The sequence below is a fragment of the Salininema proteolyticum genome, assembly GCF_042685645.1.
In the GTDB taxonomy this organism is placed as follows: Bacteria; Actinomycetota; Actinomycetes; order Mycobacteriales; family Micromonosporaceae; genus Salininema; species Salininema proteolyticum.
This window is the reverse complement of record NZ_JBHUNX010000001.1, coordinates 1357963-1470562: the sequence shown is the minus strand read 5'-3', so window position 1 is coordinate 1470562 and position 112600 is coordinate 1357963. Positions and strand designations below refer to the sequence as shown.

The window sequence follows — 112600 nt, the reverse complement described above, 5'->3', positions numbered from 1 at the left end:
CCAGAAGCGGAACTTGGGCTGGAAGAGGTTCTCGGGATCGGCGACCATCGCGTCGACCAGGCGGGCGGCCTCGTTGTCGACCTCGACGCCTTTCAGCGCGGTGGCGGCCTGGACGGTGTCGCCGAAGATCTGGGCGCCCTTGGCGGAGAGCATGATCCGCAGGAACTCGAATCCGCCGGGCTTGTTGGCGGCCCTCTCGGGCACCACGAACGGCTCCTCGCCGCCGGCGCTGACGAGGCCGGGCTGGGCGCTGCCGTCCAGGTAGGGCACCCCGAAGGGGACGTACTCGAAGTCCTCGGGGGCGATGCCCCGCTGCTCGTTGGGCAGCCAGGACCCGCAGGGCAGGAAGGCGGCCTCGTCGTCGTTGAACGCCGTCTGCGACTGGACGTGGTCGATGCCGGGAGTGCCCTCGAGGATGTACCCCTTCTCGTAGAGCCCGTACATGGCCTCCGCGGCGGCCTGGACGGAGTCCTGGCGCCACGCGTCGGGTGCCAGGTCGTCGATGCCCTTGACGACGTCCACGCCGCCGTGGCGCCCGGCGAGCATGAGGAACATGTCGTAGAGGTACACCGGGTGCTGCCCCGCGTAGGTCCACGGCGCGATGCCCTCGGCCTTGATGTCCTTGCAGAGGTCGAGCATCTCCTCCCAGGACTCGGGGGTGGGCCAGCCCTTCTCGGTGAAGAGCCTGCCGTTGTGCCAGATCGTCCAGGCGCTGAAGATGTAGTTCAGCTGGTAGACCTTCCCGTTGAAGGTGCCCGACCGGATGATGCCCTCGCGCAGCGTGTCCCGCACCGGCACGTCGGGGTCGTCGAAGGAGGGCGCGTCGAGCAGAGGGGTGAGCTCGGCGAGCTCGCCGTCGGCGATGAGCTTGTCGAAGGGGATCTGCTGGGCGCCGGAGTTGTCGATGACGTCGGCCGGGCTGCCCTCGGCGAAGCGCGGCTGCTGGGTCTCGGCGATCTGCTGGGTCGCCAGGAACTCCATCTCGGCATCGGGGTATTTCTCCTTGTAGAGCTCCTGGTGCTTCTTGGCGTACTCGTTGCCGAAGCCGCCGTCGAAGATGACGACGTCCAGCGGGGCCGAGGGGTCGACGCCGAAGGGGTTCTCCGCGTCGCCGGAGTTCGTGACGTCTTCGGTGTCGTCGTCTCCGCCGCTGGTGGCGCAGGCGGCCAGCGGCAGGGCGGCCAGTCCCCCGGCGGTGGCCTGGAGGAGGCGGCGGCGCGGCAGGTCGGCGGTGGAGGTCTTGCGTTTCATGGTTGCTCCTGGGCTGTGGTCGTTCGGGCGGCGGGCCGGTGCTCGCGGACTGCCTCGGCGCGCGATTCGAAGGCGTCGACGGTCTCGGGGAAGCGCCGCTGCGCCACCGCGATGTAGACCAGGTCGGCCACCAGCAGTTGCGAATAGCGCGCGGCCAGCAGGTCCGCCCGGTGGTTGGTGCTGTGCGAGGCGGAGGTCAGCACGTGGTCGGCGGCCTCCGCGATGGGCGAGTGCGGGTAGGAGGTGATGGCAACGGTGGCGGCTCCGGCGCGGCCGGCCTGGCGCAGCATCTCGACGGTCTCGGCGGTGGTGCCCGAGTGGGAGACGGCGAAGGCTATGTCGCCCGGTCCCAGCAGGGCGGCCGACGCCAGCCCGTCGTGGACTTCGGTCCACAGCCAGGCGGCGAGCCCGGTGCGGTAGAAGCCGGTGTGCAGTTCCCTCGCCACGCAGGCGCTGGCCCCGATGCCGTAGACATCGATGCGGCTGGCCCCTATGGCGGCCTCCACGGCCCTGTCGACCGCCTCCAGGTCGAGGCTGTCGGAGGTCTCGCGCAGCAGGGCCGTGTCGAGCGCGGCGAGCTGTTTGACGACCTTGTCGAGGCCGTCGTCCGGAGCGATGGCGGAGCCTATACCGGACTCCCAGCCGGTCTCGGCCGAGGCCCGGCCGATCTCGGTGGCGATGGCGAGGCGCAGGGCCGCGTAGCCGGGGTAGCCCGCTTGGCGGCAGAACCGGGTCACCGTCCCCGGGGAGGTGCCGGAGGCCTCGGCGAGGTCGGTGATGGTGGACTGGGCCGCCCGGGCGGGATCGGCGAGGATGTACTGCGCGACGCGGGCCACCGCGTCGGTCAGTCCGTCGGCGATTCCCCGGACGTCGGACAGGACGCTCATGTGGAAGAAATTACTATCGATATCTACATAAATCTAGATTCATGAGAATATTTTTTATCTCAAAGTGATAACGATCGATGAATGACGTGGCCACGGCGGCCGGTCCGTGCGAGACTGATCGCAGACGACCGGAAGGAGACGACGTGCACGTCGTGGGAGTGGACGCCGGAGGCACCAAGACCAGGGCCGTCCTGGCCGACCGGAACGGCGCGGTGCTCGACGAGTCCGTGCGCGGCCCGGGCAACCCCTCCGGCGGCAAGGAGAACCGCGCCGTGGAGGCCATCGCCGGAGCCGTCCTCGACGTCCTCGGCACCGTCGGGGAGGCCGACGGGATCTGCGTGGGAACCGCCGGTATCGCCTCCCTCGCCCCCGTCTCGCACCGGATGTTCACCGCCCTGCTCGCCGACCGCACGGGCACCGACCGCGTCCTCGCCGTGCCCGACCCCGTCATAGCCTTCGCCGCCGGGACCCGCGCCGAGAACGGCTCGGTGCTCATCGCCGGAACGGGGGCCGTGGCCATGCGCGTCGCCGCCCGCCGGACCATCGCCTCGCGCGCCGACGGATACGGCTGGCAGCTGGGCGACGAGGGCGGCGGACAGTGGATCGGGAGGGAGGCCGTGCGCCGCGTGCTCGAGCACCTCGACGGCCATCGCCGCGGCGGCCCGCTCACCGAACGGGTCCTGGCCGACATGGGCTTCGCCGAAGCGCCGAGCTCGGGAGAGGTCGTGGCGCTGTGCATGTCGCACGCGCCCACGTGGCCGGCGAGATTCGCGCGGATCGTCGTCGAGGAGGCCGCCGACCCCGCCTCCGAGGAGATCCTCGAGGCCGCGGCGGAGAGGCTCGTCGCCACCGCCCGCAAGGTCACCGCCCCCGACGAGCCGCTGGTCCTGGCCGGCAGCCTGCTGTCGGAGAAGACGCCGCTGGCCGAAGCGGTCCACGACCTCCTGGAGGCCGACCTCCCCGGAACCCGGGTCCTCACCGCCTCCGCCCCCGTCGACGGCGCGGTGGCACTGGCGCTGGAGGAGTTCGGAAGCGCATGACGCCGGGCGGCGGAGCCGACCCGGACCATCAAGTGCGCCCACCTCGCGCAGTCCCGCGACCGACTAGGAGCCGAGCAGGCGGGACAGGTGCCCGCCGGCCTCCTCCAAGCGAGCGTCGGCCTGCTCCGGCCCGAGGCCGAACATGAGCATGACGACCGCCGTCTTGACGCGGTCGCCGGACTTCTCCAGAGCCGCCTCGGCCTCGTCCTCCGGCACACCGCAGATGTCGGAGACCATGTTGACCGCGCGCGCGGCCAGCTTGCTGTTGAGGACCCGCATGTCCACCATGTACGTGCCGTACGTGCGCCCCAGCCTCACCATGGCGGCCGTCGAGATCATATTGAGCACGAGCTTCTGCGCGGTGGCGGACTTCAGCCGCGTCGAACCCGCGATCACCTCGGGCCCCACCGGCACCTCGATCGCCCGCTCGGCGGCCTCGGACACCGGCGTCGCGACATTGCAGGAGAGTCCCACGGTGGCGGCCCCGCGCTCGCACGCGGCCCGGAGCGCGGCGACGACGAAGGGCGTCCGGCCGCTCGCCGAGACTCCCACGACCGCGTCCCCCGCACCGATCCCCCTGGCCTCCACGGCCTCCCGCGCCGCGTCGGTGTCGTCCTCGGCGCCTTCCAGAGCGCCGGTCATGGCGCGCTCGCCCCCGGCCAGGACGGCTTGGACCGTCTCGGGCGGGGTAGAGAACGTCGGAGGGCACTCGGCCGCGTCCATGACGGCCATGCGTCCCGCCGACCCGGCTCCAAAATAGAACAGGCGGCCCCCGGCCTCCAGCCGGGCCGCGATGGCCTCGATCGCGGCCGCCACGTCCGGAAGAGCCTCGCCGACGGCCGCGGGGACGGTGGCGTCGGCACGGTTCATCTCCTCGACCAGCTCCAGGGTCGACAGGCGGTCGAGTCCGCCGTAGCGGTCGTCGGCCTGCTCGGTGGACAGGCGGCGCAGGCCCTCGGACCCGCCGGAACCGACAGTGCGATCGTTCACGAGTTGCCCTTCTTCCCGGCGCAGCGCCGAGTATCTGAAAAACTTCTTCAATTTAGCATTCTAAAATGAAAATTATCATCGCTGTCGGAACTCTAGCGACTCGCATCGCGGCCTGTCAAGACATGGGAGGTCGGGCGTCCTATGAGCACACCCGACCTCCTCTCGATTCAGTTGTCCCTCAACGCCCGCACCCTGTCCCGGGCGCGACGCCGAGCCGTCGGACGTCCGGGCGGAGCTCCCGCGGCCCTGGGGGACACCGCTTTCGGCCCCCGGCTCACCGGGGCCGCCCCTGAGCCGGGTCGCGTCGGGTGTTCTGGAAGGACGAGAGCAGCCACCGGTCGTCGCGCCGCACCGCGGTGAAGGTCACGATCGACTCCCGGTCGGGCGGGAGGCCCGCCCCGGCGTCGATCTCCACGCCCCCGGTCACCACGGCGAGCGCCACGTCCGGGGAGAGCATCCTGACGTCCGTCTCCCCTTCGTCGGCCATCTTCGAGCCCTTCAGGGGTCCTTCGAAGAGGTACCGGTGCGAGTCCTCGATCTCCCGGCGGCCCCGGAATCGCCGCCCGAAGAAGGTGATGTAGTCGGCATCCTCGGTGAACGCCGCCGCGTAGGCCTCCGCGTCGCCGCTGTTCCAGGCTCGCGCGATCCCCTCCAGAACCGCTTCCACCCTCTCCCGGTCCCGCTCGGACCCTTCCCGTTCGTGTCGCATGTCGCGTCTCCTTTCTTTCGGAGCGCCGTGGACGAGCGGGGCGGCTATCGTCATGATCGAGCGAATCACGCAGGCCGCCCGCGCCCGCGGCGCCGGTCTCTGATCGTGGGGCGGGGCGGGCGTTGCAGCGCCCGCCCCGCCCGTCACCCGGTGAGCGGAGGCAGCTCCGCGCTCCAGGCCACGTTTCCCTTGCCCATCTGCTCCACCAGTTCTTCGACCCAGTCGAGCTCGGCGGTGTCGCGGGCCCTCTCGTACTCGACTTCGAGCATCGTCAGCCGGGGGAGGCCGGCCTCTTTCATCGCCGCGAGGGCTTCGTCGGCCTCGGCCACCCTCCGCCGCAGTTCGTCGACGCGGATCCGGAGGGCGTCACCGACCTCTTCGCGGGGCAGCGCGCCCGCCAGCGACAGCGCGGCCACCATGGGCGTGGAGTCGCGCCCCACGGTTCCCAGAATCCGTTTGAGACGTTGCGCCAGTTCGCTTCGGCCCTTGTCGGTGAGCCCGTAGACGGTGCGCTCGGGCCGCCCGCCGTCACGGACGGTTTCGACCGGCGCGATGAGGCCGTCTCCGTCGAGCTTGCGGACCGCGTGGTAGAGGCTGCGGGGCAGCCCGGCCACGTAGTCCTTGTGCGTGGCGGTGATGAAGCGCTGCATGTCGTAGGCGTGTCTCGGCCCTTGGGTCAGGAGTGCCAGCACGGTGAGCGCCACCAGGTCCGGTCCCGATCGGCGTCCCGCCATGAGCCCTCCTCAGTGATAGTGCAGATTGCTGTATTGCATAATGCACTATACCCCATCGGGCGGTGCCCCGCAAGAGGACGGGGTTTCCGGAACCGGTCGCGGGACCACAAGGCGTACGAGGCGAGCACCGTCAGGGAGAAGAACGCCGTCCAGAGGACATGCGAGACCGCCGACCCGGAGACGACGTGGGAGACCGCGGCTCCGGAGAAGTTGAAGAACGCTCCCGCATAGGCCCATTCCACGATGCGGCGGGGTAGAGGCGCGACCAGGGCGGCGGCCCCGACGACCTTCCAGAACCCGATGATGAGCAGGAAGTAAGCCGGGTACCCGAGGGCCTCCATGCCGGCGAGGGTGTCGGGCCGGCGCAGCAGGTCGGCGACACCGCCCGCGAGCAGCACGGTACCGAGGACGGCGGTGGAGCCCCAGTAAGCGACGGTCGCCGGCCTCGATCGGGCGAGCGGATCCGCGACCGAGTAGGCGCGGGCCTCCGGACGCAGGTACCACGACAGCGCGGTAATGGCCGCGAAACCCAGCGGACCGAAGCCCGCTGCCGCGTCCCCCGCCAGCAGATGGGACGCGAAGGCGCCGGTGTAGACGAGCATGACGCCCGCGTACGCCCACTCCTTGAGACGCGGCAGGCCGGGGAGCAGCAAAACCACGGCCCCGGGGATCTTCCACACCCCCAGCAGGATCGCAACGTAATACGGGTAGCCGAGCTCGACTTCCAGCACCTCGCGCACGTAGTCGGTGCGCAGGACGTCCCAGACGCCTCCGACGGCCGACTCCAGGGCGATGACGAGGGTGGTGCCCCAGTACAGAATTCGACGCGGTCTCATAGGAACCTCTCTCACGGTCACGTTCTCCGCCGTCCGGCGGTCATATATATGACCCGCGGATACAGAGGAGTGTGACAATGGAGGACTTGGTTCGCCGGTTCGAGGCGCAGCGCCCTCGGCTGCAGGCGTTGGCCTGCCGGATCCTGCGCTCGGACAGCGATGCCGAGGACGTGGTCCAGGACGCCTGGCTGCGCCTCGCCTCGCATGCCGAGGACCGTTTCGACAACCTCGAGGGATGGCTGACCACCGTGACGACCCGCCTCTGCCTCACCAGGTTGGAACGGCGCCGCGCCAGGCCGGAGGTTCCCCTCGGCACGGCCGCCGACGGGGAGACGGCTGTGCCGGATCCGGTGGGCGAGGCGGTCTTGGGCGAGACGGTCGCAGGAGCCATGTCGATCGTGCTGGAGGCGCTGAGGCCGGCGGAGCGGGTGGCGTTCGTGCTGCACGACATGTTCGCCATCCCCTTCGGAGACATCGCGCGGACCTTGGACCGCAGCGAGCAGGCGACGAGGCAGCTGGCCAGCCGCGCCCGCCGGCGGGTTCGCGACGAGGTGCACCCCGATACCGACCTGCGCCGGGAGCGGAGGGTGGTAGAGGCGTTCCTGTCCGCAGCGCGCGACGGCCGAATGCGCGACCTGCTGGGAATGCTGGACCCCGACGCGTTGATGCGCGCCGATGAGGCGGCCGTCGCGGCCGGCGCCGCCCCGGAGTCCCGGGGGGCGGACGATATCGCGGCCCTGTTCTCGGGGAGGGCCCGGGCGGCGTTCTGCGCCGTCGTGGGCGACCGGATCGGGATCGCCTGGCTTCGGCGCGGCGAGGTCGGGGCGGTGATCGAGGTCCGTTTCGCCGGGGGTCTGATCCGCGATCTCTCCGTTGTGGCGCACCCCGGTCGGCTGCGGCGGTTGCGGGTGTCTCTGCCTGTGGGTTCGTAGTGCCCACCGACCGGGACGGCCGCACCGGCCCGGACCGCTAGCGTTCGGGGCGCTGCCGGGAGGAGAGGACGGCGGCGGTCGAGGCCAGGGCGTTGGTCGCCCGCTTGCGCCGCCGCGAGGCGACGCCCACGAAGAGGCAGTCGACCACCAGCAGCTGGGCGATGCGGCTGCCCGTCGCCCCGGAGCGGAAGGTCGTCTCCCGCGCCGCCGTGGTCAGCACGTGGTCGGCGATCTCGGCCAGCGGCGACCGCTCGTGGTTGGTGAGCGCCACCGTCACCGCGCCCCTCTCGCGGGCCTCCTCCAAAAACTCGACGGTCTCCACCGTCGCGCCGGAGTGGGAGATCCCCACGGCCACGTCCTTCTCGCCCAGCAGGGCGGTGCTCGTCAGGGCGCTGTGCACGTCCTGCCAGGAGAACGCGACGCAGCCTATGCGGTGGAGCTTCTGGGTGAGGTCGGCCGCGACGATGCCCGAGGCCGCCACTCCGTAGGTCTCGATGCGGCGCGCGCCGGCGATGGCGTTGACGACCTCCTCGCACACCCGGGCGTCCAGGGCCGCCGCGGTGTCGGAGACGGCGTGGCTGTCGGCGTACGAGAGCGTCTCGATGATCCGGTCCATGCTCGCTCCGGCGGGGATGTCGCCGCCTATGACGTCGCGGTCGGCCTCGCCGGGGGATCCCACGATCGCCTGGGCCGCAAGGATGCGCAGTTCGCGGTGCCCGTTGATGCCCAGGGAGCGGCAGAAGCGGACGACGGTGGCCTCGCTGGCCCCGGCCGACTTGGCCAGCTGGGTGATGGTGCTGGCCGAGGCGGCCTCGGGGTCGCGGATGATCTCGCGCGCGACCCGGGCCTCCGCCTGCGAGAGCGAGGGCAGCAGCGACTTGACCCGCACCAGGATGTTCGCGGCTTCGTGGTGGTTCTCGGACATGGCATCACCTTAGTCGAAGGAGGGGGAGGCCCCGGGCCCGGCCGCCCCGCCCGACAGGGCCGGACGGAGGGCCGCCGGCGCCCTCGCGGACGCCGGCGGCCCCGATCCCCTCGGGGGAGATCAGGTGTTGTTCGCGAGCGCGATCAGGCGCGAGCGGGATCCGTTCCACTTGTTGCGGTCGACGGCCCCGGAGATGCCGGAGACGCTGCCGCTGTCGGTGTACTGCCAGAAGGACCAGGTGGTGTTGGCCCAGCCGGCGGGAAGCGACGGGGAGTGGCTGGACGTCCAGTGGGCCACCCAGAGCGGGCTCTTGGAGGCCATGCCGGTCCAGGATCCGGTGCAGGTGTTCCACCACGACGCGGTCGTGTAGATGACCACGTCGCGACCGGTGTGCGCCTTATAGGTGTTGTAGAAATCGGTGATCCAACTCCTCATGGCGCCGGCGGACAGGCCGTAGCACTGCGATCCGCTCGGGTTGGTCTCGATGTCGAGGACTCCCGGAAGGGTCCTGTCGTCGGCCGACCAGGCTCCGCCGTTGTTGGCGAAGAAGGTCGCCTGGGCGGAGCCCGAGGAGTTGGCGGGGCGGGCGAAGTGGTAGGCGCCGCGGATGACTCCCGCGTAGTAGGAGTTGGGGTAGTTGCTCCCGAACCGCGGGTCCTTGTAGGTGGTCCCTTCCGTCGCCTTGATGTAGGCGAACTCGATGCCCGCGTTGCGGACGCTCGACCAGTTGATGCTTCCCTGGTAGTGGGAGACGTCGATCCCCTGGACTCCGTCGCCGTGCGAGGCCTGGGCGGGCGAGGCTCCCAGCAGGCCCGCGAAGGCGATGGCGATGGCGGTGGCCGATGCGGCGATCAGGGTTCTGAGCCGGGTTCTCCGTTTCTCGGTCACTGTTCTCTCCGTTCTGGAGTGCGGCCTCGGTTCCCCGGTGAGCGGAACCGAGCATAGATGATCTTAAATTCACCTACTCTGATATTGTCTGGAGATTTTCTTCAAGAGTCAACAAACATTTGAAGAAAACTTCGGTCAATCGCGGCTGCGCTCCCAGCCCTCGGCGACGAGGCGCGCCTCGTCGCGGGGATCGTCCGAGTCGAACACGGTCCGGCCGCCGTCCTTGACGCGGAGGGAGTCGACGTAGACGCCGCGCCCCTGGTAGTAGGAGTCGGAGGCGTAGCTCCAGCGGAGACGCCGCGTTCCCGCGGGAAGGTCGCCCTCGGCCTTGGCCCAGCGCCGTCCGGCGTAGCCGGACCAGGTTCCGCCGACTTCCCAACGCCACGGACCCGCCTTGAGGGAGAGCGGGACGTTCCGCCACTCCCCGTTCACCTCGGCGGCGAGCGATCCGACGTCGGTCGACTCGGTGTCCGTCCACAGCCGGAACAGGACCGCTCCGCTTCCCACCGCCTGGGGCAGCGGTGCCTCAAGCGTCACCGTCCGGCCGTCGGACTGCCCTGAGTACCAGGAGGTCTCACCGTTCTGCGGCTCCACCGCGAGCGCGCGGGCCAGGGGCCGGTGCGCGGCACGGCGGTAGACGCTGACCGTGCCCCACTCGCGCGTCGGGTGGACGCGGTTGGACAGGACGACGGCGAGCGTGCCCGAGAGCGGGTCCAGGACCAGCGAGGTCCCCGTGTAGCCGGTGTGCCCGGCGGTGACCGGGGAGTTCAGGGCGTCCATGTACCAGCGCTGGTTCAGCTGCCAGCCCCATCCGCGCTCGGTCCCCGTGCCGTGCTCGGCGTTCATGTCGGTGAAGACGAGCCGTGCGCTGGCCTCGGACAGGACGCGCGCGCCGCCGTAGGATCCTCCGTTGAGGATCATCTGCCCGAAGACGGCCAGGTCGCGCGCCGTACCGAAGAGGCCGGCGTGGCCGGCGACTCCGCCGTAGCCCCACGCGTTCTCGTCGTGGACCGATCCGCGGACCATGCCGCGCTCCGTCCACGGCTGGTACTCGGTGGGCGCGCAGCGGCCCGGGTCGGGCGGGTTGAATCCGGTGTCGGCCATGCCGAGCGGCTCGGTGATGTACCGCGCCACGAGGGCGTCGAGCCCGGTGCCGGAGAGCTTCTCCAGGATCGCCGCGAGGGTGATCATGTTCAGGTCGGAGTAGCCGTACCCCGCGCCGGGAGCGCGGTCGAGCGGGTAGGAGCGGATCTCCCGCCACCGGGCCTCGTCGTCCTCCTCCCGCCACAGCGGTAGGAAGGCGATCATCCCCGAGGTGTGGGACAGGAGGTGCCGCACGGTGATCGGCGCCTTGTCCGGGTCGAGGTCGGCGAAGTCCAGGAGGTGGTCGGCGACCCGGTCGTCAGGGTCGAGCAGTCCGTCCTCGTAGAACCGCGCCGCCAGGACGGCGGTGAAGAGCTTCGTGACGCTGGCGAAGTCGAAGACGGTGTCGACCGTCATCGGCTCCCACTCCTCGCGCGGCAGCTCCACCGCCTCGGAGTTCTCCGCGTCCCATGAGGAATAGCGGCTGCGGTGGCCGGCGGCCTCGTGCAGGGCTATGACTCCGTCGCGGGCGGCGAGGACGGCGAAGCCGGGAAAAGAGGGCTCGGGGCCCTCCAGGTGGCGGGCCACGGAGGGCACGATCCGGTCCACGTGCTCGCGCAGCAGGCCGGCCTCTTCGGGAGTGCCCTCTCGCAGGGTGAAGGGCTTGCGCGGGAAGCGGACGTCGCCGGGCCCCGCGGTGGGCGGTCCTTCTCTCACGGTCGTCTGCGCCATGGCCTCGCTGGTGGTCAGGAGGGAGAAGGCGGTGGCCGCCGCTCCCCCGAGGACGAGTCTTCTGTTCAGTCTCATGCGTTCTGCCTCAATCTTCGCCGTAGAGGAGGTGCTCCGCGCGCAGTTCCCGGAACGCGGCGAGGTCCTCGGCCCAGACCGACTCCACTTCGTCCAGCGGGGCTCCCGCTTCGACCGCGAGCCGGACGGCGGTGTTGCCCGTGAGCTTGTCCAGCCAGTAGGAGCCGCCTCCGTCCTGCGAGCGCCAGCCGTACTGCGGGAAGAGGCGGCGCTGTTCGAGGATCATGGCCAGCGCGGTGCGGATCGGGTCGGCCCGGTGGGGCGCGTCCGTCTGGACCTCCGCTCCGCCGCAGACCTCTCCGGCCCACTTGGAGAACACCGGTTTGAAGTAGGCCTCGCGGAAGCCGACGCCCGACAGGCCGAGGCGGTTGAGCGCGAGGGCCCACTCGTGGTCGAGTTCCGGTGCGCCGAGCAGCTGGAAGGGCTGGGTCGTCCCGCGCCCCTCGGAGAGGGCGGTGGCCTCGAAGAGGCAGGTGCCCGGGTAGAGTTCGGCCGTCCCCGGCGTCGGCATGTTCGGCGAGGGCGCCACCCACGGCAGGCCCGTCCGGTCGAAGGGCGTCGAGCGCTTCCAGCCCTCCATGCGCACGACCGTGAGGTCGGCGGAGTCCCCGACCGCCTCGGGCACGAACCGGGCGTTGAACAGCGTCGCCAGCTCGCCCACCGTCATCCCGTGGCGCTGCGCGATCGGCTTGAGCCCCACGAAGGTGGCGTTCTCCTCGTGGAGGACCGGGCCGGTCGCCTCGGTGCCGGTGATCGGGTTGGGGCGGTCGAGGACGACGAACCGCAGGCCGAGGGAGGCGGCGGCCTCCAGGACGAGGTACATGGTCCAGATGTAGGTGTAGAAGCGGGATCCGACGTCCTGGATGTCGAAGACAACGGTCTCCACGCCGGCCTGTTCCAGCAGGTCGGCCATCTGGTCCCGGTCGTTGTAGGCGTTGTAGACGGGCAGTCCGGTGCGGGGGTCGGTGAAGAAGTCCTCGCCCTCCCCGGCCTGCGAGGTGCCCCGGAATCCGTGTTCGGGGCCGTAGACGGCGGCGATGTCGACCTTCCCGCTCTGGTGCATGAGGTCGACCTCGTGGGTGAGGTCGGGCAGCACGCCGGTCGGGTTGGAGATCATGCCGACCCTCTGGCCCGACAGCTCGCGGAATCCGTCGCGGGCCAGGACCTCGATGCCGGTCTTGACCTTGGGGCCGCGTGCGCGGGCGGGCGCGGACGGTCCGATGACGGCCGTTCCCGCGGCGGCGGCCGAGGTGATGAAGAGGTTGCGGCGTTTCATGGCGGTCCTTACTCGTAGGAGAGGCCGTGGCCGATGCGGTAGAGCGGCACCGAGGGGTCCTCGGCGCTGGGCACGTCGACGGGGAGGCGGCCGGAGGGGTCGTTCTCGCCGAAGGCGGCGGCCACGGCGGCGGCGAGGGCCTCGGCCCCGTAGCCGTAGGTGGCGAGGGAGGCGTTGACATCGCCGGTCAGGTGGGCGATGTCGTAGGGGTTGCGGGCGGCGACGGTGACGACCTTGACGCCGGTCTCCCTCAGTCTCGCGATGAGCGTCAGCTGCGAGGAGTCGGCGTCGACGTTGTAGGTGGTGACGATGGCCGCGTCCTTGCCCTCGGCGGCGGCGACGGCCGCGTCGATCTCCTCGGGCGTCGGGGCGGCGCCGGTCGCGACGACCTCGGCCTCCCAGCCGTGCCCTTCGACCTCCGCGCCGATGGTGGCGGTGGTTGTCACGCCCCAGCCGGTGACGAGGGCCGACCCGGTGGACTCGAACGGGAGCGTCCCGTCGTTCTCCAGCAGGGTGGTGGTCCGCTCGTGGATCTCGACCGCCTCGGACCGGTGCTCCTCGGTGCCGACGACGTCCCACAGGCGGCTCGGGTCGGCGTAGGGGTTCTCGGCGAGGCCGAGGTCCCATTTGAGGCCCAGGATCCTCTCGACGGACCGTTCGACGCGCTCTTCGGTGAGGCGCCCGGCGGCGACGGCGTCGAGGACCGCCCCGAAGGCGAGTTCCAGGTCCGGCGGCATGAGCAGCAGGTCGGCGCCGGCCTCCAGGGCCATGACGGGGACTTCCGCGTCGCCGTAGAGTTCGCGCACCCCCTCCATGCCCAGCGAGTCGGTGACGATGACGCCGTCGTAGCCGAGCTCCTCGCGCAGCAGGCCGGTGAGGATAGGGTGCGAGAGCGTGGCGGGCTTGAGGGTGTCGTCGAGCGCGGGGAACTGGATGTGGGCGGTCATGACCGCCTTGATCCCCTCGGAGACCGCCGCTTCGAAGGGCGGCTTGTCCAGTTCGGTCCACTCCTCGTAGGTGTGGGTGATCTCCGGCAGGCCGTAGTGCGAGTCGACGTCGGTGTCGCCGTGGCCGGGGAAGTGCTTGGCCGCCGAGGCCAGGTCGCCGCGCGACTCGTAGCCGCGCACCTGGGCGGCGGTCAGGTCGGCCGCGAGGCCCGGGTCCGAGCTGAAGGAGCGGATGCCGATGACCGGGTTGTCGGGGTTGACGTTCACGTCCGCCACCGGCGCGAAGTCCTGGTTGATCCCCATGGCGCGCAGTTCTTTCCCGGAAACGGCCGCCGCGTCCTCCGCGTCGTCGGCGTCGTGGGTCGCGCCCAGCGCCATCGCTCCGGGCAGCTGGGTCGCGGGCGGTCCGACGCGGGTGACGATGCCGTGCTCCTGGTCGGTGGACACCAGCAGGGGCACTCCCCTGTCGAGGCGCAGGGAGGCGTCCTGCAGGCCGTTGGAGAGGCCGAGGATCTGCTCGGGGTCGGCGACGTTGTCGCTCCAGGCGAAGTAGATGATCCCGCCGAGGCGGTAGCGCGCGATCAGCTGTGCGGCGTTGTCCACTCCGTGGAGGTCCTGGTTGCGCGAGACGTCGGCCGGGTCGGCGGTGTCGGCGGTCGCGCCGTAGGCGTAGTGGACGAAGACCTGCCCGACCTTCTCCTCCAGCGACATCTTCCGCAGCTTCTTGCGCACGTAGTGGCTCTTCTTCTTGCGGTTCGCCGAAGCCGGCGAGGCGGCGGCCCGCCCGGCGGCCATTGTCGCCACGGCGGCGCCCAGTCCTCCCGCGAGGACGGTGCGCCGCTTGGCTCCCGGCTCGTTCTTTCGTTCCATGTGGACTCTCCTTCTTCCGGGTTCCGGCCTCACCATTCTGCGAGGAGGCGGGCCGTCCTGTCTCTCAGTTCGGGAAGCCTCCGGTAGAGGGCCTCCCCGGGGCAGATGGTGTCGTTGAAGTCCCGGTGCCCCGCGATCGCCTGGTGGGGGTCGAGACCGTAGCGCTCGCACAGCCAGGCGCAGGTCTGTGCCAGGGATCCGAACTGCCCGCTGGGGACGACCGTGTCGGGATCGGTGTAGGTGCCCTCGTTCTCGATGCCGATGGTGTAGGAGTTGTGTCCTCCCACGTGGGCGCCCATGACGTTGAGGCCCTGTCGGATCGCCTCGAACGACCGGTCGCGCGCCTCCATGACGTGGCCGCCGCGCGAGATGGTCAGCTGCTGGCCGGCATCCTTCCAGCCGTTGTCGTCCATGTGGAGGTCCTGGATCTCGCGGGAGGTCAGCGCCGCGCGCTCCCAGGAGAAGTCCATGGTGTTGGGCCAGACCGCGTGGTGGACCACGATCGCGGTCGGAGGGCCGATGATGTCGATCGTTCCGCGCGGGGGTCGGGCTCCCCAGTCCTGCCGGTCGTACAGGAGCGTCGGCTCTTTGGCGTGCACCGGAGTGGCGGTTAGGCCTCCGGCTACCGCTCCCGCCGCGGCGATTCCCGCTCCCAGGACCGCTCGGCGCGAGAGCCTTCCCTCGTTCTTCCCGCTCATACTGTCCTCCTCGGACTATCCTTCGCTTCGGAGAGGGGTTCGTCCGGACGCCGGTCACGGCCGGCGCACCGCAGGAGCAGTATGGCAGTTTATTTCAATATATGTCAATATCATGAAGTTATTTTTCAGCCGGGCTTCACGCCCCGTTCCCACTGCCCGTCGGACCTGGACCTCGATCCTCGGGAACGGGCCGCGGACCCGACGGGCTCGGCGGCTCGGAGCCCTTGCCGTCCTCGTCTTCGTCGTCCTCACCGTGGACGCGGTCGAACTCGGCCACGGCGGCGCGCACCGAGAGGTACATGGGGATCTTGTCGGCCACGCCCGTCGACCGGAGCGTGTCGCGCAGATCCGCCCGGAGCCGTGCGACGCGCAGGGACACACCGCGCCCGCGCAGCTCGTCGGCGACGGAAGAGAGCGCGTCGACGCCGGTGGCGTCCAGGTAGTTGACCGCCTCCGCGTTGAAGACGACCCACTCGGTGTCGTCCCCCACCCGGCCGAGCAGGCGGGACTTGAAGTAGGCGGCGTTGGCGAAGTAGAGCGGAGCGTCGAAGCGGTAGACGAGCAGGCCCGGCGTCCCCGCCCCCGAGGGGAAGGAGTCGGCGCTGTGCCATCCGTCCACGTCGGACACCGAGCGGAGCACCGCGTCATGGGGCCGCAGCGAGCGGTAGACGTAGACCCCTACGCTGACGCCGATGGCCACGAGCAGTCCGCCCAGGACGTTGAAGACCAGCACGCCCAGGAACGCCACGACCGCCAGCCCCATCTCGGAGTCGCCGACCCGGCGCAGGCGGCGGAAGCCCGCCAGGTCGACCAGCCCCAGCCCCGCCACGATGACGACGACCCCGAGCACGGCCTCCGGCATCGGCTCGATCAGCGGCGCCGCGAACGCGGCGGTGAGGACCGCGGCGACGGCTGTGACCAGCGCGGTGGCCGGACCGAACCCGCCGTTGGCGTCGTTCACCGCCGTGCGCGATCCCGAAGAGCCGGTGGGCATCCCCTGTGCGAGCCCCGAGACGGCGTTGGAGGCGCCCAGCGCGATCAGGTCCCTGTTCGCGTCGACCCGATACCCGTGCTTGTCGGCGTAGGTGCGCGTGATGGCCGCCGCGTCGGCGAAGCCGACCAGGGCCAGCCCGACCGCCGGCAGCAGGAGGGTCGTGTAGTCGTCCAGGGAAAGCCCCGTGGGAAGGCCGACCCGTGGCAGCCCTCCCTCCAACTCCCCCACGACCGCTATGCCGTATTCGGACAGGCGCAGCACCGCCGAGGCCGCCGTTGCCAGGACGACGGCCGCCAGCATCGCCGGAACGCGGGGCAGGAGGCGCCGGACAAGGAAGACGACGGCGAGCGCGGCGGCGGTGAGCAGCACCGTCCGCCAGTGGATCCGGTCCAGGTTCAGGACGAAGTCCCGGACTTGCGGAAAGAATCCGGTCGACTCTACGGGGACCCCGGTGGTCTTGCCGAGCTGTCCGGCGACGATGATGCACGCGACGCCGTTGATGTAGCCCAGGAGCATGGGCCGGGAGAGGAAGTCGGCCATGAAGCCCAGGCGCAGCGCTCCGGCCGCGACTTGCACGGCGCCTATGCACAGCGCGAGTCCGGCCGCCAGCGGTGCCAGCAGGGCGGGGTCTCCGGCGGCGATCGGCGCGATGGTGAGGGCGGTGGCGCTGGCCAGGACCCCCTCGGGCCCTATGACGAGTTGACGCGAGGTGCCGAGGAAGAGGTAGGCCAGCAGCGGGAACATCGCCGCGTAGAGGCCCGCCATGGGACCGACCCCCGCCAGTTCGCCCATGCCCAGGCCGGCGGGGAGGGCGACGGCCGCGACGCTCAGTCCGGCCGTGAGGTCACGGCGCCATTCGCGCCTCCAGGGGTGCTCGGCCATGGCCCGCACCCCTGGAAGGAGCAGTCCCGCCCTGTCGGTCCAGGCGCGCTCGCCGTTCACGGCGCCCCCGTCGCCGACGGTTCACGGCTCGCGGAGACTCCCCTCATGTCAGTCCTCCACCACCAGGGGCGCGTTCGCGACCGCCCAGATGATGAACACGTCCAGGGCGATGACGACGAGCGTCCACCACGGTTCGTAGGGAAGGAAGAGGAACTGCGCCAGGGCCTGCAGGACCACCAGCGCGATCGCCAGGGAGCGGGCGAACCCGGAGCGGGTGGGGAGGACCAGTCCCACTGCCGCGACCAGGAGGCCGAGCACCAGGTGGAGCCAGCCCCAGGCGGTGGTGTCGAGGGCGAAGGAGTAGTCGCCGACTGCGGCGAAGTGCTCGTCGCCGGCGATGGCGACAACGCCCTGCAGCGCTTGGAAGACGCCGTTGAGGACCATGAGGACGGCGGCGAACACCAGTCCGCCCACCGCCCAGGCGGTCTTCGTCGAGTTGTTCGGGGCCATGGCTCCTCTTCCTTCCGGCCGCGGTCAGGGAGTGACGATCGGGAAGTTCGGGTCCGGCTGGGACAGCGAGGCCGTCAGCCTCTGCAGCGCGGACTCGTCCCCGTCGAGCGAGAGGTCGTCGGGCCGTCCTCCCCCGGCCAGCTCCAGCAGTCCGGCCTTGGTCAGAGTCACCGTCAGGTCCGCGCCGTCGCCCTTGGGGTCGGCCTCCTGCACGAGCACCCCGTTGCGGAGGGTCGTGCGGTGGCGCTCTCCCAGGTCGGTGAAGTCCCAGTCGATGGCGATCCGGTCGTCCCAGACGCGCGGGGCGTCGACGTTGATGGCCAGGGTGTCGAAGATCTGGGTGATCGACAGGCCCGCCGAGAGGCTGCCGGCGACTTCGAGCTTGGCCGGGGCGATGCCCTCGCGCAGTTCCTGGGCGCCGGTGAGGTAGAAGTTGCGCCAAGGGCCGTTCTCGGCGCCGTGGCCGAGCGTCTCGAAGCAGTCGGCCTCCAGGTTCCGTGCCTCGGCGTTGTCCGGGTCGGCGAAGACGGCGTGGTTGAGCAGCTGCACGGCGAACCGGAGGTCGCCCTCGTCGATGTACGACCGGGCCTTGGCGATCACGGAGTCGGCCCCGCCCATGCAGTCGACGTAGCGCTTGGCCGACTCGGCGGGCGGGTGCTCCCAGAGGGTGGCGGGATTGCCGTCGAACCAGCCGAGGTATCGCTGGTAGACGGCCTTCACGTTGTGCGAGACGGAGCCGTAGTAGCCGCGGACGCTCCAGGCCCTCTCCAGGGCCGGGGGCAGCTGGAAGCGCTCGGCGATCTCGATCCCCGTGTACCCCTGGTTGATCATGCGCACGGTCTGGTCGTGCAGGTAGGCGTACATGTCGCGCTGGAGGGCGAGTTCCTCGCGGATCTCTTCGGTCCCCCAGGTCGGCCAGTGGTGCGAGGCGAAGAGGACGTCGGTCCCGTCGGAGAACAGCGCGATGGCCTCGGTGAGGTAGCGGGCCCACATGCGGGAGTCGCGGACTTCCGCGCCGCGCAGGGTGAGGATGTTGTGCAGGGTGTGGCTGGCGTTCTCCGCCATGCAAAGGGCCCGGTAGCGGGGGAAGTGGAAGTTCATCTCCGAGGGCGCCTCGGTCCCCGGCGTCACCTGGAAGACGATCTCCAGGCCGTCGACGGTCTCCCTCTGGCCGGTCTCGGTGATGTCGACGGTAGGTTCGAGGAGGGAGGGCGTGCCCTGCGAGGTCGCCTGGCCCAGGCCCACGCCGATGCTGCCGGCGGGGCTCTGCGGCAGGGTCATGGCGTACATATAGGACGAACGTCGGGTCATGGCCGTTCCGGCGTAGACGTTCTCGGACACCGCGTGGTCCATGAAGCCGTCGGGCGCGAGGATGGGGACCGATCCGTCCGTCACCCCGCCCGCCCCGCCGAAGTGGTCGACGTGGGAGTGGGTGTAGACGACGCCCTTGACCGGCCTGTCGCCGCGGTGCCTGCGGTAGAGGTCCAGGCCGGCCGCCGCGACCTCGACGGTGATGAGCGGGTCGATGACGAGGACTCCCGAGTCGGTCTCCACCAGGGTCATATTGGACAGGTCCAGCCCCCTGACCTGGTAGACGCCCTCGCACACTTCGTAGAGGCCGTGCCGGGAGGCCAGCGCCCCCTGTCTCCAGAGGCTGGGGTTCGCCGTGTCGGGGCACTCTCCTCGGAGGAAGTCGAAGGCCGAGCAGTCCCAGACGACGCCGCCCTCTTCGTCGCGGACGACGGGGTCGTCCAGGGTGCCCAGGTAGCCTCTGTCGGCGTTGTCGAAGTCGGTGCGGTCGCTGAAGTCGAGGTCAGTCATGCACGGATGGTAGCGTGGCGGCTACGAAGATGACGGACGTTCGAATAAAGTAGCGCCCTTCCCCCTCCGTCCGGGGGAACCGGCGTCAAGGGGTCCCCCGCTTCTCGGCGGGCCGGACGTGCGCGCCGATCCCGATGAGGGCCAACAGCGTCAGGGTGACCACGAGGATCCACATCAGGCCCGCGACTCCGGGCCGCGGCCACAGGAACAGGGCCGCGACGCCCAGGACCGCGATCACTACGGCGATCGTGCGGCCGCTGCGGGCCAGGAAGCCGGAGACCGGACCGAGCGAGAGGCCCAGCCTTGCCAATCCGGACCCCGTCGCCGCCAGGGCCCGCGACGTGCCGTTCCGGATGGCCGTGGCGGCGGGTCCGCGACCGGTGAGCCAGACGGCGATGCCCGCGATGGCGGCGACGACGGCCACGCGCTGCAGGGCGCTCCACAGGAACCGGGTCAAGACGTCCCATGCCGCCCCGGCCGACTCGACGCCGAGGCCCTCGGGCAGCGCGTTGACGTATGCCTGCCGGGCCGCGGCCAGCGCCGCCATGGACAGCAGCGCGAAGAACACGATCATGACCCCCGCGGCGATGGCCCCGCCCCGGCGGCGCGGAGCCAGCCAGATTCCGAAGGCCAGAAGGACGACGGCGAGGATCGGGAAGACCCAGGCCGCGGTGTTCAGGGCCTTGAGCGCCGCCTGGACGGTCGAGACCTGGTCGGAGGAGACGAGGGTGTAGGGAATGGACACGTCGGGGATGTTGGAGGCCAGCCCGAAGCCGGCGTCGACCAGTCGCTCCTTGACCAGGTCCACCCCCTGCCCCAGATCCACGGTGATCGCGTCGCCCTCGACCGCGATCAGGTCGCTGCCGCCTCCCTGCAGTTCGGCCACCAGCTGGCGGTGCACGGCGCGGTTGGCCGTCTCCCAGACGTCGGCGAACCGGTCGCTCGCCACGACGCTCCCCACCTGTTTCTCCACGAAGGACTCGACGCCGGAGACCATCGGATCGACCAGCGATCCGACCGCCTGCGGAGCGCCCTGCTCCTCCAGATTGTCGGCCAGCTCCCGGACGACGCCCTCGACGTCGACCTCGGCCATGACCGCCTCGGTGATCCGCTGCGTCACTCCCTCCTGGACGGTCGGCTCCTCGATGAGCGGGGCGACCGTGGCGACGTAGCGGTCGGTGTCGAGGACGGTTCCCTTCAGCCAGACGGTGAGGACGGAGGCCACCGCGAAGACGGCGGCGGTCAGCAGGACCACCGCCGCGAGCGCCCAGCGGCCCGCGCGCCCGGATCCCCCGGACTTCGGGCCGGCCTCCAGCTGCTCCACTCGACGGCGCAGCCGTTCCAGTTCGTCGCGTTCTTCGGCGGAGAGAGGGCTCTGCCCTCGGGCATCGGCGGACATACCCAGGATCTTAGGCAGCCGAAGGCGATCAGCAGTCGCATTCGGGGAAACCGCTCTCCCAGAACCTGAGGATGTTCCGATTTACGGGGTCGTTTACGTGCGTTCGGCCGCGGAACCGCCGCCCCCGCGGGTAGGGTGCCAGTCGAGCAGACCGCGGCCCCGGCCGCCCCGCGCAGAGGAGAGTGACCGCCCATGGGCGACAGAGCACCTGTAGACATCATCCTCGTCCGGTTCCCCGGGACGAGCTTCGACGGCGAGGTCGTCGCGAGCCTCCGCTCCCTCGCGGTGGAGGGCACCATCACCGTCATCGACGCCATGGTCATCCGCAAGGAGGCCGACGGGTCGTGGGAATGGAACGAGGCCGCCGAGGCGGGAGACGGCGCTCTGGCCTCCGTCGTGAGGGAACCGACCGGAATGCTGGCCGAAGAGGACGCCGAGGAGCTCGCCGCCGAACTGGAGCCGGACTCCACCGTCGGGGTCCTCCTCTTCGAGCACACCTGGGCCTCCGGCCTCGCCGGCGCCATCCGCAGGGCGAAGGGCGAGGTGGTCGACTGGGAGCGCGTACCGCCGGCCGCCGTCGACGAACTCGAGAAACTGAACGATTAGGAGGGACGACATGATCCGACGCGTGGGAAGGCCCGGCCTCATCGGGACCATGGCGAGGACGGCGGTCATCTCCGGCACCGCCTCGGCCGTCAACCGCTCGGTCAACCGCCGCATGTCGGCGCGCGAACAGGAGCGCGCCGAGTCGCAGGCTTACCAACAGCAGTCCTATCAGGCGCCGCCGCCTCCCCCGTCGGCCGCGGCCGCCGCTCCCGGTGGCGACGACATGATCGCGAAGATCAAGCAGCTGAGCGACCTCCACTCCGCCGGGGCGCTGAGCGACGCCGAGTTCGCCGCCGCCAAGGCCAAACTCCTCTCTTTAGGCCGCCGGGCGGCGTTCCGACCGGACCGCCGCCCGCCATGGCCGGTATTCACCCGATCCGTGTCGCGCACCGGAAATGCCGACCAGCCCCGTTCCGGCGACTTAAAATCACCGAGTGATCACTCTAAATTTCCCTAACAAGAGAAGTACGGGACGCCTGCGCCGTTCCCTCTACTCCGGCACCGCCGTACTCGCAGCGGCCGGCGCGGCCTTCTCCTTCAGCCAGCCCGCGTTCGCCGAACCGCTGCCGGGCGGGCTCGGCCCCTGCCTCGGCGACGACTGTCCCGACGACTACCCCGACGACAACCACAGCGGGGACATCATCGGCCACGACGAGAACGTCAACATCTATGTCGGCGGCGATTACGACGTCCGCGGCCGCGCCGCCGAGGCCGAGGGCCTCATCGTCACCGTCGGGAGCTTCGACCAGGCCAAGGACGGCGGCGGCATCTACAACGTCGGCGTCGTCGGCGTCGGATCCCGCGTTCCCCCGCCGAACGGCTCCCCCTACCTCATCGTGGGAGAGGACCTCACCGTCGCCGACACCGACCAGCTGCTGGCCGAGGAGGGGACCGAGAGCGGCCAGGTCCTCTACGGAGGGACGACGTCCGGAACCGTGACGCCCGAGGCGATCAACGACCCCGACGCCATCAATCCCTACCTCGACCTTCGCGGCGAGCTCGACATCGCCTCGGAGTGCTATGCCAACGACGGCGACCTCCCCCGCGAGACGACAGGCACCGTCTCCTCCGAGTTCGGCACCGTCACCTTCACCGGCGACGGCAGCTCCATGCTGCAGGTGTTCGAGTTGAACGCGGACAACGTCGACGTGCAGAACGCGACCATCGTCTACGAGGACGTCCCCGACGGGGCGACCGTGCTCATCAACGTCGTCGGGGAGACCGTCGACTTCAATGTGGCCAACGCCAACGCGATCCAGCCGTGGCGCGAGACCACCCTGTGGAACTTCCCCGACGCCACCGACATCACTTTCGGAGGCAGCGGCCAGTACATGGGGTCGGTCCTCATCGGCGAGCCCGACAGCACCACGACGGTCTCGGCCCCGGGCATGAACGGCCGCTTCTACTCGGCCGGCAGTCTGATCCACACCGGAACGGCGGGAACGGAGTTCCACAACTATCCGTTCGACGGCGACCTGCCCGACTGCGACGAGGACGGCCCGACCCCGTCGCCCTCGCCCAGCACCCCGGCCCCGACGACCGACGGGCCGGACGAACCCACCGACGGCCCGAGCGACGGACCCAGCGATGGACCCAGCGACGGACCCGACGGCGATGAGACCCTGCCGGTCACCGGCACGTCGGGGACCGCGCTGCTGGCCGCCTTCGGCGGACTGGCCGTCGTCGGCGCCGGCATCGTCTGGATGACCCGCCGCCGGCTCAACGAGAACCACTGAGAACGGGGCCGCTCCGGCCTTACGGCGCGGACCGTCGAGCGATCCACGGTCCGCGACCGGAAGCCGTCCCGATTCTCTACAAGTTGAATGCTCACGACGGAGGGGAGGCCTACGGCCTCCCCTCCGTCCGGCTCACTCGGGTGCGCGGCTGAGAACCGGTCCGCGCGGCGTGCGAGCCGGGGCCCGCCGTTGCGGCGGGCCCTTAACAGGGTCCGTTGGACTCCCAGACTCCCCATTGGCCGGAGGCGCCGGGCTCGTCGCCCCGAGTCCACCACTTGGCGGTGTACAGCTCGCCGTTGAAGGCGACCTGGTCACCGCCCAGGTAGGTGGCGTCGGTGCTCCAGTCCGAGATGCCGTCGCAGGTCCCGGGCTGCGGGTCTCCATCACCGGGAGGGTCTTCGTCGCCGGGGCCGCCATCGTCCCCGCCGAACTGCAGGTCGATGCAGTTGTAGAAGGAGTTGGCGGTGTCGGCGATCTCCCAGACCGCGTAGACCATGTGGTAACCCTGCTTGGCGGGCAGGTTCACATCGTGGACGTGCTGGAAGGGCGGGCGCTGTCCGCCGCCGTCGAAGGTCGCGAACGGCTCGGGCTCGAGCTGGGCGCGGGTCAACGGCTCGTCGGGGTTCCAGCCGTCCTTGGTGATGTAGTACTCCCACTTGGAGGTGGCGTGGGCGGCGGTGTAGTTCCACCCGATGCCGAGGGAACCACCGCTGACCTCGTTCTTCGGCCAGGCGCCTCCACGCTGGTCGTCCAGGGCCGGGAAGGCTCCGATGCCGCAGAGGCTTCCGTCCTGCGGACCGGCCTCCGGGAAGCCCTTGGGGGCCTCCAGGCTCTGCGGCTCATACTGGATGCCGCCGCAGTCGCTGACGACGCCCTCGGCGCAGAAACCGGACCGCGACTCGACGTCACCGACGGAATCGGTCACCCAGCCGTGGGCCGACGCGGGAGCGGAGACCGCCAGGGCCCCCACCACCGCACCGGCGCTGACCGCGAGCGTGGCCAGCTTCTTTCTCATACCCATTCTTCTCTCCCGTCAGGAAATCGGTATCCTTAATTTAGGAGAGTTTATTAATAGATTGATAATCCTGTCTACCCCGGGCCCGGATGATCCCATCCCATGAGATATGTACATGGTCAATTACATAACTGATTGTGCACGGCTTGCGAAGAATAGGACGGCCCTCATCGGCGCCGGGCGATCCGCCGAAAGTGCGGTGTCCGCCCCGGTGAGTCCGGCCGCCCTCGGCCTGAGCATCGCGCTCGCCCGAGAGGACCGGGGCGCCTGCTGGGGCACCGCCATTCCGGGCACGGAGAACGGCCGGCCGGATCTGCCCCGGTCGGCCGTTCTCCGTTCTCTCAGCAGTCGGGCGCTATCACCAGGTCCACAGTCCGCTCTTCGAGCGACTCGGCGGTGAGGACCGCCGAGTCCGTTCCACCGCCGTGGTTGACCACCAGGTAGATCGTGCCCTCATAGGCGGTCGCGTTCCACTCGCCGTTATCGTCGGCGCCGACCTGCCTGCTCAGGCCCTCGCCGTCGATCACCTGCAGGGTCGCACCAGCGGCGGGCACCGTCGATCCGTCGCACTCGGCGACCGTGACCGTTCCGCTCAGGTAGGCGGGGGCGGTGTCTCCGCGGACCGCCTCCCAGTCGGCCCGGATAGAGCCGTCTTCGAGCAGTTCTATGTCCCCGGCCGCCGAGGCGTATCCGGCGCCGTACAGGCTCAGACGGTTCTCGCCGGTGACCGGCGTGTAGAGGGCGTACTCGCCCTTGTAGTCGGTGCGGGTCCGGTATCCGGTCGAGGTGTCGGTGACGACGGCGTCGGCGTAGGGCTCTCCGGTGGCCGCGTCGGTGAAGGTGCCGTGGACGATGCCCCCTCCTTGCAGCTCGACGCAGGCGGGGCTGCCGACGAAGACATCGTCGACGATCCACCAGCGGTCCTCCGAGCCGGTGTAGGAGTAGTGGAATCCCAGTCGCGCCGTGTCGGCGTCGGCCCAGGCGGACAGGTCGACCGTCTGTGTGGAGGACCGGAGGTCCTCCGTGCCCGTCCAGACGGAGGCCCAGTTCTCGCCGTCGACGCTGAGGAGGACCTCGGCGGTGACGTCCGCTCCCAGCGCGATGTAGCTGGTGGCGAAGGTCAGGGCGGGTTCGGTGGCCGCCGAGAGGTCGAACTCGGGCGTGTAGAGGGTGGTGTCGAGGTCGGCGGTGCCGCCGTAGGGGTAGATGCCGGCGACGGCGTAGCCCTCGTCACCGGTGGCGTGGTTCCCGCGGTCGTGCGGATCGTCCAGCCTCCACGGGGTGGCGCCGGTGCTCTCCAGGGTCCAGTCCCTAGGCAGGAGCTTGTCATCGAATCCCTCCCCTATACCGTCATAGGCGAATCCGGGCTGCGAGCAGTCGCCGGCCGCCTCCGGGGACGGGGCCTCGGCCTGTGCCGTTGCCGGAGCCAGAACCGCCGTTCCGGCCACGGCCGTGGCGGCGAGGGTTCGGATCAGGTGTCGCGGCAGCGAAGTGCGCCGTGTTCTCATCTGGGTGTCTCCTAAGGGTTCGTGTGATCGCGGTCCTCCCGTCGGCGCTCCGCGCTGATGTACCGAGGAATGCCGATATTCTTAATTTAGGTTTACTAAATTTAATGAACCACACGTTACCCTTTGGGGCACAACAGATGACACCTTACTCCTGCGATGTGGACAGAGACTGAAAAGGCCGCACCGCGTGCCGGACCGGCCTTTTCAGTGCGTCCCCGTCTCCACCAGGACGACGCCGAGGGCGACGATCGCTATGCCGGCGGCCATCCGCAGAGTCAGCGGATCCTTCCAGATCAACCGGGCGAGGATCGCGACCATGGCGACGCCCGCCGCGGCCCAGATGCCGTAGGCGACGCCCACCGCCATGCCGGCCTGCAGCGCGAGCGCGAGGAAGCCGAAGGCGATCGCATAGCCCGCGATGACCGGGGCCAGCCATCTGCGGTCGCGGAAACCGTCCGAGGCCCGCAGGCTCAGTGTCGCGGCGAGCTCCGAGACCACCGCTGCGACCAGCCATATCCAGCTCATGCCGATACCTCCTCTTTGTTCCGGGAAGCGTGCGTCCCGCCCTCGATGAGGACGACGCCGACAGCGATCAGGGCGATGCCCGCGATGGACACGATCCCCAGGGTCTCCCCGAACAGGACCGCTCCCAGGAGGGCCGTGAGCGCGACTCCTCCCGCCGCCCAGACTCCGTAGGCGACACCGATCGGCACTCCGATGCGGAGCGTGAGCCCGAGCATCGCGAACGCGGTTATGTAGAAGGCGATCATCACCGGGATCCAGACCGCGCTGTCGACCGACGCGCGCAGCGACATAGTGGCCGCCACTTCCGCGGCGATCGCGATGGCGAGGAACGACCACTTCTTCATGACTTCTCCGCCTCGTCTATCAGCCGCATGGCGCATTCGCGGACGTCGGACAGGTCGCGAGCGGGGAAGAGCTCGGTCGCGGCAGCGGCCCACGCGCCGTCGGCCGCGAAGCGCGCGGTGTCCAGGAGGGCCGCAGTCTCCCGGGACAGGCCCTCCACGTCGAGCCAGGCGTTCAGGTGGCGCGTCCACGCTTCGGCCAGGACCGGCAGGTAGTGCATGTCGGTGCTGATCCAGTAGTCGCCCCGGGACAGTTCGGCGGCCGTCGCCACCGTCACATAGGCGCGGTGGCGGTCGAACGGCGACAGGCCTTCCGGGCCGGAACCGGCGGCCTCCGCGAGGAGGCGTCCCCAGCGCTGCGCCGTGTACTCCACGAGCCCGAGCATGAGGGCCTTCTTGGAGCTGTAGTGGTACATCAGGCCGGGCTTGGTCAGCCCCACCCGCTTGGCGACCGACTCCAGGGAGATCGTCACCCCCTGAACGGACTGACTCTCCTCCGCGAGAGCGCGCGCCGCGATCATGATCCGTTCTTTGGTATCCTTTCCCATGGGTGTTACTTTACCATCCGGAAGGTAAAGTGTCATGTCTCGGGCGATCGGATTCCGACGCGAAATCGGCGGCCGCCTCCACGCCTGTTCGGCACTCGTCCGCGTTGCGAAGACTCATCCGCGCTCCGTGTTCTCATGGGCGCTCACGGCGAAGACTCACCTTGCTCCCGACAGTCCCGGCCCGCATCGCGGCGGAACAGCGAACCGGGGCCGCACGACCGTCGGGCCATGGGCGTAATCTGTAACCGAAACCCTTTCAGCGACTTCGGAGTCCGCCATGCCAGACCTTCACGTGATCCTCGGCGCCACCGGTGCCGTCGGAAGAGCCCTCGTCGCCGAACTCTCCTCCCGCGGCCACCGGGTGCGCGCTGTCAGCCGCAATGCCGAGGGTCCGGAGGCCGTGCGCGCCGACATCTCCACTCCCGAGGGAGCCCGCGCCGCCTGTGCCGGCGCCTCCGTCGTCTACCAGTGCGCCCAGCCTCCGCTTCGCGAATGGGCCTCCCGGTTCCCCGAGCTCACCCGCTCGGTCCTCGCCGGGGCCGAGGCCGCCGGCGCCAAGCTCGTCATGGCCGACAACCTGTACGTCTACGGCCCGGTCGGCGGTCCGATGACCGAGGGTCTTCCCCACCGGGCCGACTTCCCCAAGGGGAGGGCCCGTGCCGAGGTCGACCGTCTGATCCTGGACGCGCACCGTTCCGGCCGGGTCCGCGCCGCTTTGGGTCGGGCCTCCGACTACTACGGTCCCCACGGAATCGGCACCGTCCTCGGCCCGAATCTCTTCGCTGCCGCTGCCGCAGGGAAGACCGTCCGCTGGGTCGGTGCGCTCGACCAGCCGCGCACGCTCTCCTACCTGCCCGACATCGCCGCCGGTCTGGCCACCCTCGGCGAACGCGACGAGGCGGACGGCCGCGCCTGGCACCTTCCCGCCGCCGAGCCGCTGACCGGACGCGAGTTCCTCGACCTGGTCGAGGCCCGGGTCGACGGTCCGATGAAGACCGCCGCCCTCACTCGAGGCGTCCAGCGACTGCTCGGGCTATTCAATCCCACCGTTCGCGGACTGTCGGAGACCTGGTACCAGTTCGACCGGCCCTTCATCGCCGACGACTCGGAGTTCCGAGACGCCTTCGGGCCCGTCTCCGTCACGCCTCACGCCGACGCCGTCGCCGCCACTGTGGACTGGTTCTCGGCTCGAGGCGGGGCCGACGATCGTTGAGCCGGCCGATAAGGCTTCCGCGACGGATCACTGTGCACTGTCACAGGGGAGTTTCGCGGTCGGCTTCACGCCGGCCCGCGATCGCGGGACAGGCGCCGGACGACTCGTGACCGGCCGCCCTCCCGCGAAGACAACACCTTCCCGACCACTGACTCCACCCACGGGCGATGGCACAGCATTTCGGGTGCGAACCGGTCGATCGACTCCAATGCCGCCACCGCACGCCCGGAGTCGCCCGTTTCGGACGCCGCGAGCGCCTCGTCCTTCCGGAACATTCCCAGCTGATGAACCGAGCGGATCCGGTCGGTATCGACGTCATCGGCCAGTGCGAGGCTCCTATCGGGTTCGCCGCCGGCCCGAGCGAGAGAGACGGCGTACACGCTGAAGTCGAGATCCCGCACCCATACCGTGTCGCTCTCTCCGGGCCACAGGTCCACGGCCGTCTCGTAGTGATCCCACGCCCGGCCACGGTCGCCGGACAATGCCGCCGTATAACCGGCTTGTACCCAAAGGCGTGCGGACGCCTCCCGTTCGGCCCTCGACGCGGACCCCGTTTCGGATTCCAGCCGTTCGGCCGCGTCGACGAACCAGGCGTCGGCTCCGTCTATGTCCCCGCGGCGGGCGATAACGCCCTCCACTCGGTCGGCTTCCACGCTCAACAGGGGCGACGACGCCGCTGCGGCCTCTTCGCAAGCGGCGCTCAGCGCCTCCCGTGCACGCTCATGATCGCCTGTGCGCACGAGCCCCATCGCCCACGTCGACATGAGTCGCGACCGTGTCCCGGCGATCTCCGCGCGGGACACTCCGCGCCATCGGGCCGAACCCGCCATGCGACGCAGAAGTTCGGGAACCCGGCGGTTCAAGGCCGAGTACCGGGCCTCTGTCAAAAGGTCGTCGGCCTCCACGGCCACTTGCCGCAACCAGTCCACCGTCGCCGCGGCCTCTGACGCGCGAACCGTGCCCGCACTCGAGATCCCCACGGCCGCGCCCATGCCGATCGCCAACGCCGCACGACGTCGCATACAGTCCTCCCATCGTCCGGCTCCTCTGGCGGACATCAGCCTAGATGCCCCGTTCGTTCCCGAGGCGCGGGAACACGCCGTTCCCGGGATCATACGATCATGACCCGCTGACCGGGCGCAACCGCCGCCTACGGAACCGGCACTAATGAGGACCGTTGGTTCAGCGGACGTCGGTCCGAGGAACACCGCCGTTTCTCTGCGGGGTTATCGAAACGGATTCCCGACGCGACCGCCACTCCACCGGGCGGCGGAACAACGCGCCCGAATAGCGCCCTTCCACGGCCGGCGCCAAGCGCACCGGATCGAATCCTCGGGCAGTGTAGTAGCGGTGCAGGCGCTTGTTGTCGCGTCGGCAATCGAGTCCCACCCATGTCCTGCCCTCCGCCTGGGCGCGATCGCAGGCCCAATCCAGAATCGCCTCGCCCAGACCGATGCCCGCCCAAGCGCGGGCGACGATCATCTTATAGACGAAGGCCCCGTGTTCGAGGCCGTCGGACTCCTGCCAATAGTCCCTGTCGGGTCCGCCGAACGACACCGTACCCGCCAGTTCGCCCTCGGTCGTGGCGAACAGGTACGTGCCTCCGGATCGGACATGAGAGCCGATGTCAGCCTTCGCGTATTCGTACATGCGGGGAGGCCACTGGTCTACACCGGACTCCGCGAGCCAAGCGGTGGCCTCACGTCGCAATGCGAACAGGGCCTCCAGGTCAGACTCGACGGCACGGCGGGGAAGGAACGGCTTCACGGGGGTCCTTGCCGGCTCGGGGAACCTTACCCGCGTGAGGCTACCAAAATCCTCTGGAACGTTCCACCGATCCGGTCGAGCCGGCTTTCCGCAAGGGCGCAAGGTACATCGAGTCCACTGGCGAGATGCCCCGGGCCGGTCCCCGCCTTGGGAACCCCGTCAGAAGGCAAGCGCGACGGCGAGCAGAACGACGCCCAGCAGCGGCGGAACGAGCTGTTTGAGGGCCGCGGAGGCCTTGTCCGGTGACGAAAAGAGCAGCACCGAACCGGCCGCCGCCATCGATCCGGCTCCCGCGAAGACGAGCGTCGCGCCGACCGGCGTGGAGGCGAAGAGCAGGACGACGATGCCCGACAAGACCATGATCGCCAGAAATAGGTTGTAGAATCCCTGGTTGAAGGCCAGCGGCTTGGTCTTCTCCGCTTCCTCCTCCGTCGCGATGCCGAACGTCGAACGGGCTTTGGCACCGGTCCACGCCAACGACTCCAGGTAGAAGATGTAAACGTGGATCAAAGCGGCGATGCCCGCGAATACGAGTCCTGCTGCGGTCACGGTGCTCCCTACGACTTCCATTTTCGTGCTTGCCGATGAGCCGTCGTTCGGTTTCGACCGACTCGAACACAGCCTAGACGGGGTGTAAGCCGCAGATGCTGAAACCCCCGGTTCGACGTGGACGAAAACATCTAGAGCTCTTCCACGACGGCGCCGAGTTCCCGATTCGCCGTCTCCGCCACGATACCCGGAACGCAAGGGCGGGTATAGTCAGTACGCATCCCGACCCCGACGCTAGGTTCCCCCTTGACCTCCGAGTACTTCTGGTTCATTCTCCGCCTCACCGCCGTGACGGCCGGTTTCGCCGTTCTCCACCTCTACATCTGGCACCGCCTGGTCGCCACGACGCTCCCCAAGGGATCGGCGGCCCGGCGTTGCGCCACCGCCGCTTTGGCGCTGCTCCTCATCCTGGGCCTGGCCGCACGCCTGCTGGTCCCCTCCGAGGCGCCGATGTGGCTGCAGAAGGCCGTCGGCTGGCCCGGCCACCTGTGGTTCGGGTTCGTCATCTATCTGCTGGCACTCCTGGTGCTCGCCGAACCGCTGCGATGGTGGTGGAACCGAAGGGGCGGACGGGAGCCGGCGAACGCCCGGACCCAACCCGAGACGGAGCCCGAAGCCGCACGCGCGCACAAAGACACCGTCACGGACACGAGCTCGGCCGAGGCGGATCGCGAACCCGCCCCCGAATCGGCCTCCACTCCCGGTACCGGCTCCGAGACCGAAGCCGAGGCCCCGCCCGGACTGCCGCGTCGCACCGTCATCTCCCGCGCCATCGCCATCGGCACGGTGGGGGCGACGTCCGCGACGGTCGGGTACGGTTCGTACGAGGCCTGGTCGAAGCCGCGCGTCAGAACGCTCGAGATACCGGTCGACCGTCTTCCCGCCTCCGCCGACGGCTACCGCATCGCCGTCGTCGGGGACCTCGAGCTCGGTGCCTTCCGCGGCCGGGAGTTCTGCCGCCGGATCGTGGAACAGGTCAACGGAACCTCCCCGGACATGATCGCCGTGGTCGGAGACCTCGTGAACAACTCCGTCGAGCAGCTCGAATCGGCCACTGAGCCGTTGGCGGGCTTGGCCGCGCGCGACGGCTCCTATTTCGTCACCGGCAACCACGAGCACTATGTGGGTGCGCAGCAGTGGATCGACCGCGTAGCGGACCTCGGGGTCATGCCGCTTCCCAATCAGCGGGTCGAACTGCCCGGCTTCGACCTCGCCGGGGTCAACGACCTCGCCGTCCAGAAACGGCAGCTCGAGGGTGAGGTCGGTCCCGACCTGTCGCGGGCCCTGGGCGGAAGGGACCCCGACCGCGCCTCCGTCCTCCTCGCCCACCAACCCGACATCGTCCGGCACGCGATGGACTGGAGCGTCGACCTCCAGCTGTCCGGCCACTCCCACGGCGGCCAGATGTGGCCCAACCACTTCTCCGCCGCCATGTCCAATATCCAGGTCGACGGTCTCGATCGATACGACGGGACCCGCCTGTACGTGACCAACGGTGTGGGCACCAGCGGACCGCCCTTGCGGATCGGCGCTCCCCCGGAGATCGCCGTGGTCACGTTGCGGTCGCCCGGAGCTTGACGACAGGGCCCGCGCCGCCGGTTCAGCGGCGCGGGCCCTGCTTTGTCGCGGAGTGGATCAGGCGCCGCACTCGACGGTCGGGGCCGCGCTGTCGCCGTCGGCGACGAAGCCGAAGGCGTTGACGGTCTCGCCCGCGGCGATGTCGCCGTTCCAGCCGACGTCCGAAGCCGTCACGGTCGACCCGCTTTCGGACAGGTCGGCGTTCCAGTGGCTGGACACCGCCTGCCCGTCGGGCCAGTCCCAGGTGACCGTCCAGCCGGTCAGGTTGTCCTCTCCGGCGGTGACGGAGACGTCGCCGCTCCAGCCGGAGCTCCACTCGTCCACGACGGTGATCTCGGCCGTGCACTCGCCCGTCGGCGGTTCGCCCGGGTCGTCCGAGCCTCGGTCCTCCCTGATGCGGTCACGGATCCACTCGCCGGCCTCCTTCAGACGGGTGGTGCCGGAGTAGGGCCCGTCCGGGCAGGTTCCGGGCTCGAACACGGCGCCGGAGCGGTGGTCGTCGGAGAAGTTCCAGTTCACCCAGCTGATGTCCTCGGACTCCATGAGGTCGAGGTAGCGCTGGGACATGGCGAAGTCGTTCGCCCCTTCGCCGGCGTAGTCCTGGGTGCCGAACTCGGTGACGAACACCGGGATGCTGTCGGCCGCGCGGGAGAGCGCGCCGAGGTACTCCTCGCGGTGGGAGGCGGCGTAGAAGTGGAAGGTGTACATGATGTTCGAGGCGTCGACCGGGTCGTCGACGACCTCCTGCTCGTCGGAGCCGCCGGAGACGCCGAGCGACGACCAGTCGGCGGTGCCGAGCAGGATGACGCCGTCGGAGTCGTGCCGCCGGATCACGGGGATGATCTCCTCGTGGTAGGACTTGATCCGCGGCCATTCGACGCCGTTGGGCTCGTTGGCGACCTCGTAGAAGATATTGTCCTGGCCGCCGTGCTCGGCGGCGATCTCGCCGAAGAACGTCTTGGCGGCCTCGAGGTTGTAGTGCGGGTCGCCGGGGTCTAGCATGTGCCAGTCGACGATGACGTACATGCCGCGGGCGGTGGCGTCGTCGATCAGGCCGTGCATCCGCTCGGTGAATCCGGCGGGGTCGTCCTCGTATCCCCCTTCCTGGATGTACATGGACAGGCGCACGATGTCGGCGCGCCAGTCGGTGGCGAGGGCGTCGAGCGAGGCGTCGTTGACGCACTGGGAGAACCACTGGAGGCCGTGGGTGCTCATGCCGCGCAACTGCACGGGTGTTCCGGCGGAGTCGCAGAGTTTGGTGCCGCAGACGTCGAGTCTGCCGTGCTCTGCGACCGGCGAGGCGGCCGCCGTGGCGGGCTCGTCGTCGGGGACTCCTCCCACGGCGATGCCGTGGCCGAGCAGCGCGAGCGCGAGTGCCGTGCCGAGCACGGCCATCAACCCTGCGAGCCGTTTCGGTCGTCGGGACGGGTGCATGGGACCCTCCTTTAATAGTTAGATAGTATGACTATTTATTTATGACAGTAGAGGGCTCCAGCGGCAGAGTCAATCGATTCATGCCGATTTTTCTAATTTTTCGCTCCCTCCGGGGGATGGAGCTTCGGCACGTCCGCCAGCAGCGAGCGGCTGTAGTCGTGCCGGGGTTCGGCCACGATCTGCTCGGCGGTTCCGGACTCCACGATCCGGCCCCGGAACATGACCAGGATCCTGTCGGCCAGGTAGTACGCCTGCCCCAGGTCGTGGGTCACGAACAGCACCGACATGTCCCGCTCGTCCCGCAGGTCCGCCAGGAGGTTCAGGACCGTCACGCGCACCGAGGCGTCCAGCATGGACGTGGCCTCGTCGGCTACCAGCAGGCGCGGCCGCAGCATCAGCGCCCGGGCGATCATGGCCCGCTGGAGCTGTCCCCCGGAGAGTTCGTGGGGGCGTTTGGACACGGTGCGCTCCGGCTCCAGTCCCACGTCCTCGAGCGCCCCGGCGATGTCGGCGGCACGGTCGCCGGGGCCGAGGAGCCGCCCCGCGGCCGCCAGGGTGGATCCGACTCGGCGGTACTGGTGGAAGGCGGCGAAGGGATCCTGGAACACCGCCTGGACGTGGCGCCAGTACTCGCGCCGGGACGCGCCGCGGACGCCGGTCACGTCGCGGCCCTCGAAGGCGACGCGGCCCTCGGTTGGGTCGAGCAGGCGCAGCAGCATGCGGCCGAGCGTGCTCTTGCCCGATCCGCTCTGGCCCACCAGGGCCACCACTTCGCCGGGCGCGATCGCGAGGTCCACGCCGTCGACGGCTCGGACGGCGTTCCGGCCCTTCCCGAACACCTTCGTCAGACCTTCGGCGCGCAGCAACGGATTCTCAGCGGACATCGGCGGCCTCCTTCGCCGGGGCGTGCAGCCAACAGTCGCTGGCCGCCCCTTCGGACCGGGACCGCGGGGGCCGCTCCGTCCGGCACCGCTCCACCGCATCTGCGCAACGTGGCTCGAAGGGGCACCCGGGAATGCGGAGGCGCAGGTCCGGAGGCGATCCGGGGATCCCCGCCAGCCGGCGCCCCCGTGTCCCCGGCTCCGGCGCCAGCACCGAGGCAAGCAGCGCCCTCGAGTACGGGTGCCGGGGCCGGTCCACCAGGGTCCGCGCGGGAGCCTGTTCGACGACTCGGCCCGCGTACATGACCGCGATGCGGTCGGCCAGTTCGGACAGCAGCGCCACGTCGTGGGTGATGAGCACGATCGCGTCGACCAGTCCTTCGGACACCAGGCGGCGCAGCAGGCCCATCAGCAGGCGTTGGGAGGAGACGTCGAGGGCCGAGGAGGGCTCGTCGGCCACCAGCAGGCGCGGATCGCGCAACGTCGCCAGGGCCGCGACCGTCCGCTGCCGCATCCCTCCGGAGAGCTGGTGCGGGTAGGCGCGCAGGACTCTGGAGGGAAGGTCGAGCTCTGCGAGGCGGGCGGCGGTGCGCGCCTCGGACTCCGCGCGTTTGATCCGCTTGTCCCCCACCGCGAGGATGTCGTGCGCCACGGAGCCGACGCGCCGAGTCGGGTTCAGCGCGTTGAGGGCCCCCTGCGGGAGAAGGGCGACCGTGCCTCCGCGCAGGCTCCGGTGCGATTCGATGGCGGTGAGGTCGATCGCGGTGCCGGCCACGGTCATGGCGCCCGCGTCGACTCGCAGGGACGGCTTCGGGTTGAGCGACAGCACGGACGCCAGTGTGGACTTGCCGCAGCCGGACTCGCCCACGATCCCGGTGATCTGCCCGGGTTCGACGTCGAGTCCGACGCCGTCGAGGGCGTGATGGCGGCCCTCGCCCGTGTCGTAGTGGGCCGCCAGGCCCCGGATGCTCGCGAGTGTCATGCGGCCGCCTTCCGTCCGCGCGGGCGCGGGTTGCGGAGTCTCGGGTTGAACACGGAGTCGAGGCTGGACTGGACCAGCAGGAGGGAAAAGGTGATGGCGGTGATGAACAGTGTCGGGGTCGCGAACACCCACCACTGGCCGCCGCGGACGGACTCCCAGGCGATGGCCCAGTGGAGCATCATGCCGAGGGAGGAGGTCCCGGTGGGGCCGAGTCCGAGGAGGCTGAGGGCCGCCTCGGCCAGGATCGCCCCGTAGAGCTGGATCACGAAGGCCATCACGATGTAGGAGAGCATGTAGGGCAGCAGTTCGACGCCGATGACGCGGACGGCGCGCTCGCCGGAGAGGCGGGCGATGTCGACGTGTTCGCGCTCGCGGAGGCTGGTGATCTGGGCGCGGACGGCTCGGGCCGTCCAGGGCCAGGAGACCGCTCCGATGCACAGTCCCATCACGGTGACCGACCGGGTGTCGAGGCTGATCGACAACAGCAGGAGCACGATGATAGAGGGGACGGTGATCATGATGTTGGTCAGCCCCATCAGCAGTTCGTCGACGACGCCGCCGCGGTAGCCGGCGGCGGTGCCGACCACGACGCCGATGGCGGTCCCGGTCAGGCCCGCCAGCAGTCCGATATAGAGCGAGGTGCGGACGCCGTGGACCAGTTGCACCCCGATCGACCGTCCGAGGTGGTCGGTGCCGAGCAGGAAGTCGGCTCCGGGCGGGGTGAAGGAGGTTCCGAGCAGTTCGGTGGGGGCGCTGGACGCCGCCAGAGGGCCGATCAGGCCGGCGAGGGCGATGGCGAGGAATACCGCCGAAGCGGCGTGGAACCTCGCCGGGAGGCTTCTGAGAGTGTTCAACGCTCTCCTTTCTCCGCCGCGCGGATGCGCGGATCGATGAGTCCGTAGAGGATGTCGACCAGGAGGTTGGCCACGAGGACCACGACCAGGACCAGGAGGGTGACCGCCTGGATGACCGGGTAGTCCTTGCTGAGGATCGCGTCGTACAGCAGGGTCCCGATTCCCGGATACGAGAAGACGATCTCCGTCAGGAGCGCCCCGCCGACCATCGTGCCGACGGCGAGCGCCAGCCCGGTGATCTGCGGGAGCATGCCGTTGCGGAAGACGTATCCGATGACCTTCCTGTCGGGCAGGTCGAAGCTTCTGGCGAAGGCGACGTAGTCGGCGTCGATCTCGTAGACGGCCATGGACCGCATGCCGATCGCCTGGCCGCCGATGAAGACGAGCAGGAGCGACAGGAACGGCAGGAACCAGTGCGAGACGGCGTCGGCGATGAACGCCCCCGACCACTCGGGCCGGAGTCCGAAGGACCATCCGCCGCCGGCGGGGAAGAGCGGCAGCGCCACGGCAAGCCCGTACAGGAGCAGCACGGCCAGGCAGTAGTACGGTGCGGCGGAGAGGAAGAGGCTGGAGAGGTAGACGCCCCGGTCCATCGCGCCGCGCTTGTAGGCGGCGATCGCGCCGATGAGGTTCCCGATGATCCATCCGAGAAGGACGGCCGGAAGCTGCAGCATCAGCGTCCACGGCAGCGCGTCGGCCACCATCGTCGAGACCTCGGCCGGGTAGCGGCTGAAGGAGGTGCCGAAGTCGCCCTGCAGCACGTTGCCGGCGTAGGTGAGGAACTGGCTCCACAGGCTCTGGTCGAGGCCGAACTCGTGGATGTAGGTCTCGTAGACGCGTTGCTTGGCCTCGCTGGAGGCGCCGCGTCCGAGCGCGGCGGAGACCAGGGCGTCGACCGGGTTGCCGGGGAGCATGCGCGGGAGGAAGAAGTTGAGGGCGAGCGCGGCCGCGAAGGCGGCCGTGTACCAGCCGAGTTTGCGCGACAGGTGCGAGAGGAGAGCCATGGCTAGCCTTGGACCGGGGTGATGCGCGAGAGCATGCGGACGCCGGTCATGCCCTGCATGGGGGCGCAGTAGGGGTCGTCCTTGGTGGGGAATCCGGTCCAGTTCTTCTCGTTGACCTGGTAGAACTCGAGCGGCCGGTACATGAGCGGGAGAGCCGGGGCCTGGTCTCGGAAGAGGTCGTCCAGCGGGGCGTAGGCGGCTCTGCGCCCGTCGGCGTCTTCGGCGGTGGCGGCCTCGTCGAGGAGTTCGGCGACGGATTCGTGGTGGAAGCGGCCGAAGTTCCAGAAGGCGGTCTCGCCGGCCGGCGGAACGTCGCGGTCGTCGAGGATGTCGCGGATCCGCGACCACGGGCTGGAGGGGGCGACGTCGGAGACGTACCACAGCACCATGTCGAAGCGGCCGTTGGCGAGGTTGTCGTTGACCTCGGACCAGTCGGAGAACTCGGTGACGACCTCGATCCCGGCCTCGGTGGCGGTGGTGGCGGCGATGTCGAGGGCCGCGTTCCAGTCGGACCAGCCTTGCGGGGTGGCGGCGGTGAAGGGGCCCAGGCGGGTGCCGTCGCCGAGTACGTATATGCCGTCGTCGCCCCGGGCGGCTCCGAGTTCTTCCTCCAGGAGTCGGGAGACCTCGCCGGGGTCGTAGGTCCAGCCGGCGTCGGCGGCCGTCGCGTCGAAGTACTCGGCCTCGGCGCCTTCGGGGAGGATGAGGCTTGCCCGGGCGGGGTCGCTCATGCCGGCCATGGCGCTCTCGGCGATCTTGGCGTAGTCGACGGCGTGGGCGAGGGCCCGGCGGACGCGCGGGTCGGCCAGGGGCCCGGAGGCGCAGTTGAGGATCAGCATGGGAATGGAGCCGGGCAGGTGGTAGGGGGCCTTGTCGTCCCAGGTCTTGACGGGCATGCCCCGGTCCTGCCAGAGGCGGTTGACGCGCGGGAGGAAGTGGGCGGACATGTCGACGTCGCCGTTCTGGAAGGAGAGGTTGGCGGCGTCGTTGCCTTCGTAGACGGTGTGGACGATGGTGAGCGGGTTGGGCTGTCCGTGGACGGCGTTGCCCCAGTAGTCGTCGTGGCGGGCGAGGGTGATGTCCTGGTGGCTGTGGGAGTCGAGCCGGTAGGGGCCCGAGCCGAGGGGTTCGAGGTTGGGGTGGTCGAGGAGCTCTTCGTCGTCCAGGGCGTCCCAGATGTGCGAGGGGAGGATGTAGGTGAAGCACAGGAGATCCGTCAGGCGCAGCCGCTGCGGGTCGGCGGGGTCGAGCGCGAAGGCGACGGTGCGGTCGTCGACGGCCTCTATGGACTCGACGTAGGTCCACACGTCGCCGTAGGAGACGCCCTCGTTCCGGTCGGCGAGCCCGAAGGTGGCTACGACGTCGGCGCTGGTGAGCGGTTTGCCGTCCTGCCAGGTTGTTCCTTCGTGGAGGGTCGCGGTGGCGACGGCGCCGTCCCAGGAGAGGCTCTCGGCGAGAAGGGGTTCGGCCTCTCCGGTGAGCGGATCGAAGTTGAGGAGGGTCTCGTAGAGGTAGACCATGTAGTTGCCGACCGGCCAGGCGCCGGTCCAGCCGAGCGGGTTGAAGTTGGAGGGTTCGCCGTCCTGGAGTCCGGTGGTGTAGAGCGTGGTCGCGCGGTCGGCGCCCCCGGCGCTGCCGGTGCAGGCCGCGAGGAGGCCCGCGGTGCCGATCCCGGCCGAGGTGCCGAGGACGGTCCGGCGGGTGGGGCCGCTGCTGGTGTTCGTCATGTGGGAGTCCCTTGTTCGGGGCGGCCGGCGAGGGGCCGCCGGTGTCGGTCGGGCGTCGCGCGTGTCGGGCACGGCCCGCGGATATAATAGTTAGATAACATGACTAACTATAAGCGCTGATAGTATACTCACCGGATCCGCCTGTCAAGATCAGGGCGACGCACTTTCCCGCAGCGGCGGCCACCACGCGCAACGGAAGAAGGACACCCATGCAGACCACCGGCCGTCCGGCCAGCCCGGCCCCCTCCGGCTCGGCGCACCTGCTGCGCACCATCAACGAGCGCGCCGCGCTCTACCACCTGCTGGAGAACGACACCCTCACCCGGGTGGAGCTGCGCAAGCTCACCGGACTGGCCAAACCCACCGCCTCCCAGGTCATGCTGAGGCTCTTGGAGTCCGGGCTAGCCGTCACCGCCGGCCGCGCCACCGCCAAACAGGTCGGGCCCAAGGCCGAGGTCTACACGGTCAACGCCGACTACGCCTTCGCCGCCGCCGCGACCCTGCGCGAACCCGACGGGCTCACCGTCGCCGTCAGCGACCTCAAAGGACGCGAACGCGTCTCGGCGAGCACCGAAGTGGACTTCGGAGCCGTCGCCGTCGACCGGGCGGTGCTCGACCTGTTGTCCGAGACGGCCTCCGAGGCGGGCATCGACCTCGACAGGATCGGCGCCTTCCACCTGGCCGTCCCCGGAGCGCACGATCCTCACACCGACACCATCTCCTACGCCGACATCCCCGGACTGCCCGAAGCGCGGTTGCGCACCGCGCTGGCCGAGGGCCTCGACGCCTCCATTCAGATCCACAACGACGTCAACGCCGCCACGGTCGCCGAACGGCGCGACCCGGACGCCGCCGGAGGGCTGGCCGTGCTCTGGCTTGGAGGCGAGGGAATCGGAGTCGGCATCGACCTCGGACAGGGACTGCTCACCGGAGAACACGGCGCCGCAGGCGAACTGGGCTACGTGCCGGCCTTCGCCGACCGTTCCGGGCCGGACGACCCGACGTTCCAACACTGGATCGGCGCGCCCGCGCTCATCGAACTCGGTCGCACGCACGGCGTCGAAGGCGCGACCGCCGCGGCGGTCATGGCCGCGGCGGTCGAGGACGGAACCCGGCCCTTCCTGGAGGAGTACGCCGCCCGGGTGGCGTCCGCCGTCCGCCTGCTGGGCTGCCTGATCGACCCGCCCCGGATCGTCCTGGCCGGCGAGGTCGCCTCCGCCGGAGGGGAGGCCCTGGCCGAACACGTGCGGACCGCCTCAGGACGCTTCGGCGAGCGCGTCGTTCCCTCCGCGGTGGAAGGCGACCCGGTCGCGATCGGGACGCTGGACTCGGCCTACGCCGACCTCAAGGCCCGCCTCCTCGACACGTCGCCGGCCGACGGTCAGTAGTCGACGGGGAGCGGGACGCGCTCGGCCGTCTCGGCGGCCAACCGCCGATGGGCCGGCCCCGTCGTCCTTCCCAAGAGGGCGTCCAATGCGGACCACGCCGCGCCGACCACCGGGGCGCACCCCAGGCTGACGTACTCCGCCCGAGGGTGGTCAGCCGAAAGTCGCTCGCGGACTTCGTCGTGCAGCACGGGCGGCCGGGACCGGAGCACTCCTCCCCCGCCGACGACAGTGAAACCGCGGCCTTCCAGCCCGAGACGCCGAGCCGACACCCGGACCATCGCCGCGATCTCCTCGGCCTGCCGTTCCACGATCCGAAGGGCGACCCCGTCCCCGTTCGCCGCCGCGTCGAAGAGCAACGGCACCAAGGTGTGCAGGCTCTCGCGGTCGATCTCGCCGAGGTGGACTCCGATGGCGGCCTCCTCCGCCGAGGCGGTCGCGAAGCGGCTCCTCACCGCCTCGGCCAGGGCCGTGGAGGGCCCGCGCCCGTCCTCGGATCGGACGGCGTGGTAGAGGACGGAGTCGGCGAGGTCCTCGCCGCCGCCCCAGTCCCCGGTCGTGGGCCCGAGGGCCGGGAACCTGGACAGATCACCGTTATCATTGCGCCCCACGGAGTTCATCCCGGCACCGCAGACGACGGCGACGGCGTTCCGGTCGCCGGTTCCCGCCCGCAGAAGGGCGAACGTGTCATTGTCGATCCGTACGCGGCGGGCCCATTTCCGCGAGCGCGCGTCGGACCCGAGGCGGTCTATCTCGACGGGCAGGTCGGCCCCGGCCAGGAGGGCCTCGACCCGTTCCACCGGCTTCGCCGCGTCCCAGCGGGCCTCGGAGCGGGCGGTCTCGATGAGTTTGGCGAGGTAGTCGACGGATCCGGCGTAGCCGAGCCGGTGCGGTGAGGAGGTTCCGCCGCGCACGTAGGCGTGGACGCGGCCGTCGTCGGTGGCGGCGACGACGTCGGTCTTGGAGTTCCCGCCGTCGATCGCGATGAACGCCCGGTTTCCCTTCACGCCCAAGGCAGGTGCTCCCGTCCGGTCGCGATGAGTCGGCGGGTCAGCGCGTCCGCGAGGTCGTGCTGGCCGATCAGCGGGTGGGCCAGGAGCGCCTCGTAGACTCGGTGCGCGCCGCCGTGGACGGCGGCCTCGACGCCGAGCTCCTCGTAGGCGGCGACCGCCGAGACGAGTCCTCTTTGGCGGGGTCCGAGCGGGTGTTCGACGGTCGGCGTGATCTGCGATCCGACTCGGGCCGACGTTTCGACCACAGCCTCGTCGGGCAGGTACGGCAGGAGTCCCCGGTTCCGGACGTTCACCGCGTGGACCGACCCGTCCTCGGTGGCCAGTGAGCGGACCAGCGCCACCGCGGCCTCCGAGTAGTAGGCTCCTCCCCGTTGCGAGAGCAGGTCGGGCTTGCGGTCCAGTGCGGGGTCGGCGTAGAGGCGCCAGAGGTCGGCCTCGATCGCGGCGACCTCTTCTCCGCGCGAGGGTTCTCGGCGGAGCCGCTCGACTTCGGCGTCGTGCGCGTAGTAGTAGCGCAGGTAGTAGGAGGGCACGGCGCCGTCGGCGAAGGTCTCGCGCGCCAGGTCGACCTCGTCGGCGATGTCGGCGCGGTGCCGTTCCAGCAGCCCTGGAAGCACATCGCGGCCGCGCAGCCGGACCGCGGTCTCCCAGGTCAGGTGGTTGAGTCCGATGTGGTCGAGTTCGAGTTCGGCGGGGTCGCAGCCGAGCAGTCCGCTGAAGCGCCGGTGGAAGCCGATGGCCACGTTGCACAGGCCCACCGCCCGGTGCCCCTCGTCGAGCAGGGCCCGGGTGACCATGCCGACCGGGTTGGTGAAGTCGACGATCCAGGCGCCGGGGGCGGCCCGGCGCCGCACGCGGTCGGCGATGTCCAGGGCGACCGGGATAGTGCGCAGAGCTTTGGCCAGTCCTCCCGCCCCCGTGGTCTCCTGGCCGACGCAGCCGCGCTCGACCGGGAAGGCCTCGTCGGCCATGCGGGCCCGCTGGCCTCCGACGCGCAGCTGCAGCAGCACTACCGAGGCGCCGTCGACGCCCCGGTCGAGGTCGGAGGTCCACTCCAGCCGGGCCGGGTGCCCGTGCCGGCGAAGGATTCGGCGCGCGAGCGGTCCGATCCTTTCGAGTTTCGCTTCGTCGGGGTCGACCAGTGCGATCTCGTCGACTCCGAGCTCGGCGGCGGCACCGATTCCCTCGGCGAGTTCGGGGGTGTAGGTGGAACCGCCACCGATGACGGCGATCTTCATGCGTTTCCTCTCGTCTGGGGGTCCGGGCCGGGAGTTCGCCCGGACAATAATAGATAGGTTATCTAACTAACTAATATCCGTCAACGCCGCCCGATCATATTGACTCACGACTATGCGGCTTGTACGATCCCCTTAATAGTAAGTTATTCTCACTAACCATTGATGGGAGGATCATGCGACTCCAACGAATCAGGCGCTCCACAGCGCTCCTGTCCGCGATCGCCGTCGGCCTGGCCACGGCGCTCACGACGTCCGATCTCGGATGGGCGGCCGAGGAGACCCTGCTGTCCCAGGGCAAACCGGCGTCCGCGTCATCCATCGAGGACTCCGCCCTCACTCCGGACCTGGCCGTCGACGGCGACCCGTCCACCCGCTGGGCCAGCGCCGAGGGCTCCGACCCGCAGTGGATCCAGGTCGACCTCGGCGCCGCGGCCGACGTGACCCGCCTCCGGCTGAACTGGGAAGCGGCCTACGCCGCCTCCTACCGCGTCGAGTTCTCCCCCGACGGCACCGTATGGACCACCGCCTACACCGCCTCCGGCGGCACCGGGGGCGTCGAGGACATCACCTCGGCCGCCGGCACGGCACGGTACGTCCGCGTCGTCGGCACCGAACGCGGCACCGCCTACGGCTACTCCCTGTGGGAGTTCGAGGTCTACGGCCAGTCCCGCGCCCCCTCCGACTACCAGGCCGAAGACGCCCGCATAGGCTCCGGACGGGTCGACTCCGACCACTCTGGCTACACCGGTACCGGGTTCGTCAACTACGACAACACCATCGGCTCCTACGTCGAGTGGACCGTGACCGTCGGCGAGTCCCGCGACCACGACCTGCGGTTCAGGTACGCGAACGGAAAGACCGACCGCCCCATGCGGATCGCCGTGGACGGAACCGTCGTCGACTCCGCCCTTCCGTTCCCCGGCACAGGATCCTGGTCGACCTGGCGGGCCTCCTCGGTGACCGTGAACCTCGATCCCGGCACCCACACCGTCCGCGCCACCGCGACCACCTCCGACGGCGGACCGAACGTCGACCGACTCTCCCTCTCCGCCGGCTCGCCTCCCCAGGAGTCCTTCACCGCCGTCGCCGCCGGCGACATCGCCGAGCAGTGCACCGCGAGTTCGAGCTCCTGCGTCCACCCCAAGACGGCCGACCGCGCCCGCGCGATCGACCCCGACTTCGTCATCACCATGGGCGACAACCAGTACGACGACGCCCGCCTGGAGGACTTCCAGAACTACTACGACACCACCTGGGGCCGGTTCAACCCCGTCGTCAAGCCCACGCCGGGCAACCACGAATCCTACGACCCGGCCGGATTCGAAGTCGGCTACAAGGAGTACTTCGGATCCACCGCCACACCCGAAGGCGAGACCTGGTACAGCTACGACGTCGGCAACTGGCACTTCATCGCCCTCGACTCCAACATCTTCGACGACCCCGACCAGATCGCCTGGCTCGAGGCCGACCTGGCCGCCAACTCCCAGAGCTGCGTCGCCGCCTACTGGCACCACCCGCTCTACAGCTCCGGCGGCCACGGCAACGACCCCGTCAGCCGACCGGTCTGGGACCGCCTGCTGGACTACGACGCCGACCTCGTCCTCAACGGACACGACCACCACTATGAGCGGTTCGCCCCGCAGAACGCCCACGGCGACCACGACCCCGACGGGATCGTGCAGATCGTCGGAGGCATGGGCGGGGCCCACCCCTACGACATCGAGAACCCGCAGCCCAACAGCGAGTTCAGGATCAGCGGCAGCTTCGGCGTCGTGAAACTCGACTTCACCCCCGACGGCTACTCCTGGGACTACGTCGATCACACCGGCGACGTCATCGACAGCTCGCCCGAGTACACCTGCCACTGACCACGACGGGGGCCGCCGCGCGGCGGCCCCCGCCCGAAGGGACCTCCATGTACATATCCACGACGGCCCGGTCCTCGAACTCGCGCCTGGGCTTCGTCTCCGGCAACGTCCTCGCGCTCGGATCGGTCAGCCTCGTCACCGACGTCTCCGCCGAGATGGTCACCTCCGTCCTGCCCCTCTACCTCGTCGTCGGACTGGGCCTCAGCCCGCTGCAGTTCGGCCTGGTGGACGGCGTCTACAACGGAGTCACCGCCCTCGTCCGCGTCGCCGGCGGACACGCCGCCGACCGGAAGCAGAAGTACAAGCTCGTCGCCGGAACCGGCTACGGACTCTCTGCCTGCTCCAAACTCGGGCTCCTCGCCGCCGGCTCATCCATCCCCCTCCTGGCCGGGGTGATCGCCGCCGACCGCGTCGGCAAGGGCATCAGGACGGCCCCGCGCGACGCCCTGATCTCCCTATCCGCCCCGCCACACCGGCTCGGAGCGGCGTTCGGCACGCACCGCGCCATGGACGTCTGCGGCGCGCTCCTCGGCCCCCTCATCGCCTTCGCCGTCCTCTGGAACACCGGCAACTCCTTCGACGCGGTCTTCGTGACCAGCTTCTGCTTCGCCGCGTTCGGCGTCATCCTCCTGACCCTGTTCGTCTCGAACCGGCGCGAGCCCTCCCGGCGACAGAAGCCCTCCCTGCGGCTCGCACTCCGCACCCCCGGCGCCGGACGCCTGTGCGCGGTCGCCGGCCTCCTCGCGCTAGTCGCCATCGGGGACAACTTCCTCTACCTGATCATGGCCCGCCGCGCCGACCTCGCGGCCGAGTACTACCCGCTGCTCCCCCTCGGCACCGCCGCCGCCTACCTCCTCCTGGCCGTCCCCCTAGGACACCTGGCCGACCGCGTCGGACGGTGGAGGCTTTTCCTGGCCGGACACGCCGTCCTCCTGGCCGCCTACGGACTACTGGCCCTCACCTCCGACCACCTCCTGCTCCTCATAGCCGTGCCCCTCATCCTGGGCGTCAGCTACGCGGCCACCGACGGGGTCCTCATGGCACTGGCCGGACCGGTGTTCCCCGAGTCCGTGCGCGGCAGCGGGATCGCGCTCGTCCAGTCATCGCAGGCACTCGCCCGTATGGCCGGGTCGGTCCTCTTCGGATCGATGTGGCTGTGGTGGGGCGAGACCCCGGCCGTCCTCGCCTCGGCGGCCCTCCTCGCCACCGCACTGGCCCTGGTGGCCCGAAAGACGAAGAACCGGAGGACCTCATGACGCGCCGAAAAGCACTGACCGCCCTCGCGGCCGCCGTCGCGCTCGCGACCATGGCCGTTGTCTACGTGCTCCACGCTCGCGACGCCCCGGCGTCGCTGACCGCTGACCGGGTCCGCTTCGACCAGCCCGGACTCTACTTCATCGACGACGGCCAAGTGGTCGGCACCGGCCTCGACGATCCGGCAGGCGAGCGCCGGCCGGTCGGCCTGAGCTGCGATCGGTTCCATGCCGACGGCGGCGTCGGCGTATGCCTGTCCGCGGCGCCGGGCTTGGTGCCCACCGTCGAAGCCGTCGTCACTGCGTCCGACGGCACCGAACTGGACCGCGCCGAGGTCGCCGGGGTCGCCAACCGCGCCCGGGTCTCAGCCTCCGGCCGGATGGTGTCCTGGACGACGTTCGTCGTCGGCGACTCCTACGCGGACGGGGACTTCTCCACCCGCACCTCGATCCTCGATCTAGAGACCGGCCGTCTCATCGTCAACGTCGAGACGCTCCAGCTCTACCTCGACGGGGAACGGCACCACGCCGCCGACGTCAACTACTGGGGCGTCACGTTCGCGGAAGATGACAACACCTTCTACGCCACGGTGTCCACCGGTGGGCGGACGCACCTCGTGCGGGGCGACTTCGACCGCTGGACGGCCGAGGACCTGCGCGACAACGTCGAGTGCCCCTCCCTGTCCCCGGACGGGACCCGGGTCGCGTTCAAGAAGAAGACCGGCAACGGAGCCAAGCCGTGGCGTCTGGCCGTCCTCGACCTCGAAACCGGCCGGGAGACCGGGATTCCCGGCACCGACGGCATCGACGACCAGGCGCTGTGGATCGATGACGACACCCTCTCCTACGGGCTGGACGGCGATCTGTGGTCCGTCCCCGCCGACGGCTCCGCCCCGCCCGAGGTGCTGGCCGAGGACGCCTCATCCCCCGCCGTTGTCAATGAGCCGGACAACGGATGAGGCCTGCGCGGCTCAACGCACCGGGGGATCAGGGCTTCGGACCGCCGGCCGTCACCAAGGCGTCTTTCGGTAGGGCTGTCCCCACCCGCCATTGGCCCGTCAACATCACTGTGCCGCAGGCGAATCGTCCGTAGCGTTGCGGGAGTGGACAAGACATACGCCTCCCTTCCCCGACGCGCCGGCGCCCTCCTCATCCTTACGGCGCTCACCGCCATGACAATGACCGCTTTTTCCGGGACCGCCAGGGCGCAGCAGTCCGAAGACGACATCACTGCCCTCGTCGACGACCTGGTCCGCGACCAACTCGAGGACAACGACATTCCCGGGGCCGCCGTGGCCGTCACCGTCGGCGGCGAAAGCGTCCTCGAACGGGGCTACGGCCTGGCCGACCTCGAGACCGAGACTCCGTTCGGCAGCGAAACGCCCTTCCTTCCCGCCTCTGTGACCAAGCTCTTCACCACCGCCGCCGCGCTGCGGCTCGTCGAGGCCGGCGATCTCGACCTCGACGCCGACGTGAACGACCACCTGTCCGGATTCTCCGTCGACGACACGTACCCCGGTCGTCCTGTCACCCTGCGGCACCTGTTGTCTTACACGTCAGGCTTCGACGACGACGTCTACCGGTGGGCCGACGACGAGAACCGCGGCCTGAGCCTGGCCGAGTTCGCGAGGAAGCACGAGCCGGGCAGGGTCCGACCGCCGGGCGAGACCTCCGTCTACAACAACTATGACTTCGTGCTCGCCGGTCTCCTCGTCGAAGAGGCCTCCGGCGAACAGTTCGAGACCTACCTGGCCGACAAGGTCTTCGCGCCGCTCGGCATGGACGACACCCGATTCGCCGCCGAGGGCGAAGTTCCGTCCGGCCACCGGCCCTCCGGCAACGGCCAGGCCGAAACCGCCGGCCACCTCTCCCCCGTGACCCCGACGGGGGCCGGACTCGTCTCCACCGCCGCCGACATGAACCGCTTCATGGCGTCCATGCTCTCCGGCGGCGCGGAGCTGGGGCTGTCGGTCGCTCCGCCGATGATGTCGCGTCAGTTCACTATCGACGACCGCATGCCGGGCACCGGCTTCGGTTTCCGGGAGGCTACCCGCAACGGCCGTACCGTCTGGTTCAAGTCCGGAGACCTGCCGGGATTCCACAACGCGTTCGCCCTGGTCCCGGATCTCGAGCTGGGCGTCCACATCGTCTTCAACGGCGACGGGCGGTTGGCAGCCGAGACCGTCTTCGCCGCAAACGAACTCGTCGACGCCGTCATCGACCACTTCTCGGAAGAGACCGCCGCGTCGGAGGACTTTGCCGTCCGAACCGATCTGAGCCGGTACGAGGGACGCTACGTGCCCCTCCGCTCCAGCGAGTCCAACTTCACCCGTATGTCACTCCTCTTCTCCCCGGTAGTCGTCACGGTCGAGGGCGACAAACTGGCGACTTCCGGCCTGTCGCCGGACCCCGCCGTCGACCGGCAGCGCTGGGTGCCGACGGGAGACGGATTGTTCCGCGAGGAGAATGGCACCGATACCCTGTTCATCACCACGGACGGCACTCTGGTCCACAGCGCGAATTCCACCGAGCCGTACCGACACCTCTCCTGGTTCGAGAACCCCGCCGCGCACGCGGTCGTCCTCCTCGCCGGCCTGCTGGCGCTCCTGGTCGGGCTGATCGTCTCGACGATCGCGATCGTCCGTGGGATCGTCCACCGACACAAAGGCGCACTCACCTGGGCATTGCGCCTGTTCACCTGGTCTGCCGGAGCAGTGGCCGCCGCGTTCCTCATATTGACGGGACTGGCGATGGCCGACGAGAACGCCATGATGGAGTCCGTCCTGACCGGGTCTCCCCTGTTGACCGCCATGACAGTGCTTGCCTCCGTCCTTTTGATCGTGACGCCTCCGCTGTTCATTGCAGCGGCCGCGTCCTGGTTCAAGAGCGACGGACGTGCACGCGGAATGGTCGGCCATTCGCTCCCGGCCGTGGGAGCTCTGGGAGCCTGTCTCGTCCTCGTCTCGTACAATGTGACGCTGCTCGGCGTATAACGAGCAGAGACCGGTTCCCGGAGTCGGTCTGGCCGACCGGCTTCGGGACCGTCAACGCTCGCATGGCTCAGGTGCCGCCAGTCCGCTCATGCGCCACATGACCGCCGTTCCGACCGTGCCCATCGCTACTAGGACGGCTCCAGCGGCGCCCATGATGGCGCCCGGCCCGGCAAAGCTCGACAGAATACCGGCCGCCATGATCCCCAGCGGTGCAGCCGCCGAGGTGAGCGCCCCGTAGTATCCGGAAACCTCCATGTTGTCGCCCTTGGAGAAGTCTCTTTGGAACAGCGTGCGGACCACCGCCCCATACGGCCCATAGGCCAGTCCGCCGAGAAACATGGACAGTGCGGCCAATGCCGGGTGCGGCGACGCCGCGACCGCGCACATGCACAGGCCCCAGCCGCCCGACATGGCGGCCAGCGACCTCGGACGGACCAAGAACCGAAGTCTGGGAGCCAGCAGTCCTGATACGACTGCTCCAGCGCCGAACAGGGACCACATGACTCCCAATAGGCCCGCTCCCCCATCTTCCGGCGCGTGTCCTGCCGCCAGCAATGGAAGGGCGACGACGAAGCAGCCGTAAAGAAGATAGAAGACGCCGGTAGTGACGAACACCGGCATGGCCGTGCCGACGAGTCTCCACGGGCCGGAGCGCTGCGTCTCCGCTGCACCACCGGTTATTTCGTCACCACCCTTCTCGCGGATCACACGGGAAGCGGCGAATGCGCCGACCGCGAAGACCAGGAAGGTGGCCCCGTCCAACACCAGAGCCCCAACCGGCGACCACAGCGACGCTATGAGGCCCGCCAGAGCCGGACCGACCATCGTCGATCCCTGAACCACGATTCCGGACAACGTGTTGGCGTGCAGGAGTCGATCTCGCGGAACGAGCAGCGGTACAGTCGCGTTGGCACCGGATCTCCCAGCCGATTTCGACAATGCGGCCGCCGCCAGGCAGGCCACGAATATCGCCAAGGTGAGCTTGTCCCGGCTGTATAGGAGGCCGATGATCGCGAACCAGCCGAATCGCCACAGGCAGTCCGCCATGATCAACGTCGTCGGCCGGAACTTCCTCACGTACCGGCTCAGCAGTATGCCGACCATTAGTCCGGGGAGCATGTAGGCGATCGTGGACGCCGCCACCGCCTGGCCTGACAGTTCCACGTCCACTAGAGTCATGGCGACGAGGACGACGGCCACTTCGCTCATCGCGTTGCCGAGGCTGGAAACCGCCACACCACCGAAGTACGACGGGAACCCCTTGTCCCGCAGAAGAGACCGGAACCCACTCTCAGCGGAGGACGCCGTCGTGACCTGCTCCTCCAGTTCCGCTTCATTCGCTGTGCCTATGACCCGCTCTCCTCCCCGAACACCCCTTCTTGAATCGCCCCAGCCCTCCACAGCCCCGAGCACCGTGCGAACGAGTGTCGCGACAAGTGCCACGAGCGGAGGCCCCATTCTATGCTCACCCGCGACTGAATCGATACTGATTCGACTGTGGCCCAATGGTAAGCGAAACGGTCGAGCCGAACTTGAGGGTGCCGATTCCGTCGTTCGGCTGTTACGCTGACGAACCTCGTCAGACCACCTCGATAAGGAGATTCCCTCATGCGCAGGTTCCTTAAGAAGCCCGCGACCGTCCTGCTCGGCGCCGCCATGGCGGTCGCCATCGCGTCCCCGGCGACGGCTGCCCCTTCGACCGGTATGGAGAGCAGTAATGTCAGCGCCCAACTGTCATGGTGCAACGGCGATACGTTCCGAAACGTGAGCGGGTACGGCGTCCGGTATCCCGCCTACAACACGAGTGTGAACTGCCAGATGAGCATCGGTTCCCAGAACGGTGGCGTGCGAATTCTCCAACGCGCGCTGCGGTACTGCAACCTCAGGGAGCCGATCGCGGTCGACGGGATCTTCGGCTCCGGCACGGCGGCCGCGCTCGAGCGCGCGCAGCGGAAGGCAGGAGCGTCTCCGGACGGCGTGTACGGCCCCGAGACCCGCAAGAGAATCCTGTGGATGACGGACAGTGGCCACTGCCGGAGGCTCAACTACTGACCACCGCCCCACAAGCCGAAAACTGCCCAGGTCGCGCCTTCTGATTCCGAGGTTCTTCAGTAATCTGAGACTTCCGGTGCTCTCATCCGCCGGCCGCACCCGAAGCTATTCAGACTGTCGATGCCTTTGATACCGCAGGCAAAGTATGCGTGTGTACCAATTTATTATGGTCGGTGCCCATGAGAGCGTGCCGGCCACTCTGCCAGACGGTCGACAGGGAAGGCAATAAACAACCCCCACGGCCTAAACCGTGGGGGTTCACATCTGTGCGCGAGGGGGGACTTGAACCCCCACGTCCTTAATCGGACACTAGCACCTCAAGCTAGCGCGTCTGCCATTCCGCCACTCGCGCTCGTTTCGGGATTCCGCACTGTACGAATCCCTTATTCCGCTGGCCGAGGTGCCCGTTTCGGACGTTCCCCGACGAGAGAGAACTCTACAGGTTCGGGTCCCGAGCTCTCCAAAGAGGAGAACCGAGAGTGTCCTTCCTCGCCCCGTGGAGGCATCTCGAACCAGGCGTCCCCTTGAACGGATTCACAGACCACATCGGGGACCGCTGAAAAGTGCCGGTTCCGTCAAGGCCGTCTACGGTCACTGGCACTGACACCGACCTCTCAGGCCGGGGCCAGACCGGCCGCGCCGAACGGATGGGGCCGACACGCTTTCGGAGCCCGCCCCTGCCTCGGCCCAATAGCGGCACAAGCACCGAAAGGCCTTGGCTCTGTGCAGGCCAAGAGCCCGAGGCCGCTCAGGGCCGGCTCGAAATCCAGAATAGAGTTCTGCGTTCGAGCAGTCGTGTCGTGTGTGGGACCATGATCGTGAATAAATCGACACCTGTCATTTTTATTTGTCACGACCTCCTGGAGCGCAAATGAACACCCGTCCCCTTCGCATTCGGCTCGGCGCCCTCGCCATGGCGGTGGCCGGAGTCCTCTTCCTCGTCTATGAGATATTGCCGCCCCGACTCGATCAAGAGACCCTGGCCGGAGCGGAGTCCTGGGCCGAGCCGGGATGGGTGGCGGGCCACGTCGCCGCGATGTTCGGCCTCATCCTGTTCCCCGTGGCCTGGGCCGCCCTGCGAACCTCGCAAGTGGACACTCGCGCCGGCAGACCCGCCTTCCTGGCCACGGTGACCGGTTATTTCGGAGTCGCCATGACCCTTCCCTTCTACGGCGGCGAGACCTACGGCCTGCGGGCCATCGGCCGGCACGCCGAGGAGACCGGAGACCCCGCCATGGCCGACGTCGGCAACTCTTTCCGGGAGGATCTCGTCGCCATGCCCATCGGCCTCGTCGGCATGATCCTGCTGATCACCGCCTCGATCCTGGCCGCCGTCTCCATTTGGCGCTCCGGCGAACTCAACCGCTGGAGCGGCGTGCCGTTCGCCGTCTTGATCGCCCTGTACTACCCGCACTTTCTCGTCTCCCACTCGCTGCGCATCGTCTGGGGTGCCTTGGTCCTCCTGTCGGCGTTCTGGGTGGCTCGTGAGCTGTGGCGCGCAGCAGCTTTGAAAGGCGAGCGTTCCGGCGGGCGCTCTCCTGAATAGGGAGCATCGATGGATGCGCCAAAGCACGGCACGTACGACAGGGTGTACCGGGCCGAAGCCACGGCGTCGGTCCGGTAGCCGGGAAGGTCGGTCTCGGGTGTCGCCCATGAGCCGGGCATCAGGGCCGAAACCCGCGGACGCCTCCCTGGCCCGGAGGGAGGTCCCGGCGGCTCGAGCCTCGTGGAGGCCCTGTCCGGGATGGTACGGGAGATGGCCTCCGAATAGGGAAGCGGCGAAAATGAGCAAAGGAAAACCCCCACGGCCTAAACCGTGGGGGTTCTGCATCTGTGCGCGAGGGGGGACTTGAACCCCCACGTCCTTAATCGGACACTAGCACCTCAAGCTAGCGCGTCTGCCATTCCGCCACTCGCGCTCATCGACCCGTGGAAAACATTCGCACTGGTCCGCGGCGCTAATTCATATTAGCACCGACTTATGAGCTTCTGTGATGCACAGATCCCATATGTGGTTGTGTGAGAGGTTTTCCGCCCTGTCGGGCTTGTTCCCTCCAACGAGAAAAAACTATACAGGACCGATTCCGGAGCCCCGATCGGGGGTACCCGGCGAACGCGACGTGGGACACGTTGAGCCGGTCGTTAGGCTTGTAGGCATGACTGTCGCAGCGCCTGGACTTCCCGATGCAGCGCTGGCCCATTGGGAACTGGGCCCGATCCTCCAGATGAAGAGGGTCCAGACCGGCCTGATGAACCGCAGCTGGCGGGTGGACACGGCCTCGGGGCCGTACCTGCTCAAGATGTTCCGGGACGTGAAGGGACCGGAGCTGCAGTTCCAGTTCCGCGTCCTGCAAGCGCTGTGGAACGCCGGAGTCCCGGTGGTCCAGCCGGTCCCCTCGAGGGGAGGAACCTCGACGATCTTCGTCGGAGGAGAGGAGTTCGGGGTCTTCCCGTGGGTCGGCGGCCGGCACCGCTCGGGCCTGTCCATGTCGCCGGCCTCCTGCAGGCAGCTGGGGGACGTCATCGGACGCCTCCACCGCACCCTGCACAGCTCCATCCCGGTGGACCGCCCGGCGACGTTCGACCAGCCGATGACGACGGCGGAGGCCCTGAGGAAGGTCGACCGCCTGCTGGAACTGATGGCCGCCGGCCGGGGCGACAACACGGGCTTCGAGGCCGAGGCGGAGAAGACGCTGCGGCTGAAGAGGGGCCTGCTCGTCCGGCTGGGAGACCGCCGCCCGCCGGAGGCCTCGCCGAAGATCATCGGCTACATCCACGGCGACCTGCATCCGCACAACGTTCTGCACGGCCAGAACGACGCGGTCTCGGCGATCCTGGACTGGGACCGCCTGTCGGTGTCCGCCTACGCGAGGGAGATGACCCGGGCGGCGGTGTTCTACTTCACGTACGGGGACGAGCGCGGCCTGGACACCGAGCGGATCCAGGCCTTCGCGGCCGGGTACCGGACGGCGTTCGACGTGGGCACGACGGAGATCTCGCTGGCGGCGCACCAGCTGTGGTGGGACCGCCTCACGGACAACTGGATCGTCGAGTGGCACTATCTGCGGCACAACTCGGCCTGCGACCACCTGCTGCCGGGCCAGACGGGCCTGATCAAGTGGTGGACGCTGCACTACTCGCAGGTGGAGAAGGCCCTCCTGGCCGCGTAAAAGGCCTTTCCAGCACCGGACGGATCTGGAACAGTGATGAGCATGACTCAAATTCCTGTACTGGACCTGCCGGCCGACCCCAGAACGGCGGGAAGACTCCACGGAGAGAGGCTGCGGGAGGGCGTGGCCTCCAACGCGCGGGAGTATCGGATCCGCATCCGGGTCGCGGGCCTCGACGACGCCGGGATCGACCGCAGGAGCCGCGAGTTCGTCGATCGGGTCGCGGAGTACGACCCGGGCTATCGCGAGGCGATGGAGGGCATCTCGGAGGGCTCGGGCGTGGATCTGGTCGACGTGGCCATGGTCAACGCCCGCTACGAGCTGCTGTACACGACGTGGAGCGAGTTCGGGCGCCCGACCGCCGCCTCGCTTGAGGGCGAGTGCACGTCATTCGGAGGAGCGGCCGAGGCTTTCGAGGACGGCGAGATCCACATCGGCCAGAACTGGGACTGGTTCCCGCAGATCGAGGGCGCCTGGGTCCGTTGGGAGAAGGACGGCGTCCGGGCGCTGGGCTTCACCGAGGCGGGCATCGCCGGCGCCAAGATCGGGATCAACAGCGAGGGCCTGGGCGTCTGCCTGATGGGTCTGGGCTCGTCGGAGGACGACTGGCGCATAGCGGGAATGCCGGTGCACATGAGGACGCAGCGGGTGCTGGAGTCGAGGACGCTGCGGGAGGCGGTGGGCGTCGTCGCGGGCGGGCGCCCTGGTTGCTCGGCCGACTTCCTCATAGGCTCGGAAGAGGGCGTCGTGAACGCGGAGACGTCTCCGCGAGGCTCCCTGGTCACCTATCAGGACGGGGAACGCCCCCTGGTGCACGCCAACCACTTCCTCGAGGCGCAGGCGCTGGGAATTGACCAGAGCTGGCTGCGGACGGGGAAGCAGTCCACCTTCGACCGCTACGAGCGGATGAGCGGACTGGTAGGCGAGGGCCCGGTGTCCGTGGACGGAATGAAGCGCGCCATGCGGGACCACGAGAACGGCGAGCTGAGCCTGTGCCGCCATGCGGTGGAGAGCGATCCACCGGAGCTGTGGTCGACGACGGCCATGTCCGTCCAAATGAATCTGACCCGGAGAGAGCTGGAGTACACGTGGGGCACGCCCTGCGACAAGGAGTACGAGAGGATCGCTCTCTAGCGGGCGATCTCCCAGGCCGCCACGGCCGTGGCGGCGGCGACGTTGAGGGAGTCGACGCCGTTGTGCATGGGGATGTGGACCGTCTGGTCGCACGCGTCCAGGGCCGCGGGCGTCAACCCGGGCCCCTCGGCGCCGAAGAGGAGCGCCGGCCGTTCACGGTGCCCGTCGTCCAGTTCCCTGATGTCGACGGCGCCGCGCGAGGGGCTCATGCCCAGCAGGCTGAATCCGGCGTCCCTGACGGCGCCGAGGGTGCCGGGCCAGGGGTCGAGGTAGGTGTAGGGGACGGCGAAGACCTCGCCCATGGAGACGCGCACGCTGCGCCGGTAGAGCGGGTCGGCGCAGTTGGGGGCGAGGAGGACGGCGTCGTAGCCGAGCGCGGCCACGACGCGGAAGATCGCACCGATGTTGGTGTGGTTGTTCAGTCCTTCGAGGACGATGACGCGGCCGGCGCCGGCGAGCACCTCGGCGGGCGTCGGCAGGGGTTTGCGGTGGAAGGCGGCCAGGACGCCCCGGTGCACGTGGAACCCGGTGGTGGACTCGATGACGTCGGGGGCCCCGGTGTAGACGGGCGCCCCGTCGGGGGCGAGGTGGCCGTACTGGCCGAGGCGCTTCTCTTCGAGCAGGAGCGACCGCATGCGGAACCCGGCGCGCAGGGCCCGGTCGACGGCCATGTGCCCTTCGGCGATGAACAGCCCGGCGGGCTGTTCGATGCGGGTGCGCAGCTGGAGGTCGGTCAGGTCGCGGTAGTCCCTCAGGCGCTCGTCGGCGGGGTCGGTGATGTTCTCGGCCACCCCGCCAGTGTCCCCGGGGACGGACGCGGTGGTAAAGGGGGTCGACGCGAATGTGGCCGGCCCGAGGGCCGGCCACATCGTTGGAACGGGTCCTACTCTTCGATGGCGCGCTTGTCGCCCGCCTTGGACTTGTCGTCGGCGACGTCGGCGACCTGGCTGGCGGCGCGCTTGGCCGCCTCCAGGGCGCGCTTGGCCGCCTCGTCGCCCTGCAGGACGCTGGTGTCGACCTCGACGTCCAGCTCGTCGTCCTGCTCCTGGGACTGGGTCATGCCGCCCAGGGCGCTGCCGATGGCGCCGAGGCTCTGGGTCAGCTCGGCGGGGATGAACCACATCTGGTTCGAGTCGCCCTGCGCGATCTGCGGGAGCGTCTGCATGTACTGGTAGGCCAGCAGGCGGTTGGTCGGCTTGGAGCTGTGGATGGCCGCGTTGACCGTCTGGATGGCCTTCGCCTGGCCCTCGGCGCGGAGGACCTCGGCGTCGCGCTCACCCGAGGCGCGGAGGATGGAGGACTGCTGCTCTCCCTCGGCCCGGAGGATCTCCGAGGCTTTGACGCCCTCGGCGTTCAGAATGGCGGCGCGGCGGTCGCGCTCGGCGCGCATCTGCTTCTCCATGGCGTCCCGGATGGAGGCCGGCGGCTCGATGGCGCGCAGCTCGACGCGGGTGACCTTGATGCCCCACTTGTCGGTGGCCTTGTCGAGCTCGGCGGCCAGGCGGGAGTTGATCTCCTCGCGGCTGGTGAGCGTCTTCTCCAGGTCCATCGCGCCGACGACGTTGCGCAGCGTCGTGGTCGTCAGCTGCTCGACGCCGGCGAGGTAGTCGTCGATGTTGTAGACGGCGCCGGTCGGGTTGGTGATGATGTAGTAGAGGACGGTGTCGATGGAGACCATCAGGTTGTCCTCGGTGATCACCGGCTGCGGCGGGAAGTTGACCACGCGCTCGCGCAGGTCCACGCGGGCGCGCACCGTGTCGATGAACGGGACCAGCAGACGCGGCCCCGGCTCGAGGGTGCGGCGGTACTTGCCGAGCCGCTCGATGACGTAGTTCCACTGCTGCGGAACGATCTTGATCGATTTCACCAGTACGATCACCACGAAGATCGCGATGATGACGCCGATGATTCCACCTGCTGTCGGGTCCATGGTGTCAACTCCTCCAAACGGTAACGATCGCGCCTTTGACTTCGACCACGGTCACCTGTTCGCCGGGCTCGTAGGCCTGGTCGGGCTCCAGGGGATAGGCGGTCCAGATGTCGCCGCCGAGCTCAACGGTGCCTCCGGAGGAGTCGATCCTCTCCTGCACCGAGACCGTGGTCCCCTCGTAGGCGCGGGGGCCGAGGGCTAGATTCTGAGGGCCTTTCGTGAGAGCCTTGCGCAGCAGGGGCCGGACCCCCACCATCGAGACTCCCGTAGCGGCCGCGAAAACGATGGCCTGCACCAGGAGCGGGGCTCCCAGTGCGGCGGATACCGCCGCCGCGCCGGCACCGACGGCGACCATGGCCAGCACGAAGGTGCCGAGCGTCAGCTCGGTCAGTCCAAGGATCACCGCGACGATGATCCATATGATCACCCAGTCCACACCCCAAGTGTCCCTTATCGTGTCCACTGATGGCAATCGGGGTGCGGATTCCCGCTGTTCGCGGGAGGTTCCGCACCCCGTCAGACCGGTCGGAGAGCGCCGTCAGTGCCCCTTGCTCGGCCGGGGGGCGGCCTGAGCGGGGCAGCAGCCGCTCTCGCGCGGGTCCCACAGGGGCAGCTTGCCCAGGCGCCGGACCGGGACGCCCTGGATGCGCTCGGCGGCCAGTTCGGCCAGGGTCTCGGTCATCGGCCCGTCGAGGTCCGGCGTGGCGGTGCGGACGTACTCGATGCCGAGTTTCTGCGCCGTCTGAGCGGCCTCTTCGTCGAGGTCCCAGAGGACCTCGATGTGGTCGGAGAGGAATCCGATGGGGCACACCGCCACCGAGGTGGTGTTCTCCAGGCTCTCCAGGTGGTCGTTGACGTCGGGCTCGAGCCACGGCATCTGCGGCGGGCCGGAGCGCGACTGCCACACGACGTCCCACGGGCCCTCCCAGCCGGCGGCCGCGACGGTCAGCTCGGCGGCCTCGCGGACCTGGTCGGAGTAGCGCGCGCCCTCTGGCCCCGAGTACTCCTCCATGGAGGAGGGGATGGAGTGCGCGGTGAAGAGCAGCCGCGTCGTGTCGTCGACGGTGATCTTCTGCAGGCCCTCGCGGACGCCCTGGGCGTAGCCGGCGATGAAGCCGGGGTGGTCGAAGAAGTGGCGCACCTTGTCTATGACCGGCGCCCTCTCCCCCACCGCGGCGCGCGCGGCGGCGATGTCGTCCAGGTACTGGCGGCACGAGGAGTACGAGCCGTAGGCGCTGGTCGCGATGGCCAGGACGCGTTTGACGCCGCGCTCGGCCATGGTCGCGACGGTGTCGACCAGCATCGGGTTCCAGTTGCGGTTGCCCCAGTAGACCGGCAGCTCTATGCCGCGACGGCCCAGGGCCGTCTGGAGGTGCGGGATGAGGTCGCGGCACCACTGGTTGATCGGCGAGACGCCGCCGAAGTGCTGGTAGTGCTCGGCGACCGCGAGGAGCCGCTCCTCGGGGATGCCGCGCCCGCGGGTGACGTTGCGGAGGAAGGGCATGACGTCGTCGGGGCCCTCCGGGCCGCCGAACGACAGCAGCAGTATGGCGTCGTAGTCGCTCATTCTAGGCTCCGATGGCGTGGAATCCGCCGTCGACGTGGACGATCTCGCCGGTGGTGGCGCTCAGAAGGTCGGACATGAGCACCGCGCAGGCCTTGGCGACCGGCTCGGAGTCGGTCAGGTCCCACTCCAGCGGGGAACGGTCCTTCCACGCCTGCTCGAACTCTTCGAACCCGGGAATGGACTTCGCCGCCATCGTCCGCATCGGACCGGCTGACACAAGGTTCACGCGGATGCCCTTCGGACCCAGGTCACGGGCGAGGTAACGGTTCACGCTCTCCAGCCCGGCCTTGGCCACGCCCATCCAGTCATAGACGCTCCACGCCTGCGTGGCGTCGAAGTCCAGACCGACGACCGAACCGCCCTCGCTCATCAACGGCAGAGCCGCCATGGCCAGGGACTTATAAGAGAAGGTCGAGACCTCGACGGCCTTGGCCACGTCCGACCACTCGGTGTGCAGGAAGTTGCCGCCCAGAGCGCTCTCGGGCGCGAAGGCGATGGCGTGCAGGACGCCGTCGATGCGGTCGGTGTGCTCACGCAGCGCCTCTGCCAGGCCGTCGAGCTGCTCCTGGTCCGTCACGTCCAACTCGATGACCGGCGCCGGCTCCGGCAGCTTCTGCGCGATGCGCTTGACGAGGCTGACACGCCCGAAACCGGTCAGAATGACCTTCGCGCCCTGCTCCTGCGCGTACTTCGCGACGCCGAACGCCAGCGACTGCTCCGTGATGACGCCCGTGATCAGAAGCGTCTTGCCGTCGAGAATTCCCATTATTGTCCCTAGTTTCCTATTCTCCGAAATATGTACGAGGTCCGCCGGCCCTAGTGGCCCATGCCCAGCCCGCCGTCGACGGGGATGACGGCGCCGTTGATGTACCCGGCGCCCTCTCCGGCGAGGAACACGGTCGCGGCGGCGATCTCCTCCGGCTGCGCCAGGCGCTTGGCCGGGATGGTCTCGAGGTAGGCCTTGCGCTGGTCGTCGGTGAGCTCGGCGGTCATGTCCGTCTCGACGAAGCCGGGGGCGACGACGTTGGCGGTGATGTTGCGGCTGCCCAGCTCGCGCGTGATGGAGCGGGCGAGGCCGACCAGTCCGGCCTTGGAGGCGGCGTAGTTCGTCTGGCCCGCGTTGCCCTGGAGCCCGACGACCGAGGAGATGAAGACCATGCGGCCGAACTTGCCGCGCAGCATCTTGGACGAAGCGCGCTTGGCGACCCTCCAGGAACCCTTGAGGTTCGTGTCGACGACCTTCTCGAACTGGTCCTCGCTCATGCGCAGCAGGAGGGTGTCCTCGGTGACCCCGGCGTTGGCGATGAGGATCTCGACCGGCCCCAGGTCCTTCTCGATCTGGGCGAAGGCCTCGTCCACCGAGGCGGGGTCGGTGATGTCGCAGCGGACTCCGTAAAGGCCCTCGGGAGCGCCTGAGCCGCGGTGGGTGATGGCGACGCGGTCCCCGTTCTTCTCGAAAGCGCGGGCTATGGCCAGTCCGATGCCCCGGTTGCCTCCGGTGACCAGTACGGTGCGCGACATTGGCAGTTCCCCCTGAGAGTTCTTATAAGGTCACGCAAATGGTATCCGCCGGTCGGACCCGGATGTCAGGTGGTGGGGGCTTCGTGGCGCGCCACGCCCGCTACCGTCAGGTAAGTCGAGAGGTCCACCACAGCGACAGTCCGGCGGCGGCGAACACCAGTACCAGGGCCGCGGCGATGAAGTACCGCGAGACGTCCTCGGCGACGGTCTTCTGCCCGAGGGAGGAGCCCATGGACTCGTAGACCTCGCGCAGCTCTTCGGAGCTGGCCGCCTCGTAGTACTTGCCGCTGGTGGTCTCGGCCAGCCCCTGGAGGGCCTGGCGGTCGACCGGCACGCCGATGGTCTGGCCGTTGATCTCGACCGTCCCGGTGTCCGTGCCGAACGCGACGGTGGAGACCGGCACCCCGGCCTGTTCGGCGGCGCTGGCGGCCTGCTCCATGGAGCGGCCGGTGGTCAGGAAGCCGTCGGACAGCAGCAGGACGTGCGCGGGGGCGAGAGAGCCCTGGCCGTCGTCGGGGGCCTGCTGGACCGCTTGCAGGGAGGCGAAGACCGCCTCGCCGGTGGCGGTGGCCTCGGCCAGGTTCAGGCCGTTGACCGCGCGCGAGAGCTGGGTGCGGTCGGTGGTCGGCGGGGTGACCACGGTGGCGAAGCCGGCGAACTGGACGAGGCCCACGTTGTACTGCTCGGGCAGGTCCTCGATGAAGCTCAGCGCCGCCTCCTTGGCGGCGTCGATGCGGGCCGGCTGCACGTCGGTGGCGTCCATCGACAGCGACACGTCCATGGCGAGGATGATAGTGGCCCGCTCCTGCTCCTGCAGCCGGTCCACCGCCGGCTTGGCCATGCCGGTGGAGAGGACCACGAGCGCGGCGATGACCAGCGAGGCGGGGATGTGGCGGCGCCAGCCGGGGCTGGAGGTCACGAGCTTCTTGAGGACCGGCGTGTTGGCGAACCGGACGGCCGTCTGCTCGCGCCTCAGCTGAGCCCAGACGTAAACCCCTGCGAGCGCGGCGACGGGGATGAGGCTGAGCAGCCATATGGGTTCGAGTATGCGGATCACTGTTCCTCTTTCAGCGGTGGGCGGCGACGTGCCGTCGGCTTGCTATGAAGGTGGTCAGGGCACGCAGCCAGTCCTCGTCGGTGCGCAGGCGCAGGTGGGAGGCGGGTGCGGAGCGCAGTCCGGCGGCGATGGCGTCGCGCTGTTCGCGCGCGGCCTCGGCGTAGCGTTCGCGGAAGCGCTTGGAGCGGGTCTGGACTTCCACGCTGGCGCCGCTCTCGGGGTCCTTGAAGGTCACGACGCCGACGTCGGGGAGGGCCAGTTCGACCGGGTCGAGGAGCTCGACGGCGACGACGTGGTGGCGGACGGCCAGTTTCTTCAGGTAGGAGGCCCAGTCGGTCTCGTCGAGGAAGTCGGAGACGACCACGACCATCCCGCGGCGCCGGGAGGCCTTGTTGACGTTGGCCAGGAGCCTGTCGAGGCCGACTCCGGCCTGGGTCGGGACCTTGGCGAGGCGGTGCAGGAGGGCGCGGGCGCCCTTGCGGCCTCCCCGGGGCGGGACGATGACGGGGCCGTCCGGTCCGGCGTGGACGGCGGCGGTGCGGTTGCCGCCGCGCCCGGCGAGGTAGGTGAAGGCGATGGTGGCGCGCAGGGCGAGGTCGTTCTTGAACAGGTCCTGGGTGCCGAAGTCGAGGCTGGCGGAGTTGTCGTAGACGATCCAGGTCTCCAGCTCGCGGTCGGCGACGGTCGTGCGCACGTGCGGGACGGTGGTGCGCGCGGTGACCGGCCAGTCCATGCGGCGCACGTCGTCGCCGGGGCGGTAGGCCCTCGCCTCTCCGGCCTCGCTGCCCGGCCCGGGCAGGAGTCCCAGGTACTCGCCCTGGAGGAGCCCGTCGAGCCGGCGGGTTATGTGGAGGTGGAGCCGGTCGAGGTTGGCGGTGTCGACTCCTTGGAGGGCCGGGACCATCTACCAGGCTCCCGCTTGCCCCTGGGCGGGCTGTTCGACGGGTCTCGGCGCGGCGTCCTGCCTCGGCGTCACGGTCGGGGCGGGAACGGCGGCGAGGAGTTCGCGGACGATGTGGTCGGGGTCGATGTTGTCGGCCAGCGCGTCGTAGGTGAGGACGAGGCGGTGGCGCAGCACTTCGGTGGCGATGTCGTCGAGGTCCTGGGGGAGGGCGTAGTCGCGGCCGCGCAGCAGGGCGATGGCGCGGGTGGCGCGGACTAGTCCGAGGCTGGCGCGCGGGCTGGCGCCGTACTGGATGAAGTCGGCCAGGTGTCCGACGCCGGCGGCGGCCGGGTTGCGGGTGGCCATGACGATGCGGACGGCGTAGTCGACCAGGGCGTTGTGGACGAAGATCTCGTCGGAGCTCGCCTGGAGGCTCAGCAGCTGCTCGGGGTTGAGGATCGCCTCGGCTTCGGGCGGGTTGGCGCCCATGCGGAAGATGATCTCGCGTTCGTCGGCGTCGGTCGGGTAGCCCACGACGATCTTGAAGAGGAAGCGGTCGCGCTGCGCTTCGGGCAGGGGATAGACGCCTTCCTGTTCGATGGGGTTCTGGGTGGCCATGACGAGGAAGGGCTTGGGCAGGGGGAAGGACTTGCCGCCGATGTCGATGCGGCCTTCGGCCATGACTTCGAGCATGGCCGACTGGACCTTGGCGGGGGCCCGGTTAATCTCGTCGGCGAGGACGAAGTTGGTGTGCACCGGGCCCAGTTCGATGTCGAAGGTCTCGCTGGACTGCTTGTAGATCCGCGTGCCGAGGATGTCGGAGGGGACGAGGTCGGGGGTGAACTGGAGGCGGTTGAAGGCCGCGCCCGAGACGCGGGCGGCGGTCTCGACCGCGAGCGTCTTGGCGACTCCCGGGACGCCTTCGATGAGGCAGTGGCCGCGGGCCAGCAGGGCGACGAACAGTTTCTCCACCAGCGCGTCCTGCCCGACTATGACCTTCTTGATCTCGAACATCGCCTTCTCCAGCAGGGCGGCCTGCTCGGCCGGAGTCGGGTTGCGGTCGGGGTCGGTCGGGTCGGCCATGGCTCTCCTCAGTGTGGTTCTGCGGGTGTCTGACAGTACTTTAACGGCTCGCCGTTCGGGGACGCACTGCTATCGCCCTATTGTAGGGGCCCTGGGCGCGCCGTCCATAAGAGCGTTCTCAGAGTCCGGCCCGCCCTTCGTCCGGAGGTGGCGGGGGAACCTCGCGTCTTTCTATACTCCTCTTATGCCCATTCGCAGACAGGCGGTCTTCCTCCCCGGCCGCAACTACTCCATCCAGGGGCCCCTGTTCATGTACACGCACATCGCCCTGCGCTCGCGCGGTGTGAGCGTCTATCCGCTGGAGTGGAGGGAGCCGGACTACCTCAACTCGGATCCCCAGATGCGCATCGAGGGGGTGAGCGAGCAATTGCAGGCGATGCTGGAGAAGATCGACTACATCTCCGCTCCCCCGCTGTTGGTGGGCAAGTCCATCGGTTCGGCGGGGGCCGCCCTGGCCGCGCGTTTCAGCCTTCCGGCCGTCTGGTTCAGCCCGCTGCTGAACGACTATCCGATCGTCCAGTCGCTGCGGCGCAGTTCCGCGCCGTATCTGCTGGTCGGGGGCACCGAGGACCCCGCCTGGGTGTCCTCGCTGGCCGATGAGCTGCCCGGGGACGTCTGCGAGATCCCCGGCGGTGACCACGGCCTGTTCCTGCCCGGTCGCCCTTTGACCTCTTCTGTGTTCGCCATGGCGGATATCATTGAGGCAGTAGAGCACTTTCTGGACACGAAGGTTTGGAGGCGCGGGGCGTGAGCCGTTCGGCCGGGGGACCCGACGGAGATGGAACCCGACACTACGGGCCCACCTCACCGGCCCCGGTGCGCCGCGATATGCACAATGGTGGCGTGACCCACGATGCCGATACAGTCATATGTTCTGCCCGAGGCTGCCACCAGCAGGCCGTTTGGATGTTGGAGTGGCGCAATCCGCGCCTCCACTCGGTGGACCGGCGCAAGCATTGGGCTACGTGCGACTCGCACAAGGACTCGCTCAGCGGCTTCCTGACCTCCCGGAACTTCCCTTGCCGCATTTTGACGATGGACGAGTACATTGCACGAGCCACCGAGACCACCTGCTGAGGACCCCCGCCTAGAGCCCGTCCTCCCGCCCGTCCCCGACCCCGAGGCGGGTCCGCCGCCCGCGGCGGACCCGGTGACACCGCGGCCTGAACAGCCCGTTCAACCCGGCGAACCCGCGCGGCCCGTTCCGGCCGCCTCGCCCGTGCCGGAGGCGCCCGCGTCCGATTCCACAGGCCCGGACGCCGGTCCCGCCGCCGACGCCGGTCCCGAAGAGCACCGTGCCGAGGCCTCCGAGCCGCCCCGGCCCGAGCGGATCCGGCCCGCCCCGCCGGCCGGCCATCCGCCACCGCCTCCCGCCGGAGGCCACCCTGACGACATCCCGCCCCGCGCCCAGCCGTGGGAGGAGTGGCCCGAGGCGCTCGCCTGGAGGCGCCTGGCCCCCGAGTTCAGCGCCGTCATCCTGATCGGAACGGCCATCACCTGGGTGGTGGTGGCCGCGGCCGCCACCGTCGCCACCGTCATCTGGCTGGAACCGGTCTGGCTCGCCGGAGTCCTGCCCGCCGTCGCCCTCGCCGCCGCGTTCCGCATGGTCATCCGCTGGCGCTGGTCGAAGTCCTGGCGCTGGGTGGAGAGGGACCGCGACGTCGTCGTCAAGCACGGCCGCTTCTTCCGCAAGCTGACCATCGTCCCCTACGGGCGCATCCAGTTCGTGGACTTGGAGGCCGGCCCGATCGACCGGATCTTCGGGCTCACGGGACTCAAGATCCACACGGCCGCCTCGGGCGAGACGGCCGAGATGCCCGGACTCGCGCCCGCCGACGCGGCCGCCCTGCGCGACCGTCTCGCGGAGAAGGCCGCCGAGGTCCGGGAGGGTCTGTGAGCGAGAATCCCGAGCACGCCACCCCGCAAGAACCGAACCCCGCCGCGACCGAGGCGCCTCGGACCGACCCCGCCGAAGCCGTCGCGACGCCGCACGCGGCCCCGGAGGGGGACCCGACGGCTTCTGACGCCGAGGAATCGGCGTCCGGCGTCGCGGCGTGGGCCGGCGGCGAGCGCAAGCGCCTCCACCCGCTGACGCCGTTTCTGAAGATCCCGCAGTTCTTCATTCCGGTCCTGACCTACATCGTCATCAACCTGCCCTTCGGCCAGGAGCCCGACTTCAACTTCTACATAGGCCTCGCCACGGCGGGCCTCACTGTCATAGGCGGGTTCGTCAGCTGGTTCTTCACCGGTTACCGCGTCGACCTGGGATCCGAGTCCGGGCCCGACGAGCCCGCTCGCTCGCGCAGCGGACCGGAGCTGCAGATCATCGAGGGCGTGCTGACTCGCAAGCGCCGGTCGATCCCCTTGTCGCGCCTGCAGAGCGTCGAGATCGCCCAGCCGCTCCTGGCCCGCTTCTTCGGGCTCGCACAGCTCAATCTGGAGGTGGCCGGGTCCTCGTCGACCGAGGCGCCGCTGGAGTTCCTCACCCTGCCTCAGGCGACCGCCCTGCGCAAGCGGTTGATTTCTTTGTCCCGCAAGCAGAAGCGCGAGAACGCCGGGGATACCGCCGACGAAGGGGACGGGGGCCCCGCCTCTGAGGAGCAGGAAGAGAGTCCTGTGTGGCCGATCGCCGCCGGGGTCGACAACAGGACGGCGGGCGCGGCCGCGCTCTCGAGCGTGCCCTTCTTCGGCGTCCTGCTGGTGCTCTCGTTGGCGATCCTGGCCGTCGGCATCGTCGGCGACTCCACGAGCGCGGTCGTGGTCTCCCTCGTCGGCATAGGCGGCAGCGTCGGCATGTGGGGGTTCTCGTGGTTCTACACCGCGAACGCCTACTGGGACTTCACTCTCGGGCGCCAGGACGACGACCTGCGCACCCGGCGCGGCCTGCTGCAGAAGTACGCCTCCACCATTCCGCTCAACCGCGTCACCGCGCTGCGCGTCACGCGGCCGTTCCTGTGGCGCCCGTTCCACTGGCGCAAGGTGGACGTCGCCACCGCCTCGTCCTCCCTGCAGGGGGCGGTGGGCGGGACGCTGCTCTACGCGGCGGATCCGGAAGAGGCCGACTGGGTCTCGGCGCACGGTCTGCCCGCTGTGGATTTCAGGGACGTGGACCTCCGGGCCCGCCCGCGCCGCGTCTGGTGGCGGACTCCGTTCACCTTCCGCATCCGCTCGTGCGGGTTGAACCCGACGGCCTTCGTGGTGCGGGAGGGGGTCTTCCCCGAGACGACCACGTTCGTGCCCTACGCCCGCATCCAGGAGGTGCGGGTGTCGCAGGGTCCGATACAGCGGCTGCAGGAAGTGGCGACGGTGCACGTGCGGATCGCCGGGTCGCTGACCTTCGACGCGGTGGCCCGGCACCGTGACGCCGCCGAGGCCGTCGTCATGGCCCGGCAGCTCCGCCTCAGGGCCGACGCCGCCGCCGACGCGGAGACTCCGAGGCTCGGCTGAGCGGCCGACGCGGTGCGGGAGCCGGCCGCCTCGTCAGGGCGACGGCGCCGCCCGCGCGTCGGGTTCCGTCGAAAGGGCCCGGCCGTCCTGGGGTATCCCGTAGAAAGGTCCTGCCGAAGGGCGGGCTTTCGACCCCATGAAGAAGGCTCTGGACCGCGGTGGTCCAGAGCCTTTCTGCGTTGTGCGGGTCCTCATGCCGCGAGACCCGGCGGGGTGCGGGCGGCGAGCCGGGGCTCGCGGTGCCGCGGCCACCGCCGCCGAGCTGTTCCCCTAGAGGCGGCAGGCCCCTATGTCGGTGGCGAGGATGCCCCTGGCGCCCAGCTCGTAGAGGTCGTCCATGACGGTGTGGATGGTCTTGCGTTCGCACATGGCCTGCACGGCGACCCACCCTTCGGAATGCAGCGGGCTGACCGTCGGCGACTCGATGCCGGGGGTCAGGGCCACGGCGCGTTCCAGCAGCTCTGCCTTGACGTCGTAGGCGAGCATGACGTAGGTGCGGGCCACGAGGACGCCCTTGACGCGCCGCAGCAGCTGCCGGTGGCCGTCGGCCTCCCCGTTGCCGGCCTTGCTGATGAGGACGGCCTCGGACTTGAGGATCGGCTCGCCGAAGACCTCCAGGCCCGCCTGGCGCAGGGTCGTTCCGGTCTCGACGACGTCGGCGACCGCGTCGGCCACGCCGAGCGCGATGGCGTTCTCGACGGCGCCGGCGAGGGTCACGATGGAGGCGCTGACGTCGTGGTCCTCCAGGTGCGAGCGGACGACGCCGCCGTAGGAGGAGGCGATCCGCATCCCTTCGAGGTCCTTGACGGAACCGGCGGTGCCGGGCGCGGCGGCGAAGCGGAAGGTGGACCGGCCGAAGCCCAGTCCCAGGACCTCTTCGACGTCGGCGCCGGAGTTGAGCGCCAGGTCGCGTCCGGTGACGCCCACGTCGAGGTCGCCGGAGGCGACGTAGGTGGCGATGTCGCCGGGGCGGAGGTAGAAGAACTCGATGCCGTTGGACTCGTCCAGGCAGGTGAGGTCGCGGTTGGTGCGTCGCTGGCGGTAACCCGCCTCGCGGAAGAGGGCGGAGGCGCCCTCCGACAGTGAGCCCTTGTTGGGCAGTGCTACTCGGAGCATGGTCTTTCGAATCTGCTTTCGTCCGGGGTCAGGTGTCGAGGCTTAGAGTTTCCGGTAGACGTCGTCGAGGGTGAGTCCCTTGGCGACCATCATGACCTGAAGGTGGTAGAGGAGCTGGGAGATCTCTTCGGCCGCGGCCTCGTCGGTCTCGTACTCGCTGGCCATCCAGACTTCGGCGGCCTCCTCCACGATCTTCTTGCCGATACTATGGACGCCCGCGTCCAGCGCGGCCACCGTTCCCGAGCCCTCGGGGCGGGTCTGGGACTTCTCGACGAGTTCGTGGTAGAGCTGCTCGAATGTTTTCACCTCTCCATTCTAGGTGTAGGCGCGCTCACTGCCCGCCCCGCGCGCTGCGCGCCACACTGTGAGACGGAACCCGTCACCTGGACGCCGTCCGCCTCGGTTTCCCGAGTCGCTCCGCTACCGGGCGCGCTGGGGGCTGTCGACCCACCCGGCCAGGAGCACCGCTCCGCTGGGACGGTGCACGGCCGCGTAGGCGAAGGGCCGGTCGAAGGCCAGTTCGACCCGGGCGTGGGTGCCCTTCGGCGGGGCGACGGCCGCCATGCGGAGCATGCCGACGGCGGTCACGCTGGCGGCCTCGAAGCCGGTGGCGCTGAAGGTGGCCACCGAGTCCTGCTTGGCCTGGCCGACGTAGCAGCCGGGCGCCGCGCTGAGGCGGGAGAAGTCGGCCCGGTCGCGGTCGGAGGCCGTTCGGAGGCCGAGGACGTCGGCGTCCTCCAAAAGGTCGAGGCGCTCCTTCAGGTCGAACGCCACGGTGCTGACCGCCGCCTCGCCGTCCTCGCCCGGGGCCGGCCCCGGGGCCTCCTCGACGGTGAAGCCCGGCCCCGAGTCGCCGACCGCGAGTCCCGCGGCGGGCGATCCCCAGTCGGCGTCGGCGGCGGTGCGGACCGTCTCGCTGAGGACGTACTGGTCGGACACTTCCGGGCTCCCGATCGCGAGGACCACGTCGACGTCCTCCTTGCCGCGGGCGGTCCATTTGGTCAGGCCGTCGGTGTACCTCAGATCGGCGGCGCCGGCGGTGAGGGTGAGGCCCTGCCAGGGTTCGGGCGACGTCCACGGGCCCGAGTCGATGAGGGTGGGCCGAGGGGTGAAGGCCTGGCGCCATTCGAGGAGGACGGTGAGGGCGCTCGCCAGGACGAGGTCGGGCTTCTGGGACATGTCGAGGGGGATCTCTTCGATGAGTCCGCGGGTCTGTTCGGCGGCCCAGGCGTCGAGGCGGTCCTGGTCGGCGCGGGGGTCGCCGGTGAGCGAGCCGAGTGTGCCCTCGGGGAGGGAGTCGACCCACTCGGGGTCGAGGGCGATGCGGGGGCCGGCCCAGGTGCCGAGCGCGCAGCGGGCGTCGGGGCTGGAGGCGAGGAGGGAGGCGACGGCCGCGACGTCGCCGGGAGAGGGGTCCTTGCCGAGGGCCTCGACGAGTTCGGCCCGGGTGTCGGTGCCGGCGCCGAGCGCCAGTTCGGCCAGCAGCGGCCAGAGTCCGAGCCCCGAGACCACTTTCGGGGGCCGCGGCAGGGAGTCGGTCCAGTGCGCCGTAAGGGAATTGGCGGCCGCCACGATGTCGGCGGCCAGGAGCTTGCTGACCATGCCCTGATCCTAACGAAGAAGGGCGGGGGAATCCAGGGCGCGGACGGGAAACGGACGACGCCCTTCCGGCCGGCGCCGGCGCGTCGCCCGTCCCCGTGTGCCGATGCCGGTCAGGCGGCGTCGGCGGTAGTCTCTTTGACCCAGTCCTCGTACTCGACCGACCCGCCTATGACCGGCAGGGCCATCACGCAGGGCACCTCGTAGGGGTGCTCGGCCTCGACCACCCGGGTGACCTCTTCTATCAGCTCGGTGCGGGTGTGCAGGCGCGCCCGCGCCTCGGCCTCGTCGACCACTTCTCCCCGCCAGATGTAGGTGGCGCGGATGGTGGACTGGTGGGCGCAGGCGATCAGGCCGGCCTCCAGCAGCTTCTTGGTGATGGCGGCCAGTTCGTCCAGGTCGGGCCCGGTGACCACTATTTCGCAGATGCCCTCGTCGTGCGGTGCGCTCTCGTCCATGCCCCGTCCCCTCTCGGTCTCGCTCCCCACCGTTCTACCACTCGCGGGCTCAGACGGAGGTCACGCGGGCCAAAGAGAACCCGTCGTAGCCCTTCTCCCCCACCGTCTGGATGACGGTCGACTCGAGCCTCGGGTCGTCGGCGACGGCCTTGAGGTAGGCCTGCACTGCCTGGACACGGTCGTCGGCGCTGGAGGAGACGGCGACGGATCCGCCGCGCACGACGTTGTCGGCGATGATGGCCGTGCCGGGCTTCGACAGCCGGAGCACCAGGTCGAGGTATTTCGGGTAGCTCTCCTTGTCGGCGTCTATGAAGACCAGGTCGAAGGGCTCGGTGTCGGCCGCGATGAGCTTTTCGAGGGTGTCGGCGGCCGCTCCCACACGGATGTCGACCACGCCGGTCAGGCCGGCGGCGGCCACATTGCGGCTGGCGACGTTGGCGTGTTTGGGGTCGACTTCGAGGGAGATGAGGTGCCCCCGGGCCGGGTCGAGGGCGCGGGCCAGCCAGATGGCGCTGTAACCGCCGAGGGTGCCCACTTCGAGGACGCGCTCGGCGCCCCGCATCTTGGCGAGCAGGTGGAGCAGGCTGCCCTGGGCCGGGGAGACCTGGATGGGCGGCAGGCCCTCGTCCTTGGCGGCGATGCGGGCGCGTTTGAGGACGGCGTCCTCTCCTACGCCTATGTTGTTCAGGTACTCGTCCACTGCGGTCCACTGCGACTGGCTCATGGCGGTTCTCTCTCTACGTGCCCTGTGACTCAGGGGGAACGTTATCACCTTTCACCCTGTCTGACCAGTGCATTTATCCCGCATCGGCGGGTGGGTTCCCTACAGACTTTTATGTGGGGATCCCATAAAGTCCGCCGGCGAGGACGGGCGCCGCCACCGGCGGTTTCGCGCTCACCCCGACGGGTGAACCACGGTGTTGTAATTACGACATCCTGAGTTGCACACGTGGGGGCGTTTGCCCGAATTTGCCCTGGAAGCGCCCGAACCCGAACGGGTTGGTATCGGTGATCGCCCACTTCCTCGAAGGCTTGAATGGTAGACCTAGATGCAAGGCGTTTCGTGTCGATGCGTTCACAGCCGGTGGCGTGACAGGGAACAACGGAGGCTCTGCGGAGCCGGCTCCGCTTACGGCGGACCGCCGGGTTCCGGGGACACGGCCATCGGATACACAAGAGACGTCAGCGGCGCTGACAGCAGACGGGGAGGGTTTAGTCATGAGTACGGCTAGATCGGCGACAGTCGACATCGCGACCACAATGCGGTTGGTCGCTCCCGACTTCGCGACGGTGGCGGTCAAAGCCTCCTTGCATTACGACCCTGCCGACCCGTACGCCGTGCGCGTGGTGTTCCATCCCGACGGGACGGACGCCGAACAGGTGGCGTGGTCGTTTTCGAGGGAGCTGTTCGCCCAGGGGCTGGAGGAGCCCACCGGGATGGGCGATGTGAGGGTGTGGCCGTGGACGACGCCTCGGGGCGAGTCCGTCGCGCTGGCACTGTCCTCGCCGGACGGGAACGCCCTCTTCGAGATAAGCCGAGCGGTGATCCAGCGCTTCCTGCGGAGGGCGTTCAGCCTGGTGCCCCGCGGACGCGAGGCATCCTATGTGGATATGGACGCCGAGCTGGCGAAGCTTCTCGCGGAGGAGACCTAAGGGGCTTCGACGCGAAGGCGTGCGAGACTTTCCTTCTGTGGTTGCTCAAGGGGGCCGGTTCTCCGGCCCCCTTGAATCTTGTCCGGGTACCGCGGCAGAACCCCCGCCGTTCCCGCCGGCCTTCACTTCTCGGTCGTGAACAGGACGTAGCCGTAGCTGATCCGGGAGGCGCCGGGATTCCCGGCGACCCAGTCGTCGACCACATCGGCGGGGAACTCGATCCTGAGAATCGACTCCAGTTCCTCCGGCGTCGCCGCCTCCCAGGAGGAGAGGATCTCCCTCCTCGCCGCGCCCCTGGAGGCCCACCACTCGTCCGTCACCTCGCCCCGGCCCTGCGCCTCGGCCCACGGCGATGCCGCGAGGAGCTCGGCGAACTGCCCCCGGCGGTGGTCGTTGTCGATGACGACCAGGCGCCCACCGGGTTTGAGGACGCGCAGAACCTCGCGTCGGCCCGCTTCGCAGTGCGGCGGCCAGAAGTAGGCGAACCGCGCGTGGACCACGTCGAAGGAGTCGTCCGGGAAGGGCAGGTTCTCGGCCGAGCCGGCCACGGCCTCCACACCGCGCCGCTCCGCCAGGCGAAGCAGGTCGGGATCGGGCTCGACGCCGACGGCGCGGGCCGCGTCGGAATAGCGGGGAAGCCAGAATCCGGTTCCGCAGCCCAGGTCGAGGAGGGTGCGACCGCTCCAGTCGGCCTCGTCCCGGATCGCCCGCCAGAGCAGGCCCTCCGGGTCCACCGCCTCGTTCTCACGCTCGTAGAGGTCCACATTGTCCGCGATATTGGTGGCGCGGACGAAATCGGGGTGAGTCATGGCCCGATCATAGTCGGGGCCCGGCCCTCCACGACCGGGACGCCCCGGGCGGCGTCAGGCGATCAGGCCCTTCGCGCGCAGGAGGTCCGCGGTCTGCGAGGCGATCTCGCCCTCCTCGTTGGTGGGGACGACCAGCACCTTGACCTTCGAGTCGGCGGCGGTGACGTCGACCGTGCCGCGGGTGTCGTTCGCCCCCTCGTCGAGTGAGACGCCCCAGGCCTCGAGGCCCTCCAGGGCACCGGCGCGCACGGCCGGAGAGTTCTCCCCGACGCCGGCGGTGAACGCGATGGCGTCGACGCGCCCGAGCGCGGCCATGTAGGAGCCGATGTACTTGCGGATCCGGTAGCAGTAGAGGTCCATCGCCGCCGTCGCCGGACGGTCGCCGGCGTCGGCGGCGGCCTCGATGCCGCGCATGTCGACCATCCCGGTCAGCGCGAGCATCCCCGACTCCTTGTTCAGGGCCCGGTCCAGCTCCGCGAAGTCGGCCCCGGTCCGGCGGTGCATGTGGAAGACGATGGCCGGGTCGATGTCCCCCGAGCGGGTCCCCATGACCAGCCCCTCCAGCGGGGTGAGGCCCATGGACGTGTCGATCGACTCCCCGCCCCGCACGGCCGTGATCGAGGCGCCGTTGCCCAGGTGGGCGACGATGACGTTCACGTCGGCCGGGTCCTTGCCCAGCTCGGCCGCCGCCGCGCGGGACACGTACGCGTGGCTGGTGCCGTGGAAGCCGTAGCGCCGCACGCCGTCCTCTTCGCGCCAGCGCTCGGGCACGGCGTAGGCGTAGGCCCTCTCGGGCATGGTCGCGTGGAAGGCCGTGTCGAACACCGCCACCTCCGGCAGGTCGCCGAAGAGCTTGCGCGCCACCTTGATCCCCTCCAGGTTGGCGGGGTTGTGCAGCGGCGCGAGCGCGGAGAGCTCGGAGACGGCCTCCTCTACCTCGTCGGTGATGAGCGTCGGCTGGACGAACCGCTCCCCGCCGTGGACGACGCGGTGCGCGATGGCCACCAGGCCCGCGCTGCCCAGGTCCTGGCCGGCGGCGGAGAACGCCTCCAGCATGGCCTTGAGCGCCTCGCCGTGGTCGGCCAGGGGCCGCTCGGAGACGGCCTTCTCCCCGCCCGCCTTGTGCGTGAGTATCGAGGAGTCCTGGCCGATGCGCTCGATGGTCCCGGAGGCGGAGGCGCTCAGGTCGTCGGCGTCCACCAGCTGGTACTTCAGCGACGAGGACCCCGAGTTGACGACCAGTACGGGTGTGGGCATGTCTTACTTCTCCCCTGCTTGTATCGCGGTCAGGGCGACCGTGTTGACGATGTCGGGGACCGTCGCGCCGCGCGAGAGGTCGTTGACGGGCTTGTTGAGCCCCTGCAGGACCGGGCCGACGGCGGTGGCCCCTGCGGAACGCTGCACGGCTTTGTACAGGTTGTTCCCCGTGTTCAGGTCGGGGACGATGAAGACGGTGGCGCGTCCGGCCACCTGGCTGTCGGGCATCTTGGTGCCCGCCACGGAGGCGTCGGCCGCCGCGTCGTACTGGATGGGCCCCTCCAGGAGCAGGTCCGGACGGCGTTTGCGGGCGATCTCGGTGGCCTCGCGGACCTTGTCGACCGCGGCGCCCTGTCCGGAGGTTCCGGTGGAGTAGGACAGCATGGCCACGCGCGGGTCGATGCCGAACTCCGCGGCGGTGGCGGCCGAGGAGACGGCGATGTCGGCCAGCTGCTCGGCGTCCGGGTTCGGGTTGACCGCGCAGTCGCCGTAGACGAGGACGCGGTCGGCCAGGGCCATGAAGAACACCGAGGAGACGACCGAGACGCCGGGGCGGGTCTTGATGATCTCGAAGGACGGGCGGATGGTGTGCGCGGTGGTGTGCACCGCGCCGGAGACCATGCCGTCGGCCATTCCCGTGTGGACCATCATGGTGCCGAAGTAGGAGACGTCGGCCATCTGGTCGTAGGCGGCGTCGAAGGTGACGCCCTTGTGCGCTCGCAGCTGGGTGTACTCCTTGGCGAAGCGCTCGCGGATCTCGTGGTCGCCGGGGTTGAGGATGGAGACGCCGGCGAGGTCGACGCCGATCTGTCCGGCCTGGGTCCGCACCTCGGCCTCCTCGCCGAGGAGGGTGAGTCCGGCGACTCCGCGCTTGGCGAGGATCTCGGCGGCCCGCAGGATCCGCGGCTCGGCGCCCTCGGGCAGCACGATGTGCTTGCGGAGGGAGCGGGCGCGTTCGAGCATGTCGTGCTCGAACATCAGCGGCGTGACGGCCGTGGACTTGGTCAGCTGGAGCGACTCCACGAGCTTGTCGCCGTCCACGCCCTGGGAGAAGGCCGCCAGGACGGCGGCGAACTTGGACTCGTCGCCCATGCCGAGGCGGCCCTCGATCGATCCGGCCAGGTTGGCCATGTCGAAGGTGTCGCGGTCGACCAGGACGATCGGCAGGCGGGACTCGGTGCGGGCGACGATGTCGAAGATGTTGGGGTCGGGGCGGATGCCGCCGGTGAGGAACACCGCCGAGAGGCTCGGGACGCCCTCGGCGTGGTGGGCGGCCAGGAGGCCCAGGAGCGTCTCGCCCCGGTCGCCGGGGAGGATGACGGCCTTGTTGTCCGCCAGGCGGGTCAGCAGGTTGGGCAGCGTCATGGCCGCGACGACGACGTCGCCGACGGTGCGGGAGAGGACCTGTTCGTCGCCGGAGAGGAGGGCGCCGTCGGCGGCCTCCATGAGCTCGGCGACGGTGGGGGCGGCGATGGCCGGGTCCTCGGGGACGAAGTCGACCCCGGGGTGGTCCTCGCGGAGCGCCTCGATGCGCTCGGGGTCGACGCGGTTGACTATGGAGCCAAGGTGGGCGGCGTGGTCGGCCTCGGCCTGGCGGCGGGCGACGGTGAGGGCCTCGTCGATGGACTTGGCGCTCTGGTCCTTGCCGCCGATGACGGTCAGCAGGGGCGCCGCGAGGTTGACGGCGATGCGGGTGTTGAAGGAGTACTCGAGGGGCGCCGGGGACTGGGAGTGGTCGGAGCCGACGATGAGCACGACGTCGTGTCCGTCGGCGAGCGCGCGGTAGCGGTCGACGATGGCCGCGAGCGCCGCGTCGGGGTCGGCGCGGACCTCGGAGTAGGTCGGTCCGACGCAGTCGGCGTAGGGTTCGGAGAGCCGGTACTGCGCGGTGAGGGCGGTGACGACCGGGTCGCCGGACTCGGCGTGGTCGTCGGCTACGACGGGGCGGAAGACCGCGACCGAGCCGGTGCGGCGGGTCAGCAGGTCCATGATGCCCAGCGCGATGGCGGACTTGCCGCTTCCGGCGTCCAGGCTGGCGAGATAGATGCTTGTGGTGGCCACGGTTCTACGCTAGCCAGGGCCTGCCCGCCGCGCAGTGTTTTCGGACCCCGGCTCACATATGATGCCCGTCGCACGCGTAGCTCACCGAACAGGCGTGCGTATTTCAGGGTCGGGGACACGGGCAGCTCCCGGTTCACGTGGGCGGGGGCTCGTACGGCGGCCGGCCGGCCGGAACGGGCGGAGGTTCGTCCGCCGAGGGTGGTCTGGTGCGTTTCGGCGGGTTCTGGGAGAATCGGGGCATGGACGATCTCCTGGCCCAGTCCGGCAGCAACCTCCAGGCCGCACCCGGTGTGGCCGTGGGCATCCTCCTCATCATGGCCGCCGTGGCGTGGTTCTCCCCCACGGTCCGGCGGAAGTTCCGCAAGGCGACGCTGTGGCTGTCGATCGCGGCGATCGCGGCGCTGGTCCTCTACGGCTACCTGGGCGGCGCCGTCTCCTCGTGAGCCGGGGCGCGTCCCGAGCCGCACCGGCGGCCTGGGGCGACTGGCCGGACAGCCGACCGTATCGGCGGTAGTCTTTGCGCATGGCCGAAGACTTTGGACAGGACGACGTTCCCGGCGCCGACATGGGCGACGACGAGCAGGAGAGCGAGGTCGAACTCGCCGAGCGCTACCTGTACGACGACCCGTCGAAGGAGCGCGAGGAGTACATGTTCGGCGAGCAGCTCGAGGGCGACGGCTCCATCTCTGAGTACACGCGCGCCGAGGCGGGAAAGAGCTTCCGCGACGAGCCCCTGGGCATTCCGCCGGCCGCCGAGGAGGCGGGCATGCACTTGGACTACACCAATTCCGAGGGATTCGACGCCCCGGAGCCCGACGAGGAGGAGTCCTCGGACTAGCCGGACCGGGAAAGAGAAAGAGCCCGATCCTCTCGGACCGGGCTCTCATCGGAGCGGATGACCGGGCTCGAACCGGCGACCTACACCTTGGCAAGGTGTCGCGCTACCAGCTGCGCTACATCCGCCTAACGCCCTGGACCACTCGAAGTGCTCCGTGCGCTTGCGAGAACAACTATAGCGCACCGTTCCCGCGTCCCGAAGGCACCCCCTCCCGGCCGCGTTCGGCACGTCACAACCCCTGCCGCCCTCATTTTCACCGTGAGAATTCGTCGAATTACCGAACGCCGCACACGGCGCTGGGGCAGGCTCGAACCATGAGCGATTCGATGCGTACGACGTCCCGGCGGCCCTTGTCGAGCGAGGACCTGAAGCGGCTCGACGCCTACTGGCGCGCGGCCAACTACCTGACGGTCGGCCAGATCTACCTGCTGGACAACCCGCTGCTCAAGGAGCCGCTGAGGCCCGAGCACATCAAGCCACGCCTGCTGGGCCACTGGGGCACCAGCCCCGGGCTCTCGATGCTCTACGTCCACCTCAACCGCGTCATCAAACAGCGCGACCAGGACATGATCTACATAGCCGGACCGGGGCACGGCGGCCCGGCCGTCGTCGCCAACACCTGGCTGGAGGGCACCTACCCCGAGTTGTACCCGTCGGTCGGCTACAGCGAGGAGGGCATGAGGCGCCTCTTCCGCCAGTTCTCCTTCCCCGGCGGCATCCCCTCGCACGTCGCCCCCGAGGTTCCGGGCTCCATCCACGAGGGCGGCGAACTGGGCTACTCGCTCTCGCACGCCTACGGGGCGGCGTTCGACAACCCGAACCTCGTGGTCGCCACCGTCGTCGGCGACGGCGAGGCCGAGACCGGCCCGCTGGCCGGCGGGTGGCAGGGCAATATCTGGACCAACCCGGTCACCGACGGCACGGTCCTGCCGATCCTCCACCTCAACGGCTACAAGATCGCCAACCCGACGGCCATGGCCCGCGTCAGCGACGAGGACCGGATCTCCTACTTCCACGGCCTGGGATACGAGCCGTTCACCGTCGAGGGCGACGACCCCATGACCGTCCACCAGGAACTGGCCGACACGTTCGACAGGGTCTTCGACCGCATCGCCGAGATCCGCGCGGAGGCCCGCGAGCACCCGACGAGGCCGCCGCGACCGCGCTGGCCCATGGTCATCTTCCGCACGCCCAAGGGCTGGACCGGCCCGGCCGTCGTAGACGGCGTCCCGGTCGAGGGCACGTGGCGCGCCCACCAGGTGCCGCTGGCCAACGTGCGCAAGAACCCCGACCACCTCAAGGAGCTGGAGGCCTGGCTGCGCTCCTACCGGCCCGAGGAGCTGTTCGACCCGACCGGAGCCCCGGCCCCCGATCTCAGGGAGCTCCACCCGCGGGGGCTCAAGCGGATGAGCGCCCAGCCCCACGCCAACGGCGGGCTCATCCTGCGCGAGCTCGTCCTCCCCGACTACCGCGACCACGCCGCGACCATCGACGGCCACGGCAGGACCACCGCCGAGGCCACCAAGGTGCTGGGCGCCTGGCTCAAGGACGTGGTGCGCGACAATATGGACCGCTTCCGGCTCTTCGGCCCCGACGAGGTCGCCTCCAACCGTCTCGGGGCGGTCTTCGACACCACCGACCGCCAGTGGGAGGCCGAGCTCTACGAGGTCGACGAGCACCAGGCCCCGCACGGGCGGGTGATGGAGGTCCTCTCGGAGCACAACTGCGAGGGCTGGCTCGAGGGCTACACGCTGACGGGCCGCCACGGCCTGTTCACCAGCTACGAGGCCTTCATCCACATCATCGACTCGATGTTCAACCAGCACGCCAAGTGGCTGGCCACCACCAACGAGATCCCGTGGCGGGCCCCGATCGCCTCGCTGAACTACCTGCTCTCCAGCCACGTCTGGCGCCAGGACCACAACGGCTTCAGCCACCAGGACCCCGGCTTCATCGACGTGGTCGTCAACAAGAAGTCCGACGTGGTCCGCGTATACCTGCCGCCGGACGCCAACACGCTGCTGTCGACGATGAACCACTGCCTGCGCTCGCGCCAGTACGTCAACGTCGTCGTCGCCGGAAAGCAGCCGGCGCTGCAGTACACGACCATGGAGGAGGCCGACCGCCTGTGCGAGCGCGGCCTGGGCATCTGGGAGTGGGCCGGCAACGACGAGGGCGGCAGCCCCGACGTGGTCATGGCCTCGGCCGGCGACGTCCCGACGCTGGAGTGCCTGGCCGCCATCGACCTGCTGCGCCAGAACCTGCCCAACCTGAAGGTGCGCATGGTCAACGTCGTGGACCTCATGCGGCTCCAGCCCGACACCGAGCACCCGCACGGCCTGTCCGACAACGAGTTCGACACGATCTTCACGACCAACAAGCCGGTCATGTTCAACTACCACGGCTATCCGTGGCTGATCCACCGGCTGACCTACCGGCGCACCAACCACGACAACATCCACGTGCGCGGATACAAGGAGGAGGGCACCACGACCACGCCCTTCGACATGGCCATGCTCAACGACATCGACCGCTACCGGCTCGTCATCGACGTCATCGACCGGGTCCCCGGCCTGGGAGAACGCGCGGCGAGCCTGCGGCAGAAGATGATCGACGCCCGCCACGAGGCCCGCGCCTACACGAGGGAGTACGGCGAGGACATGCCGGAGGTGGCGAACTGGAAGTGGCCCTACGACGATTAGCGCGGCGGACCCGTCGCCGGGCGGGGAACCGGTCCGGAGCGAGCGGGCCGTCGGGAGGAAAGGTGTTCGAGAGGAGCGGCTTCCGGAGAGAAGCGGTGGTCCGGAAAAGCGGTGTCCGAGAGAAGCGGTGGTCCGGAAGAAACGGGGTTCGGGAGGAGCGGTGCCGCGCGCGGCACGACGTCGGCGTCCCTGTGATCCCGGCCGCCTCCTCCTCGGGGTGCCGCCCTCGCCTTCGATAAGGTGAGGGCGACGCTCATTCTTCAGGAGGCCCGTTGTGAAAGAACCCGACACGCGCTCCATGGCCGAAGAGTTCTTCGGCGAGTCGCTGGCCCAGGGCCCGATAGGCGCCAGCTTCCTCGGATACCGCGAGTACGACGCTGAGGTGCCCGACCCTTCGGCCGAGGCCGAGGCCGGCCGCCAGGAGTGGCGCCGCGGCTTCCTCGACCGCCTCGACCGGATCTCCCCCGATGCGGTCACCGATCCCGAGGACCGGATCACCCGCTCGATGCTGCGCCGCCGCGTCGTCGACGACATCGCCGCCTCCGAAGCGGCCCTGGAGGACGTGTCCGCCTCGGCCACGATCGCCGGTCCGCAGACCTCGCTGCTGTCCAGCCTGCCGAACCTGGGGCTGCCCGACGCGGAGGCCTCCGAGGCCTACCTGGAGCGGCTGGCGAAGATCCCCGCCGTGCTCGACGCGCACCTGGAGCGCTACCGGTCGGCCGACGCCGAGGGCCGACGCCAGACTCGCGTCGGCGCGGCCTCGGTCGCGGCCCAGATACGCGGTTATCTGGGCTCCGAGGAGGAGGTCTTCCTCGGAGCAAAGCCGGAAGGCGTGGACGCCGACCGGTGGCGGGAACGCGGCGAGCGCATCTGCCGCGACGCCGTCCGCCCGGCCTTCGAGCGCTGGCTGACGGCGTTCGAGAACGACCTTGCCGTCCGCGCCCGCGGCGGCGAGGAGGCGGGCGTGTGCCATGTTCCCGGCGGCGCCGAGGGCTACGAGAAGGCCGTCGCCCGGCACACCACGACCGACATGACCGCCGAGGAGGTCCACGGCATCGGCCTGGAGCGCGTGGCGCTGCTGCGGGAGGAGTTCTCCGCCCTGGGGCTCAAGGCCTTCGGCACGAGCGATGTCGGCGCGATCACCGGTCTCCTCCGCGACCGCGAGGACCTGCGCTACCAGTCCTCCGACGAGATCCTCTCCGACGCGTTGGACAACCTCTCCCGCGCCGAGGCGGCGCTGCCGGACTGGTTCCACTCCTACGACTTCGCGCCCTGCACCGTCAAGCCCATCCCGGCCGCCGTCGCCGCCGACTCGACCCTGGCCTACTACCAGCCGCCGTCGATCGACGGCTCCAGGCCGGGCACCCACTTCGTCAACGTGCACGAACCGCGGTCGCGCACCCGCTTCGAGTACGAGGCGCTCGCCTTCCACGAGTCGGTCCCCGGGCACCATCTGCAGTTCGCACTGGGCCAACGGCTCGACGGCCTGCCGCGCTTCCGCCGCCACGGCTACATCACCGTCTTCGGCGAGGGCTGGGGCCTGTACACCGAGCGGCTGGCCGACGAGATGGGGCTCTACTCCGGCGACCTGGCCCGACTGGGCATGGTCTCGTTCGACGCCTGGCGCGCCTGCCGCCTGGTGGTGGACACGGGCCTGCACGCCGAGGGGTGGAGCCGCGACGAGGCGATCGCGTTCATGGAGGCCAACACCGCCCTGTCGCGGTCCAATATCGTCAACGAGGTCGACCGCTACATCGCCTGGCCGGGCCAGGCTCTGGCCTACATGGTCGGCCGCCTCCACATCGACCGGCTGAGGGCGGACGCCGAGCGGGAGCTCGGTTCGGGCTTCGACGTCCGCGCCTTCCACCACGAGGTGCTCGGGCACGGGTCGGTGCCGCTGCCCGCTCTCAGCGAGATCATCGGAGACTGGGTGGCCGAGGGCGGCCCGAGCCGCTGGGAGGGTTGAGGACGAGGGTCCGTGCGGCGCGAAAGGCGGCGCCCCTCCGTCCCGGTCGCCCCGCGACTCGCCTTGCGGCGGAAGGATACGCCGGTGAACGGGGTGGGGCGGGGCATCGGCGGTGGCGGACCGGGACGGGGAATGCTATAAACTGTCGGCATGTCCCCCTTGCCGACACGGGATAAAGCTCCTCGCCCACTCCCGCTCACCCTGCTCAGCGCCGCCGTGCTCCTCCTGCTCACCGCTTGCGGCCAGGAGATCGCCGGCCGGCTGCACGTCACCCCCGGCTCCCACTACTCCGTCTCCGGTTCGGACGGGTCGCTGTGCGACGACGCCGAACGCCCCGTCGAGGGCGACGAGGCCACCCTGGTGGGCGCCTACTTCTCCCTCGCCGTCGACTGCGTCGGCGAGGTCGAGTCCCTGGCCGAGGCCGGTATCGACGAGACCGCCCTTCCCATCCCCGAGGGGACGTCCGTCTCCTTCCTGCGCTTCGGCGACCCCGGTGGGGCCCAGCCGCTCTACCCGGGAACGCCGCCGACCGGGCTGACCGCGACGGTCACCATCGGGCCGAAGTCGTGGACCGAGGAGAACGCCGGGCCCGAGCCGGGCGACCTGTACGCGTGGGTCGGCTCGGGCGAGCCGGAGATGCGCGTGGAGGTCAACGACAACGGCCACGTCTTCGCCATCGACCCCCGCAGCGGCGAGCGCGAGGGCGTCATCGAGGCGCTCTACCACGGCAAGCTCACCTCGAAGCAGTCGGAGCGCGTTCCCATCGACGCGGAGTTCTACGCCTCGGACTCCTCCTACGAGTACACCGGCGCGGTCACGGTCTTCTACAGCGCGGCGGTCGAACGCCAGGTCTTCCGCGTCGAGGAGGGGTGGCTGGCCGACGACGGCAAGGCGCTGTTGACGGTCGGCTTCAGCTGGTTCGAGAGCGACGAGGAGTGGGAGCTGGTCTGGTCGGCCGGCGACGAGCCCGACTTCACCGTCGAGCACGACGGGGAGAAGATCGAGCCCGTGTCGGTGGAGGCCGAGAAGGCCACCGAGCAGGGCTCGACGTTCCGGGACTACGAGATCACCTACGAGGTCCCTCCCTCGGCGCTGGAGTTCGACTTCGCGTTCACGCCGCCGCAGTCGGCGAAGTGGGAGGCCCAGGGCGTCACCATGTCGCTGACGAAGGGCAAGGACCCGGTGAAGTTCTCTCTCGACTTCTCTTGAGACGCTAAGGAAGAGGCCCGGGGCATCGCGCCCCGGGCCTCTTCTGTGTCCTAGGTCGGACGTCGGCCGAGCCCGTTCCCGGCGGTTCGGCCGCCCCGGAACGGCCCGGCGGCTAGACTCCCAGCGCCCAGCCGATGACGGAGTACATGGCCGCCATGATCATCACGATCGCGGTGACGTTGACCGCCGCGCCGCCGCGCACCATCTGGGAGATGGAGATCTTGCCCGAGCCGAAGGCGATGGCGTTGGGCGGGGTGGCGACTGGCAGCATGAACGCCATGCTCGCGGCCAGGGCCGTGGGCACCAGGAGGGTGAGCACCGGCAGGTCGAGGCCCATGGCCACGCCGGCCATGACCGGGAGGAAGGTGTTGGTGACGGCGGTGTTGCTCGTCAGCTCGGTCAGGAGCAGGACGATCGCGACGACCACGAGGACGACCAGGAAGGTCGGGACGCCTTTCAGCCCCGAGACCTGTTCGCCGATCCAGCCGGAGAGCCCGGAGGCCCCGAACTGGCCGGAGAGGGCGAGCCCGCCTCCGAAGAGGAGGAGGATGCCCCACGGCAGCTCCCTCATGGCGTCCCAGTCGATGGCGCGCTTGGCGCCGCCGACGGGAACGACGAAGAGCGCCACTGCCACGGCCATACCGATGACCGTGTCGTCCATGTAGCTCACCCACGGATTGGCCTCGGCGAAGGCGTCGTTCTGTTTGAGGGCGCCGAAGGTGATCCAGGAGACCGCGGCGGTGGCGAAGGCGACGAGGACCGTCCACTCCGGCCGCGTCATCCGCCCCATCTCGCGCAGCTCCCGGCGGATGGCGTCGCGTCCGGCGCCGATCCGCTTCGTCTCGGGGCGGTAGACGCGGGTGAGGATGAGCCAGGCGGCCGCGAGCATCGCCAGGGCGAGGGGGACGCCGAAGGTCATCCACTGGAAGAAGCCGATCTCGATGCCGTGCTCTTCGGAGAGGTAGGCGGAGAGCAGGGCGTTGGGCGGGGTGCCGATGACGGTGCCGACGGAGCCGATCGAGGCGGCGTAGGCGACGCCCAGCAGCAGCGCGGTGGCGAACTTGCGGTCCTGGCGCCCGTCGACGGAGGCCAGGCCGATGACCGCGAGCGCGACGGGGAGGAGGATGAGCGTGGTGGCGGTGTTGGACACCCACATCGAGAGCAGGGCGCAGGCGAGCATGAAGCCGCCGACGATGGCCGTCGACCGGGAGCCCACGCGGCTGATCACGGCGAGGGCGAAGCGCCGGTGGAGGTTCCACTTCTGCATCGCCAGGGCTATGACGAATCCGGAGAGGAAGAGGAAGATGATCTTGTGGCCGTAGGACGGCGCGATCGCCGCGACGCCGACGCGGTCGGCGGTGACGGTGGCGGTCCCGTCCTCGCCGATCTCGACGACGGGCGTGAAGGGGAGGATGACCAGCGGGAGGAGGGCGGTGGCGGCCAAGGGGATCGCCTCGGTCATCCACCATACGGCCATGAGGACGGCGACGGAGGCGACGAACTGCCCGGCGGGGTTGAGGCTGTCGGGCAGGACCAGGTAGGTGAGGACGGCGGCGATCGGTCCGGCTGTGAGCCCTATGATCCGGTGGCGCGGCTCGCGGGCCGTCTCGGCCGGTGCGTCGGCCGGAGTCTCGGTCTTCGTTGACACGGGAGGACTTTCCACTAGGTTTGACACGGAACAAGTCGAACACGAGTTCGGGCCACACCACCGTAACAGAGCGGTGATCCGCGGCACAACTTCTCCCGTCGTTCGTCTCCGCGTGCCGCGCATGCCTTTACACCCCCGTAACAGGACCCGCCCGGAGCGTCTCCGTTCGTAACAGGACGGCGGAGGGAAGTTACCCGCGCGCCACGCGAGCGCGACGCGTTGGAAAAGCCCGGCGGCGACGCTGTCCGGATGAGTACCGCAGAGAGAACACCGCAGGAGCGGACCGGGCCAGCCGAAGGACAGCGGCAGGGAGGCGGCACCCGTCCGGCCCCCTCCGAAGGGAGGGGCGTCCGCCAACCCGCCCGTCCGGCGAAGGGACGCTGGATCGCCGACTGGGACCCCGACGACCGCGCCCGGTGGGAGGCCGGCGGCCGCTCCGTCGCCCGGCGCAACCTGGCCTGGTCGGTCCTGGCCGAGCACGTCGGATTCTCGGTGTGGGTCATGTTCTCCATCGTCGTCCCCTACCTGGCCGCGGCCGGCTACGGCTTCTCCACCGCCCAGCTGTTCTGGCTCGTCGCCCTGCCCAACCTCGTCGGATCGATCCTGCGCCTCCCCTACACCACCGCCGTGGCCCGTTTCGGCGGCCGCAACTGGACGGTCTTCTCCGCGCTGGTCCTCCTACTGCCCACCGGAATGCTCGTGTGGTGCCTGTCGAGTCCCGACACGCCCTTCGGCGCCTTCGCCCTCACCGCCGCCCTGGCCGGGCTCGGCGGGGGCAACTTCGCCTCCTCCATGGCCAACATCTCCTACTTCTACCCCGAACGGCTGCGCGGCACGGCCCTGGGCGTCAACGCCGCCGGAGGCAACATCGGCGTCTCCTCCGTCCAGCTGACCGGGCCGTTCCTCATAGGCCTCGGCGTCCTGGGCGCCGGGTCCCTCACCGACGAAGGGCGCGTCTGGCTCTACAACGTCCCCGTGTTCTGGGGACTGCTCGCCCTCGTCGCCGCCGCCGGAGCCTGGTGGGGCATGGACAACCTCTCGGTCGCCAAGGCCCGCCTGAGCGACCAGCTGCCCGCCCTGAAGGAGAAGCACACCTGGGTCATGGCCCTCGTCTACGTGGGCACCTTCGGTTCCTTCATCGGCTACTCCTTCGCCTTCCCCTTGGTCGCCCGCCTGGAGTTCCCCCAGTTCGCCTCCCTGTGGCTGGCGGCCCTCGGCCCGCTGCTGGGCTCGCTGACCCGCCCCGCCGGCGGCTGGCTCGCCGACAAGTACGCAGGAGCCCCCATCACCGGCACCTGCTTCGCCGTCATGGGAGGCTCCGCGCTGCTGGCCCTGTGGAGCGTCTCGGCGGGGTCCTTCGCCGCGTTCTTCGCGGCGTTCATGGTCCTCTTCTGCGCCTCCGGCATCGCCAACGGATCGGCCTACCGGTCCATCCCGGCCATCTTCACCGCCTCGCTCACAGGCCGCGACCCGGCGACGGTCAAGCGCCTGACGGCCGCCGCCCTCGGCTGGGTCTCCTTCGCCGGCGCCCTCGGCGGATTCGCCATCAACCAGGCCCTGAGCGCCAGCTACGACCGCACCGGCTCGGTCGCCGGCGCGCTCCTCGCCTTCTGCGCCGCCTACGCGGTCCTCGGCGGCGTCAACTGGTGGCACTACCAGCGGCGCGTCTTCACCTCCGCCGCACCCTCCCTGGCCGAGGCGAGGGTCTGATGGCGGAGAGCACCGAGACCCACTGCCCCTACTGCGCCCTGCAGTGCGCGATGACCCTCGAACGCGACTCAGCCGGCGAGGTCAGGGCGCGCCCCGCCGGCGGCGGACTGTGCCGCAAGGGCTGGACCGCCCCGGAGCTGCTCGCCCACCCCGACCGGCTCACCTCCCCGCTCGTCAAGGGCCGCAAGGCCACCTGGGACGAGGCGCTCGACCACATCGCCGAACGGCACCGGGAGATCACCGCGCTCTCGGGCCGCGACTCGGTCGGCGTCTACGGCTCCGGCGCCCTCACCAACGAGAAGGCCTACCAGCTGGGCAAGTTCGCCCGGCTCGCGCTCGGGACGCCGTACATCGACTACAACGGGCGCTTCTGCATGTCCTCGGCCGCCGCCGCGGCCAACCGCTCCCTCGGCATAGACCGCGGACTCCCCTTCCCCATGGCCGATCTCGCCGAGGCCGACACGGTACTGCTCGCCGGCGCCAACCCCGCCGAGACCATGCCGCCGTTCATGAGGCACCTCGCCGGACCCGACCTCATCGTCGCCGACCCCCGCCTGACCGGGACGGCCGAACAGGCTCTGCTGCACCTTCCGGTCCGCCCGGGCACCGACGCCGCGCTCGCGGCCGGCCTCCTCCACATAGCCATCGCGGAGAGCAGGACCGACCGCGACTACATCGACGCCCGCACCACCGGTTTCGACGCCGTGGCGCGCTCGGTCTCCGAGTGCTGGCCGGCGTGGACCGAGCGCGTCACCGGGATCCCCGTCGCAGACCTGTACCGGGCCGTCGAGCTCATGGCCGGGAAGCGGACCGCCATCCTCACCGCGCGCGGCTCCGAACAGCACTCGCAGGGCGTGGACACGGTGACCGCGTGGATCAACCTGGCCCTGGCGCTCGGCCTGGTCGGCAGGCCCTCCAGCGGGTACGGCTGCCTGACCGGCCAGGGCAACGGCCAGGGAGGCCGCGAACACGGGCAGAAGGCCGACCAGCTGCCGGGGTACCGCTCCATCACCGACCCCGACGCCCGCCGCCACGTCGCCGATGTCTGGGGCGTGTCCGAAAGAGACCTGCCGGGCCCGGGCGTCTCGGCCACCGAGCTGCTGTCCCTCTGCGGCGGCGACATCCGCTCCCTGTTCGTCTTCGGTTCCAACCCCGCCGTCTCCGCTCCGCGCTCGGCACGCGTCGCCGAGAACCTGGCGGCGCTGGACCTCCTCGTGGTGTGCGACTTCTTCCTCTCCGAGACAGCCGAACTCGCCGAGGTCGTCCTGCCCACCGCGCAGTGGGCCGAAGAGGACGGGACCATGACCAACCTGGAGGGTCGGCTCCTGCGCCGCCGCATGCTGACCGACCCGCCGCGGGGGGTGCGCACCGACCTGCGGATCATGGCCGACCTGGCCGAACGGCTCGGCGGCAAGGGCTCCTTCGCGACCGACCCCGAAGAGGTCTTCGAGGAGCTGCGCCGCGCCTCCGAGGGAGGCCGGGCCGACTACTCGGGCGCGACCTGGGACCGCATCGACGCCGAACGCCTCCACTGGCCCGTCCGCGCCCGATCCCGTGAGCGGGCCAAGTCCCGGGAGCGGATGTTCACCGACCTCCGCTTCCCCACCGACGACGGGCGGGCACGCTTCGTCCCCGTCTCCCACCGCGAGACGACCGACGTCCGCGACGCCGGGACGCAGCTGTGGCTGACGACCGGGCGGGTCCTCACCCAGTACCAGTCGGGCACGCAGACGAGGCGCGTCGGCTCGCTCGCCGGAGAGCCCTACCTCGCGCTGCACCCCGACACCGCCGAGAACCTCGGCATCGGCGAGGGCGAACGGGTGCGCGTGCGCTCCGACCGGGGCTGGTTCGAGGCGCCGGCGAAGCTCGACTGGACCCTCAGGCGCGACGTGGTGTTCTCGCCGTTCCACTACGGCGGCGCCGCGAACGTCAACCGGGTCGTCTCCGACGCGCTCGATCCGCTCAGCCGCATGCCGGAGTTCAAGGTCAGCGCCGTCCGGCTGGAACGCGCTACCGGAGCGTAACGAACGATCGAATCATTTAGCATCCGCGAAACATCTCCGGTGCGCGCGTTTAACGCCGGGGGCCCACGATGGGCCCACATCGGCACGACGGGAAGGGAGGCTGCCCATGCGCTTGGCGGTCATTGGAAACGGAATGGCGGGATCACGGCTGGCGCGCCGCACCGCGGAGGCCGGCATGGCGGTGACGGTGTTCGCCGCCGAGGCCTCCGCGGCCTACAACCGGGTGCTCCTCTCGGAGTACGTGGGCGGCACCGGGACCCGCGAGTCGATCACCCTGCCGTCCCTTCCCGGGTCGGTGGACCTGCGGACGTCGACCGAGGCGGCCGTGCTGGACGCCGAGTCGCTGACGGTCGACGGGGAGGAGTTCGACGCGGTCGTGCTCGCCACCGGGGCGCGGCCGGTGCTGCCCCCGATCCCGGGCCTCGACAGGGAGGCCGAGCGGGTCTTCACCCTGCGCGACATCGAGGACGCCGAGGCGATCAAGACCGCCGCGTCCCGCTCCGGCAGGGCCGTCGTCCTCGGCGGCGGACTCCTGGGGCTGGAGGCCGCCCGCGGCCTGGCCGCCTCGGGCCTGGCCGTCACCGTCGTCCACGCCGCCCCGCACCTGTTGGAACGCCAGGTCGACCCGGACGGCGGCGAGATGGTCCGCCGCGCCTACGCCGAACTCGGCGTCGAGAGCGTCTGCGACGCCATGACCGCACGGGTCGAGGCCTCCTCCGACGGAGTCGCCCTGCACCTGGCCGACGGGCGGGCGGTCGAGGGCGACTTCCTCGTCGTCTCCTGCGGAGTCGCGCCGAACACCGGACTGGCCGCCGACGCCGGCCTCGAGGTCGGGCGCGGCGTCGTCATCGACGACCACTGCCGCACCTCCGCCGAGGGCGTCTTCGCCATAGGCGACTGCGCCGAGCACGAGGGCATCGCCTACGGCCTCGTGGAGCCGGCGTGGGAGCAGGCCGACGTCGTGGCCGCGTACCTCATGTCCGACCCCGACGAGCCGCGCTTCACCGGCTCCGACCCCATCCTCCGCCTCAAGGCCAAGGGCATCGAGCTCGCCGCCATGGGGACGGTCCGGGCCGACGAGGCCGTGTCCTTCGCCGACCCGGCCAACAACACCTACGCGCGCCTCGCCGTGGCCGACGGCCGCCTGGCCGGGGCCGTCCTCGTCGGCGACAACCCGTCGGTCGGCGAGATCGTCGAACTGTACGACACGGGCGCTCCCCTGCCCGCCAACCGGCGCTCGCTCCTCCTGGGCCGCTTCGAGACCCCCCGCGCCGCCGAGTCCTCCGACGAGAGCCTCGTGTGCCGGTGCAACAACGTCACCCTCGGGGACCTGAAGTCCGCCCACGGCGAGGGCTGCCGCACGGTCGAGGACCTGGCCGCCGCGACCGCCGCCACGACCGGGTGCGGCACCTGCCGCGCCGACGTCGCCGCGTTCTGCCGCACCGCCGCCGAGCCGGCGAAGGCCTGAGCCCGCACCGACCTGAGCCCGCACCGAAAGGAATCCGCATGAGCAATAAGCCCAGACTGGTCGTCGTCGGCGACGGCATGGTCGGCCGGAAGCTGGCCAACGCGATGGCCGGGAGCGACTGGCACGTCGACGTCCTCGGCGAGGAGGAGCACGGCGCCTACGACCGCGTCCACCTCTCGGAGCTGTTCGACGGCAAGAGCCCCGGAGACCTCGCCCTGCCGTGGGACAACGCGGCGGCCGCCCTCCACACGGGCGCCCGGGTCGAGGGGATCGACCGCGAGGCCCGGACCGTGACCGCCGGGGAGCGCTCCTTCCCCTACGACAAACTCGTCCTCGCCACCGGGTCGTACTCCTTCGTCCCGCCCGTCGAGGGCGTCGACTCCCCCGGCGTCTTCGTCTACCGGACGGTCGAGGACGTCGAACGGATCAAGGCCCACGCCGAGGGAAAGGGCCACGGCGTCGTCATCGGCGGCGGGCTCCTCGGCCTGGAGGCGGCCAACGCCCTGCGGTGCATGGGACTGGACGTCACCATCCTCGAGTTCGCCCCGTGGCTCATGGCCCGCCAGCTCGACGAGACGGGCGGCGGTCTCCTGCGCCGCTCGATCGAGGAGTTGGGCATCGAGGTCCTCTGCGGAACCGGCGCCGAACGGATCGCGGAGGGCGACTCCGGCCTCGTCGTCACCGCCGGATCCGAACGCGAGATCGGCACCGACATGGTCGTGTTCGCCGCCGGCGTCCGCCCCCGCGACGAACTGGCGCGCGAGGCTGGACTCGCCATGGGAGAGCGCGGTGGAGTCGCGGTCGACGACCGCTGCCGCACCTCGGACCCCGACGTCCTGGCCGTCGGCGAGGTCGCAGCGGTCGACGGCGTCTGCTACGGGCTGGTGGCCCCCGGCTACCAGATGGCCGAGGCCGTCGCGGCCTCCCTGCGCGGCGAGGACGCCTCCTTCCCCGGCGCCGACACCTCGACCGAGCTGAAGCTCCTGGGCGTGGACGTCGCCCAGTTCGGGGCCATGGACGGCCCCCTCCACTCCACCTACTTCGACCCCACCGCGGGCCTCTACGCCAAACTCGTCCTCTCCGACGACGCCGAGACCCTCCTGGGCGGCATGCTCGTCGGCGACAACGGCCCCTACGCCCTGCTGCGCGCGTCGGTGGGGTCCAAGCCCCCCGCCAAGCTCGCCGACCTGCTCTCCGACGGCGCCGCCGAGGCCGAGATGCCCGCGAGCGCGCAGGTCTGCTCCTGCAACGCCGTCACCAAGGGGACCGTCACCGAGGCGATCGCCGGCGGGTGCGGGACGGTCGGAGAGCTCCAGGACTGCACGAACGCCGGCACCGGGTGCGGTTCGTGCGTGCCCATGCTCAAACAGCTCCTCTCCGAGTCCGGCGTGGAGGTCTCGCGCAGCGTCTGCGAGCACTTCCCGCAGACGCGGGCCGAGCTGTTCGACATCGTCCGCGTCACCGGCATATCCACCTTCAGCGAGCTGATCGCCCAGTACGGCACCGGAGCCGGCTGCGAGCTGTGCAAGCCGGCGGCGGCCTCGATCTTCGCGAGCCTCTCCCAGGGGCACATCCTCCACGGCGAGCAGGCCGCGCTGCAGGACACCAACGACCACTTCCTCGCCAATATGCAGCGCAACGGGACCTACTCGGTCGTCCCGCGCGTGCCCGGCGGGGAGATCACCCCGGAGAAGCTCATCGTCATCGGCGAGATCGCCCGCGACTTCGAGCTCTACACGAAGATCACCGGAGGGCAGCGCATCGACCTGCTGGGCGCGCGCCTGGAGGACCTGCCGCGCATCTGGGCCCGGCTGGTGGAGTCGGGCTTCGAGTCCGGCCACGCCTACGGCAAGGCCGTGCGCACCGTGAAGTCCTGCGTCGGGACCACGTGGTGCCGCTACGGCGTGCAGGACTCCGTCAGCATGGCCATCCTGTTGGAACTGCGTTATCGCGGGCTGCGCAGTCCGCACAAGATCAAGGGCGCCGTCTCCGGCTGCGCGCGCGAGTGCGCAGAGGCGCGGTCCAAGGACTTCGGCGTCATAGCGACCGAGGCCGGCTGGAACCTCTACGTCGGCGGCAACGGCGGCTTCAAGCCCCGGCACGCCGAGCTGTTCGCCACCGACCTCGACGACGAGGGGCTGGTTCGGACGATCGACCGGTTCATCGCCTTCTACATGTCCACCGCCGACCGCCTGACCCGCACCGCCGCCTGGATCGAGGACCTCGACGGCGGCCTGGACTACCTGCGGGAGGTCATCGTCGACGACCGGCTCGGCATCGCCGCAGACCTCGACGAGATCATGCGGCGGCATGTCGAATCCTACGAATGCGAGTGGAAGGGGGTCTTGGAGGATCCTGAGAAACTCGCGCGTTTCACCAGCTTCGCCAACGCCCCCGGGGTGCCCGACCCCGACATCGCCTTCCGGCCCGAACGGGGCCAGAAGGTCCCCCTCCTGCTCGGCTCTCCCGGAAAGGAGTCCTAGACGATGGAACAGACCCTGTGCGACCTCGACGAGCTCGTCCCCGGCCGCGGCGTGGGGATCCTCCTGGAGGACGGGCGCCAACTGGCCCTCTTCCGCCTGCCCGACGGCTCGGTGCGCGCCTGTGACAACCGCGACCCGGCCACGGGGGCCAACGTCCTCGCCCGCGGCCTCATCGGCGACCGCGGCGGCGAGGAGGTCCTCGTGTCCCCGCTGCTCAAGCAGGCCTACCGCCTCTCCGATGGGCGCTGTGTCGACGGAGAGTGGTCGATCGCGATCCATCCTGTGCGAATCTCCAAGGGAACGGTCGTCCTGCCCGCCCCGAACGGGCACGACACCGCTCAGTCCGTCGCATTAGTCGGACCCCGCGGTTACACTTGCCCCTATGTCCGAGCTAACACACGTCAACGCCGCCGGAGAGGCCCACATGGTGGATGTGGGCCACAAGGACCCGGGCCGGAGGGTCGCCACCGCGGCCGGCCGGCTCGACACGACCGCCGAGGTCGTGGAGAAGCTGCGCGGCAACGGCCTCGCCAAGGGCGACGCGCTCGCCACGGCGCGCGTCGCCGGGATCATGGCCGCCAAGAGGACCTGGGAGCTCGTCCCGCTGTGCCACCCGATCGCCCTGTCCAAGATCACCGTCGAGTTCGAGCTCGGCGAGGAGAGCGTGGCGGTCCGGGCGCAGGTGGCCAACAACGACCGGACGGGCGTGGAGATGGAGGCCCTCACGGCGGTGACCGTCGCGGCCCTCACGCTGGTGGACATGGTCAAGGCCGTCGACCCGGCCGCCGAGATCAACGGCGTCGGCGTGGTCGAGAAGGTGGGAGGGAAGACCGGCCTATGGCAGAGGAACTGAAGGATTCGGACGGCACGCCGGGCCGCGGGCCCTGCGGCCGGCTCGACTCCCCGATCAAGGCCCGCGTCATCGTCGCCTCGACCCGCGCGGCCACCGGCGTCTACGCGGACAAGTCCGGACCGGTTCTGGTCGATGGGCTCCGCTCCGGCGGGCTGGACGTCGACGGGCCCGTCGTCGTCCCCGACGGGCCCGAGGTCGAGAAGTCGCTGCGCGAGGCCGTGGCCGACGGGCGCGACTTCGTCATCACCTCCGGCGGCACGGGCCTGACCCCCACCGACCGGACGCCCGAGGCCACGCGCGCCGTCATCGACTTCGAGGTCCCCGGCCTGGCCGAGGCCCTCCGCGCGTACGGACGCGCCAAGCTCCCGCAGGCCGACCTCTCGCGCGGCCTCGCCGGGGCCGCCGGCGCGACCTTGATCGTCAATATCGCCGGGTCCTCCGGCGCCGCCAAGGACGCGCTGGCCGTCCTGACCCCGGACCTCTTGTCCCACTGCGTGTCCCAGCTGCGCGGGGGCGACCATCCGCAGCCGTCCGCCCCGGAGGGAGCCTCCTCATGAGCACGCCCACGCCCTGGCCCGAGGCGCGCCGCACCGCCTACGAACTCGGTCTGTCGATCGACCTGCCGACCGTGGAACTGCCGTTGGACCGGGCCGTCGGGCACACGCTCGCCGCGGCTCCGGCCTCGGCCAACCCCCTGCCGGCCTTCGACACCGTCGCCATGGACGGGTACGCCGTCCGCGGAGAAGGTCCCGCGTGGGACCTTCTCGACTACGACCAGCTGGCCGGGCACCGGGCCGCGGAGCTGCCCGACGGCCGGGCGGTGCGGATCGCCACCGGAGCGCAGCTGCCGCCGAAGACGGAGGGCATCGTCCGCCTCGAGGACTCCACCGTCACGGAGGGAACGGTCTCCGGCCCGCACCAGAGGGACTGGCGCGAGACCGGCGACGAGATCGCCCTCGGCGAGGAGCTCCTCCCCGCCGGCACTCCCGTCTCACCCGCCGCCGCCGGCTTCGCCGCCGCCGCGGGGCTGGACAGGCTGACCGTCTTCGAGAAGCCCACGGCCGCCTTCGCGGTGTTCGGCGACGAGCTGATCGACCGCGGCCCGGCCCGCGACGGCAAGATCCGCGACAGCCTGGGGCCCATGCTCCCCGCGATGCTGGAGGGCCTGGGCGCGACCGCGTCGCGGCCGGTCCACGTCGAGGACACCCCCGAGGCGCACTACAACGCGCTCAACGGTCCGGCCCCGCAGCCGACGATCCTCTGCACCACCGGCGGCACCATGCACGGGCCGGTCGACTACCTCCACCCGACGCTGAAGAAGCTCGGCGCCGAGTACCTCATCGACACCGTGGCCGTCCGTCCCGGGTTCCCGATGCTCTTGGCGCGCACGCCCAACGGCATCGTCTGCGGGCTGCCGGGCAATCCCCAGTCGGCGGTCATCTCCGTCGCCACCATCGTCGCCCCCCTCATCGCCGGCCTGCTGCGCCGCCCCCTGCCCGAGCTGGGCGTGGCGGCGGTGGCCGACGACATCCCCGGGCGCGGCGACTGCCACCGGCTGGCGCTGGTGGACGACTTCGGGCGACTCATCCCCCACCACGGCTCGGCGATGCTGCGCGGCGTCGCCACCGCGCGGGGCTTCGCCGTCGTCGAACCGCACACGAACGCGCGTCGGTCGGACGCGCTGCCACTGGTCCCCATGCCGGGACGAACCAGCTGAGGAGAGCCGATGATCCACGTCGAGATGACCGAGCACCCGATCGAGGCGAGCCTGCTCGAACAGAAGTGCGCCCCGGCCACTTCCGGCGCCCGGGTCTCCTTCCATGGCGTGGTCCGCGACCACGACCACGGCAAGACCGTCCTCTCCCTCACCTACGAGGCGCATCCCAGCGCCGAGGGCGTCCTCGACGAGGTGGCCCGCGAAGTGAAAGAAAGGCACGGGCTGGACGCCGTCGCACTGTCCCACCGCGTCGGAGACCTCTCCATCGGCGAGGCCGCCCTCGTGGCCGTCGTCGCCAGCCCGCATCGGGGCGAGTCCTTCCGCGCGATCGCCGAGGCGGTCGACCTCGTGAAGGAGCGCCTGCCCGTCTGGAAGCACCAGTACTTCTCCGACGGCACGGACGAATGGGTGAACTGTGCATAGAGAACTGATCGACCAATACGGCCGGGTGGCCCGCGACCTGCGGGTCTCCCTGACCGACAAGTGCAACCTGCGCTGCCAGTACTGCATGCCCGCCGAGGGCATGGCGTGGCTCCCCAAACCCGAGGTGCTGACCGACGAGGAGGTCGTGCGCCTCGTCCGCCTCGCGGTGGACGAGCTGGGGATCCACGAGGTCCGCTTCACCGGCGGCGAGCCGCTCCTGCGGCCCGGCCTCCCGGCGATCCTCGCGGCCCTCCACGAGTCCCGCCCCGATGTGGAACTCTCCTTGACCACCAATGCCATCGGCCTCGACAAGAACGCGCGCGCCCTGGTCGAGGCGGGCCTGACCCGCATCAACGTCTCACTCGACACGATCGACCCCGAGACGTTCAAGACCCTGGCCCGCCGCGACCGCCTGGAGCCGACCCTCAAGGGCCTCCACGCCGCCGCCGAGGCGGGACTGCAGCCGGTCAAGATCAACTCGGTGCTCATGCCGGGGATCAACGACGACCAGGCTCCCGACCTCCTGCGCTACGCTCTGGCGCACAACTTCGAACTGCGGTTCATCGAGCAGATGCCGCTGGACGCCGACGGGATCTGGCGGCGCGACACGATGGTCACCGCCGATCAGATCCTCGCCTCGCTGCGGGAGGAGTTCGACCTCTCCCCCGCCACCGAGCCGCGCGGATCGGCGCCGGCCGAGAAGTGGCTGGTCGACGGAGGGCCGGCGACGGTGGGCGTGATCGGCACGGTCACCCGGCCCTTCTGCGGCGACTGCGACCGGACGCGCCTGACGGCCGACGGGCAGATCCGCAACTGCCTCTTCGCGCGCGGCGAGACGGACCTGCGCGGAGCCCTGCGCTCCGGTGCGAGCGACGACGAACTGGCCGAGATCTGGCGCGGCGCCATGTGGACCAAGGCCGCCGGCGCGGGTATCGACGACCCGAAGTTCCTCAAGCCCACCCGGTCGATGTCGGCCATTGGAGGATGAGCATGCTGACCGTCCGCTATTTCGCCGGAGCCAAGGCCGCCGCCGGACTCGCCGAGGAGAAGGCCGAGGCCGAAACCCTCGGCGGGTTGAAGGCCGTCCTGGCCGAGCGCCACGGGCCCGGACTGGAGAAGGTCCTCTCCGTCTCCAGCTTCCTCGTCGAGGGCGCGAGCACTCGCGACGACGACGCCGGCCTCGAAGAGGGGGCGACGGTCGAGGTCCTGCCGCCCTTCGCCGGAGGCTGACCGAACGCTGAAAGGACGGGTCGGCGGGGATCACCGCGGCCCTGTCGCGCTTCGCCGGGGCCCGCCCGTGCGAGCGAACCTGGACGTTCGAGCAGAGGCCGGGGCCGGACGGTTCACCGTCCGGCCCCGGCCTTTCTGTTCCCTTTCGGTCGTAGGTTCCGGCTAGCCGCCGTGTTCTCCAGCGACATCGGACCTCCTACCGCGCACCGCCCTGAAACCGTGTCGACGGGGCGGGTTCCCGCGAACCCCGCTCTCACTTTCGCGCGTTCTTTGGGGCGCGGTTCTTCGGCAGCGTGAAGCCGACGACGACGAGCCACGCCATTCCCAGGAACCTGCCGATCGGCAGCAGCACGGACAGCTCCTCCACCAGGAGGGAGAGCAGCGAGAGCTCGCAGAGCAGTGCGAGCGCCAGGCCGATCCAGGCCACCGGCCGCGGAGTGAGGCGGGCCAGCAGGGAGGGAACGGCGAGTCCGGCGATGAGCAGTCCCATCGGGGCCACGATGCCGACGCCGCCCAGGGCGAAGCCCAGAAGGTGGAGTGCCTGCACGGTCCCCTCGGCCGCCGCGACGGCCTCGTGGGACATCGTCCAGACGACGGCGGCGCAGACGATCTGCATGGCGGCGGCGATCAGGCCTCCGGCCAGGGCGATGTTGGCGCCGGGCGCCCGCACTCCCAGCCGGTGGAGCCGGGCCATAGCGGTGGCCGAGAAGATCATCAGCGGCATGGAGGAGGCGAACATGAAGAACCCCTGGGTCTGGACCGCGGAGGAGTTGGCCGCGAAATACCCGGCCACTTCGGCGGCTGTCGCGGCGAAGGGCTCTGGATAGGGAGTGCCGTCGCCGAGGACCGACTGGAAGACCAGGCCGGCCGTGAAGAGTCCGGTGAAGGCCAGGGCCAGGGGCCCCAGGGGAGGCCCGGCCTGGGCGTTGCGGGTACGCGGGGCGTCTTGGCGGTTCTGCACCGAGGTTGTCATGGGTTCATTCCGTTCTCTGCCATGAATCGTTCTTGTAGGTGAATCATACATGGAGGTGTACAATAGTCAAGTGCAGCAGTCAGGAAACTCGGAAACACCGCAAAGACCTCGAGGAACGGCCTTCATGCTGGCTCAAGTCGGAGGGCACGCCGCGATGAAGTTCGCGCGCCGACTCGAACCCCTGGGGCTCACTCCGCCCGACGTCGGCCTGCTCCGGCTCATCGCCCGGGAGCCGGGCCGCAGTCAGCGCTCGCTCGCCACGGCGCTCGACGTCGTTCCCAGCAGGGTCGTCTCCCTCATCGACGGCCTGGCCGAACGGGACCTGGTGGAAAGGCGCGTCAATCCCTCGGACCGGCGCAACACCGCCCTCCACCTGACGGAGAAGGCAGAGGACGCACTGGCGAAGATGCGGACGATCGGCGGCGAGCACGAGGACGACCTGCTGGACGCGCTCGATGACGGCGAGCGCGCGCAACTGAACGGCCTGCTGGACAAGATCGTCCGGCAACAGGGGCTGCAGCCGGGAGTCCACCCCGGCTTCCAGTTCATGGGCGGTCGCAAGCCGCGCCGCTCCCAGGGTGGCAAGAACTGAGGCTCTGAGGTCACCGGGGCAGGGCGACGGGCACCAGTTCCCTGAGGGCGTCCTCGCCGCCGATGAGGCGGATGGCGGTGATCCTGCCGTCCTCCACCGTGAAGTCGAAGGCGACCTTCGCCTCGCCCCGGAGGACCCAGGCCGCGCCCGACGCCGCTCCCAGCAGCATGGGGAACGCCGTCTGGGCGCCCCCATCGAACAGCGCGGCCACCGCCCCGGCCCCGCTCCTGGCTCCGGCGCCCAGCTCCCCTGCCGCCGAGTCGACGAACAGCTCCACGTCGGGGTCCAACAGCTCCATCAGAGCGTCGAACCGGCCCTCCCGCGCGGCGGCGAGGAACGAGGTGACGACCTCGTACTGGCGCGCCGGATCGGTCTCCGCGCTCGGACGCGCCTCCCTCAACCGCCTCCTCGCCCGGCTGGCGAGCTTCCGGGTCGCCTCCACCGTCCGGTCGAGCACCGGCGCTATCTCACCGAACTTCAGCCCGAACAGGTCGTGCAGGACGAACGCCGTCCGCTCCGCGGGCTCCAGCCGGTCGAGCACCACCATGAGCGCCGCGCCCATCGTCTCGGTCCACAGGGCGTCCTCCTCCGGGCCGGCCACCGCGCCGTCGTCGAAGTCCGCGCCCCAGGGCGTCTCCTTGGCACGCGGCTTCGACTCCAGGATGTCGAGGCAGAGGCGCGCCACGACCGTCGTCAACCACCCCGGCAGGTTCTCGATCCGCTCCGGGTCCTGGCGGTCCAGGCGGATCCAGGCCTCCTGCACGGCGTCCTCCGCTTCGGCGTGCGAGCCGAGGATGCGCCGGGCAACCCCGAGCAGACGCCCGCGCTCCCGGTCGAAAGCCCTGGCCAGAGCGTCTTTTCCGCCCATCGGTCACGTTTTCCTTCCCGGCGCCGTCATATGGGTGTCTCATAGATTAGACCAGAGAGGAACCCGTCATGGACAACCGTTTCGCCACCGTCATCGTCCCCGTCAAGGACCTGGAGGGAGCCAAGGCGTTCTACTCCGAACTGCTCGGCACCGGCCCCGCGCAGGACTCCGAGTACTACGTCGGCTTCGAGCTCGAGGGGCAGACGGTCGGCCTCAACCCGCACGGCTTCGAACAGGGCCTCACCGGCCCGGTCCCCTACCGCGCGGTCGAGGACCTCGAAGCGGCCATCGCCGCCCTCACCGCGGCCGGCGGCGAGGTGCGCCAGAAGCCGCAGCCGGTCGGAGGCGGCAGGACGATCGCCACGGTCGCCGACGCCGACGGCAACATCGTGGGCCTCACCCACGACGAGTAGAACACCGACGCCCCCCTGCCCGGGGCCGCCGCTCCCCACGGGGATCGTCCCGGGACGGGAGAGGCGTCGGCCGTCCGCGCCTTCTCCGATCTGCCGCCCGCTGCGCTCCGCCACGCGATAATGGCGGTGAGCCGCACCGGCGGCAGAGAGCGAGAGGACCTGATGCTGACGACCGAGTTCACCGTGGGCCGACCGGTATGGGTCGACGTGGGCAGCAACGACTTCGCCGCCTCCGCCGGCTTCTACCGGTCGGTCTTCGGCTGGGAGCACGAGCCCCTGCCGCCCGAGGCGGGCGGCTACGGGTTCTTCAAGAAGGACGGGAAGACCGTCGCCGCCATGGGCCCCTCCATGGGGGCCGCGCCGTCCTGGGGCCTGTACTTCATGACCGACGACGCCGAGGCCGCCGCCGCGGCCGTGCGCGACGCCGGCGGCACCGTGCGGGAAGAACCCATGCGGGTCTTCGACATGGGTTCCCTGGCCGCCTTCGCCGACCCCTCCGGGGCCGGATTCTCCGTCTGGCAGCCGGGAACCGTCAAGGGCCTCGACGCGCTGGGCGACCCCGGCGCCCTGTGCTGGACCGAGCTGTCCACCGCGAACCGAGACCGGGACAAGGACTTCTACCGTTCGCTCTTCGGGTGGACCTACTTCGACTACCCGATGCCCGACGGCGACGGCGTCTACACCGCCGCCTCGACAGGCGGGGAGAACGATACCCACAGCGGCCTCTTCCAGCCGGACGGCACCGGGGCGGACGTGCCCGGACAGCCGTCCGGATGGACGGTGTACTTCGCGACGGCCGACTGCGACGCCACGGCCGAGGCGATCTCCTCCGGCGGCGGCACCCTCCTCATGAAGCCCGCCACGATGGAGGGCGCCGGCCGCATCGCGCTGGCGGCGGACCCGCAGGGCGCCGTCTTCGCGATCATGGCGAACGAGCCTACGGGGTGAGGCCGAAGAACTCGAGGCAGGCGGGAGTGACGCCGGAGACCGAGATGACCTCGCGCCGGCTCCGCTCCCACGCCTCCCGCCGCAGCAGCCAGTTCTGCGAGATCTTGCGCTCGCCCTTCACCGCGTAGACCTCTATGCCGTTGGGTTCGTAGCCCAGCTTGCGCGAGACGGCCTCCGAAGCGGCGTTGCCCCGGAACGAACCGGAGTGCGCCAGCTCGGCGCCCAGCGTCGCGAATCCCAGTTCCAGAACCGCCGCCCTCATCTCGGTGCCGAGGCCCCGGCCCTGGAAGTCACGTCCGAGCCAGGATCCGGAGTTGACCGTCCGCCGCACTCCGAAGTCCTTCGCCCAGAGGCTCTGCACGCCGACCGGACCCCCCTCGTGGAAGACGGTGAAGTGGAGGTTCCAGTCCCCGGGCCGCTGCCCGGAGAGGTTGCCCCAGCGGTGCTGGAGGAGGTTGCGGGGCAGGACGTCCGGGTCCTCCTCGGCCCAGGTGGAGACGAAGGGGATCCGCCCTGCCGGGTAGATGCCGCTAGCGGCCACCCGCGCGAGCGCGAGGTTGTCCTCGTCGCCGCCCAGGCGCAGGCTCAGTCGCGGGGTGCGGATCTCGATCCCGAAGAAGGGGAACGCCTCGTCGGGTCGCATCGTCACTCCTCCAGTCCGAAGAGGGGCCGGCACTCGGGTGTGAAGCCGGTGATCTCGATGTCGTCGCGGCGGTGGCGCTCCCAGCGTTCGCGCGTGAGCAGCCAGCGGTTGAGCGCCTTGGCCTCGCCGGCGACGGTGATGGTGTCGACTCCATTGCCCTCGTAGCCGTTCTTCTTCGAGACCGTCTCCGAGGCGAGGTTGCCCTCGAAGGACTCCGACGCGGCGAAATCGGCCTCCAGCCGTGTGAAGGCGAACTCGAGCATGGCGGCCCGCATCTCGGTGCCGAGGCCCTTGCCCTGGGCATCGCGGCCGAGCCACGAGCTGGAGTTCACCAGTCGGGTCACCCCGAAGTCCCTCGCTCCGACGTCCTGCACGCCGACCGGTTCTCCGCCGACGAAAACCGTGAGCATGAGGGTCCACTTCTCCGGCTTCCAGGTGGCCATGGCCGCCCAGTGGTGCTGGAGGAAGTTGCGGCGCAGCGTCTCGGGCTCGACCTCGGCCCATTCGGTCGTGAACGGGTTCTTCCCCTCCGGGTAGATGCCGCCGACGGCCACGTCGGCGAGAGCGGCGCGCTCCGCGTCGTCGGCCACTCGCATCTCGAGTCGCGGGGTCCGGATGGTCGTACCGAGGAAGGGGAAGATGTCTTTCAGCATGTTATGACCCTAGAGGGGAGCTCGGCGACCGTCAATCGGATAATGGGCGCATGGTTCGCATCGATCACTGGGGAGACGCTGAAGCGCCCGAACCGACGTCTGCCGTGCCCGCCGCGTGCGTGTTCGTCGAGGACGGCGCGGGCCGCGTGCTCTTGCTCCGCCGCAGCGACAACGGCCTGTGGGCGCTGCCGGGAGGCACTCACGAGCTGGGCGAGTCCCTGCCGGAGACGGCCGTCCGCGAGGCGCGCGAGGAGACGGGGCTGGAGGTGCGGTTGACCGGGTTCGTGGGCACGTACACCGATCCCTCGCACGTGATCGATTACGGCGACGGTGAGGTGCGCCAGCAGTTCGCACTGTGCTTCCGCGGGGAAGCGGTGGGCGGCCGACTGCGGCCGTCCGCCGAATCGCCCCTCTTGCGCTGGTGCGGCGAGGACGAGGTGGCGGAGCTCGACGTGCATCCGTCGACCGGGTTGCGTATCGAGCACGGTTTCCGGCGTTCCGGAGAGGTCCACCTCGGTTGAGCGGGGTTCGGCTCGATCGTCCGGACCCCCTGCGGCCCTTCACCGCAGAGGAGTTTGAGCGCCTCCCTCCGGACCGGGAACGCCGGGACGGCACGGAGGGAAAACCCTTGCATTTCCGGTAGCCTCCATGAGGTCGACGCCGACTACCAGGGCGTTCGCAGTGTGGGCCGATCACCACCCCAATATGCCTATGTACAAATATCGATTTCTTTTCTACCGTTCCGTACGAGGCCCTCACCGGGGCTCTCGGGTGAGAAACCCGTACACACAACGGAAGAGAAGACATCATGAAACGCAAAGCGACATTCGCCGCCGCGGGTGCGGTGGCCATCGCGGCCGCCGCGCTCTCCGCGGCCGCTCCCGCCCAAGCCGACAGCCTCAGCGACAGGGCGGCCGACGCCCGGGCCGACCTCGAGGGCAAGGTCGACACCTCGCTCCTCACGGCCATGACCGACCAGCTCGACCTCACCACGGCCGAGGCCTACGACCTCCTGGCCGTCGAGAGCGTCGCCTCCGAGCTGCAGAGCGAGCTGAGCGACGACTTCGGAGCCTCCTACGCGGGCGTGTGGATCCTCGAGTCCGGGGACGGCGTCGCCGCCGCCACCACCTCGGCGTCCGAGAGCGCCCCGACGGGCGTCGACACCGTCGTGGTCGACCACAGCATGGCCGAGCTCGAGTCGGTGACCGACTCCTTCGAGGCCGCCGGAGAGGCCGACGGCATCGCCGGCTGGTACATCGACGTCCGCGACAACACCGTCGTCCTCGAAGCCACCGACTCCGACGCGGCGAGCGACTTCATCGCCGAGTCGCGGACCGACGCCGACGCCGTGACCGTCGAGGTCACCGACGCCGAGTACGAGCCGTACTACGTGCGGGGAGGGGACGCCTACTACATCAACAACTCCTCGCGCTGCTCCGTCGGTTTCGCGGTCACCCAGGGCTCCACCAAGGGCTTCGTGACCGCCGGCCACTGCGGTTCCGCCGGCTCGTCGGTCACCGGCGGCAGCGCCTCCCCGGGCACGTTCCAGCAGTCGGTCTTCCCCGGCGCGGACGCCGCCTGGGTCTCGGTGGGCTCCAACCAGCAGCTGTACGGTTCGGTCAACATGTACTCCGGCTCCCGGGCCGTGTACAACTCCAACGAGGCCGCGGTGGGCGCCTCCATCTGCCGCTCCGGCTCCACCACGGGCTGGCACTGCGGCACCGTGCAGGCGAAGAACCAGTCCGTCTCCTACCCGCAGGGGACCGTCAACGGCCTCACCCGCACCACCGTCTGCGCCGAGCCCGGCGACTCGGGCGGTTCGTTCATCAGCGGTTACAGCGCCCAGGGCATGACCTCGGGCGGCTCCGGCGACTGCCGCAGCGGCGGCACGACCTTCTTCCAGCCGATCAATCCCGCGCTCAACGCCTGGGGACTCACCCTGGTGACGGCCTGACGCCCCGGGGGCGGCCCACCGGACCGACCCCGCACCGACGGGCGGAGCGCAGTGGCGCTCCGCCCGTTTCTCCGTCCTCCTCCAGTCGGGAATCCGACGGGCTCCACGCCGTTTGTGCACTATTAACGGGTATACCCTCCGGACAGACAGGGTTCTCCCTTGCTTTCGCCTTGTCGGACAAGAGGAATCACGAGGCTCACCTGGCCCGTCGCCCCATATTGAAGTTAGTTCAACATATTCTCATATTTACGAACCACTGTTTTCCCTCTACCGTTCTGCCATAGGCCCGTTCGCGGGCCCCGGGAGCGATCCCGTCCACTCAACGGAGGAGGAAAACCGTGAAACGCAAAGCGATTCTCGCCGCGGCGGGGGCGGCGGCCGTCACCGCGGCCTACGCCCTGACAGCGGCCGGCCCCGCCATGGCCGACAGTCTCCAGTCCCGAACCGCCGAAGCCCGGGCCGACCTCGAAGGCGCCGTCTCACCGGAACTCATCGCCGCCATGACCGACCAACTCGGACTCACCCGCTCCGAGGCCCACGACCGCCTCGCCGTCGAAGCCGTCGCCTCCGACCTCGACACCGAACTCGCCGACGACTACGGCGCCGGATACGCAGGCGTCTGGATCGACCCGGACGGGAGCGTCACCGCCGCGTCCACCTCCCTGGGAGAAACCGCCCCGTCCGGGGTGGACACGGTGGTCGTCGACCACAGCATGGCCGAGCTCGAGTCGGTGACCGACTCCTTCGAGGCCGCCGGAGAGACCGACGGCATCGCCGGCTGGTACATCGACGTCCGCGACAACACCGTCGTCCTCGAAGCCACCGACCCCGCCGCCGCCGACAGCCTCGTCGCGGACGCCGGGGCCGATCCCAGCGCAGTGGACATCACGGTCGCCGACGAGGCCTACGAGCCCTACTACGTCCGCGGCGGCGACGCCTACAACGTCGAGAACTCCTGGCGCTGCTCGGTCGGGTTCGCCGTCACCAAGGGCTCGGCCAAGGGCTTCACCACCGCCGGCCACTGCGGCGAACCCGGCGACAGGGTCACCGGCGGAAACGCCTCTCCCGGCATCTTCGAGGACTCGATCTTCCCCCGCAACGACGGCGCCTGGGCCTCCGTCGGCTCGGACCAGACCCTCTACAACATCGTCAACACCTACAACGGCTCCCGCCACGTCTACGACTCCGACGAGGCCGCCGTGGGCTCCTCCGTCTGCCGCTCCGGCTCCACCACCGGCTGGCAGTGCGGGTACATCGAGGCCAAGAAGCAGACGGTCCACTACCCGCAGGGCACCGTCCGCGGACTCACCCGCACCAGCGCCTGCGCCGAGCCCGGCGACTCGGGCGGCTCCTTCATCACCGGCAACAGCGCCCAGGGCATGACCTCCGGCGGATCCGGCGACTGCCGCCGCGGCGGAACCACCTTCTTCCAGCCGATCAACCCGATCCTGAAGAAGTGGCACCTGAAGCTCGTGACGCGAACGGTGGACTGACGGCAGGAGCCGCCGTGTGAACCCGGCGGCCGGAGGGGCGGGGTGCCAGAGCGCCCCGCCCCGTACTGCGACAATGGACGCCATGCCGACACTCCCCGACCTGCCGATACTGTCCGCCCTGCCCGCGCTCGAAGCGGCGGTGGCCGACACCGGGACGGCCGTGCTCGCCGCCCCGCCCGGAACGGGAAAGACGACCGTCGCCCCGCTGGCGCTCGCCGGGCTGCTCGACGACGGCGCTCCCCCGCGCCGCGTCCTCGTCGCCGAACCCCGCCGGCTCGCCACCCGCGCGGCCGCGCGGCGCATGGCCTCCCTCCTCGGCGAGGCGGCGGGCCGACGCGTCGGTTACCAGATCCGCGGCGACTCCAAGAAGTCCGGGGACACCGTCATAGAGGTCGTGACGACCGGAGTGCTCCTCAACCGGCTTCTGGCCGACCCCGAGCTGCCCGGCGTCGACGTCGTCGTCCTCGACGAATGCCACGAGCGCCACCTGGAAATGGACACGGCCCTGGCCTTCCTCCTGGAGACGCGCGCGGTCCTGCGGCCGGACCTGAGTCTTGTGGCCGCCTCCGCGACGGTGGACGTGGCACTGTGGAACGACCTGCTCGGCGGCGCCCCGACCGTCGAGTCCCACCCGATGGAGCACCCCGTCGCCATGCACTGGGCCCCGCCGCGCGAGCGCATCGCCCCGCCCGACGGTCTGCGCGTGGACAACCGCTTCCTCGACCATGTCGCGCACACCGTTACCCGGGCGCTGGACGAGGACGAGGGCGACCTGCTCTGCTTCCTTCCCGGCGCGGGCGAGATCCGCCGGGTCGCGGAGCGACTGGACCATATCGGAGCCGAGATATATCAATTGCACGGATCGGTGTCCGGGTCGGCCCAGGACGCCGCGCTCAGCCCCGGCGGGCGCCGCAGAGTCGTGCTGTCGACCGATATCGCGGAATCCAGCCTGACCGTTCCGGGCGTGCGCATCGTGGTGGACGCGGGCCTCTCCCGGCGACCGGTCATCGACCACGCGCGCGGACTGCCGGGCCTGACGACCGTCCCGGCGCCGCGGTCCTCGACCGACCAGCGCGCCGGACGAGCGGGCCGAGAGGCCGCGGGGTCGGTGTGGCGCTGTTGGGGAGAGGCCGAGCACCCGCGCCGCCCCGCGCATCCCCTGCCGGACATCGACACCTCCGACCTGACGTCCTTCGCGCTGCAGGCGGCGTGCTGGGGCACCCCCGTCGACGAGCTCTCCCTGCCATCGCGTCCTTCGCCGGGCGCACTGACCGCTGCCGGCGAGGTGCTCTCCTCGCTGGGAGCCGTGAACGCCGACGGCGGGGCGACCGCACGGGGCCGCGCGCTGGCCAAGGCCGGCGTCCACCCGCGTCTGGCCCGGGCCCTGCTGGACGGGGCCGAGCGGGTCGGCAGTGCCGGCGCGGCAGAAGTCGCGGCGCTGCTGAACCTGGACCGGCGCGGACGCGGCGACGATCTCCTCGCCGAGTGGAGGCGCCTGCGCGCGCAGAAGGACCGGCAGTGGCAGGCGGAGGTGCGGAGGCTGGAGCGCGCCGTCGAACGCAACGACGTCCGCACCGGGGACGACGAGACGGCCGCGACGGTCGTCGCCCTGGCGTTCCCGGAGAGGGTGGCGCGGAGACAGGGTGGCCAGTGGCGGACCGTCGCGGGCACCGGCGCCGTTGCCTCGCAGGGGTCGTCGCTGTCGGGGTGCGAGTGGCTCGCGATCGCCGACGCCGACCGTTCGAGAGGGCAAGCCGCCGCCCGCATCCGCGCGGCCGTGCCGATCGATGGGGAGCTGGCCTGCGAGCTGGTCGGCGACGTGGTGGAAGACCGCGTCGAGTGGGACCGCGAGCGCGGAACCGTGGCCGCGCGCCGGGTGCGCCGTCTCGGTGCGATCGAGGTGGAGTCCAAGCCGTTGCGGGAGGTCGATCCCGGCGAGGTGGGCGCCGCGCTGGCCGAGGGCCTGCGGATCGAGGGGTTGGGCATGCTCACGTGGACCGAGGACGCCGAACGGTTGAGGGAGCGGATGGCCTTCTGCCACAGGGTCGTCGGTGATCCGTGGCCGGGCGTGTCCGATGAGGATCTCCTGTCCTCGACCGACTGGCTGGAGCCGTGGTGGTCCCGGGCCCGGTCGCGGAAGGACGTCGCGAGGATCCCGATGGGGCAGGCGCTGCGGAATCTACTGCCCTGGCAGGTGTCTATCGACGAGGCGGCACCCGAGGCGCTGGGCATCCCGAGCGGGCGGAAGGCCCGCCTGGACTACGGGGGCGAGGCCCCAGTCCTGGCGGTCAAGCTGCAGGAGATGTTCGGCGCCACCGAGACTCCGCGGGTTTCGGGCGTGGCGGTGACGCTGCACCTGTTGAGTCCGGCGGGAAGGCCCTTGGCGGTCACGTCGGATCTGACGTCGTTCTGGGAGGGGCCGTATAAGGAGGTGCGCAAGGAGATGCGGGGCCGCTATCCGAAGCACCCGTGGCCGGAGGACCCGTACTCGATGGAGGCCACGGCGAAGACGAAGAGGCGATTGAAGTGAGGGCGGCGGCCCGCGGCTGGTCCGCGGGCCGCCGTATCGGGGTGGTTTCCTTTCCCGGGGCGGGTCTGAGTCGGTCGGGCGCTTAACCGGCCTTGAAGGTGAACTCCTCGCTGTGGACCGGCTGCCCGGCCTCGTCGTCCCACTTGTAGAAGTGAGTCGAGAGGGTGCGCTCCGCGGTGTCGAAGACGGTGCGCCACAGGGTCCGCGTCGGGTAGGCGCCGGCGTTCCCGGCGTTGAAGCGCACATCGTCGAGCATCTCGCGGATCCGCTCCCCGGTCACGGCCTTCTCCTCGAAACGCGTCTGGAGCCTCTCCGAGCGCTCGTAGGCCCGCAGAGTCTCCTCGTTGTCCTCGGGCAGGTCGCTTCCGAGCGGGTGGCGGTGCAGGAGGTAGTTGGTCACGCACATGGCCCCCTCGGCGCGGACGATGTGCTCGTCGCCCACCGAACCGCGCTCCCACACGAAGGCCTCTCCGGAGGCGTCGGCGATCAGATAGTGTATGGCGCTCCCGTAGTCGTAGTACTTCGCGCCCAGCAGCGCCTGCTTCGCCTCGTCGACGTTCCTGCAGGTGTCGAGGAGGTAGCGGGGAGCCTGGAGGGAGTCCACGCCCACCTGCGGCCCGGCCGACTCGTCCGGCGCGGGGACGTTCTCCGCGTCGGCGATCAGGAGGGTCACGGCCAGGCCGTGTTCGTTGATGCCGTCCATACAGCCGCTGAGGTCGTTCATGGTGATGAAGGTGCTCGCGTAACCCTCGTCGGGCAGGCAGGTGACGACCGCAGGGCGGGAGGCGAGAGGGGCCTCGCCGTCGGGGGCGTCGACCTTTTCGCCGGACATCTGCGAGAACAGTTCGGTGGCGGTGTAGGTGAAGAAGTCGTAGTTGCGTCCGATGAGGCCGTGGCCGCCGGCGGTGGAGGCCGGGGGCATCCACAGCGCGGAGCAGGCCGATCCGACGGGTATGCCGCCGATGCCGTCGAGGTGGACGGCGTCGGCCTCCAGGTCGGCTCCGACGTGGTCGGCGATGCCGGCCATACGCTCGTAATGCTGCGGCCAGTGGCGCTGGAACCAGGCGCGGCGGGCCCGGCTGACGTCGCGGTCGGCGGTCGGCACCGGTTTCCATCCGTAGATCTCGGCGGCCACCGCGGCGAGCGCGCCCCCGATCTCTCTCTGGCTTCCCGAGACGGTGAGGTGGTCGACCGTCTGGAAGGATCCGCCGCCGACGAGCGGGCGTCGTTCGATGTTCATGGGTTCCCCTTTCGTTTCGTACATCGTATGCGTACTACTACAAGGCCGTACTGGCCGTACTACGGCCCTTCGTCAGGAGCGTTATAACAAGGGGCCGTGGCGATAACGCCGGGCAGTACACCCCGAAGGACGGGTAGTACACCACAGCTAGGTAGTACACTCGGGGCATGAGCGACCACCCTTCCGCCGGATATCGCGCCATCGCCGACGAGATCGCCCTCGACATCGACGCGGGGCGCATAGGCGTCGGGGAGAAGGTGCCCTCCGCGCGGGCGATAGCGCGCGATTTCGGCGTGGCCATCGCGACGGCCACCAGGGTGCTGGCGGATCTGCAGCGGCGCGGACTGGTCGAGCCGGTTCACGGGGTGGGGACGGTGGTGCGGGACGGGACGAGTCCGGCCGACGCGCCTGCGCCGGCTTCACCGGAGCCGCTGGGCAGGGATCAGATCGTCCGGGCGGGGTTGGACATCGCCGACGCCGAGGGCCTGGACGCCGTCTCCATGCGCCGTGTCGCGGCGCATCTGGGTGTGAGCGTCATGTCGCTATACCACCATGTCGACGGCAAGGACCACCTGATCCGGCAGATGGCCGACGAGGCCTTCCGGGAGGCCCTGCCGGAGCGCAGTCCGGAGGGCTGGCGACCCCGGTTGGAGGCAATGTGCCGCCTGGAATGGGAGATGTACCGCCGCCACCCCTGGCTCGCCCGGACCGTCTCCCTCACCCGCCCGGCCTTGGTCCCCAACGCGATCGCCCACACGGAGTGGGGGCTCAGCGCGTTCGACGGCATGGGCGTCCCCGACGACGTCGCCGTCAAGGAGATGCTCCTCCTGTCCGCCTTCGTGCTGGGGCTGGGCATGGCGCACGCCGACGAGGAGAACTCCGGCGAGCAGAGCCTGAGGGAGTGGTGGGAGGAGCGCGGGGCCGACTTCGAGGAGGTCCTTCAGCCCGACAGCCATCCGCGCCTCTCGCGGGTGGAGCACCCGGGGAGCCTGGACGATATGTTCGAGTACGGCCTCAAGCGCCATATGGACGGACTCGGAGCGGTCATCGACAGGTACCGCGCGTAATCCCTTCGCGGTCGGATAGGCGACACGCGGCGTTCCACGAAGGACGCCAGCTGGCGTTACACCGGGTCGGACCCGGGGACGGGGCCGTGGCATACGGGGCATACACTCGAAAAACCCGAGTCCCGGAATCGATGATGGTCTCATGAAGAATATCCACTACAGCGTCCCCGTGACGGGGGCGCCTCCGTTCCCGGTCCGAGCCAGAATGGACGGTTTCGGGCCCCGTCTGGTCCTCCTGGTCCACGGATTCGGTTGCGCGGGCGACTCCTTCGCACCGTTCCACGACGACGCGCGTTGGCGCGAGGACTACACCGTCTGCTCCTTCGACCTCCCCGGCCACGGCGGAGCGCCATCGGCCGGAAGATCCGCGCACGACCAGCTGTCGCTGTACGCGGAGATCACCGCCGGGCTGGCGCGCACTCTGCGGTTCGACGAGGTCCACTTGGTCGCCCACAGCATGGGCGGCGCCGTCGGGCTGCTCGCGGCGTCGTCGATACCTGGCCTGGCGTCGTTCACGTCGATCGAGGGCAACCTGGTAGGCGAGGACTGCGGCCTGGTCAGCCGGAACACCGCCTCGCAGTCGCTGCGCGACTATGTCCGCGAGGGGCACTCCGACTTCCTGGCCAGCCTGAGCGCCTCGGCCGCACCGGATCTCCGCGCCTGGTCGGAGTGGTACGGGCGGGCCGCCCCGGCCGTGCTGCACTCCGCGGCGCGCTCGATGGTCGCCTGGTGCGACAGCGGAGAGCTGGTGCCCCTGTGGGAGTCGCTGCCCCGCCCGACGTACGTCTACGGCGAGAGGACGGGATTCCCGGAGCACGGCGCGGGAAAGAGGCTGTACCGCTCTGCGGTGGAGATCCCCGGCTCGGGGCACTTCGCCATGGTGGACGCCCCCGAGACGCTCAACAAGGCCCTGTGGACGGTGCTGGAGTCCGCCCGGAACCCAGAGGGCACCGCCGCCGGCCGCTGACCGCGCGGGCCGTTTCGGCCGCCGGCGGAGGTGCCGGACCGTCGTCACGGCGAGTCGACGAGGGCCCGCACGTACTCGGGGTCGAGCATCTCGAAGTGCGAGCCGCGCGCGGCCCTCACCGTGGAGTGCAGTCCCCTCCGGCGGGCCGAGCGCAGCAGGTCCGTCGCCAGGTCGAGGTTGTCGCCGGACAGCACGACCCGCACCGACGGCACCGAGTCGCACAGCGCCCCCAGGTGGTCGAGGAACTTGACATGCCCTTCCACGTCCCAGTACCGGGCGATGTCCGTGGCGTGCAGGACGACGCGCTCCAGGTCCTTGTCCAGGTTGACGGCCGCGTAGCGGCAGTAGTGGCGCAGCAGGGACTCCTGGCGGTGCTCCGGCGCCTCCGCCGCCGAGTTGACCACTTCCAGCATGGCCTTGACGCGGTTGCGCCCCGCCGAGTCGGCCAGCGCCCGGGAGATGGTCGTGGTCCGGCGGTTCACGTTGGGGTCCAGGAGGACCGCCTCGGACATTCCCAGTTCCCGCACCCGGTCGGGATAGTGGACGGCGGCGTAGAGGAGCAGGTCGGCCGCGGAGGAGAACAGCACCGTCCGCAGGGGACGCCCTCCGCCGAGTCGCCGGCAGAGGTCGAGTCCGGTGAGGAACGTCAGCGCGCTGGTGTCGAGGGAGGCGGGCCGGAAGCTCGGGTCGGCCGAGTCGCGCTTGTCGAAGCCCAGCTGGGTCAGTGCGACCGTGTGGCGGCCCTGGAGCAGCTGCATCGCCGGGCGGAAGTCCCTCGCGTCGAGCCCGATGCCGGACTGGAACACGGTGACGTCGGCGCTGTCGGCCGGCGATTCGAGGTAGCGGAGGGGAAGGCCGGCGACGGGCTCGCCGCCGGGCGTCCTGTCGTCGACGTCCTCGGTGCGGATCAGGTAGGCGTCCTCGCGCACGACGGCCGAGGAGAAGGACTCTTCGAGCCGTTTCAGGACGGCGCTCTCCCGCCGGGCCCGGGCGAGGAGCGCGGCGCCGGGAAGGAGCCCGGCGAGACCGGCGGCGGCGGTGAAGAGGAGGACGAGGGGCCAGTATTCCGCGACCGCTGCCGTCAAGCGGTCGAAGGCGGCTTCCACGACATGGGGGTAGGCGGTGCTCCACAGCCCGATGGCCATCGGCGTCACGACCGCCGCGGTGGCGACGGCGACGCTCTTCCACCGCGCTCGGCGCGTCAGGGAGTCGGACCGCTCCTCCCCGACCGGCAGGCGCCCGGTCTCAGCGGGGTCCATGGGGGACACCGGCCCGGTGGATCGGGTAGAGCTCCTCGAAGGCGCGGTGCCCCTCCAGCCGGGCCGCGCGCCCCCGGTAGTGGCCGCTGCTGACCCGGTAGACGCGCAGCGGCTCCGCGCCGGTGGCCTCGGTGCGCACGAGCACCTCGCAGCCGGGCAGTCCGAGTTCGCCCCGGGGCTCGGTGACCAGGATGAAGCCCGGCGGGGCCAGCGCCGAGCGCAGCGTCGCCAGGATCGCCTCCTTGTCGGCGGGCGTCAGCTGGTAGAGGAGGTAGGAGAGGTTCACGGCGTTGATACGCTCGCGCACCACGAAGCGCCGCAGGGCCGCGGTGTCGGTGAGGTCGAACTCGCTCCAGCGCACCGGGACGCGCCCCAGTTCGGGGTCGGTGTGGACGGACTCCAACTCGTCGGCCAACCGGTCGTAGTAGGGCGAGGCCCCGTAGCAGCGGCGGACCCAGTCGAGCCCCGGCATCGGGCCCTTGTCGACCCCGTAGCGGCGCTCCAGCGGGATCGGCCGGTAGGGCGGGGTCCCTCCCTCCCAGGAGAGTCCCGGGGCGAAACGGTGGTACAGGCGCGGACTGTTGAGCTGGCGGGGCAGCAGGCCCAGGCCGGTGCCCAGGTCGGCGAAGCGGGCCGGGCCCCGGCGGTCGAAGACGGCGGCGGTGAGGACCTGCACGGTGAGGAACCGCCGCGTCCCGGTGAAGGAGTTCTGGCGGCTCGCCATGGTGGCGAGGATGTCGGCGCGGCGCGAGGCGGCGGCCTCTTCCAGGAGTCCGAGCCGGGTCTCGTCGTCCGTCCGGTCGGCCATCCCGGCGAACAGGCCGTTGGCGGTGGAGCGCAGGGCGATGCCGAAGAGGGTGACGAGGTGGACGGCGCCCGATCCGGGCCGCAGGACGCGGGCGGAGGACAGCAGGGACGTCAGGCTCGGCGAACGGCGCGAGAGCCCCAGGGCGAGAAGGCGGTAGAGTTCGCGCCAGCCGTGGTCGTGGGGATGGTCCGCCAGTCGTCGGGCGGCGTCCAGGATCGGGTCCGGCGCGGTCCGGAGTCTTCCGTCGGCGCCGCCCGGAACCCGATAGGACATCATATTCAATTGTATGCACTTATGATCGTTTTTGTGAAGTCCGTGGGCCAGTTGGGGAAATACGCCGCCCGGCGGCGTCTTCACCTGGCCCCGTGGGGGCCCGATGTAAGTCGGACTTCCCTCCGAACTCCGCGGCCCTGTCCTTCACCTGCGCCAGTTGGGCCTTGACCGCCTCGGGGCCGGTGGAGCCGGGCGTGGTGCGCCCGGCCAGCGCGCCCTCGACCGTCAGCACCTCCCGGACCGACCCGTCCAGGTGCCCGCTGACGCCTTCGAGCTGTTCGTCGCTCAGCTCGTGGAGGTCGAGGGACTCCTTCTCACACAGGGCGACGCAGGATCCCGCCACCTCGTGGGCGT

Annotated in this window: 104 protein-coding genes, 3 tRNA genes and 1 pseudogene (2 of these 108 running past the window's edge); 46 read left to right on the top strand and 62 right to left on the bottom strand. The window is 69.9% G+C overall.

The features are described 5' to 3' along the window. Both ngcE and ACFTE1_RS06900 read right to left on the bottom strand, forming a co-directional pair. On the bottom strand, positions 1–1251 hold the 5' portion of the coding sequence (gene ngcE, locus ACFTE1_RS06905; RefSeq protein WP_380625666.1) for an N-acetylglucosamine/diacetylchitobiose ABC transporter substrate-binding protein. It extends 150 nt beyond the left edge of the window; the window shows 1251 of its 1401 coding nt (coding positions 1–1251); its start codon is at positions 1249–1251; the stop codon falls past the left edge of the window. Next, positions 1248–2138: a MurR/RpiR family transcriptional regulator gene (locus ACFTE1_RS06900; protein ID WP_380625664.1), complete on the bottom strand. Its 891-nt coding sequence runs from the start codon at positions 2136–2138 to the stop codon at positions 1248–1250. Before ACFTE1_RS06900 ends, ngcE begins: the two co-directional genes overlap by 4 nt. A 143-nt stretch (positions 2139–2281) precedes the next feature. Between ACFTE1_RS06900 and ACFTE1_RS06895 the strand changes: the two genes are divergently transcribed. Then, complete coding sequence (locus ACFTE1_RS06895; protein WP_380625662.1) at positions 2282–3178, top strand: N-acetylglucosamine kinase; 897 nt, start codon at positions 2282–2284, stop codon at positions 3176–3178. Positions 3179–3241: 63 nt separating this feature from the next. On the opposite strand, the gene murQ is transcribed toward ACFTE1_RS06895, so the two are convergent. The 4 genes from murQ to ACFTE1_RS06875 form a co-directional block, all read right to left on the bottom strand. Beyond that, the gene (gene murQ, locus ACFTE1_RS06890) at positions 3242–4168 is read right to left on the bottom strand and encodes an N-acetylmuramic acid 6-phosphate etherase (protein WP_380625660.1); all 927 of its coding nucleotides are present in this window, start codon (positions 4166–4168) and stop codon (positions 3242–3244) included. 274 nt (positions 4169–4442) lie between these two features. Then, positions 4443–4877, bottom strand: coding sequence for an SgcJ/EcaC family oxidoreductase (locus ACFTE1_RS06885; RefSeq protein ID WP_380625658.1), 435 nt, complete (start codon positions 4875–4877; stop codon positions 4443–4445). A gap of 143 nt (positions 4878–5020) precedes the next feature. Then, positions 5021–5611 carry a PadR family transcriptional regulator gene (locus tag ACFTE1_RS06880; RefSeq protein ID WP_380625655.1) on the bottom strand — a complete coding sequence of 197 codons (591 nt, stop codon included), beginning with the start codon at positions 5609–5611 and terminating at the stop codon, positions 5021–5023. Further along, positions 5554–6447 carry a DoxX family protein gene (locus ACFTE1_RS06875; protein ID WP_380625653.1) on the bottom strand — a complete coding sequence of 298 codons (894 nt, stop codon included), beginning with the start codon at positions 6445–6447 and terminating at the stop codon, positions 5554–5556. Before ACFTE1_RS06875 ends, ACFTE1_RS06880 begins: the two co-directional genes overlap by 58 nt. Positions 6448–6524: 77 nt before the next feature. On the opposite strand from ACFTE1_RS06875, the gene ACFTE1_RS06870 reads away from it, so the two are divergent. After that, on the top strand, positions 6525–7379 hold the full coding sequence (locus ACFTE1_RS06870) for a sigma-70 family RNA polymerase sigma factor (protein WP_380625651.1): 855 nt from the start codon (positions 6525–6527) through the stop codon (positions 7377–7379). A 37-nt stretch (positions 7380–7416) separates the two neighbouring features. Here ACFTE1_RS06870 and ACFTE1_RS06865 read toward each other — a convergent pair whose 3' ends face one another. From ACFTE1_RS06865 to ACFTE1_RS06820, 10 genes are all read right to left on the bottom strand, one after another. Then, positions 7417–8304 (bottom strand): MurR/RpiR family transcriptional regulator, encoded by an 888-nt coding sequence (locus ACFTE1_RS06865; protein ID WP_380625649.1) that lies wholly within the window; start codon positions 8302–8304, stop codon positions 7417–7419. 120 nt (positions 8305–8424) lie between these two features. Then, positions 8425–9135, bottom strand: coding sequence for a GH25 family lysozyme (locus ACFTE1_RS06860; RefSeq protein WP_380625820.1), 711 nt, complete (start codon positions 9133–9135; stop codon positions 8425–8427). A gap of 192 nt (positions 9136–9327) precedes the next feature. Then, positions 9328–11082, bottom strand: a complete 1755-nt coding sequence (locus tag ACFTE1_RS06855; protein WP_380625646.1) for a serine hydrolase — start codon at positions 11080–11082, stop codon at positions 9328–9330. Between the two features lie 10 nt (positions 11083–11092). Next, entirely contained in the window at positions 11093–12358 is a 1266-nt protein-coding gene (locus ACFTE1_RS06850) for an exo-beta-N-acetylmuramidase NamZ family protein (protein WP_380625644.1), read from the bottom strand. An 8-nt stretch (positions 12359–12366) separates the two neighbouring features. Continuing rightward, positions 12367–14175 (bottom strand): glycoside hydrolase family 3 protein, encoded by a 1809-nt coding sequence (locus ACFTE1_RS06845; protein ID WP_380625642.1) that lies wholly within the window; start codon positions 14173–14175, stop codon positions 12367–12369. Between the two features lie 29 nt (positions 14176–14204). Further along, positions 14205–14873, bottom strand: coding sequence for a peptidoglycan recognition protein family protein (locus ACFTE1_RS06840; protein WP_380625638.1), 669 nt, complete (start codon positions 14871–14873; stop codon positions 14205–14207). A gap of 136 nt (positions 14874–15009) precedes the next feature. Next, positions 15010–16809: a SulP family inorganic anion transporter gene (locus ACFTE1_RS06835; protein WP_380625636.1), complete on the bottom strand. Its 1800-nt coding sequence runs from the start codon at positions 16807–16809 to the stop codon at positions 15010–15012. A 48-nt stretch (positions 16810–16857) separates the two neighbouring features. Further along, positions 16858–17259, bottom strand: coding sequence for a DUF7144 family membrane protein (locus tag ACFTE1_RS06830; protein ID WP_380625634.1), 402 nt, complete (start codon positions 17257–17259; stop codon positions 16858–16860). A gap of 24 nt (positions 17260–17283) precedes the next feature. After that, entirely contained in the window at positions 17284–19080 is a 1797-nt protein-coding gene (locus ACFTE1_RS06825; RefSeq protein ID WP_380625632.1) for an alkyl/aryl-sulfatase, read from the bottom strand. Between the two features lie 85 nt (positions 19081–19165). Next, entirely contained in the window at positions 19166–20479 is a 1314-nt protein-coding gene (locus ACFTE1_RS06820; protein WP_380625629.1) for a hypothetical protein, read from the bottom strand. Positions 20480–20671: 192 nt separating this feature from the next. Between ACFTE1_RS06820 and ACFTE1_RS06815 the strand changes: the two genes are divergently transcribed. The 3 genes from ACFTE1_RS06815 to ACFTE1_RS06805 are packed head-to-tail and all read left to right on the top strand — an operon-like array spanning position 20672 to position 22821. After that, positions 20672–21085, top strand: coding sequence for a DUF6325 family protein (locus ACFTE1_RS06815; protein WP_380625627.1), 414 nt, complete (start codon positions 20672–20674; stop codon positions 21083–21085). A gap of 10 nt (positions 21086–21095) precedes the next feature. Further along, entirely contained in the window at positions 21096–21542 is a 447-nt protein-coding gene (locus tag ACFTE1_RS06810; RefSeq protein ID WP_380625625.1) for an SHOCT domain-containing protein, read from the top strand. Next, a complete protein-coding gene (locus ACFTE1_RS06805; protein WP_380625621.1) occupies positions 21520–22821 on the top strand; it encodes a choice-of-anchor A family protein in 1302 nt (433 codons plus the stop codon). The genes ACFTE1_RS06810 and ACFTE1_RS06805 overlap by 23 nt, the downstream gene beginning before the upstream one ends. Positions 22822–23023: 202 nt before the next feature. Here the strand turns inward: ACFTE1_RS06805 and ACFTE1_RS06800 are convergent, their stop codons facing one another. From ACFTE1_RS06800 to ACFTE1_RS06780, 5 genes are all read right to left on the bottom strand, one after another. After that, the gene (locus tag ACFTE1_RS06800) at positions 23024–23836 is read right to left on the bottom strand and encodes a lytic polysaccharide monooxygenase auxiliary activity family 9 protein (RefSeq protein ID WP_380625619.1); all 813 of its coding nucleotides are present in this window, start codon (positions 23834–23836) and stop codon (positions 23024–23026) included. Between the two features lie 341 nt (positions 23837–24177). Then, the gene (locus tag ACFTE1_RS06795) at positions 24178–25344 is read right to left on the bottom strand and encodes a choice-of-anchor J domain-containing protein (RefSeq protein ID WP_380625617.1); all 1167 of its coding nucleotides are present in this window, start codon (positions 25342–25344) and stop codon (positions 24178–24180) included. Between the two features lie 204 nt (positions 25345–25548). Continuing rightward, the gene (locus ACFTE1_RS06790; protein WP_380625615.1) at positions 25549–25869 is read right to left on the bottom strand and encodes a DMT family transporter; all 321 of its coding nucleotides are present in this window, start codon (positions 25867–25869) and stop codon (positions 25549–25551) included. Beyond that, the gene (locus tag ACFTE1_RS06785; RefSeq protein WP_380625612.1) at positions 25866–26213 is read right to left on the bottom strand and encodes a DMT family transporter; all 348 of its coding nucleotides are present in this window, start codon (positions 26211–26213) and stop codon (positions 25866–25868) included. Before ACFTE1_RS06785 ends, ACFTE1_RS06790 begins: the two co-directional genes overlap by 4 nt. Further along, positions 26210–26758, bottom strand: coding sequence for a TetR/AcrR family transcriptional regulator (locus tag ACFTE1_RS06780; RefSeq protein WP_380625610.1), 549 nt, complete (start codon positions 26756–26758; stop codon positions 26210–26212). Before ACFTE1_RS06780 ends, ACFTE1_RS06785 begins: the two co-directional genes overlap by 4 nt. Positions 26759–27035: 277 nt before the next feature. Here ACFTE1_RS06780 and ACFTE1_RS06775 point away from each other — a divergent pair, with 277 nt between their 5' ends. After that, positions 27036–27971, top strand: a complete 936-nt coding sequence (locus ACFTE1_RS06775; protein WP_380625608.1) for an NAD-dependent epimerase/dehydratase family protein — start codon at positions 27036–27038, stop codon at positions 27969–27971. Between the two features lie 65 nt (positions 27972–28036). Here the strand turns inward: ACFTE1_RS06775 and ACFTE1_RS06770 are convergent, their stop codons facing one another. The 3 genes from ACFTE1_RS06770 to ACFTE1_RS06760 form a co-directional block, all read right to left on the bottom strand. Next, the gene (locus ACFTE1_RS06770) at positions 28037–28993 is read right to left on the bottom strand and encodes a hypothetical protein (protein WP_380625605.1); all 957 of its coding nucleotides are present in this window, start codon (positions 28991–28993) and stop codon (positions 28037–28039) included. A 160-nt stretch (positions 28994–29153) separates the two neighbouring features. After that, the gene (locus tag ACFTE1_RS06765) at positions 29154–29738 is read right to left on the bottom strand and encodes a GNAT family N-acetyltransferase (RefSeq protein WP_380625602.1); all 585 of its coding nucleotides are present in this window, start codon (positions 29736–29738) and stop codon (positions 29154–29156) included. 159 nt (positions 29739–29897) lie between these two features. Next, complete coding sequence (locus ACFTE1_RS06760) at positions 29898–30287, bottom strand: DUF1304 domain-containing protein (RefSeq protein WP_380625599.1); 390 nt, start codon at positions 30285–30287, stop codon at positions 29898–29900. A 246-nt stretch (positions 30288–30533) separates the two neighbouring features. On the opposite strand from ACFTE1_RS06760, the gene ACFTE1_RS06755 reads away from it, so the two are divergent. Continuing rightward, entirely contained in the window at positions 30534–31865 is a 1332-nt protein-coding gene (locus tag ACFTE1_RS06755; RefSeq protein ID WP_380625596.1) for a metallophosphoesterase, read from the top strand. A gap of 57 nt (positions 31866–31922) precedes the next feature. Here ACFTE1_RS06755 and ACFTE1_RS06750 read toward each other — a convergent pair whose 3' ends face one another. The 6 genes from ACFTE1_RS06750 to ACFTE1_RS06725 all read right to left on the bottom strand — a co-directional run bounded on the left by ACFTE1_RS06750 (position 31923) and on the right by ACFTE1_RS06725 (position 38747). Then, positions 31923–33299, bottom strand: a complete 1377-nt coding sequence (locus ACFTE1_RS06750) for a cellulase family glycosylhydrolase (RefSeq protein ID WP_380625594.1) — start codon at positions 33297–33299, stop codon at positions 31923–31925. Positions 33300–33391: 92 nt separating this feature from the next. Next, positions 33392–34183 (bottom strand): ABC transporter ATP-binding protein, encoded by a 792-nt coding sequence (locus ACFTE1_RS06745; RefSeq protein WP_380625592.1) that lies wholly within the window; start codon positions 34181–34183, stop codon positions 33392–33394. After that, positions 34173–35162 (bottom strand): ABC transporter ATP-binding protein, encoded by a 990-nt coding sequence (locus ACFTE1_RS06740; RefSeq protein WP_380625589.1) that lies wholly within the window; start codon positions 35160–35162, stop codon positions 34173–34175. Before ACFTE1_RS06740 ends, ACFTE1_RS06745 begins: the two co-directional genes overlap by 11 nt. Beyond that, entirely contained in the window at positions 35159–36016 is an 858-nt protein-coding gene (locus ACFTE1_RS06735) for an ABC transporter permease (protein WP_380625586.1), read from the bottom strand. Before ACFTE1_RS06735 ends, ACFTE1_RS06740 begins: the two co-directional genes overlap by 4 nt. Then, complete coding sequence (locus ACFTE1_RS06730) at positions 36013–37020, bottom strand: ABC transporter permease (protein ID WP_380625583.1); 1008 nt, start codon at positions 37018–37020, stop codon at positions 36013–36015. The genes ACFTE1_RS06735 and ACFTE1_RS06730 overlap by 4 nt, the downstream gene beginning before the upstream one ends. Positions 37021–37022: 2 nt before the next feature. After that, the gene (locus ACFTE1_RS06725) at positions 37023–38747 is read right to left on the bottom strand and encodes an ABC transporter substrate-binding protein (protein ID WP_380625581.1); all 1725 of its coding nucleotides are present in this window, start codon (positions 38745–38747) and stop codon (positions 37023–37025) included. A gap of 209 nt (positions 38748–38956) precedes the next feature. Between ACFTE1_RS06725 and ACFTE1_RS06720 the strand changes: the two genes are divergently transcribed. Beyond that, on the top strand, positions 38957–40135 hold the full coding sequence (locus ACFTE1_RS06720) for an ROK family transcriptional regulator (protein WP_380625578.1): 1179 nt from the start codon (positions 38957–38959) through the stop codon (positions 40133–40135). On the opposite strand, the gene ACFTE1_RS06715 is transcribed toward ACFTE1_RS06720, so the two are convergent. Together ACFTE1_RS06715 and ACFTE1_RS06710 are read right to left on the bottom strand one after the other, a co-directional pair. Continuing rightward, on the bottom strand, positions 40129–41139 hold the full coding sequence (locus ACFTE1_RS06715) for an N-acetylglucosamine kinase (protein ID WP_380625818.1): 1011 nt from the start codon (positions 41137–41139) through the stop codon (positions 40129–40131). The genes ACFTE1_RS06720 and ACFTE1_RS06715 overlap by 7 nt on opposite strands. Then, positions 41136–42383 carry a family 4 glycosyl hydrolase gene (locus ACFTE1_RS06710; protein WP_380625576.1) on the bottom strand — a complete coding sequence of 416 codons (1248 nt, stop codon included), beginning with the start codon at positions 42381–42383 and terminating at the stop codon, positions 41136–41138. The genes ACFTE1_RS06715 and ACFTE1_RS06710 overlap by 4 nt, the downstream gene beginning before the upstream one ends. Before the next feature lie 173 nt (positions 42384–42556). On the opposite strand from ACFTE1_RS06710, the gene ACFTE1_RS06705 reads away from it, so the two are divergent. The 4 genes from ACFTE1_RS06705 to ACFTE1_RS06690 all read left to right on the top strand — a co-directional run bounded on the left by ACFTE1_RS06705 (position 42557) and on the right by ACFTE1_RS06690 (position 48497). After that, the gene (locus ACFTE1_RS06705) at positions 42557–44251 is read left to right on the top strand and encodes a discoidin domain-containing protein (protein WP_380625573.1); all 1695 of its coding nucleotides are present in this window, start codon (positions 42557–42559) and stop codon (positions 44249–44251) included. A gap of 47 nt (positions 44252–44298) precedes the next feature. Then, positions 44299–45507 (top strand): MFS transporter, encoded by a 1209-nt coding sequence (locus tag ACFTE1_RS06700; protein WP_380625570.1) that lies wholly within the window; start codon positions 44299–44301, stop codon positions 45505–45507. Beyond that, positions 45504–46463 (top strand): hypothetical protein, encoded by a 960-nt coding sequence (locus ACFTE1_RS06695; protein WP_380625568.1) that lies wholly within the window; start codon positions 45504–45506, stop codon positions 46461–46463. Before ACFTE1_RS06700 ends, ACFTE1_RS06695 begins: the two co-directional genes overlap by 4 nt. 144 nt (positions 46464–46607) lie before the next feature. After that, positions 46608–48497: a serine hydrolase domain-containing protein gene (locus tag ACFTE1_RS06690; RefSeq protein ID WP_380625565.1), complete on the top strand. Its 1890-nt coding sequence runs from the start codon at positions 46608–46610 to the stop codon at positions 48495–48497. 51 nt (positions 48498–48548) lie between these two features. Here the strand turns inward: ACFTE1_RS06690 and ACFTE1_RS06685 are convergent, their stop codons facing one another. Then, entirely contained in the window at positions 48549–49940 is a 1392-nt protein-coding gene (locus ACFTE1_RS06685) for an MFS transporter (protein ID WP_380625562.1), read from the bottom strand. Positions 49941–50105: 165 nt separating this feature from the next. Here ACFTE1_RS06685 and ACFTE1_RS06680 point away from each other — a divergent pair, with 165 nt between their 5' ends. Next, a complete protein-coding gene (locus ACFTE1_RS06680) occupies positions 50106–50549 on the top strand; it encodes a peptidoglycan-binding domain-containing protein (protein ID WP_380625560.1) in 444 nt (147 codons plus the stop codon). A gap of 267 nt (positions 50550–50816) precedes the next feature. On the opposite strand, the gene ACFTE1_RS06675 is transcribed toward ACFTE1_RS06680, so the two are convergent. Further along, a tRNA-Leu gene (locus ACFTE1_RS06675) sits at positions 50817–50901 on the bottom strand. Positions 50902–51420: 519 nt separating this feature from the next. Between ACFTE1_RS06675 and ACFTE1_RS06670 the strand changes: the two genes are divergently transcribed. After that, positions 51421–52095 (top strand): hypothetical protein, encoded by a 675-nt coding sequence (locus tag ACFTE1_RS06670; protein ID WP_380625557.1) that lies wholly within the window; start codon positions 51421–51423, stop codon positions 52093–52095. Between the two features lie 288 nt (positions 52096–52383). Here ACFTE1_RS06670 and ACFTE1_RS06665 read toward each other — a convergent pair. Beyond that, positions 52384–52468 (bottom strand) — tRNA-Leu (locus ACFTE1_RS06665). A 237-nt stretch (positions 52469–52705) separates the two neighbouring features. Between ACFTE1_RS06665 and ACFTE1_RS06660 the strand changes: the two genes are divergently transcribed. Continuing rightward, positions 52706–53719, top strand: coding sequence for a phosphotransferase enzyme family protein (locus ACFTE1_RS06660; protein ID WP_380625555.1), 1014 nt, complete (start codon positions 52706–52708; stop codon positions 53717–53719). 42 nt (positions 53720–53761) lie between these two features. Continuing rightward, on the top strand, positions 53762–54853 hold the full coding sequence (locus tag ACFTE1_RS06655) for a C45 family autoproteolytic acyltransferase/hydolase (protein WP_380625552.1): 1092 nt from the start codon (positions 53762–53764) through the stop codon (positions 54851–54853). On the opposite strand, the gene ACFTE1_RS06650 is transcribed toward ACFTE1_RS06655, so the two are convergent. From ACFTE1_RS06650 to ACFTE1_RS06610, 9 genes are all read right to left on the bottom strand, one after another. Further along, complete coding sequence (locus ACFTE1_RS06650; RefSeq protein WP_380625550.1) at positions 54850–55644, bottom strand: TrmH family RNA methyltransferase; 795 nt, start codon at positions 55642–55644, stop codon at positions 54850–54852. The two genes, ACFTE1_RS06655 and ACFTE1_RS06650, sit on opposite strands and share 4 nt — an antisense overlap. 92 nt (positions 55645–55736) lie before the next feature. Further along, positions 55737–56783 carry an SPFH domain-containing protein gene (locus ACFTE1_RS06645; protein ID WP_380625546.1) on the bottom strand — a complete coding sequence of 349 codons (1047 nt, stop codon included), beginning with the start codon at positions 56781–56783 and terminating at the stop codon, positions 55737–55739. A 4-nt stretch (positions 56784–56787) separates the two neighbouring features. Beyond that, positions 56788–57219 carry an NfeD family protein gene (locus ACFTE1_RS06640; protein ID WP_380625543.1) on the bottom strand — a complete coding sequence of 144 codons (432 nt, stop codon included), beginning with the start codon at positions 57217–57219 and terminating at the stop codon, positions 56788–56790. Positions 57220–57321: 102 nt separating this feature from the next. Next, complete coding sequence (locus ACFTE1_RS06635) at positions 57322–58350, bottom strand: ferrochelatase (RefSeq protein WP_380625540.1); 1029 nt, start codon at positions 58348–58350, stop codon at positions 57322–57324. Position 58351: 1 nt separating this feature from the next. After that, positions 58352–59119: an enoyl-ACP reductase FabI gene (fabI, locus tag ACFTE1_RS06630; RefSeq protein ID WP_380625816.1), complete on the bottom strand. Its 768-nt coding sequence runs from the start codon at positions 59117–59119 to the stop codon at positions 58352–58354. Between the two features lie 47 nt (positions 59120–59166). Then, positions 59167–59871 carry a 3-oxoacyl-ACP reductase FabG gene (gene fabG, locus ACFTE1_RS06625; RefSeq protein ID WP_380625537.1) on the bottom strand — a complete coding sequence of 235 codons (705 nt, stop codon included), beginning with the start codon at positions 59869–59871 and terminating at the stop codon, positions 59167–59169. Between the two features lie 106 nt (positions 59872–59977). After that, a complete protein-coding gene (locus ACFTE1_RS06620) occupies positions 59978–60928 on the bottom strand; it encodes a VWA domain-containing protein (protein WP_380625534.1) in 951 nt (316 codons plus the stop codon). A gap of 10 nt (positions 60929–60938) precedes the next feature. Continuing rightward, positions 60939–61832, bottom strand: coding sequence for a DUF58 domain-containing protein (locus tag ACFTE1_RS06615; protein WP_380625531.1), 894 nt, complete (start codon positions 61830–61832; stop codon positions 60939–60941). After that, complete coding sequence (locus ACFTE1_RS06610) at positions 61833–62894, bottom strand: AAA family ATPase (RefSeq protein ID WP_380625528.1); 1062 nt, start codon at positions 62892–62894, stop codon at positions 61833–61835. A 184-nt stretch (positions 62895–63078) separates the two neighbouring features. On the opposite strand from ACFTE1_RS06610, the gene ACFTE1_RS06605 reads away from it, so the two are divergent. From ACFTE1_RS06605 to ACFTE1_RS06590, 4 genes are all read left to right on the top strand, one after another. Then, positions 63079–63645, top strand: coding sequence for an alpha/beta hydrolase (locus ACFTE1_RS06605; RefSeq protein WP_380625526.1), 567 nt, complete (start codon positions 63079–63081; stop codon positions 63643–63645). A gap of 92 nt (positions 63646–63737) precedes the next feature. Further along, entirely contained in the window at positions 63738–63971 is a 234-nt protein-coding gene (locus ACFTE1_RS06600) for a hypothetical protein (protein ID WP_380625523.1), read from the top strand. A 73-nt stretch (positions 63972–64044) separates the two neighbouring features. After that, positions 64045–64791, top strand: coding sequence for a PH domain-containing protein (locus ACFTE1_RS06595; RefSeq protein WP_380625519.1), 747 nt, complete (start codon positions 64045–64047; stop codon positions 64789–64791). After that, a complete protein-coding gene (locus ACFTE1_RS06590; protein WP_380625516.1) occupies positions 64788–66341 on the top strand; it encodes a PH domain-containing protein in 1554 nt (517 codons plus the stop codon). The genes ACFTE1_RS06595 and ACFTE1_RS06590 overlap by 4 nt, the downstream gene beginning before the upstream one ends. A 270-nt stretch (positions 66342–66611) precedes the next feature. On the opposite strand, the gene hisG is transcribed toward ACFTE1_RS06590, so the two are convergent. The 5 genes from hisG to ACFTE1_RS06565 form a co-directional block, all read right to left on the bottom strand. Continuing rightward, positions 66612–67457: an ATP phosphoribosyltransferase gene (gene hisG, locus ACFTE1_RS06585; protein ID WP_380625513.1), complete on the bottom strand. Its 846-nt coding sequence runs from the start codon at positions 67455–67457 to the stop codon at positions 66612–66614. Positions 67458–67499: 42 nt separating this feature from the next. After that, a complete protein-coding gene (locus ACFTE1_RS06580) occupies positions 67500–67763 on the bottom strand; it encodes a phosphoribosyl-ATP diphosphatase (RefSeq protein ID WP_380625511.1) in 264 nt (87 codons plus the stop codon). A 114-nt stretch (positions 67764–67877) separates the two neighbouring features. Then, positions 67878–69059, bottom strand: coding sequence for a serpin family protein (locus tag ACFTE1_RS06575; protein WP_380625509.1), 1182 nt, complete (start codon positions 69057–69059; stop codon positions 67878–67880). A 110-nt stretch (positions 69060–69169) separates the two neighbouring features. After that, on the bottom strand, positions 69170–69514 hold the full coding sequence (gene cutA, locus ACFTE1_RS06570; protein ID WP_380625507.1) for a divalent-cation tolerance protein CutA: 345 nt from the start codon (positions 69512–69514) through the stop codon (positions 69170–69172). Between the two features lie 49 nt (positions 69515–69563). Then, entirely contained in the window at positions 69564–70238 is a 675-nt protein-coding gene (locus ACFTE1_RS06565; protein WP_380625505.1) for an O-methyltransferase, read from the bottom strand. Positions 70239–70732: 494 nt separating this feature from the next. On the opposite strand from ACFTE1_RS06565, the gene ACFTE1_RS06560 reads away from it, so the two are divergent. Next, the gene (locus ACFTE1_RS06560; protein WP_380625503.1) at positions 70733–71167 is read left to right on the top strand and encodes an SsgA family sporulation/cell division regulator; all 435 of its coding nucleotides are present in this window, start codon (positions 70733–70735) and stop codon (positions 71165–71167) included. A gap of 122 nt (positions 71168–71289) precedes the next feature. On the opposite strand, the gene ACFTE1_RS06555 is transcribed toward ACFTE1_RS06560, so the two are convergent. From ACFTE1_RS06555 to pta, 3 genes are read right to left on the bottom strand one after another with little or no spacing between them, the layout of a single operon-like run. Then, positions 71290–71976 carry a class I SAM-dependent methyltransferase gene (locus ACFTE1_RS06555; protein ID WP_380625501.1) on the bottom strand — a complete coding sequence of 229 codons (687 nt, stop codon included), beginning with the start codon at positions 71974–71976 and terminating at the stop codon, positions 71290–71292. A gap of 54 nt (positions 71977–72030) precedes the next feature. Continuing rightward, positions 72031–73233 (bottom strand): acetate/propionate family kinase, encoded by a 1203-nt coding sequence (locus ACFTE1_RS06550; protein WP_380625499.1) that lies wholly within the window; start codon positions 73231–73233, stop codon positions 72031–72033. Between the two features lie 3 nt (positions 73234–73236). Beyond that, positions 73237–75294 carry a phosphate acetyltransferase gene (gene pta, locus ACFTE1_RS06545; RefSeq protein WP_380625497.1) on the bottom strand — a complete coding sequence of 686 codons (2058 nt, stop codon included), beginning with the start codon at positions 75292–75294 and terminating at the stop codon, positions 73237–73239. A gap of 239 nt (positions 75295–75533) precedes the next feature. Between pta and ACFTE1_RS06540 the strand changes: the two genes are divergently transcribed. After that, entirely contained in the window at positions 75534–75737 is a 204-nt protein-coding gene (locus tag ACFTE1_RS06540; protein ID WP_380625495.1) for a hypothetical protein, read from the top strand. Positions 75738–75817: 80 nt separating this feature from the next. Continuing rightward, complete coding sequence (locus ACFTE1_RS06535; protein ID WP_380625493.1) at positions 75818–76132, top strand: hypothetical protein; 315 nt, start codon at positions 75818–75820, stop codon at positions 76130–76132. 52 nt (positions 76133–76184) lie between these two features. Here the strand turns inward: ACFTE1_RS06535 and ACFTE1_RS06530 are convergent. Further along, positions 76185–76257: transfer RNA gene (locus ACFTE1_RS06530), tRNA-Gly, on the bottom strand. 189 nt (positions 76258–76446) lie between these two features. On the opposite strand from ACFTE1_RS06530, the gene ACFTE1_RS06525 reads away from it, so the two are divergent. From ACFTE1_RS06525 to ACFTE1_RS06515, 3 genes are all read left to right on the top strand, one after another. Further along, complete coding sequence (locus ACFTE1_RS06525) at positions 76447–78834, top strand: phosphoketolase family protein (protein WP_380625491.1); 2388 nt, start codon at positions 76447–76449, stop codon at positions 78832–78834. A 274-nt stretch (positions 78835–79108) separates the two neighbouring features. Then, complete coding sequence (locus ACFTE1_RS06520) at positions 79109–80800, top strand: DUF885 domain-containing protein (RefSeq protein WP_380625489.1); 1692 nt, start codon at positions 79109–79111, stop codon at positions 80798–80800. A 150-nt stretch (positions 80801–80950) separates the two neighbouring features. Then, positions 80951–82009, top strand: a complete 1059-nt coding sequence (locus tag ACFTE1_RS06515) for a hypothetical protein (RefSeq protein ID WP_380625487.1) — start codon at positions 80951–80953, stop codon at positions 82007–82009. 112 nt (positions 82010–82121) lie between these two features. Here ACFTE1_RS06515 and ACFTE1_RS06510 read toward each other — a convergent pair whose 3' ends face one another. Continuing rightward, entirely contained in the window at positions 82122–83657 is a 1536-nt protein-coding gene (locus ACFTE1_RS06510) for an SLC13 family permease (RefSeq protein ID WP_380625485.1), read from the bottom strand. Positions 83658–83906: 249 nt separating this feature from the next. Between ACFTE1_RS06510 and ACFTE1_RS06505 the strand changes: the two genes are divergently transcribed. The 11 genes and pseudogenes from ACFTE1_RS06505 to ACFTE1_RS06455 all read left to right on the top strand — a co-directional run bounded on the left by ACFTE1_RS06505 (position 83907) and on the right by ACFTE1_RS06455 (position 95565). Further along, on the top strand, positions 83907–85367 hold the full coding sequence (locus ACFTE1_RS06505; RefSeq protein ID WP_380625483.1) for an MFS transporter: 1461 nt from the start codon (positions 83907–83909) through the stop codon (positions 85365–85367). Continuing rightward, positions 85367–87391 (top strand): molybdopterin oxidoreductase family protein, encoded by a 2025-nt coding sequence (locus ACFTE1_RS06500; protein ID WP_380625481.1) that lies wholly within the window; start codon positions 85367–85369, stop codon positions 87389–87391. The genes ACFTE1_RS06505 and ACFTE1_RS06500 overlap by 1 nt, the downstream gene beginning before the upstream one ends. 106 nt (positions 87392–87497) lie before the next feature. Beyond that, complete coding sequence (locus ACFTE1_RS06495) at positions 87498–88859, top strand: FAD-dependent oxidoreductase (protein WP_380625479.1); 1362 nt, start codon at positions 87498–87500, stop codon at positions 88857–88859. 38 nt (positions 88860–88897) lie between these two features. After that, the gene (nirB, locus tag ACFTE1_RS06490; RefSeq protein ID WP_380625476.1) at positions 88898–91342 is read left to right on the top strand and encodes a nitrite reductase large subunit NirB; all 2445 of its coding nucleotides are present in this window, start codon (positions 88898–88900) and stop codon (positions 91340–91342) included. A gap of 3 nt (positions 91343–91345) precedes the next feature. Further along, positions 91346–91642, top strand: a pseudogene (gene nirD / locus ACFTE1_RS06485) (nitrite reductase small subunit NirD); the annotation flags it as partial. An 82-nt stretch (positions 91643–91724) separates the two neighbouring features. Continuing rightward, positions 91725–92195 carry a cyclic pyranopterin monophosphate synthase MoaC gene (gene moaC, locus ACFTE1_RS06480; protein WP_380625474.1) on the top strand — a complete coding sequence of 157 codons (471 nt, stop codon included), beginning with the start codon at positions 91725–91727 and terminating at the stop codon, positions 92193–92195. Then, positions 92180–92752: a MogA/MoaB family molybdenum cofactor biosynthesis protein gene (locus ACFTE1_RS06475; protein ID WP_380625814.1), complete on the top strand. Its 573-nt coding sequence runs from the start codon at positions 92180–92182 to the stop codon at positions 92750–92752. Before moaC ends, ACFTE1_RS06475 begins: the two co-directional genes overlap by 16 nt. Beyond that, positions 92749–93912, top strand: coding sequence for a molybdopterin molybdotransferase MoeA (locus tag ACFTE1_RS06470; RefSeq protein WP_380625471.1), 1164 nt, complete (start codon positions 92749–92751; stop codon positions 93910–93912). Before ACFTE1_RS06475 ends, ACFTE1_RS06470 begins: the two co-directional genes overlap by 4 nt. A 9-nt stretch (positions 93913–93921) precedes the next feature. Then, on the top strand, positions 93922–94335 hold the full coding sequence (locus tag ACFTE1_RS06465; protein ID WP_380625469.1) for a molybdenum cofactor biosynthesis protein MoaE: 414 nt from the start codon (positions 93922–93924) through the stop codon (positions 94333–94335). Then, positions 94328–95323, top strand: a complete 996-nt coding sequence (gene moaA, locus ACFTE1_RS06460; RefSeq protein WP_380625466.1) for a GTP 3',8-cyclase MoaA — start codon at positions 94328–94330, stop codon at positions 95321–95323. The genes ACFTE1_RS06465 and moaA overlap by 8 nt, the downstream gene beginning before the upstream one ends. A gap of 2 nt (positions 95324–95325) precedes the next feature. After that, complete coding sequence (locus ACFTE1_RS06455; RefSeq protein WP_380625812.1) at positions 95326–95565, top strand: MoaD/ThiS family protein; 240 nt, start codon at positions 95326–95328, stop codon at positions 95563–95565. Positions 95566–95818: 253 nt separating this feature from the next. On the opposite strand, the gene ACFTE1_RS06450 is transcribed toward ACFTE1_RS06455, so the two are convergent. Continuing rightward, complete coding sequence (locus ACFTE1_RS06450; RefSeq protein WP_380625464.1) at positions 95819–96538, bottom strand: hypothetical protein; 720 nt, start codon at positions 96536–96538, stop codon at positions 95819–95821. A 124-nt stretch (positions 96539–96662) separates the two neighbouring features. Between ACFTE1_RS06450 and ACFTE1_RS06445 the strand changes: the two genes are divergently transcribed. Next, a complete protein-coding gene (locus tag ACFTE1_RS06445; RefSeq protein WP_380625462.1) occupies positions 96663–97130 on the top strand; it encodes a MarR family winged helix-turn-helix transcriptional regulator in 468 nt (155 codons plus the stop codon). 10 nt (positions 97131–97140) lie between these two features. Here the strand turns inward: ACFTE1_RS06445 and ACFTE1_RS06440 are convergent, their stop codons facing one another. Beyond that, positions 97141–97998: a sigma-70 family RNA polymerase sigma factor gene (locus ACFTE1_RS06440; RefSeq protein WP_380625459.1), complete on the bottom strand. Its 858-nt coding sequence runs from the start codon at positions 97996–97998 to the stop codon at positions 97141–97143. 68 nt (positions 97999–98066) lie between these two features. On the opposite strand from ACFTE1_RS06440, the gene ACFTE1_RS06435 reads away from it, so the two are divergent. Together ACFTE1_RS06435 and ACFTE1_RS06430 are read left to right on the top strand one after the other, a co-directional pair. Then, positions 98067–98411 carry a VOC family protein gene (locus ACFTE1_RS06435; RefSeq protein WP_380625457.1) on the top strand — a complete coding sequence of 115 codons (345 nt, stop codon included), beginning with the start codon at positions 98067–98069 and terminating at the stop codon, positions 98409–98411. A 126-nt stretch (positions 98412–98537) separates the two neighbouring features. After that, positions 98538–99359, top strand: a complete 822-nt coding sequence (locus tag ACFTE1_RS06430; RefSeq protein ID WP_380762629.1) for a VOC family protein — start codon at positions 98538–98540, stop codon at positions 99357–99359. Here ACFTE1_RS06430 and ACFTE1_RS06425 read toward each other — a convergent pair. Beyond that, positions 99349–100002, bottom strand: a complete 654-nt coding sequence (locus tag ACFTE1_RS06425; RefSeq protein ID WP_380625453.1) for a GNAT family N-acetyltransferase — start codon at positions 100000–100002, stop codon at positions 99349–99351. The genes ACFTE1_RS06430 and ACFTE1_RS06425 overlap by 11 nt on opposite strands. Positions 100003–100004: 2 nt before the next feature. Continuing rightward, the gene (locus ACFTE1_RS06420; protein ID WP_380625451.1) at positions 100005–100655 is read right to left on the bottom strand and encodes a GNAT family N-acetyltransferase; all 651 of its coding nucleotides are present in this window, start codon (positions 100653–100655) and stop codon (positions 100005–100007) included. Positions 100656–100705: 50 nt separating this feature from the next. On the opposite strand from ACFTE1_RS06420, the gene ACFTE1_RS06415 reads away from it, so the two are divergent. From ACFTE1_RS06415 to hrpB, 4 genes are all read left to right on the top strand, one after another. Next, positions 100706–101176, top strand: a complete 471-nt coding sequence (locus tag ACFTE1_RS06415; protein ID WP_380625449.1) for an NUDIX hydrolase — start codon at positions 100706–100708, stop codon at positions 101174–101176. 287 nt (positions 101177–101463) lie between these two features. Then, a complete protein-coding gene (locus ACFTE1_RS06410) occupies positions 101464–102609 on the top strand; it encodes a S1 family peptidase (RefSeq protein WP_380625447.1) in 1146 nt (381 codons plus the stop codon). 338 nt (positions 102610–102947) lie between these two features. Beyond that, complete coding sequence (locus ACFTE1_RS06405; RefSeq protein ID WP_380625445.1) at positions 102948–104102, top strand: S1 family peptidase; 1155 nt, start codon at positions 102948–102950, stop codon at positions 104100–104102. Between the two features lie 73 nt (positions 104103–104175). Then, a complete protein-coding gene (gene hrpB, locus ACFTE1_RS06400; protein WP_380625443.1) occupies positions 104176–106632 on the top strand; it encodes an ATP-dependent helicase HrpB in 2457 nt (818 codons plus the stop codon). Positions 106633–106714: 82 nt separating this feature from the next. Here the strand turns inward: hrpB and ACFTE1_RS06395 are convergent, their stop codons facing one another. Further along, positions 106715–107872, bottom strand: a complete 1158-nt coding sequence (locus ACFTE1_RS06395; RefSeq protein ID WP_380625441.1) for a C45 family autoproteolytic acyltransferase/hydolase — start codon at positions 107870–107872, stop codon at positions 106715–106717. A 167-nt stretch (positions 107873–108039) separates the two neighbouring features. On the opposite strand from ACFTE1_RS06395, the gene ACFTE1_RS06390 reads away from it, so the two are divergent. Together ACFTE1_RS06390 and ACFTE1_RS06385 are read left to right on the top strand one after the other, a co-directional pair. After that, the gene (locus ACFTE1_RS06390; protein WP_380625439.1) at positions 108040–108939 is read left to right on the top strand and encodes a TetR/AcrR family transcriptional regulator C-terminal domain-containing protein; all 900 of its coding nucleotides are present in this window, start codon (positions 108040–108042) and stop codon (positions 108937–108939) included. Positions 108940–109081: 142 nt separating this feature from the next. After that, positions 109082–109906, top strand: a complete 825-nt coding sequence (locus tag ACFTE1_RS06385; protein ID WP_380625437.1) for an alpha/beta fold hydrolase — start codon at positions 109082–109084, stop codon at positions 109904–109906. A gap of 44 nt (positions 109907–109950) precedes the next feature. Here ACFTE1_RS06385 and ACFTE1_RS06380 read toward each other — a convergent pair whose 3' ends face one another. The 3 genes in view from ACFTE1_RS06380 to argH are tightly spaced (at most 19 nt apart) and all read right to left on the bottom strand, a layout consistent with a single transcriptional unit that may run on beyond the window. Continuing rightward, complete coding sequence (locus tag ACFTE1_RS06380) at positions 109951–111165, bottom strand: alpha/beta fold hydrolase (RefSeq protein WP_380625435.1); 1215 nt, start codon at positions 111163–111165, stop codon at positions 109951–109953. Beyond that, on the bottom strand, positions 111152–112246 hold the full coding sequence (locus ACFTE1_RS06375; protein ID WP_380625433.1) for a hypothetical protein: 1095 nt from the start codon (positions 112244–112246) through the stop codon (positions 111152–111154). The genes ACFTE1_RS06380 and ACFTE1_RS06375 overlap by 14 nt, the downstream gene beginning before the upstream one ends. Before the next feature lie 19 nt (positions 112247–112265). Then, positions 112266–112600, bottom strand: the final stretch of a protein-coding gene (argH, locus tag ACFTE1_RS06370; RefSeq protein ID WP_380625431.1) for an argininosuccinate lyase. 1147 nt of this gene lie beyond the right edge of the window; only the last 335 of its 1482 coding nucleotides appear in the window; its start codon lies off the right edge, out of view; it ends in the stop codon at positions 112266–112268.

Coding starts and splice junctions, on each gene's coding strand:
- ACFTE1_RS06700 (WP_380625570.1), top strand. CDS start 44,299: ATGTACATATCCACGACGGCCCGGTCCTCGAACTCGCGCCTGGGCTTC.
- ACFTE1_RS06660 (WP_380625555.1), top strand. CDS start 52,706: ATGACTGTCGCAGCGCCTGGACTTCCCGATGCAGCGCTGGCCCATTGG.
- ACFTE1_RS06565 (WP_380625505.1), bottom strand. CDS start 70,238: ATGAGCCAGTCGCAGTGGACCGCAGTGGACGAGTACCTGAACAACATA.
- ACFTE1_RS06435 (WP_380625457.1), top strand. CDS start 98,067: ATGGACAACCGTTTCGCCACCGTCATCGTCCCCGTCAAGGACCTGGAG.
- ACFTE1_RS06740 (WP_380625589.1), bottom strand. CDS start 35,162: ATGACACTCGCGAGCATCCGGGGCCTGGCGGCCCACTACGACACGGGC.
- ACFTE1_RS06720 (WP_380625578.1), top strand. CDS start 38,957: ATGCAGACCACCGGCCGTCCGGCCAGCCCGGCCCCCTCCGGCTCGGCG.
- ACFTE1_RS06410 (WP_380625447.1), top strand. CDS start 101,464: ATGAAACGCAAAGCGACATTCGCCGCCGCGGGTGCGGTGGCCATCGCG.
- ACFTE1_RS06445 (WP_380625462.1), top strand. CDS start 96,663: ATGCTGGCTCAAGTCGGAGGGCACGCCGCGATGAAGTTCGCGCGCCGA.
- moaC (WP_380625474.1), top strand. CDS start 91,725: ATGTCCGAGCTAACACACGTCAACGCCGCCGGAGAGGCCCACATGGTG.
- hrpB (WP_380625443.1), top strand. CDS start 104,176: ATGGACGCCATGCCGACACTCCCCGACCTGCCGATACTGTCCGCCCTG.
- ACFTE1_RS06525 (WP_380625491.1), top strand. CDS start 76,447: ATGAGCGATTCGATGCGTACGACGTCCCGGCGGCCCTTGTCGAGCGAG.
- ACFTE1_RS06680 (WP_380625560.1), top strand. CDS start 50,106: ATGCGCAGGTTCCTTAAGAAGCCCGCGACCGTCCTGCTCGGCGCCGCC.
- ACFTE1_RS06550 (WP_380625499.1), bottom strand. CDS start 73,233: ATGCCCACACCCGTACTGGTCGTCAACTCGGGGTCCTCGTCGCTGAAG.
- ACFTE1_RS06500 (WP_380625481.1), top strand. CDS start 85,367: ATGGCGGAGAGCACCGAGACCCACTGCCCCTACTGCGCCCTGCAGTGC.
- ACFTE1_RS06455 (WP_380625812.1), top strand. CDS start 95,326: ATGCTGACCGTCCGCTATTTCGCCGGAGCCAAGGCCGCCGCCGGACTC.
- ACFTE1_RS06885 (WP_380625658.1), bottom strand. CDS start 4,877: ATGCGACACGAACGGGAAGGGTCCGAGCGGGACCGGGAGAGGGTGGAA.
- ACFTE1_RS06505 (WP_380625483.1), top strand. CDS start 83,907: ATGAGTACCGCAGAGAGAACACCGCAGGAGCGGACCGGGCCAGCCGAA.
- ACFTE1_RS06395 (WP_380625441.1), bottom strand. CDS start 107,872: ATGAACATCGAACGACGCCCGCTCGTCGGCGGCGGATCCTTCCAGACG.
- ACFTE1_RS06655 (WP_380625552.1), top strand. CDS start 53,762: ATGACTCAAATTCCTGTACTGGACCTGCCGGCCGACCCCAGAACGGCG.
- ACFTE1_RS06390 (WP_380625439.1), top strand. CDS start 108,040: ATGAGCGACCACCCTTCCGCCGGATATCGCGCCATCGCCGACGAGATC.
- hisG (WP_380625513.1), bottom strand. CDS start 67,457: ATGCTCCGAGTAGCACTGCCCAACAAGGGCTCACTGTCGGAGGGCGCC.
- ACFTE1_RS06420 (WP_380625451.1), bottom strand. CDS start 100,655: ATGCTGAAAGACATCTTCCCCTTCCTCGGTACGACCATCCGGACCCCG.
- ACFTE1_RS06725 (WP_380625581.1), bottom strand. CDS start 38,747: ATGACGAACACCAGCAGCGGCCCCACCCGCCGGACCGTCCTCGGCACC.
- ACFTE1_RS06615 (WP_380625531.1), bottom strand. CDS start 61,832: ATGGTCCCGGCCCTCCAAGGAGTCGACACCGCCAACCTCGACCGGCTC.
- ACFTE1_RS06610 (WP_380625528.1), bottom strand. CDS start 62,894: ATGGCCGACCCGACCGACCCCGACCGCAACCCGACTCCGGCCGAGCAG.
- ACFTE1_RS06470 (WP_380625471.1), top strand. CDS start 92,749: ATGAGCACGCCCACGCCCTGGCCCGAGGCGCGCCGCACCGCCTACGAA.
- ACFTE1_RS06710 (WP_380625576.1), bottom strand. CDS start 42,383: ATGAAGATCGCCGTCATCGGTGGCGGTTCCACCTACACCCCCGAACTC.
- ACFTE1_RS06870 (WP_380625651.1), top strand. CDS start 6,525: ATGGAGGACTTGGTTCGCCGGTTCGAGGCGCAGCGCCCTCGGCTGCAG.
- ACFTE1_RS06670 (WP_380625557.1), top strand. CDS start 51,421: ATGAACACCCGTCCCCTTCGCATTCGGCTCGGCGCCCTCGCCATGGCG.
- ACFTE1_RS06475 (WP_380625814.1), top strand. CDS start 92,180: ATGGCAGAGGAACTGAAGGATTCGGACGGCACGCCGGGCCGCGGGCCC.
- ACFTE1_RS06605 (WP_380625526.1), top strand. CDS start 63,079: ATGCCCATTCGCAGACAGGCGGTCTTCCTCCCCGGCCGCAACTACTCC.
- ACFTE1_RS06415 (WP_380625449.1), top strand. CDS start 100,706: ATGGTTCGCATCGATCACTGGGGAGACGCTGAAGCGCCCGAACCGACG.
- ACFTE1_RS06770 (WP_380625605.1), bottom strand. CDS start 28,993: ATGCGACGTCGTGCGGCGTTGGCGATCGGCATGGGCGCGGCCGTGGGG.
- ACFTE1_RS06855 (WP_380625646.1), bottom strand. CDS start 11,082: ATGAGACTGAACAGAAGACTCGTCCTCGGGGGAGCGGCGGCCACCGCC.
- ACFTE1_RS06645 (WP_380625546.1), bottom strand. CDS start 56,783: ATGGACCCGACAGCAGGTGGAATCATCGGCGTCATCATCGCGATCTTC.
- cutA (WP_380625507.1), bottom strand. CDS start 69,514: ATGGACGAGAGCGCACCGCACGACGAGGGCATCTGCGAAATAGTGGTC.
- ACFTE1_RS06465 (WP_380625469.1), top strand. CDS start 93,922: ATGATCCACGTCGAGATGACCGAGCACCCGATCGAGGCGAGCCTGCTC.
- ACFTE1_RS06875 (WP_380625653.1), bottom strand. CDS start 6,447: ATGAGACCGCGTCGAATTCTGTACTGGGGCACCACCCTCGTCATCGCC.
- ACFTE1_RS06515 (WP_380625487.1), top strand. CDS start 80,951: ATGTCCCCCTTGCCGACACGGGATAAAGCTCCTCGCCCACTCCCGCTC.
- ACFTE1_RS06780 (WP_380625610.1), bottom strand. CDS start 26,758: ATGGGAAAGGATACCAAAGAACGGATCATGATCGCGGCGCGCGCTCTC.
- ACFTE1_RS06845 (WP_380625642.1), bottom strand. CDS start 14,175: ATGGAACGAAAGAACGAGCCGGGAGCCAAGCGGCGCACCGTCCTCGCG.
- ACFTE1_RS06440 (WP_380625459.1), bottom strand. CDS start 97,998: ATGGGCGGAAAAGACGCTCTGGCCAGGGCTTTCGACCGGGAGCGCGGG.
- ACFTE1_RS06880 (WP_380625655.1), bottom strand. CDS start 5,611: ATGGCGGGACGCCGATCGGGACCGGACCTGGTGGCGCTCACCGTGCTG.
- ACFTE1_RS06560 (WP_380625503.1), top strand. CDS start 70,733: ATGAGTACGGCTAGATCGGCGACAGTCGACATCGCGACCACAATGCGG.
- ACFTE1_RS06635 (WP_380625540.1), bottom strand. CDS start 58,350: ATGAGCGACTACGACGCCATACTGCTGCTGTCGTTCGGCGGCCCGGAG.
- ACFTE1_RS06450 (WP_380625464.1), bottom strand. CDS start 96,538: ATGACAACCTCGGTGCAGAACCGCCAAGACGCCCCGCGTACCCGCAAC.
- ACFTE1_RS06795 (WP_380625617.1), bottom strand. CDS start 25,344: ATGAGAACACGGCGCACTTCGCTGCCGCGACACCTGATCCGAACCCTC.
- ACFTE1_RS06900 (WP_380625664.1), bottom strand. CDS start 2,138: ATGAGCGTCCTGTCCGACGTCCGGGGAATCGCCGACGGACTGACCGAC.
- nirB (WP_380625476.1), top strand. CDS start 88,898: ATGAGCAATAAGCCCAGACTGGTCGTCGTCGGCGACGGCATGGTCGGC.
- ACFTE1_RS06775 (WP_380625608.1), top strand. CDS start 27,036: ATGCCAGACCTTCACGTGATCCTCGGCGCCACCGGTGCCGTCGGAAGA.
- fabG (WP_380625537.1), bottom strand. CDS start 59,871: ATGTCGCGCACCGTACTGGTCACCGGAGGCAACCGGGGCATCGGACTG.
- ACFTE1_RS06535 (WP_380625493.1), top strand. CDS start 75,818: ATGGCCGAAGACTTTGGACAGGACGACGTTCCCGGCGCCGACATGGGC.
- ACFTE1_RS06495 (WP_380625479.1), top strand. CDS start 87,498: ATGCGCTTGGCGGTCATTGGAAACGGAATGGCGGGATCACGGCTGGCG.
- ACFTE1_RS06575 (WP_380625509.1), bottom strand. CDS start 69,059: ATGGTCAGCAAGCTCCTGGCCGCCGACATCGTGGCGGCCGCCAATTCC.
- ACFTE1_RS06745 (WP_380625592.1), bottom strand. CDS start 34,183: ATGTCCGCTGAGAATCCGTTGCTGCGCGCCGAAGGTCTGACGAAGGTG.
- ACFTE1_RS06865 (WP_380625649.1), bottom strand. CDS start 8,304: ATGTCCGAGAACCACCACGAAGCCGCGAACATCCTGGTGCGGGTCAAG.
- ACFTE1_RS06785 (WP_380625612.1), bottom strand. CDS start 26,213: ATGAAGAAGTGGTCGTTCCTCGCCATCGCGATCGCCGCGGAAGTGGCG.
- ACFTE1_RS06385 (WP_380625437.1), top strand. CDS start 109,082: ATGAAGAATATCCACTACAGCGTCCCCGTGACGGGGGCGCCTCCGTTC.
- ACFTE1_RS06705 (WP_380625573.1), top strand. CDS start 42,557: ATGCGACTCCAACGAATCAGGCGCTCCACAGCGCTCCTGTCCGCGATC.
- ACFTE1_RS06810 (WP_380625625.1), top strand. CDS start 21,096: ATGATCCGACGCGTGGGAAGGCCCGGCCTCATCGGGACCATGGCGAGG.
- ACFTE1_RS06695 (WP_380625568.1), top strand. CDS start 45,504: ATGACGCGCCGAAAAGCACTGACCGCCCTCGCGGCCGCCGTCGCGCTC.
- ACFTE1_RS06375 (WP_380625433.1), bottom strand. CDS start 112,246: ATGTCCTATCGGGTTCCGGGCGGCGCCGACGGAAGACTCCGGACCGCG.
- ACFTE1_RS06425 (WP_380625453.1), bottom strand. CDS start 100,002: ATGCGACCCGACGAGGCGTTCCCCTTCTTCGGGATCGAGATCCGCACC.
- ACFTE1_RS06825 (WP_380625632.1), bottom strand. CDS start 19,080: ATGACTGACCTCGACTTCAGCGACCGCACCGACTTCGACAACGCCGAC.
- ACFTE1_RS06790 (WP_380625615.1), bottom strand. CDS start 25,869: ATGAGCTGGATATGGCTGGTCGCAGCGGTGGTCTCGGAGCTCGCCGCG.
- ACFTE1_RS06820 (WP_380625629.1), bottom strand. CDS start 20,479: ATGTCCGCCGATGCCCGAGGGCAGAGCCCTCTCTCCGCCGAAGAACGC.
- ACFTE1_RS06815 (WP_380625627.1), top strand. CDS start 20,672: ATGGGCGACAGAGCACCTGTAGACATCATCCTCGTCCGGTTCCCCGGG.
- ACFTE1_RS06750 (WP_380625594.1), bottom strand. CDS start 33,299: ATGCACCCGTCCCGACGACCGAAACGGCTCGCAGGGTTGATGGCCGTG.
- ACFTE1_RS06850 (WP_380625644.1), bottom strand. CDS start 12,358: ATGAAACGCCGCAACCTCTTCATCACCTCGGCCGCCGCCGCGGGAACG.
- ACFTE1_RS06840 (WP_380625638.1), bottom strand. CDS start 14,873: ATGAGCGGGAAGAACGAGGGAAGGCTCTCGCGCCGAGCGGTCCTGGGA.
- ACFTE1_RS06380 (WP_380625435.1), bottom strand. CDS start 111,165: ATGGACCCCGCTGAGACCGGGCGCCTGCCGGTCGGGGAGGAGCGGTCC.
- ACFTE1_RS06555 (WP_380625501.1), bottom strand. CDS start 71,976: ATGACTCACCCCGATTTCGTCCGCGCCACCAATATCGCGGACAATGTG.
- ACFTE1_RS06540 (WP_380625495.1), top strand. CDS start 75,534: ATGGACGATCTCCTGGCCCAGTCCGGCAGCAACCTCCAGGCCGCACCC.
- ACFTE1_RS06730 (WP_380625583.1), bottom strand. CDS start 37,020: ATGGCTCTCCTCTCGCACCTGTCGCGCAAACTCGGCTGGTACACGGCC.
- ACFTE1_RS06800 (WP_380625619.1), bottom strand. CDS start 23,836: ATGAGAAAGAAGCTGGCCACGCTCGCGGTCAGCGCCGGTGCGGTGGTG.
- ACFTE1_RS06830 (WP_380625634.1), bottom strand. CDS start 17,259: ATGGCCCCGAACAACTCGACGAAGACCGCCTGGGCGGTGGGCGGACTG.